Origin of the sequence: Profundicola chukchiensis, from assembly GCF_029664245.1 — a bacterium.
GTDB lineage: Bacteria > Bacteroidota > Bacteroidia > Flavobacteriales > Weeksellaceae > Profundicola > Profundicola chukchiensis.
In genome coordinates, this window is the sequence record NZ_JANAIE010000003.1 from 1 (window position 1) to 115,343 (window position 115,343).

At 34.2% G+C, this 115,343-nt stretch carries 109 protein-coding genes, 2 tRNA genes and 1 pseudogene (1 of these 112 running past the window's edge); 39 read left to right on the forward strand and 73 right to left on the reverse strand.

The window, feature by feature from the left end:
* From NLM59_RS04345 to NLM59_RS04365, 5 genes and pseudogenes are all read right to left on the reverse strand, one after another.
* Nucleotides 1–997, reverse strand: a pseudogene (locus NLM59_RS04345) (hypothetical protein); the annotation flags it as partial.
* A gap of 282 nt (nucleotides 998–1,279) precedes the next feature.
* Nucleotides 1,280–1,807: a hypothetical protein gene (locus tag NLM59_RS04350; RefSeq protein ID WP_304416529.1), complete on the reverse strand. Its 528-nt coding sequence runs from the start codon at nucleotides 1,805–1,807 to the stop codon at nucleotides 1,280–1,282.
* A complete protein-coding gene (locus NLM59_RS04355) occupies nucleotides 1,791–4,268 on the reverse strand; it encodes an RHS repeat domain-containing protein (RefSeq protein WP_304416530.1) in 2,478 nt (825 codons plus the stop codon). Before NLM59_RS04355 ends, NLM59_RS04350 begins: the two co-directional genes overlap by 17 nt.
* Before the next feature lie 169 nt (nucleotides 4,269–4,437).
* On the reverse strand, nucleotides 4,438–5,001 hold the full coding sequence (locus NLM59_RS04360) for a hypothetical protein (protein ID WP_304416531.1): 564 nt from the start codon (nucleotides 4,999–5,001) through the stop codon (nucleotides 4,438–4,440).
* Entirely contained in the window at nucleotides 5,001–6,041 is a 1,041-nt protein-coding gene (locus NLM59_RS04365) for an RHS repeat-associated core domain-containing protein (protein ID WP_304416532.1), read from the reverse strand. Before NLM59_RS04365 ends, NLM59_RS04360 begins: the two co-directional genes overlap by 1 nt.
* A 68-nt stretch (nucleotides 6,042–6,109) precedes the next feature.
* Here NLM59_RS04365 and NLM59_RS04370 point away from each other — a divergent pair, with 68 nt between their 5' ends.
* Entirely contained in the window at nucleotides 6,110–6,409 is a 300-nt protein-coding gene (locus NLM59_RS04370; protein WP_304416533.1) for an XRE family transcriptional regulator, read from the forward strand.
* 36 nt (nucleotides 6,410–6,445) lie between these two features.
* Here NLM59_RS04370 and NLM59_RS04375 read toward each other — a convergent pair whose 3' ends face one another.
* From NLM59_RS04375 to NLM59_RS04390, 4 genes are all read right to left on the reverse strand, one after another.
* Nucleotides 6,446–6,937 (reverse strand): hypothetical protein, encoded by a 492-nt coding sequence (locus tag NLM59_RS04375; protein WP_304416534.1) that lies wholly within the window; start codon nucleotides 6,935–6,937, stop codon nucleotides 6,446–6,448.
* A 12-nt stretch (nucleotides 6,938–6,949) separates the two neighbouring features.
* Complete coding sequence (locus tag NLM59_RS04380; protein ID WP_304416535.1) at nucleotides 6,950–7,984, reverse strand: RHS repeat-associated core domain-containing protein; 1,035 nt, start codon at nucleotides 7,982–7,984, stop codon at nucleotides 6,950–6,952.
* Between the two features lie 67 nt (nucleotides 7,985–8,051).
* Entirely contained in the window at nucleotides 8,052–8,594 is a 543-nt protein-coding gene (locus NLM59_RS04385) for a hypothetical protein (RefSeq protein ID WP_304416536.1), read from the reverse strand.
* Nucleotides 8,563–9,588, reverse strand: a complete 1,026-nt coding sequence (locus tag NLM59_RS04390; protein ID WP_304416537.1) for an RHS repeat-associated core domain-containing protein — start codon at nucleotides 9,586–9,588, stop codon at nucleotides 8,563–8,565. The genes NLM59_RS04385 and NLM59_RS04390 overlap by 32 nt, the downstream gene beginning before the upstream one ends.
* Nucleotides 9,589–9,849: 261 nt before the next feature.
* Between NLM59_RS04390 and NLM59_RS04395 the strand changes: the two genes are divergently transcribed.
* Complete coding sequence (locus NLM59_RS04395) at nucleotides 9,850–9,978, forward strand: FKBP-type peptidyl-prolyl cis-trans isomerase (RefSeq protein WP_369426764.1); 129 nt, start codon at nucleotides 9,850–9,852, stop codon at nucleotides 9,976–9,978.
* 165 nt (nucleotides 9,979–10,143) lie between these two features.
* On the opposite strand, the gene NLM59_RS04400 is transcribed toward NLM59_RS04395, so the two are convergent.
* The 14 genes from NLM59_RS04400 to NLM59_RS04465 all read right to left on the reverse strand — a co-directional run bounded on the left by NLM59_RS04400 (nucleotide 10,144) and on the right by NLM59_RS04465 (nucleotide 20,489).
* Nucleotides 10,144–10,626 carry a hypothetical protein gene (locus NLM59_RS04400; RefSeq protein ID WP_304416538.1) on the reverse strand — a complete coding sequence of 161 codons (483 nt, stop codon included), beginning with the start codon at nucleotides 10,624–10,626 and terminating at the stop codon, nucleotides 10,144–10,146.
* Nucleotides 10,627–10,806: 180 nt separating this feature from the next.
* Entirely contained in the window at nucleotides 10,807–11,430 is a 624-nt protein-coding gene (locus NLM59_RS04405; RefSeq protein WP_304416539.1) for a hypothetical protein, read from the reverse strand.
* Between the two features lie 1,421 nt (nucleotides 11,431–12,851).
* A complete protein-coding gene (locus NLM59_RS04410) occupies nucleotides 12,852–13,106 on the reverse strand; it encodes a hypothetical protein (RefSeq protein ID WP_304416540.1) in 255 nt (84 codons plus the stop codon).
* 755 nt (nucleotides 13,107–13,861) lie between these two features.
* On the reverse strand, nucleotides 13,862–14,350 hold the full coding sequence (locus tag NLM59_RS04415; protein ID WP_304416541.1) for a hypothetical protein: 489 nt from the start codon (nucleotides 14,348–14,350) through the stop codon (nucleotides 13,862–13,864).
* Nucleotides 14,351–14,434: 84 nt separating this feature from the next.
* The gene (locus tag NLM59_RS04420) at nucleotides 14,435–14,746 is read right to left on the reverse strand and encodes a hypothetical protein (RefSeq protein WP_304416542.1); all 312 of its coding nucleotides are present in this window, start codon (nucleotides 14,744–14,746) and stop codon (nucleotides 14,435–14,437) included.
* Nucleotides 14,747–15,294: 548 nt separating this feature from the next.
* Complete coding sequence (locus tag NLM59_RS04425; protein WP_304416543.1) at nucleotides 15,295–15,648, reverse strand: hypothetical protein; 354 nt, start codon at nucleotides 15,646–15,648, stop codon at nucleotides 15,295–15,297.
* A 2-nt stretch (nucleotides 15,649–15,650) separates the two neighbouring features.
* The gene (locus NLM59_RS04430) at nucleotides 15,651–16,124 is read right to left on the reverse strand and encodes an RHS repeat-associated core domain-containing protein (protein ID WP_304416544.1); all 474 of its coding nucleotides are present in this window, start codon (nucleotides 16,122–16,124) and stop codon (nucleotides 15,651–15,653) included.
* A 2-nt stretch (nucleotides 16,125–16,126) separates the two neighbouring features.
* A complete protein-coding gene (locus NLM59_RS04435; protein ID WP_304416545.1) occupies nucleotides 16,127–16,357 on the reverse strand; it encodes a hypothetical protein in 231 nt (76 codons plus the stop codon).
* 579 nt (nucleotides 16,358–16,936) lie between these two features.
* The gene (locus tag NLM59_RS04440; RefSeq protein ID WP_304416546.1) at nucleotides 16,937–17,359 is read right to left on the reverse strand and encodes a hypothetical protein; all 423 of its coding nucleotides are present in this window, start codon (nucleotides 17,357–17,359) and stop codon (nucleotides 16,937–16,939) included.
* The gene (locus NLM59_RS04445) at nucleotides 17,313–18,050 is read right to left on the reverse strand and encodes an RHS repeat-associated core domain-containing protein (RefSeq protein WP_304416547.1); all 738 of its coding nucleotides are present in this window, start codon (nucleotides 18,048–18,050) and stop codon (nucleotides 17,313–17,315) included. Before NLM59_RS04445 ends, NLM59_RS04440 begins: the two co-directional genes overlap by 47 nt.
* Nucleotides 18,051–18,303: 253 nt before the next feature.
* Nucleotides 18,304–18,735, reverse strand: a complete 432-nt coding sequence (locus tag NLM59_RS04450) for a hypothetical protein (protein WP_304416548.1) — start codon at nucleotides 18,733–18,735, stop codon at nucleotides 18,304–18,306.
* 103 nt (nucleotides 18,736–18,838) lie between these two features.
* Nucleotides 18,839–19,294: an RHS repeat-associated core domain-containing protein gene (locus tag NLM59_RS04455; RefSeq protein ID WP_304416549.1), complete on the reverse strand. Its 456-nt coding sequence runs from the start codon at nucleotides 19,292–19,294 to the stop codon at nucleotides 18,839–18,841.
* A 48-nt stretch (nucleotides 19,295–19,342) separates the two neighbouring features.
* Nucleotides 19,343–19,888, reverse strand: a complete 546-nt coding sequence (locus NLM59_RS04460; protein WP_304416550.1) for a hypothetical protein — start codon at nucleotides 19,886–19,888, stop codon at nucleotides 19,343–19,345.
* The gene (locus NLM59_RS04465; protein WP_304416551.1) at nucleotides 19,881–20,489 is read right to left on the reverse strand and encodes a hypothetical protein; all 609 of its coding nucleotides are present in this window, start codon (nucleotides 20,487–20,489) and stop codon (nucleotides 19,881–19,883) included. Before NLM59_RS04465 ends, NLM59_RS04460 begins: the two co-directional genes overlap by 8 nt.
* Nucleotides 20,490–21,105: 616 nt before the next feature.
* Between NLM59_RS04465 and NLM59_RS04470 the strand changes: the two genes are divergently transcribed.
* A complete protein-coding gene (locus NLM59_RS04470; protein ID WP_304416552.1) occupies nucleotides 21,106–22,428 on the forward strand; it encodes a PhoH family protein in 1,323 nt (440 codons plus the stop codon).
* 56 nt (nucleotides 22,429–22,484) lie between these two features.
* Here the strand turns inward: NLM59_RS04470 and NLM59_RS04475 are convergent, their stop codons facing one another.
* Genes NLM59_RS04475 through NLM59_RS04485 form a run of 3 tightly spaced genes read right to left on the reverse strand, consistent with a single transcriptional unit; the run spans nucleotide 22,485 to nucleotide 24,564 of the window.
* Nucleotides 22,485–23,045, reverse strand: coding sequence for a 5-formyltetrahydrofolate cyclo-ligase (locus NLM59_RS04475; protein ID WP_304416553.1), 561 nt, complete (start codon nucleotides 23,043–23,045; stop codon nucleotides 22,485–22,487).
* 1 nt (nucleotide 23,046) lies between these two features.
* The gene (locus tag NLM59_RS04480; RefSeq protein ID WP_304416554.1) at nucleotides 23,047–23,277 is read right to left on the reverse strand and encodes a ferredoxin; all 231 of its coding nucleotides are present in this window, start codon (nucleotides 23,275–23,277) and stop codon (nucleotides 23,047–23,049) included.
* 33 nt (nucleotides 23,278–23,310) lie between these two features.
* Complete coding sequence (locus NLM59_RS04485; RefSeq protein ID WP_304416555.1) at nucleotides 23,311–24,564, reverse strand: peptidase U32 family protein; 1,254 nt, start codon at nucleotides 24,562–24,564, stop codon at nucleotides 23,311–23,313.
* Nucleotides 24,565–24,663: 99 nt separating this feature from the next.
* On the opposite strand from NLM59_RS04485, the gene porZ reads away from it, so the two are divergent.
* Both porZ and recO read left to right on the forward strand, forming a co-directional pair.
* Nucleotides 24,664–26,904, forward strand: a complete 2,241-nt coding sequence (porZ, locus tag NLM59_RS04490; RefSeq protein ID WP_304416556.1) for a type IX secretion system anionic LPS delivery protein PorZ — start codon at nucleotides 24,664–24,666, stop codon at nucleotides 26,902–26,904.
* The gene (gene recO / locus NLM59_RS04495) at nucleotides 26,904–27,623 is read left to right on the forward strand and encodes a DNA repair protein RecO (RefSeq protein ID WP_304416557.1); all 720 of its coding nucleotides are present in this window, start codon (nucleotides 26,904–26,906) and stop codon (nucleotides 27,621–27,623) included. The genes porZ and recO overlap by 1 nt, the downstream gene beginning before the upstream one ends.
* Here the strand turns inward: recO and NLM59_RS04500 are convergent.
* On the reverse strand, nucleotides 27,620–28,393 hold the full coding sequence (locus tag NLM59_RS04500) for a TrmH family RNA methyltransferase (protein ID WP_304416558.1): 774 nt from the start codon (nucleotides 28,391–28,393) through the stop codon (nucleotides 27,620–27,622). The two genes, recO and NLM59_RS04500, sit on opposite strands and share 4 nt — an antisense overlap.
* Nucleotides 28,394–28,424: 31 nt before the next feature.
* On the opposite strand from NLM59_RS04500, the gene NLM59_RS04505 reads away from it, so the two are divergent.
* From NLM59_RS04505 to NLM59_RS04515, 3 genes are all read left to right on the forward strand, one after another.
* The gene (locus tag NLM59_RS04505; protein ID WP_304416559.1) at nucleotides 28,425–29,501 is read left to right on the forward strand and encodes a CNNM domain-containing protein; all 1,077 of its coding nucleotides are present in this window, start codon (nucleotides 28,425–28,427) and stop codon (nucleotides 29,499–29,501) included.
* A gap of 108 nt (nucleotides 29,502–29,609) precedes the next feature.
* Nucleotides 29,610–30,149 carry a ferritin gene (locus NLM59_RS04510; protein WP_304416560.1) on the forward strand — a complete coding sequence of 180 codons (540 nt, stop codon included), beginning with the start codon at nucleotides 29,610–29,612 and terminating at the stop codon, nucleotides 30,147–30,149.
* 104 nt (nucleotides 30,150–30,253) lie between these two features.
* Complete coding sequence (locus NLM59_RS04515; protein WP_304416561.1) at nucleotides 30,254–31,243, forward strand: LLM class flavin-dependent oxidoreductase; 990 nt, start codon at nucleotides 30,254–30,256, stop codon at nucleotides 31,241–31,243.
* Here NLM59_RS04515 and NLM59_RS04520 read toward each other — a convergent pair whose 3' ends face one another.
* Complete coding sequence (locus tag NLM59_RS04520; protein WP_304416562.1) at nucleotides 31,244–31,486, reverse strand: hypothetical protein; 243 nt, start codon at nucleotides 31,484–31,486, stop codon at nucleotides 31,244–31,246.
* Between the two features lie 149 nt (nucleotides 31,487–31,635).
* On the opposite strand from NLM59_RS04520, the gene NLM59_RS04525 reads away from it, so the two are divergent.
* From NLM59_RS04525 to NLM59_RS04540, 4 genes are all read left to right on the forward strand, one after another.
* A complete protein-coding gene (locus NLM59_RS04525) occupies nucleotides 31,636–32,442 on the forward strand; it encodes a sulfite exporter TauE/SafE family protein (RefSeq protein WP_304416563.1) in 807 nt (268 codons plus the stop codon).
* Nucleotides 32,443–32,567: 125 nt separating this feature from the next.
* Entirely contained in the window at nucleotides 32,568–33,950 is a 1,383-nt protein-coding gene (locus tag NLM59_RS04530; RefSeq protein WP_304416564.1) for an MBL fold metallo-hydrolase, read from the forward strand.
* A gap of 68 nt (nucleotides 33,951–34,018) precedes the next feature.
* Nucleotides 34,019–34,180, forward strand: a complete 162-nt coding sequence (locus tag NLM59_RS04535) for a hypothetical protein (RefSeq protein WP_304416565.1) — start codon at nucleotides 34,019–34,021, stop codon at nucleotides 34,178–34,180.
* Between the two features lie 136 nt (nucleotides 34,181–34,316).
* A complete protein-coding gene (locus NLM59_RS04540) occupies nucleotides 34,317–36,086 on the forward strand; it encodes an AMP-dependent synthetase/ligase (protein WP_304416566.1) in 1,770 nt (589 codons plus the stop codon).
* Nucleotides 36,087–36,165: 79 nt separating this feature from the next.
* On the opposite strand, the gene NLM59_RS04545 is transcribed toward NLM59_RS04540, so the two are convergent.
* Nucleotides 36,166–37,932 (reverse strand): endonuclease, encoded by a 1,767-nt coding sequence (locus NLM59_RS04545; RefSeq protein WP_304416567.1) that lies wholly within the window; start codon nucleotides 37,930–37,932, stop codon nucleotides 36,166–36,168.
* Nucleotides 37,922–38,479 (reverse strand): tRNA methyl transferase PRC-barrel domain-containing protein, encoded by a 558-nt coding sequence (locus NLM59_RS04550; protein ID WP_304416568.1) that lies wholly within the window; start codon nucleotides 38,477–38,479, stop codon nucleotides 37,922–37,924. The genes NLM59_RS04545 and NLM59_RS04550 overlap by 11 nt, the downstream gene beginning before the upstream one ends.
* A 322-nt stretch (nucleotides 38,480–38,801) precedes the next feature.
* Between NLM59_RS04550 and NLM59_RS04555 the strand changes: the two genes are divergently transcribed.
* From NLM59_RS04555 to trpA, 7 genes are read left to right on the forward strand one after another with little or no spacing between them, the layout of a single operon-like run.
* Nucleotides 38,802–40,193 carry an anthranilate synthase component I family protein gene (locus NLM59_RS04555; protein ID WP_304416569.1) on the forward strand — a complete coding sequence of 464 codons (1,392 nt, stop codon included), beginning with the start codon at nucleotides 38,802–38,804 and terminating at the stop codon, nucleotides 40,191–40,193.
* A complete protein-coding gene (locus NLM59_RS04560; protein WP_304416570.1) occupies nucleotides 40,190–40,762 on the forward strand; it encodes an anthranilate synthase component II in 573 nt (190 codons plus the stop codon). The genes NLM59_RS04555 and NLM59_RS04560 overlap by 4 nt, the downstream gene beginning before the upstream one ends.
* Nucleotides 40,759–41,748, forward strand: coding sequence for an anthranilate phosphoribosyltransferase (trpD, locus tag NLM59_RS04565; protein ID WP_304416571.1), 990 nt, complete (start codon nucleotides 40,759–40,761; stop codon nucleotides 41,746–41,748). Before NLM59_RS04560 ends, trpD begins: the two co-directional genes overlap by 4 nt.
* Nucleotides 41,745–42,530 (forward strand): indole-3-glycerol phosphate synthase TrpC, encoded by a 786-nt coding sequence (gene trpC / locus NLM59_RS04570; protein WP_304416572.1) that lies wholly within the window; start codon nucleotides 41,745–41,747, stop codon nucleotides 42,528–42,530. The genes trpD and trpC overlap by 4 nt, the downstream gene beginning before the upstream one ends.
* Nucleotides 42,520–43,149: a phosphoribosylanthranilate isomerase gene (locus NLM59_RS04575; RefSeq protein WP_304416573.1), complete on the forward strand. Its 630-nt coding sequence runs from the start codon at nucleotides 42,520–42,522 to the stop codon at nucleotides 43,147–43,149. Before trpC ends, NLM59_RS04575 begins: the two co-directional genes overlap by 11 nt.
* A 3-nt stretch (nucleotides 43,150–43,152) precedes the next feature.
* Nucleotides 43,153–44,355: a tryptophan synthase subunit beta gene (trpB, locus tag NLM59_RS04580; protein WP_407986219.1), complete on the forward strand. Its 1,203-nt coding sequence runs from the start codon at nucleotides 43,153–43,155 to the stop codon at nucleotides 44,353–44,355.
* Complete coding sequence (gene trpA / locus NLM59_RS04585) at nucleotides 44,352–45,086, forward strand: tryptophan synthase subunit alpha (RefSeq protein ID WP_304416574.1); 735 nt, start codon at nucleotides 44,352–44,354, stop codon at nucleotides 45,084–45,086. Before trpB ends, trpA begins: the two co-directional genes overlap by 4 nt.
* A gap of 159 nt (nucleotides 45,087–45,245) precedes the next feature.
* Here trpA and NLM59_RS04590 read toward each other — a convergent pair whose 3' ends face one another.
* The 6 genes from NLM59_RS04590 to NLM59_RS04615 all read right to left on the reverse strand — a co-directional run bounded on the left by NLM59_RS04590 (nucleotide 45,246) and on the right by NLM59_RS04615 (nucleotide 48,347).
* Nucleotides 45,246–45,674, reverse strand: coding sequence for an FKBP-type peptidyl-prolyl cis-trans isomerase (locus NLM59_RS04590; protein WP_304416575.1), 429 nt, complete (start codon nucleotides 45,672–45,674; stop codon nucleotides 45,246–45,248).
* Nucleotides 45,675–45,848: 174 nt separating this feature from the next.
* Nucleotides 45,849–46,292, reverse strand: a complete 444-nt coding sequence (locus tag NLM59_RS04595; protein WP_304416576.1) for a hypothetical protein — start codon at nucleotides 46,290–46,292, stop codon at nucleotides 45,849–45,851.
* Nucleotides 46,292–46,594, reverse strand: coding sequence for a hypothetical protein (locus NLM59_RS04600; RefSeq protein WP_304416577.1), 303 nt, complete (start codon nucleotides 46,592–46,594; stop codon nucleotides 46,292–46,294). Before NLM59_RS04600 ends, NLM59_RS04595 begins: the two co-directional genes overlap by 1 nt.
* 93 nt (nucleotides 46,595–46,687) lie before the next feature.
* Nucleotides 46,688–47,122 carry a hypothetical protein gene (locus tag NLM59_RS04605; protein ID WP_304416578.1) on the reverse strand — a complete coding sequence of 145 codons (435 nt, stop codon included), beginning with the start codon at nucleotides 47,120–47,122 and terminating at the stop codon, nucleotides 46,688–46,690.
* Nucleotides 47,122–47,367 (reverse strand): hypothetical protein, encoded by a 246-nt coding sequence (locus NLM59_RS04610; RefSeq protein ID WP_304416579.1) that lies wholly within the window; start codon nucleotides 47,365–47,367, stop codon nucleotides 47,122–47,124. Before NLM59_RS04610 ends, NLM59_RS04605 begins: the two co-directional genes overlap by 1 nt.
* Before the next feature lie 542 nt (nucleotides 47,368–47,909).
* Nucleotides 47,910–48,347 carry a hypothetical protein gene (locus tag NLM59_RS04615; protein WP_304416580.1) on the reverse strand — a complete coding sequence of 146 codons (438 nt, stop codon included), beginning with the start codon at nucleotides 48,345–48,347 and terminating at the stop codon, nucleotides 47,910–47,912.
* 547 nt (nucleotides 48,348–48,894) lie between these two features.
* Here NLM59_RS04615 and NLM59_RS04620 point away from each other — a divergent pair.
* The gene (locus NLM59_RS04620) at nucleotides 48,895–49,467 is read left to right on the forward strand and encodes a hypothetical protein (protein ID WP_304416581.1); all 573 of its coding nucleotides are present in this window, start codon (nucleotides 48,895–48,897) and stop codon (nucleotides 49,465–49,467) included.
* Between the two features lie 153 nt (nucleotides 49,468–49,620).
* Here NLM59_RS04620 and NLM59_RS04625 read toward each other — a convergent pair.
* The 5 genes from NLM59_RS04625 to NLM59_RS04645 form a co-directional block, all read right to left on the reverse strand.
* Nucleotides 49,621–49,694 (reverse strand) — tRNA-Asn (locus tag NLM59_RS04625).
* Between the two features lie 103 nt (nucleotides 49,695–49,797).
* Nucleotides 49,798–49,871 (reverse strand) — tRNA-Pro (locus tag NLM59_RS04630).
* 61 nt (nucleotides 49,872–49,932) lie between these two features.
* Nucleotides 49,933–50,379, reverse strand: coding sequence for a hypothetical protein (locus NLM59_RS04635; protein WP_304416582.1), 447 nt, complete (start codon nucleotides 50,377–50,379; stop codon nucleotides 49,933–49,935).
* 4 nt (nucleotides 50,380–50,383) lie between these two features.
* Nucleotides 50,384–51,484, reverse strand: a complete 1,101-nt coding sequence (locus NLM59_RS04640; protein WP_304416583.1) for an ABC transporter permease — start codon at nucleotides 51,482–51,484, stop codon at nucleotides 50,384–50,386.
* 42 nt (nucleotides 51,485–51,526) lie between these two features.
* The gene (locus tag NLM59_RS04645; RefSeq protein ID WP_304416584.1) at nucleotides 51,527–53,650 is read right to left on the reverse strand and encodes a carboxy terminal-processing peptidase; all 2,124 of its coding nucleotides are present in this window, start codon (nucleotides 53,648–53,650) and stop codon (nucleotides 51,527–51,529) included.
* 108 nt (nucleotides 53,651–53,758) lie between these two features.
* Here NLM59_RS04645 and surE point away from each other — a divergent pair, with 108 nt between their 5' ends.
* A complete protein-coding gene (gene surE / locus NLM59_RS04650) occupies nucleotides 53,759–54,544 on the forward strand; it encodes a 5'/3'-nucleotidase SurE (protein WP_304416585.1) in 786 nt (261 codons plus the stop codon).
* Nucleotides 54,545–54,607: 63 nt separating this feature from the next.
* Here surE and NLM59_RS04655 read toward each other — a convergent pair whose 3' ends face one another.
* The 4 genes from NLM59_RS04655 to NLM59_RS04670 form a co-directional block, all read right to left on the reverse strand.
* Nucleotides 54,608–55,123, reverse strand: a complete 516-nt coding sequence (locus NLM59_RS04655; RefSeq protein WP_304416586.1) for an NUDIX hydrolase — start codon at nucleotides 55,121–55,123, stop codon at nucleotides 54,608–54,610.
* A gap of 32 nt (nucleotides 55,124–55,155) precedes the next feature.
* Nucleotides 55,156–56,523: a serine hydrolase domain-containing protein gene (locus tag NLM59_RS04660; protein ID WP_304416587.1), complete on the reverse strand. Its 1,368-nt coding sequence runs from the start codon at nucleotides 56,521–56,523 to the stop codon at nucleotides 55,156–55,158.
* A gap of 6 nt (nucleotides 56,524–56,529) precedes the next feature.
* On the reverse strand, nucleotides 56,530–57,552 hold the full coding sequence (gene pheS, locus NLM59_RS04665) for a phenylalanine--tRNA ligase subunit alpha (protein WP_304416930.1): 1,023 nt from the start codon (nucleotides 57,550–57,552) through the stop codon (nucleotides 56,530–56,532).
* A gap of 114 nt (nucleotides 57,553–57,666) precedes the next feature.
* A complete protein-coding gene (locus NLM59_RS04670; protein ID WP_304416588.1) occupies nucleotides 57,667–58,368 on the reverse strand; it encodes a YceI family protein in 702 nt (233 codons plus the stop codon).
* A gap of 341 nt (nucleotides 58,369–58,709) precedes the next feature.
* Between NLM59_RS04670 and NLM59_RS04675 the strand changes: the two genes are divergently transcribed.
* The 5 genes from NLM59_RS04675 to NLM59_RS04695 all read left to right on the forward strand — a co-directional run bounded on the left by NLM59_RS04675 (nucleotide 58,710) and on the right by NLM59_RS04695 (nucleotide 63,883).
* Nucleotides 58,710–59,813 (forward strand): Mrp/NBP35 family ATP-binding protein, encoded by a 1,104-nt coding sequence (locus NLM59_RS04675; RefSeq protein ID WP_304416589.1) that lies wholly within the window; start codon nucleotides 58,710–58,712, stop codon nucleotides 59,811–59,813.
* 14 nt (nucleotides 59,814–59,827) lie between these two features.
* Nucleotides 59,828–60,061 (forward strand): NifU family protein, encoded by a 234-nt coding sequence (locus NLM59_RS04680; RefSeq protein WP_304416590.1) that lies wholly within the window; start codon nucleotides 59,828–59,830, stop codon nucleotides 60,059–60,061.
* Between the two features lie 8 nt (nucleotides 60,062–60,069).
* Nucleotides 60,070–61,896: a 2-oxoacid:acceptor oxidoreductase subunit alpha gene (locus tag NLM59_RS04685; protein ID WP_304416591.1), complete on the forward strand. Its 1,827-nt coding sequence runs from the start codon at nucleotides 60,070–60,072 to the stop codon at nucleotides 61,894–61,896.
* 158 nt (nucleotides 61,897–62,054) lie between these two features.
* Nucleotides 62,055–62,813: a DUF3108 domain-containing protein gene (locus NLM59_RS04690; RefSeq protein ID WP_304416592.1), complete on the forward strand. Its 759-nt coding sequence runs from the start codon at nucleotides 62,055–62,057 to the stop codon at nucleotides 62,811–62,813.
* A gap of 77 nt (nucleotides 62,814–62,890) precedes the next feature.
* A complete protein-coding gene (locus NLM59_RS04695; RefSeq protein ID WP_304416593.1) occupies nucleotides 62,891–63,883 on the forward strand; it encodes an ABC transporter ATP-binding protein in 993 nt (330 codons plus the stop codon).
* Between the two features lie 10 nt (nucleotides 63,884–63,893).
* Here NLM59_RS04695 and NLM59_RS04700 read toward each other — a convergent pair whose 3' ends face one another.
* The 13 genes from NLM59_RS04700 to NLM59_RS04760 all read right to left on the reverse strand — a co-directional run bounded on the left by NLM59_RS04700 (nucleotide 63,894) and on the right by NLM59_RS04760 (nucleotide 81,258).
* A complete protein-coding gene (locus NLM59_RS04700) occupies nucleotides 63,894–64,484 on the reverse strand; it encodes a hypothetical protein (protein ID WP_304416594.1) in 591 nt (196 codons plus the stop codon).
* Nucleotides 64,485–64,591: 107 nt separating this feature from the next.
* Entirely contained in the window at nucleotides 64,592–65,404 is an 813-nt protein-coding gene (locus NLM59_RS04705) for a hypothetical protein (protein WP_304416595.1), read from the reverse strand.
* Between the two features lie 259 nt (nucleotides 65,405–65,663).
* The gene (locus NLM59_RS04710) at nucleotides 65,664–66,485 is read right to left on the reverse strand and encodes a hypothetical protein (protein ID WP_304416596.1); all 822 of its coding nucleotides are present in this window, start codon (nucleotides 66,483–66,485) and stop codon (nucleotides 65,664–65,666) included.
* 239 nt (nucleotides 66,486–66,724) lie between these two features.
* On the reverse strand, nucleotides 66,725–67,069 hold the full coding sequence (locus NLM59_RS04715; protein ID WP_304416597.1) for a VanZ family protein: 345 nt from the start codon (nucleotides 67,067–67,069) through the stop codon (nucleotides 66,725–66,727).
* Between the two features lie 34 nt (nucleotides 67,070–67,103).
* Nucleotides 67,104–67,478, reverse strand: a complete 375-nt coding sequence (gene gcvH / locus NLM59_RS04720; RefSeq protein WP_304416598.1) for a glycine cleavage system protein GcvH — start codon at nucleotides 67,476–67,478, stop codon at nucleotides 67,104–67,106.
* A 10-nt stretch (nucleotides 67,479–67,488) separates the two neighbouring features.
* Nucleotides 67,489–74,571 (reverse strand): T9SS outer membrane translocon Sov/SprA, encoded by a 7,083-nt coding sequence (sov, locus tag NLM59_RS04725; protein WP_304416599.1) that lies wholly within the window; start codon nucleotides 74,569–74,571, stop codon nucleotides 67,489–67,491.
* 1 nt (nucleotide 74,572) lies between these two features.
* The gene (ruvA, locus tag NLM59_RS04730; protein ID WP_304416600.1) at nucleotides 74,573–75,154 is read right to left on the reverse strand and encodes a Holliday junction branch migration protein RuvA; all 582 of its coding nucleotides are present in this window, start codon (nucleotides 75,152–75,154) and stop codon (nucleotides 74,573–74,575) included.
* Entirely contained in the window at nucleotides 75,151–77,421 is a 2,271-nt protein-coding gene (locus tag NLM59_RS04735) for an NADP-dependent malic enzyme (protein WP_304416601.1), read from the reverse strand. The genes ruvA and NLM59_RS04735 overlap by 4 nt, the downstream gene beginning before the upstream one ends.
* Before the next feature lie 55 nt (nucleotides 77,422–77,476).
* Nucleotides 77,477–78,046 carry a DNA-3-methyladenine glycosylase I gene (locus NLM59_RS04740; protein WP_304416602.1) on the reverse strand — a complete coding sequence of 190 codons (570 nt, stop codon included), beginning with the start codon at nucleotides 78,044–78,046 and terminating at the stop codon, nucleotides 77,477–77,479.
* A gap of 69 nt (nucleotides 78,047–78,115) precedes the next feature.
* A complete protein-coding gene (locus NLM59_RS04745) occupies nucleotides 78,116–78,730 on the reverse strand; it encodes a DUF4230 domain-containing protein (RefSeq protein ID WP_304416603.1) in 615 nt (204 codons plus the stop codon).
* Entirely contained in the window at nucleotides 78,731–79,321 is a 591-nt protein-coding gene (locus NLM59_RS04750) for a thioredoxin family protein (RefSeq protein ID WP_304416604.1), read from the reverse strand.
* Nucleotides 79,322–79,361: 40 nt separating this feature from the next.
* Entirely contained in the window at nucleotides 79,362–80,312 is a 951-nt protein-coding gene (locus tag NLM59_RS04755; RefSeq protein ID WP_407986220.1) for an NAD(P)H-dependent flavin oxidoreductase, read from the reverse strand.
* Nucleotides 80,313–80,385: 73 nt separating this feature from the next.
* Entirely contained in the window at nucleotides 80,386–81,258 is an 873-nt protein-coding gene (locus NLM59_RS04760; RefSeq protein ID WP_304416605.1) for an RluA family pseudouridine synthase, read from the reverse strand.
* Between the two features lie 94 nt (nucleotides 81,259–81,352).
* Between NLM59_RS04760 and NLM59_RS04765 the strand changes: the two genes are divergently transcribed.
* Nucleotides 81,353–81,865, forward strand: coding sequence for a GNAT family N-acetyltransferase (locus tag NLM59_RS04765; RefSeq protein WP_304416606.1), 513 nt, complete (start codon nucleotides 81,353–81,355; stop codon nucleotides 81,863–81,865).
* Here the strand turns inward: NLM59_RS04765 and NLM59_RS04770 are convergent.
* The 4 genes from NLM59_RS04770 to NLM59_RS04785 form a co-directional block, all read right to left on the reverse strand.
* Nucleotides 81,862–83,058, reverse strand: a complete 1,197-nt coding sequence (locus NLM59_RS04770; protein ID WP_304416607.1) for a hypothetical protein — start codon at nucleotides 83,056–83,058, stop codon at nucleotides 81,862–81,864. The genes NLM59_RS04765 and NLM59_RS04770 overlap by 4 nt on opposite strands.
* Nucleotides 83,059–83,148: 90 nt before the next feature.
* Nucleotides 83,149–84,690 carry an acyl-CoA carboxylase subunit beta gene (locus NLM59_RS04775; protein ID WP_304416608.1) on the reverse strand — a complete coding sequence of 514 codons (1,542 nt, stop codon included), beginning with the start codon at nucleotides 84,688–84,690 and terminating at the stop codon, nucleotides 83,149–83,151.
* Between the two features lie 7 nt (nucleotides 84,691–84,697).
* Nucleotides 84,698–86,137, reverse strand: coding sequence for an acetyl-CoA carboxylase biotin carboxylase subunit (gene accC, locus NLM59_RS04780; RefSeq protein WP_304416609.1), 1,440 nt, complete (start codon nucleotides 86,135–86,137; stop codon nucleotides 84,698–84,700).
* Between the two features lie 6 nt (nucleotides 86,138–86,143).
* Entirely contained in the window at nucleotides 86,144–86,629 is a 486-nt protein-coding gene (locus tag NLM59_RS04785; protein WP_304416610.1) for an acetyl-CoA carboxylase biotin carboxyl carrier protein subunit, read from the reverse strand.
* Between the two features lie 320 nt (nucleotides 86,630–86,949).
* Here NLM59_RS04785 and NLM59_RS04790 point away from each other — a divergent pair, with 320 nt between their 5' ends.
* The 4 genes from NLM59_RS04790 (at nucleotide 86,950) to NLM59_RS04805 (ending at nucleotide 91,079) form a co-directional block, all read left to right on the forward strand.
* Nucleotides 86,950–89,037, forward strand: coding sequence for a recombinase (locus tag NLM59_RS04790; RefSeq protein WP_304416611.1), 2,088 nt, complete (start codon nucleotides 86,950–86,952; stop codon nucleotides 89,035–89,037).
* A 149-nt stretch (nucleotides 89,038–89,186) separates the two neighbouring features.
* Nucleotides 89,187–89,750 (forward strand): YeeE/YedE family protein, encoded by a 564-nt coding sequence (locus tag NLM59_RS04795; protein ID WP_304416612.1) that lies wholly within the window; start codon nucleotides 89,187–89,189, stop codon nucleotides 89,748–89,750.
* 4 nt (nucleotides 89,751–89,754) lie between these two features.
* On the forward strand, nucleotides 89,755–90,237 hold the full coding sequence (locus tag NLM59_RS04800; protein WP_304416613.1) for a DUF6691 family protein: 483 nt from the start codon (nucleotides 89,755–89,757) through the stop codon (nucleotides 90,235–90,237).
* A 65-nt stretch (nucleotides 90,238–90,302) separates the two neighbouring features.
* Nucleotides 90,303–91,079, forward strand: a complete 777-nt coding sequence (locus NLM59_RS04805; RefSeq protein WP_304416614.1) for a patatin-like phospholipase family protein — start codon at nucleotides 90,303–90,305, stop codon at nucleotides 91,077–91,079.
* On the opposite strand, the gene NLM59_RS04810 is transcribed toward NLM59_RS04805, so the two are convergent.
* A complete protein-coding gene (locus NLM59_RS04810; RefSeq protein ID WP_304416615.1) occupies nucleotides 91,073–91,672 on the reverse strand; it encodes a Tll0287-like domain-containing protein in 600 nt (199 codons plus the stop codon). The two genes, NLM59_RS04805 and NLM59_RS04810, sit on opposite strands and share 7 nt — an antisense overlap.
* 160 nt (nucleotides 91,673–91,832) lie before the next feature.
* Between NLM59_RS04810 and NLM59_RS04815 the strand changes: the two genes are divergently transcribed.
* The gene (locus tag NLM59_RS04815; protein WP_304416616.1) at nucleotides 91,833–92,189 is read left to right on the forward strand and encodes a YidH family protein; all 357 of its coding nucleotides are present in this window, start codon (nucleotides 91,833–91,835) and stop codon (nucleotides 92,187–92,189) included.
* 1 nt (nucleotide 92,190) lies between these two features.
* Here the strand turns inward: NLM59_RS04815 and NLM59_RS04820 are convergent, their stop codons facing one another.
* Nucleotides 92,191–93,159: a type I phosphomannose isomerase catalytic subunit gene (locus tag NLM59_RS04820; RefSeq protein ID WP_304416617.1), complete on the reverse strand. Its 969-nt coding sequence runs from the start codon at nucleotides 93,157–93,159 to the stop codon at nucleotides 92,191–92,193.
* A gap of 207 nt (nucleotides 93,160–93,366) precedes the next feature.
* Nucleotides 93,367–93,618 (reverse strand): hypothetical protein, encoded by a 252-nt coding sequence (locus tag NLM59_RS04825; RefSeq protein WP_304416618.1) that lies wholly within the window; start codon nucleotides 93,616–93,618, stop codon nucleotides 93,367–93,369.
* A 166-nt stretch (nucleotides 93,619–93,784) separates the two neighbouring features.
* On the opposite strand from NLM59_RS04825, the gene NLM59_RS04830 reads away from it, so the two are divergent.
* The 3 genes from NLM59_RS04830 (at nucleotide 93,785) to NLM59_RS04840 (ending at nucleotide 99,197) form a co-directional block, all read left to right on the forward strand.
* Complete coding sequence (locus NLM59_RS04830) at nucleotides 93,785–94,549, forward strand: GLPGLI family protein (RefSeq protein WP_304416619.1); 765 nt, start codon at nucleotides 93,785–93,787, stop codon at nucleotides 94,547–94,549.
* Between the two features lie 42 nt (nucleotides 94,550–94,591).
* A complete protein-coding gene (locus NLM59_RS04835; RefSeq protein ID WP_304416620.1) occupies nucleotides 94,592–97,252 on the forward strand; it encodes a TonB-dependent receptor in 2,661 nt (886 codons plus the stop codon).
* Between the two features lie 274 nt (nucleotides 97,253–97,526).
* The gene (locus NLM59_RS04840; protein ID WP_304416621.1) at nucleotides 97,527–99,197 is read left to right on the forward strand and encodes an alpha-amylase family glycosyl hydrolase; all 1,671 of its coding nucleotides are present in this window, start codon (nucleotides 97,527–97,529) and stop codon (nucleotides 99,195–99,197) included.
* A gap of 101 nt (nucleotides 99,198–99,298) precedes the next feature.
* On the opposite strand, the gene acnA is transcribed toward NLM59_RS04840, so the two are convergent.
* Nucleotides 99,299–102,112: an aconitate hydratase gene (acnA, locus tag NLM59_RS04845; RefSeq protein WP_304416622.1), complete on the reverse strand. Its 2,814-nt coding sequence runs from the start codon at nucleotides 102,110–102,112 to the stop codon at nucleotides 99,299–99,301.
* A gap of 335 nt (nucleotides 102,113–102,447) precedes the next feature.
* On the opposite strand from acnA, the gene NLM59_RS04850 reads away from it, so the two are divergent.
* Nucleotides 102,448–102,951, forward strand: a complete 504-nt coding sequence (locus NLM59_RS04850) for a hypothetical protein (protein ID WP_304416623.1) — start codon at nucleotides 102,448–102,450, stop codon at nucleotides 102,949–102,951.
* 208 nt (nucleotides 102,952–103,159) lie between these two features.
* On the opposite strand, the gene ahcY is transcribed toward NLM59_RS04850, so the two are convergent.
* Nucleotides 103,160–104,473, reverse strand: coding sequence for an adenosylhomocysteinase (gene ahcY, locus NLM59_RS04855; protein WP_304416932.1), 1,314 nt, complete (start codon nucleotides 104,471–104,473; stop codon nucleotides 103,160–103,162).
* 62 nt (nucleotides 104,474–104,535) lie between these two features.
* Here ahcY and NLM59_RS04860 point away from each other — a divergent pair, with 62 nt between their 5' ends.
* The gene (locus NLM59_RS04860) at nucleotides 104,536–105,180 is read left to right on the forward strand and encodes a 4'-phosphopantetheinyl transferase family protein (protein WP_304416624.1); all 645 of its coding nucleotides are present in this window, start codon (nucleotides 104,536–104,538) and stop codon (nucleotides 105,178–105,180) included.
* A 68-nt stretch (nucleotides 105,181–105,248) separates the two neighbouring features.
* Here NLM59_RS04860 and NLM59_RS04865 read toward each other — a convergent pair whose 3' ends face one another.
* Complete coding sequence (locus NLM59_RS04865) at nucleotides 105,249–105,599, reverse strand: MGMT family protein (protein WP_304416625.1); 351 nt, start codon at nucleotides 105,597–105,599, stop codon at nucleotides 105,249–105,251.
* A gap of 42 nt (nucleotides 105,600–105,641) precedes the next feature.
* Between NLM59_RS04865 and NLM59_RS04870 the strand changes: the two genes are divergently transcribed.
* Together NLM59_RS04870 and NLM59_RS04875 are read left to right on the forward strand one after the other, a co-directional pair.
* Complete coding sequence (locus NLM59_RS04870; RefSeq protein WP_304416626.1) at nucleotides 105,642–106,175, forward strand: hypothetical protein; 534 nt, start codon at nucleotides 105,642–105,644, stop codon at nucleotides 106,173–106,175.
* 17 nt (nucleotides 106,176–106,192) lie between these two features.
* Nucleotides 106,193–108,217: a ComEC/Rec2 family competence protein gene (locus tag NLM59_RS04875; protein ID WP_304416627.1), complete on the forward strand. Its 2,025-nt coding sequence runs from the start codon at nucleotides 106,193–106,195 to the stop codon at nucleotides 108,215–108,217.
* Here NLM59_RS04875 and NLM59_RS04880 read toward each other — a convergent pair.
* The 5 genes from NLM59_RS04880 to NLM59_RS04900 form a co-directional block, all read right to left on the reverse strand.
* On the reverse strand, nucleotides 108,200–108,643 hold the full coding sequence (locus NLM59_RS04880) for a thioredoxin family protein (protein ID WP_304416628.1): 444 nt from the start codon (nucleotides 108,641–108,643) through the stop codon (nucleotides 108,200–108,202). The genes NLM59_RS04875 and NLM59_RS04880 overlap by 18 nt on opposite strands.
* 166 nt (nucleotides 108,644–108,809) lie before the next feature.
* Nucleotides 108,810–110,912, reverse strand: coding sequence for a peptide MFS transporter (locus NLM59_RS04885; protein ID WP_304416629.1), 2,103 nt, complete (start codon nucleotides 110,910–110,912; stop codon nucleotides 108,810–108,812).
* A 178-nt stretch (nucleotides 110,913–111,090) separates the two neighbouring features.
* Nucleotides 111,091–112,734 (reverse strand): MFS transporter, encoded by a 1,644-nt coding sequence (locus NLM59_RS04890; RefSeq protein ID WP_304416630.1) that lies wholly within the window; start codon nucleotides 112,732–112,734, stop codon nucleotides 111,091–111,093.
* A 138-nt stretch (nucleotides 112,735–112,872) separates the two neighbouring features.
* Nucleotides 112,873–114,456, reverse strand: coding sequence for a peptide MFS transporter (locus NLM59_RS04895; RefSeq protein WP_304416631.1), 1,584 nt, complete (start codon nucleotides 114,454–114,456; stop codon nucleotides 112,873–112,875).
* Between the two features lie 12 nt (nucleotides 114,457–114,468).
* Nucleotides 114,469–115,343, reverse strand: partial view of a S9 family peptidase gene (locus NLM59_RS04900; protein WP_304416632.1) — the 3' portion only. 1,261 nt of this gene lie beyond the right edge of the window; the window shows 875 of its 2,136 coding nt (coding positions 1,262–2,136); its start codon lies beyond the right edge, outside the window; it ends in the stop codon at nucleotides 114,469–114,471.

The window sequence follows — 115,343 nt, forward strand, 5'->3', positions numbered from 1 at the left end:
ATTTATTATCGTTAGCGGTCCGCCAAAAAGTTTGTGATATATTGCCGTTGTAGAGTTTTTCTACATCAGCAGGTTGATTAGCACCAGCAGTCAGTTGGTTGTAGTTTATCTTAAATGCAAATAAATCTTGGGGTTGACTTGTGGGGTTTAAATTATCAATATCGTTAATATCAGTCATCCAACCACGTATATTGTATTTGTAGTCTATGATTTGTAATGGATTCGAAAACGTATTACTTCCGCCAACCTTCTTTGTTTTTAATTGTCCTAAATCATCATATTCATGAACAGCCAAGGATTGTACCGATTCGTTATTCACTTGAAAAGTTTGTTTGATTAATCGCTCAGCGTGATCATAGCTAAATTCACTCTGAGTTGTGAGTATTGGGTCGGCATTAGTTCGGTTGTGGGTAGTCTTAGTCTTCAAAACTTTTCCTCTAAAATCAAATTCGTTGTTCACTATCGTTCTACCTTGTAAATGATTGATTTTGTAAGTCTGTATTGGTCCTGATTTAGCGTCATAATAAGTAAAAGTTTTTTCCCATAAATTTCCGCCCAATACTCTTACGAAACTTGCAGTGGGTAAATTTTTGGTGGTTATATAGTGGGTACTGCTATTGGGAGTTGCTGATATTACTTGTTCACCAAACACGGAACTAGGAGTAGTTATTGCACCTGTAAAATTATAATCATCATAATAGTTTACGCTTAAAATCTCACTTTCAGCATTATTTTGCGGAAAACCTCCATCTTTTGAATAGTTAACAGTTATCCCATTTAAGGAAAAATTATTACCTCTATTTTCATTATTGCTACCCATTACATTAACTAAGTTTTGAACCTGAGTTCGACTCCCATTATTTTTATACCTATACGGATTACGTTCCACCGTTTCAATTTCTCTAGCATCGCCTATGGGGCGGTAGTCGCGCGCTGGTGTGTTGTAGCTGCCGTGTTGTAGGCCGAGCGTAATATTTAGAAATGGGTTATTATGCATTTATCTTGTTCACTGCGAGCTGGAAAAGCATGTTAATTGAATATCTAAGATAATTAATTCATTTGGATTTTGTGGGTCTGCGTTCTAAGAAAGTCTAAAATTTCAGAGACCTGTGCAGAGCAAAGTCGAAGCATGATCGGTGAAATTATTCATCCTGTCAAATAAGACTTGAGACGATTGTGTAGAAACATTTTGCCATAATGTGTTTTTAAATATTTTTCTCGTTTGGTGGCATCTTGTTGGTTCAAACATCCTTCAGAATATACTAATTTTAAGCTCATTTTAAATATTAAGTTTTATTTTAAATAACCAATCTTCTTCAACCCAACCATTTGGAATCCAAACAAAATACTTAGCGGAAATAATTATTATTAATATTAATAATATCAAAATAAATGGTTCTAAAAGAATGAAAAATATTTGATATATAGTATTGAAAAATTTATTTAAATGTTCATAATTATTGATTAATTCAGCGATTTTATATGAATCTATTTTTTCATCTATGAATTTATCCATTGGCTTGAATAATTTTAAACTTATAAGTCCTACAGCTATAGCAATCATCCAACTTAGTGCCCATGTTGATTTTTGATTATATATATTAGTATCTCTAAAAAAAGCAATACCATCTAGAATCCACCCAAAATAAAAAATGGGAATACAAGCCACCAATAATAGCATACTAAAAATATGACTATCAAGTATTTCCTTTGTTTTTTGCAAAGGATTATAATCGGTTCTACTAAACATATAAATTTGATAAACGTGATGCCAAAACAACTTTTTCATATCAATAAAATCCTTCATACATTTCTATCATCACGCCTCCGTCACTAGTTACACTAGCATCATCTAAAGATTGATCCAAATAATCCCCTATACCTTTTGCCTCTCCTTTCATAAAATAACTAACTCCCATTGTAATTAAGTCTGCGCCGAAATATATACCCGAAATAGTATTTCCTGCTATTGGAACAGCATTAATACCTATCATTGTAGCTGTCAAAACGTGAGAAGCTCTTATTTCTCCACTTAATGCAACATCAGCAGCAACTAAAACCCTTGTGGTTCTACCTGCAAGTTTTCCTCCTTTCTCTATTTTTTTTAATGATTTCGAATTTACATTAATTCCTGGTCCTAATTTTGTCCTTAGCGTTATGGTCTTATCTCCATATTTTTCACCATACTTAAATCTATCTTTTAGTACACCTCCTGATAAGCCACCTACACTTTCAGCAACATCTAATACAATTCCTAATCCTGCCTTTTTATTATTGGATTTACCATGAGCAACCACATCGGAAAGAATAACCACATCTAACTCAAATCCTGCTGCATTTAATGCTGCTTCCGCACCTTCATTAAAATCAGAGCTGCCATCATAATTTTTAAAATAATTCATGACAATTTCGTGTTCGCCAGGCTTGGTTGTTTTAATACCATTTTTACTTATTTCATATAAGCCTGTAGCATCACTCCAAAATAATGGATTATTAAATGCGAATCTATAAGGCGTCCAACTCATACTAACTTCCGCCAACACATCTGGATTCAAAAACCTACCTAAAGCATTATCATATTGCCTAAAATCCATGGCGGTTACATTTAACCCCAACTCATCCTGCCACTCTTTGCCGTTGTATTTATACTGATACGGATTATTATTCACCATGACAACGTCTCTGCCTTCGCCCAAAGGACGAATATCTCGCGCCGGGGTGTTGTATCTGCCGTGTTTTAAACCAAAGGGGTAATAATTGTTTTCTTCTAAGATTTTTATTCCACTTATTCCACTAGATAAAGGATCGGTTGTGTAACTTAAGCGGATATTGCCGAGGTGATCCGTGTAGTTATAAACGTAATCAAACCATTTTCTATTTGTTCCGTCTGTCTTTCGCACATAGCCTTCTGAGGTTGGGAAAAACTGCAACTCCTCGTCGATGTACTGAAATGAATCCAAATATTCAGTTTTGCTTATGTCACTACCGTTTGTCACTGTTTTTTCTATTTTCGTACCTAGTGCATTATAAATATAGGCTATTTTCTGATGGTTAGAAAATTTAATTTCTGTTGGCAGGTTTAAATGGTTATATTTAATTTCTGTAATCCCTTTGTTTTTATCCTCTTTCATATTAGCATTGGGATCATAAATATATTCCGTAGATAGATTAACGCCATCATTAAAACCTTTTGTAGAGGCAACTCCATCCGATACTTTTCGTAATTTATTTGAGTTCGGAAAATAAGTATAGCTAAGGTCATCCATATTGGGTATGGCTGGTACTGTCCCATAATCTTCCGGAACTCCCCACCTTTGTAAGCTCAAGATATTACCATTTTTGTCATAAGACAAGGACTCATTAAAATTATTACTATAAGTGGTTCCTTTTCTATAATAGGCAGTATTTAAACGATTTAAAGCATCATATGAATAGGCATATCCTCGTAATTTATTATCGTTAGCGGTTCGCCAAAAAGTTTGTGATATATTGCCGTTGTAGAGTTTTTCTACATCAGCAGGTTGATTAGCACCAGCAGTCAGTTGGTTGTAGTTTATCTTAAATGCAAATAAATCTTGGGGTTGACTTGTGGGGTTTAAATTATCAATATCGTTAATATCAGTCATCCAACCACGTATATTGTATTTGTAGTCTATGATTTGTAATGGATTCGAAAACGTATTACTTCCACCAACCTTCTTTGTTTTTAATTGTCCTAAATCATCATATTCATGAACAGCCAAGGATTGTACCGATTCGTTATTCACTTGAAAAGTTTGTTTGATTAATCGCTCAGCGTGATCATAGCTAAATTCACTCTGAGTTGTGAGTATTGGGTCGGCATTAGTTCGGTTGTGGGTAGTCTTTGTCTTCAAAACTTTTCCTCTAAAATCAAATTCGTTGTTCACTATCGTTTTACCTTGTAAATGATTGATTTTGTATGTCTGTATAGGTCGTGATTTAGCATCATAAAAAGTAAAAGCTTTTTCCCATAAATTCCCGCCTAATACTCTTACGAAACTTGCAGTGGGTAAATTTTTGGTGGTGACATAGTGGGTACTGCTATTGGGAGTTGCTGATATTACTTGTTCACCAAACACGGAACTAGGAGTAGTTATTGCTCCTGGAAAATTATAATCATCATAATAGTTTACGCTTAAAATCTCACTTTCAGCATTATTTTGCGGAAAACCTCCATCTTTTGAATAGTTAACAGTTATCCGATTTAAGGAAAAATTATTACCTCTATTTTCATTATTGCTACCCATTCCATTTACTAAGTTTTGAACCTGAGTTCGACTCCCATTATTTTTATACAAACCTGTGTACGCAACTCTTCCAAACTTATCATATTTGGTAAATAACCAAACTTTTTGAGTTAAATTGAATGGATTAATAGTTGCATTTGTACTTCTCCTGTTACCAACAATCTATTACTTAATTTTTCTTTTGTAGAAACTTATACTCCCACAGCTCAAATTCATCATCTGTCTCGACTGGCTTATTATTTATTACTGGAAATTCTTCGAAATCGTATTGATTTATTGTTAGTGAGTCCAGGTTTATAATCGCAGTTGAGGTCATATTACCGTGAATAAATTTATAACGATTTTTTTTACTTATATCTTTTAATAGTCTCGCATTACCCGATAACACATTCTTAAATATAAACTCAAAATAATTGTAATTCTCCGGTAAACTTTCGAAAGAATCTACATCCCAATTTTTGTAAGTAACTATCTCATTACTATCAACTTTCATATCAAACGAATATGGAAAATAATTCTTATAATTATAAATAATTCCATTAACCTTATTATATCTATTATTGGGTATTTTATTAAAAATGGAAATATCTATAAATTTATGGGAGCCATTTAATTTGTCCTGCATTTTCTTTAGATGAAAACTTTTTTCTAATCCCAATGCATTTAACTTATTGTAATAAACCTTATTACAACTTGAAAAAGAAAGTATTAATATTATTATAATTAATCTCATCACTTCTTTTTACTATTTATTATTTCATTATAAATTAACGCAGCCCGAGGACTTAGCTTATAGTTTTGAGCTCCTGTTATGGGATTTAAAGTTGATTTCATCAAAACTCTTGACTTTTCATTTACTGTGCCGTTTAAATTTCTCTGGTAGTGAGTTCTTAATGGTAAATTATTCTCGCTACGAATTGCATTTTCAACAACAGTTCCGAAAACCTCTTTTTTCGATTGCTGAAGTATAATTTCTTTTTGAGTTCTTGGATTAATCCAATTATAACTGAACCATTCTGAATTCAAAGTTTTATCATTATATAATTGTTCAGAAAGAGAGTGTCCTAATTCATGCCCAAGAGTCGTGTAAAAATTATCCGAAACCTTTATTTGACTTCCATTGGAAAGCACGAAATTTACATTTTGATTAAAATCTGTATATATCTTCCTTCCATTAGCGGTTGTTTTGTTCCCACCCTCATTAGAAGTGTTACTTATAATATCTACATCAATATCATCATTTGCAAAAATATTCAAAAATGCTTGTCCAAATCCACAATCATGACATGCAATATCATTTAATGAACTTTGTATTTGTGCTACATAACTTCCATCATTTGCAATATACTCTTTATCATATTTTCCCGATTCATTATTTAAAGAGTATAACTTACCATTTTCATATTTATACCTGTCATTACCATCATTGATCCATATATAATCACCATTCACATCAATGAATTTCACTGGATTATTTGCAGTATACTGGTAAGGATTGATATCAGAATAAATTTCTGACATTCTATCCATTGAAAAATATCTCCCCAAACTTGCATCATAATTCCTTGCGCCGTAATCATACCAATCTAAACCTAACTCATCTTGGTATTCTTTTGCGTTGTATTTGTACTTATACGGATTACGATTCACCATTTCAATTTCTCTAGCATCGCCTATGGAGCGATAGTCGCGCGCTGGTGTGTTGTAGCTGCCGTGTTGTAGGCCGAAGGGATAGTAATTGTTTTTATTATAATGTAAACTTGAATTTCTCAATCAATGGATATTGGGTTCTATAAAGATAGTTTTTTTAATGAATAAATTTAAATAATGTTCATTTTGGCTTGACCCAAAACGAACCAACTGCGAAGCAAATTGATACCTACCATTCTATTACTGGTAAGTACAAGCGTGATGAAGTAAAACCGACTATTGATGTGGCTAAGCGATTAGTCAATGTACTGGAAACTACCGTAGGTTATCTGCTTGTCGAGACTGAAAAAGTTGACCTTTTTAAAGGCCCTGTTATGCTTCAAAGGTTGGTAAAGCTGGATAAAATGGAAAGCACAGAAAAAAGCCATATCCTACACGTACTGGACGGCTTCATTAAATCTGTTAAACTTAAAAATATTGCTGCTCTATAAAACTCAAACGCCAAGCTGGAAGCCTGGCGTTTTTGGTTAGTAATCTTTAATATACTCTATTTGATATAGTCTATTTTTATTCCTATCTAATATATTAAATCTATCATAAAAATTATAAGTCTTATTTCCTGCTGATTTTGTTTTTATAAAAACTCCCGAAAAAGAAAGGTTCTTCTCATTATTAAGAATGTTTTCCAAATCATAAAAATTTTTATCTTCCTTTTTAACTCTTTCGGAAAACCCTTGTATAACTAAGGTAATATGAGTTTTATCTCTTTCATCAAGTTCTTCAATACCAATCCATTTTTGATAATGATAATTTTCTGCTTTACTACAATTAGGATAATTTTGAATTTCAGTATAATCAATACGGTTACTGCTAACCTCATATACAGTAAGTTTATCTGGAAACGATACAACCTCTTGTATTTTAACCAAATCATATTCCTTTGGCAATAAACAATTTATATCATTAACGCAAGATACCAAAGAGATACAAATCAAAATAATTACTACTTTATTTTTCATAAAATTTAATTTTTAAAACTCTCCTGGCTTTTTTAGCCCTGGATTATCCGAAGTAAACACTTTTGGTTTTGTTAAGTTTATAGAGCCTTTACCATATCCATAAAAATTGTATGGTGTTGGACTTCCTCCTCTTCTTAATCTATCAGCTATAAATTGGTCAGCTCGATTAAAATCAAATCTATCAAAACCACCGCCATAACGCTCATAATTTTGTAAACTTATTGAACCATTTGCACTTTCAAGATTAACTCTTAAGGTTCCAAACACATTTCCTAAATTACTCTCTCCCGGATACCATAAAATATTTGAATTAAAAGGATGTGTATCTGCCATAAAGAAATTAACACTTAGACTATTAGTGCCTCGACTTGTAAAATCGTCAACAGATAAACGGCTACTTTTGAAGTTAATTTTACCTAAATCAACATACAAAGGCTCACCATTTCCATAATGATAATGGTCTATTGCTTCACCAAATGTAACATAGCCTTTCCAATCCATACGGCTACTTAATGTAGATTTATGCGAAAGTAATTTATCAAGACCTCCTTCATTTAATCCTTCCGCACCTAAACTATGACTCAAAGCCTCTTTATGAGACATACCTTGTGTAAAGTTTTCCTTATTCATTACGATAGCTTTACCTTGCAATCCTTTATCATCTGTCCCTAAAAAGTTTCCGTCCGTATCATAAATAGGATTGTCTAACATTCCTGTTGGATCTATTCTGTTAATAGGATTGTTGCTTACAAAATGGTATGGTGTCTTGTTCGGTTGAACTTCTGCTAGTGGATCCACATTCATCCATCTCCCCAAACTTGCATCATAATTCCTGGCACCGTAATCATACCAATCTAAACCTAACTCATCTTGGTATTCTTTTGCGTTGTATTTATACCTATACGGATTACGATCCACCGTTTCAACTTCTATAGCATCGCCTATGGGGCGGTAGTCGCGCGCTGGTGTGTTGTAGCTGCCGTGTTGTAGGCCGAAGGGATAGTAATTTTTTTGCTCATTCAGAAATTTATTTATTTTTAATGCCATATTTCTAGTGTTTTAGAATCATTAATTGGGCGTTTAACAATAAACAATTTACTGTCTTTTAAAACTTTTACTTAACACTATCGCAGACGCCTAAAAATTTTCCATTATTATCGAATTCAAAACATTCATGTAAAATTGGAATGTCTGTTTTTAAATTAATTACCTCTTTAGGTGGGTTGATACAAAGTACATTCAAATTTCTTTTAAAAAACATGTCGGATTTTTGTTCAAACAAATCAAAAATATATAACGAAATATAAAAGTCATTAACTTTTGTAATATTTGTATCTTCAATCAATTTGTATCTTGGAAGAATTGAAAGTAACTCGACTTTAATAATATCTTTCTCGGATGGATCTTGCATTATGTATACAGATAATGTTTTGGGCTTCCAATAAAGCGTGTCATTATAATTAATAAATCCTTTATTTAATTTTTCGGTAGCTGAAAAAATAATAGAATCAAGTTTTTCATTAACAATTTCAATACATTTATGTCTATTAGGTTCTTTCTCCCAATTAACACCTTTCTTTTCGCTACAATTCAAAAACAGAAAAAATATACATAAAAACAACATTTTATTTTCTCTTAAGAACACCTGTATCATCATAAATAATTTTTACGTTTATTCTAGGGACATATATTTCGGAAGTAGCTGGATATCTATCGCCTAATTGACTTCTTCGTTTTCCATGAATTTTAGTGTCTCCAGTAGTTGCATTAGGATTTGGTTTATCACTGTTATAGTAAGTTCCAGAAGGGGAATTATCTGAACCATCACTCCTACTAAAGTGACTATGAGATCGTCTAAAAATTTTAACATCAGGAATTTCAATAATTCCAGAAATTATACTAGCCCCTATTTTTTCCGAACCCTGATCATAACCATTCGTTCTATTAATTTTATTAATTGTGACAATAGAGCCTTGTGCAGACTCTGAGTCTATATTTCCTATTTCAACTAAACCAGCTTCACTACTTATTAAACTCTTTGCTGTAAACTCATAAAAACGGTTAGCTTCTTTCTTATCATTAAAAAAAAGTGAACTCCCTGATGCTCCTTTAACTCCAATACTTTTTTCATCCCAGGTTATTTTATTATCAATAGCACTTGCGGTAATCTCTATTGAATTAGTTTCATTAGCATTATAAATACGATGAACTCCATTTTCTTCATCAGAATTCGTGTTTCTTATTTTTTCAAGTGTACCATCTGCGTTTAATCTATAGTCATCTTCAAATAAACCTAATGGATCGCTGTATCTAATAGGATTATTAAATGCAAATCTATAAGGTGTATGCATTGGTGCTAATTCACTCAAATCATCTGGATTCAAAAACCTACCTAAAGCATTATCATATTGCCTAAAATCCATAGCGGTTACATTTAATCCCAACTCATCCTGCAATTCAGCACTGCGTGCGGTATCTTCTAAAATTGCAATGCAATTTTCTCGATAATCGTTATATTTATACCTATACGGATTACGATCCACTGTTTCAACTTCTCTAGCATCGCCTATGGGGCGCAAGTCGCGCGAAAGTTTGTTGTAGCTGCCGTGTTGTAGGCCGAGCGTAATATTTGGAAATGGATTACTATGCATTTATCTTATTCAATGCGAGCTGGTAAAGCTTTTTAATTGAATATCTAAGATAATTAATTCATTTGGATTCTGTGGGTCTTCTGTGTAACTTAATCTAACGTTACTAAATGATCCGTGAAATTATATACGTAAGTAAATTTATTTCTTGTAATTCTGGAATTTGGGCAAATGCAACATAACCCTCTCCCGATAACTATCGGAGTCGGATAGAACATTAAATTTTCATCTTTATACTGGAAACCATCTAAATATTCAGTTTCTGTGCCTACACCGTTAATGATGACGCTTTTCTTGATTGTTCCTCCTACTTTAGGATATGGATCACAAGGCGCTGGAGGTGTTGTTCCACCTAATGCTACATTACACTTTGTTTTGGAAGTTTTAAAATAATTTCCATTATTAAAGGAAACGTATCATAGTCAACAAAACAACAACAGCTACAATAAATATAATAGTTGCCATACCATTTTTAGATATATCTAGTAAACTGTTTTGAATTTGTAAAACTTCACATGTGCCCCAAAGACAGGATTTAAATTACACTCCCAAACTTAGTTAATAAATTACATAAAATGTGCAATAATTTAAAATCTCATTTGTCTCAATATTAAATTCAATTAGAATGTACTCACCTCCCTCTTTATTATAAACAAAACAACTAAATAAATAAGATAAATCACTTATGTAAATATCAGTAAAACTAATCTTCTTTAATTTATTTCCATAAATAAACCTATTTATAAAATTAAAATTCCTTTCTATTGATTTATATTTGTTAGGAAATTTTACCTTCTCCCATGATTGATTAGTTTTAAATTTATCATATTCAATATCACAATCCCAAAAATTCAAATATTCTTGATCAAAAAATAAGTTATGATGGTTGTTGGTCTCTAAAGTATATCGATGTTTAGGAGAATTTTTCGTTAAACTATCTAAAACTGTTTGAAAACCATGTTGAAAACGGTCGACATTCTCTTGTGAGTTTAAATCCCGTGCACATAAAATTATTAATATTATAATTAATAGATATTTCATTTCAAATTTAATTTTTAATTCATTTGGATTGCGTTGATCTTGATCTTCGGTGTAAGAAAGTCTGATGTTTCCAAGTCTAGCACTGAGCGTAGCCTAAGCATAATCTGTAAAGCTATATATGTAAGTGAATTGATTAACCCCTTGTAGTTCTTGGATTTTAGAGCAAATTAAAAATCCTATTTAATCCTTTTTTAAATATATCTCATTATTCCAAAGTAGCTCATTTTTATTTAAAATTCTTAGATATTCTCCTTCATAACGTTCGTACTCAAAATAGCAAATATCTAAATCGGGAATTTTTATAATAAAATAATTATCCTGTTTATCAACCTGTAATTCCGTGGTGCTTATAGCGCTAAATCCATTATAATCATCAATTAATTGTCTGTTTGGCTCATAAAACACCTCTACGGATATTGATTTTATTTTTACACCAAAATGAGGTTGTTTTAGTGTGATTAAATTAGTTTTAAATCTTCCACTAATTTCATTCCTAAAATCGTATTCACCATCATATTTTAAATGCAAACGATAGCTAACCTTATTCATAAACTTTTCAGGTATATTTGTTAAAATTTCAAACGACAAGCTATCATTATTTATACTTTTTGAAGCAACCTGTACATCTAGAATTGGGTATAGAATATTATCTGCTGTATTTAATTCAATAAACTTGTTTCCATGATTTTTCCAAGTTCCAAAACTAACTAATGGACAGTTTCTACTTTGAGTCTTTTGATGCCCATAGGTTGCACTATCATATAAAAAGAAATTTCCATTTTTTTCAAGATGAATATATCTCATTAAATTCTCTTTCTGATAGCTTCCAAATGTATAAGTTGAATTTGATGAAGCACACGAAGTAAGTAAAAACACGAGATAAACTCCTATAAATAACCTTATTAAAAATTTCAGAGTTATCATCTATTTTTTGTGTTTCAATTTTTCTTGCTTACCTATCTTCACTCCAACTATCAATTTTCGAAGATAAGGCGTTAATTCTTTCAGACAAGACGCTGGTGGCATTGTTTCAGCTACTGCTTCATTATATTTTGATATGGATCCATCTTTATCTCCACCCAAGTAAATCAAATATTTTCAACCAAACAAAAAAACTTAATAATACAAAACCAAAATTACCAATAATAAATATTAGCCTATAAGGGCCTGTTATAGTTTTGGGCGTATTTTTAAACATTATATTGCTTTTGCGTATAAACTCATCGTTATAAAATGCGTCTACCAATTTATTTAAAGGATTAAGTTTCGAAAAGCTGAGTGCTACTAGTATAATCACTATGATAAAGAAAAATTGCTTTACTTCATATTTGTCTGTTCCTATATATTCTCTTATATACTTGTTGAAGTCAAAGAATATCCACATGGGATATACCACGAATATGATGAGTAAATTGTTTAAGTGAGATTGAAGTAATTCTTTAGACCGTTCAAATGCCTCATCGTAACTAGTTCTTACATATTGTAATTGAAACAAGTTGTATATATGAAATAATACTATTTTCATATTATAAATTTAGTCCAGTATAAACCATCCCAACATCTTGTGCGTCTATTATAACACTTCCTGCATTTTCTTCTAAATAGCTATCTAATTAATCCCCAATACCTTTAATTTCTCCTGTATTTAAATAACTAACTCCATTCTCCATAGTGATTTTACCGCTAAAGTATTCAAACCAGAACCAATACAAAACAATAAACTGAAAAATTATAAATTCGACATAATTCCACCTATTTCTTACCTGAAAATCTTTAAAATAGACTCATAGAAAGCTGGTATTCCTTCATAAACTAAAAAATGAGTAAAATATTTTTGTCGCACAAAAAATATAAAAGATAAAATTATAAAACCAAACTTCGAAAACAATCCTTGAATTAATAGTTAATAATCCATTCCTTGTTTTTTGCTTATATCTCGGAATTTTTTAATGTCAATAAAAATAAAATAACTTAAAAAGACTGTTACTATTATAAATTCTAAAAAATAAAGCATTTTTAATTAAAAAGATCTATTATCCAATCCAAAATCGATTTTCCATTTATCAAATTATATAAAATGAAAACTTCTAAAATTATAAATGGTAAAAAAAGTCTTATTTTACCTCCTACACTCACTTTAGATTTACCGCTAAAGTATTCAAACCATAACCAATACAAAACAATAAACTGAAAAATTACAAATTCGACATAATTCCACATATTTCTTACCTGAAAATATTTAAAATAGACTCATACAAAGCTGGAATTCCTTCAAATATTACAAAATGGATAAAAGATTCTTGTTTTATAAAATATATAAAAGAAAGAATAATAAATACAGATTTACCAAATATCCCTTGCAAAAGAATTTGATAATCCATTCCTTGTTTTTTCTCCTCTCTTTGAAATCTTTTAATACCTAAATAGAGCCAATAACCAAATAAGGATGAAATTACTACAAATTCTAAAAAATAAAGCATATTTAATTAAAATGTTCAATTATCCAATCCAAAATCGATTTTCCATTTATCAAATTATATAAAATGAAAATTTCTAAAAGTACAAATGGAATAAAACTTCTAATTTTATTTCCAATATTCAATTTAGATTTACCGCTAAAATAAACTAACCAAAATAGATATATTACTATTACTTGAAGTATTATGTATTCTAAATAATTCCACATATTTTATTTTGTTATATATTCCTTTATTACTGGCGCTATAACGGCTTAGCAAACTGCTTGTGCTTTATTACCTTGGGTTGTCTGGATTATTACCCCTAAAGTTTTATTGATCATAGCAGAAGCTCCTTCTTTTTTCAAATCATTTTTCTGTCCAGTTTCTTGTGGGTAATAAAGTGAACCTAAAAAAACAACTTAAAGTCATGAATATTAAAAAAATTAAAAACACATATCTCATATTATTGTAATTGATTGTTAACTTCTGTGACGGTTTAAATAAATATTGGATTATTTCTTCTGTCAAAACCTTGAAGTTTAATATTTCTGTCTTTGAAACTGTAATGTATTAAACATTGTGTTTTTTGAAACTTTCCCAAAAATTCATTTCTTAAAAAATTTGCTATAGTCAAACTATCTTACTCACTTACAAATCCTTTACTCTCATAAAATTTATTATCCATACACAATCCTTTTCATTTTCATTATCTTCATTTGTGTAGGTTACGTTCCCATAGCAAGAGAAAATAGACAAGACTGTAAGTATATAAATTATTATTCGCTAATTTCTTTGTTTGACATATCCATTAAGATAAATATTAATATTCGATCGATTAATTCAGATTTTTCAAAAAACTCTATTTTAAAAGAAATTCCTAAAGTAAATATCTCTCTACTAATTTTACCTATTTTTTTCCCATTTAAAAGAATATAGGAATAGTGAGTTTGTATAGATATCCAATTAATTGTTAACTCTATCACATATTCACCATCCAAGAGACATTTATACTGAAAGGGGTTTTTTCTTATAACCGAAAAGTTTTGTAGATTATTTCTAACAATTTTTATCCACAGAAGAATTATTTCAAAATGAGTATATTCTAATAATAAATAATCCTGATTATCATAAATCGAAATATATTTCTTTATGAACCAACTAGATTTTCTTTTGAAGAAATAAATCTCTCTTTTTTTATTATCATAGAGAATTAGATTTTCAAGTCCTTTATTGTTAACAATATAATAAGTTAAATTATTCTTCATTCTTTTTAAACCCAAAACTTATTGATATATCTAAACCAAATATTAATTTAGCTCCAACTCATCTTGCAACTCTTGTCCTTGGAATTAATACTGATATTTAGTTCTCAAATCATACCCCGGTTTTGCGGTATCTTCGCTGATTGCTTTCATGGTTAATGAGCCTGGTGAATATTTTGAATGTTTCAGACCAAACGGACAAGTGAGATTTTGGAAATTGAGAATTTCCAAATCGAAACTTGAGCACGAGGTGTTGTTATTTTGCTCACTGTTTTTGTCTATTTTTAGGGTGTTTGCGAATCTCGCAAGCTCGACTTCATCCAATATATCCAAAGTACCAGTTTGATAATCTTTGGTGTAAGAAAAACGAAAATCATATTTCTGAAAATTTCTTTTCATTGGTTAAATGTAATATTTTTATATTGATTTTTTGTTTCAAAAGTTTAAAGACTTCTTTAATAAAATTGTACGGTGTTGTAAATGATGAGTTATTAGGAAAAAAAACTTCTAAAATTCATTTTCTTTTCAAGTCGTACCTAAAAATATAGATTGTATCAGATTCTTTTTCTAACTTGAATGATTCTTTTGTAATACCTTTCTCATATTTAACTATATATGATAGATAATATTCACTTTTTGGATTAACTCCTTCAACACTTATCGTTCTCCAATCAATTAAATCACGACTTCAATAATTACCGTAATCTTTGTTGATTTTTTCTAAAAAACTTAAATACTCTTCCTTAGTCGTATACTAGTAAAATTCATTTCTTAAAAAATTAGTAGTTTTATCATATTCTGAAGATTGAATTGATTGATAAAACAGAACTAACACTTTTTCGGCTTTTTCTTTTTCGCTTTGCTAATCTTTATATACTGTGTTAAAATTACAGCTACATATAACGAACATGATAAAGAAGCATATAATGTGAATAAAGTTTACTATTCTATCTTGCCTTAATTTTAAAAATAAATTTATATTCATTTGTTGCATCTTTTCTAAAAACTTGTGCTTGATAACTAAACATAGGTTTAAAAATAGAATCTCCTTTTTTTATAACATTTTTATCAGCATTTTTAACAAATCCAAAATCTTTATTAAATTTATCTGTGTTTTTGAACTTTAAAACAACTGAACTCTTATCCCTTGTCCCAATATGAATATCCTCAACTACGCCCGTTATATTTAAACTGTATACCATTTTATTTTGAAAATATGAATTCAATGAAAAATACAATACGCCAAATAAAAAGATAAAAATCACTACGCAATTCATAAATTTATTATGGTTCATTTTCATCTCTACGGTTTAATAGGATTAATAACTGGTTTTTGTATACTTTGCAAATAATTTGCGAATCTAAATCTACCTTCAAAACCTACTCCTAATCTAGTATTAGAATATCGAATTCCAGCACTTCCAGCATTTGCTCTCATTCCCCAAGTAGCCCCCATAGATGTGGTAATCCAACGATTTTGCCTACCATCAACCGTAAAATCATGGGAAGACGATGAGATATTAGGATATTTCTCGCCTAAGGGGTCAACATTCATCCACCTCCCCGAACTTGCATCATATTTTCTAGCACCGTAATCATACCAACCTAAGCCTAACTCATCTTGCCACTCCTTAGAATTGTATTTATACTTATACGGATTACGATCCACCGTTTCAATTTCTATAGCATCGCCTATGGAGCCGTAGTCGCGCGAAAGTTTGTTGTAGCTGCCGTGTTGTAGGCCGAAGGGATAGTAATTTTTTTGCTCATTTTCCATATTTATTTTTCTGATGGTATTCGCGAACCTCGTTTCTCCGTTTCATCTAAAATTACAATATTTCCTAAAATTTTTGGGTTTTCTGCATAGCTTAATCTTACGTTACCGAGAGGATTTGTGTAATTGAAGATATAAGAAAACTTGTTTACATCTTGCAACTCTGGAATTTGTGCATAGCTTACATATCCATTCCCAATAGCTATCGGGATGGGGAAGGAATTGTAAATCTCCATCTTTGTATTGAAAGCCGTCCATGTAATGGGTGGTGGTTTGGTTGGTATTGCTTGTTACTTGTTTTTCTATTTTTATGCCTGAGGCATTATAAAGGTATGAAATTTTATGGCCATTTTTCTTCTTTTTATATCTGACAAAATTATTATGTTTAGTTGACTATAATCTTGTGTGACTTTTTTGGGGTTAAGACACTATCAAAATAAACATTTTGTGGAGTATATAATATATAAAAATACCAGAAATCATACTTATTGGAAGTAATGAAAAAATTACAAAATTTGGTATTGTTTTATTTAGACCATTAACTGAATGCTTTTTCACTAATTGACTAATTGTGTTTTTGTTATAATATCTTCGAAAGGTAAAAAATAAGATAACTAGTCCATATAGTGCATATACTGTTTTTTTAATAAATTCATTATCCTTATTCAGTAGATGATGAAATACACCAAAAATAGAAGCTAATAAAAAGAAAAAAATGACAAACATAAACAAGCAACTGACAAATTTTGCGGGATAATTTTCTTCTCTTCTATATCTAATATATACTCTATAAAATATGTAGTCAAATAAACTCATCATCTCCATTCAACTAAAACACCATCATTTGCCCTTCCTTCTTGATCATCAATCCATTCATCCAAATGCTCTCCAATTGATTTATCCGAGACTAATTCTGTAACCAAATCTGCCCCAAAATAAACGCCACCTACTACCCATCCCCAAGGAGGAATAAAGGAAACTCCAGTAACAGCTCCTTCCAATAGATGAGAAGCTTTAATATTTTTTGTGTCAATTACATCATAAACTATCATTCCACTTGATAACACACCCAAACCAACTCCAGTTCCTGTAAATCCTTTTGGGATTAAGTTACGGTATAACTTGGCATTCTTGAAAGGAACTTTATAATTAAATGAATTTTTAATCCATTTCTTTGAATCCCAAACAATTTTACTTTTTTGTGAAGTAGAAAGGAGTTTCCAGTGATTCTGAGTCATAATCATATTCATTGTATGGATCATCGATAAAAGGTTGGAATTCTTCTGTATTTGGACAGGTTGGGCAATAAGCAAATTCAAAACTTTCGCTTTCAAATAATCCTGTAGGATCACTCCAATATACTGGGTTGTTAAATGCAAATCTATATGTAGTATGCATTGGTGCTAACTCACTCAAAGCATCTGGATTCAAAAACCTTCCTAAAGCATTATCATATTGCCTAAAATCCATGGCGGTTACATTTAATCCCAACTCATCTTGCCACTCCTTTGAATTGTATTTATACTTATACGGATTACGATCCACCGTTTCAACTTCTCTAGCATCGCCTATGGAGCGGTAGTCGCGCGCTGGTGTGTTGTAGCTGCCGTGTTCTAAACCAAATGGATAATAATAATGTTCTTGCAAAATTTTTAAACCGCCTGTTGACCTATCTTGGGTGTAAGACAAATATACCCAACGCGAAAGGCTGGCTCGTTCGCTAAAAATTTCCACTGGAATTTTTTTTAACGCTCCGCCGTCTAAATGGTCCGTGTAGTTATAAATGTAATCATACCTATATTTGGTTTTCCCGGGATTGCCATTGATGCGCACATAGCCTTCTGCATGTGGAAAGAATGACAAATCACAATTTACATACTGAAAGCCGTCTAAATAATGCGTTGTTTTAATATTTATACCGTTGGCCACCTTCTTTTCTACTTTTACGCCTGTCTCGAACCTTTGGGATAAAGATAGGAAAAAATCATCTTTTCTTTTTGGTAGTTAATATCATCCAAAATATTAAAACTTAAAAAGCTTTTGCGCATTAAAAAATCACTCTTTTGAGTGGATTATATTTTCATGCAATCATAAAATATATTGAAAATGAATTTGTTATCATTTGCTTTTTAAGGAATGTCCCAGTTTGGAAGATTACCGTAGTAAATAGAAGACACCCAACTTATTTGCTTTGAAGTTTAAACTTTCTATCATCAAAATATGCACCTCTTTCCTTCCCATCTTCTATGAACACATAAAAATTATTTCTATTTAAATTGTATGTAAAATAAATTTCATTTTCATTATTTAAAGTAAGTAAAGTATCTATAACTTGCCCTTTTTTATTGCATTCTATCAAATATTTTTTGTTATTAGAGATAAACTTAAAATCAAAATTTGTAACGGCTTTTATATGTACGCTATCTTCATCTATGTCATAAATTTTTACATTCAAATATGGTGTAAGATAACCTAATTGAATTAATTTTTTTTCAAAAATTAATTGATTTTTATTCCATACCGCATCATATGTGAAATCCTTTTTTGCTGAAGAACAGGAATAAAGAACATACGATAAAATAATTAGTATAAAATATATTAAAGGTTTTAGCATTTTTATTAATTACTTTTTTCTGTATTGAATTATTAATTGACGAAGAGCTGACCTTTTCTTTTTACTTGGTTTAGGGTTACTTATTGCCATATGACCTGGGGAACTAGAAGCTCCACTCCATTTCTTTTAAAATATCACTAATTTCTTCTTTACTCAAATCCCCAAAATCTAAGCTTAAATTGCCCTTCTCATTTACTTGAATATATTTCTCATTCTTATTTCTAACAAGTAAATTGATATCTCTTCTTGAATATTTATCAGTTCCAATATCCAAACTATCGCCATTTATATCTACAAAAAATACTGGGTTATTTTTGGTATAGTGATAAGGTGTATGACTATAGTATTTCTCACTAAACCTATCCATATTATGAAAACGCCCTAAAGCAGGATCGTAATTCCTTGCGCCGTAGTCATACCAATCTAACGCTAATTCATCTTGGTATTCTTTTGAATTGAATTTATACTTATACGGATTACGAACCACCGTTTCAACTTCTCTAGCATCGCCTATAGGGCGCAAGTCGCGCGCTGGTGTGTTGTAGCTGCTGTTTTTCATGCTTCTCTTAATCCCGAGAGGTAGAAAAGTAGGTAAAAACTTTATATTTCATATATCTTGTAACTCGGCACTAATAAATTCAACAAATTCTACCAGTTGTATCTTATTAAAATAAGTATATTGAGTAGTTTCAATTAGTTTATCTTTAGTTTCAAAAAAAATCTTATAATCATCTGAACTAATATTTATTAAATCAATATCTTTAAAATAAATCATTTTATCATTCGCATCAATTAATCCAATATTAGTTATCTTAGGTTCAAAAGACTCTTCAAATTTATCAGTATATAACTTATAGTTGTATGAATATCGTAATAAATTTGATTTTATAACATAAATTTCTTTACCATAGCTACCCCACAGGTATTTTCTAAGAAAGAAAAAACTAGTACCCCAAAAAATAGCAATCGTAATAATAAATGTTATGCGAATTGGAATATTGTATTTTATTCCTATGCCAAAAAAAACAATGGGTAAGAGGAAAGTTGCAATAATCAGTACGATAAGTATGAAAGACGCTATTTTTGATATTCTTTTTGAAGATATTAAAATAGTTATATCAGACTTATTTTTTTTATATGTGAAATTAGTCATAATACAAACTATTTACCTCTCTCCATTGATAATAAGCTTTTCTCTTCGCAGCTGCCGCATCAGAACGTGAACCACCAAAATTTTTCTTAGTAAAAATTCCTGTTGGCGTTTCACGATTAAACTGAATCCAAGGATTACAACTTACCTCTCCAACTCCTGGTTTAATGACAGGTGCATCTCCTATTCTAATTTTAGTTTTTGCTCCAAATGTTTTTATTCTAATGTTAGGACTTGGTAGGTGATTTAGCCGGTTTAAAGTCTGCGAAACAACTTCTGCAAAAAGAAATTCTGACCAACCACCTAAATCTAAGTCCCCAGATTGTGAGTTTTGTAAAAAATTAATAAATTTTTGCCTAGACCACTGTGAAGAATACCCTTGAACTATTTCACTAAATGTATATTCACTATTATCATCTAAAACTAATTTGGTTTTCCATGTTTCATTACAACCTTCAGAATCATAAATGTAACTCATACCTGGACTATCTGCACTCATTATATTTTCAGTAAATGATTCTAACATTTCATCTTTTGCAACAATAACGTCATTGCTGCCGTGTTGTAGGTCGAGCGTAATATTTGGAAATGGGTTATTATGCATTTATCTTATTCACTGTGAGCTGCTAAAGCATGTTAATTGAATATCTAAGATAATTAATTCATTTGGGTTAGAGAGCCTTTAGCCTAAATATTTAAACTCAACTTAAGAACAAATGCTTAGAGATTATGCATCAAAAAAATTCATCATCAGATGATTTGAAAAAAAGATCTAGATGATTAAAATGATTTATGCGCATCTTCAGTAAAAAAGCTCAAGAGGTTTTCATAAAAAGCTCAAAAGCTTTTTTCAAAAAGTACAAGAGGTTTTTTATAAAAGCTCAAGAGCTTTTTTCGACAAGTACAAGAACTTTCTGCTAAATCATCTGATTATATTAATATTCAACCCTTTACATTATTCCTTTTTTCTTTATAAATCTTCACCAACATCACCCAATTTACTTTCCTTTTCTAGCTTGTTATAAGTTTTATTTGAATAGTAGGAAAGCGCCTTGTCTCATTAGATAAGGCGCTATTTTTTGTTTGAAATTATTTAAGTTCTTGAAGACAAGAAACGTTAATTCTGCATTAAGATGGCCCATTGAATAGTATGTGTGTAATTTCTTTATTAACTTTAGTTGACAAAGTTTGAGAAGCCTTAACATCAAAATTTACACAGCATGAAAAAAATATTTGTATTAGATACTTCCGTTATATTATTCAACCACAATTCATTATTGAGCTTTGCAGAACATGATGTTGTGATTCCCATTACAGTGTTAGAGGAGCTAGACAACTTTAAAAAAGGGAATGAAACCAAAAACTTTGAAGCCAGAGAATTCATCAGGTTACTCGACAAAATCTCTATAGACAAAGACATCACCCAATGGATGGCCTTGCCTGGTGAAAACAAAGGGAATTTTAAAATTGTCTTAAATACCGACGGCCTTAAATCTAATGCCAATGAGCTCTTCAACAATATTAGCATGGATAATAAAATCATCAATGCTGCGCTAAAAATGAAGGAAGAAGAACCGAAAAAACCAGTTATTTTGGTTACCAAGGATATAAACTTAAGGTTGAAAGCCAAAGCTGTAGGTTTAAACGCTGAAGATTTCGAAACGGGAAAAGTACAAGACACAGAAAGCTTTTCAGCTGGAATTCAACATGTAGATAACTTTAATCAAGACATGATTGAACGCTTATATAATGAGCATCATGTTCCTTTAGAGGATGTAGAGGAATTTTTAGAGATAAAACCCAATCAATATTATATTTTAAAAGGTTCCAACTCATCGGTGTTGGCTTATTACAATCCTTTTGAAAAGCAATTAGAACAAGTCAGTAAACAAAGATGTTATGGTATTCAGCCACGTAACGCTGAGCAAACTTTTGCCATGCATGCGATATTAAATCCTAACATTAAATTGGTTGCCATTCACGGCGTAGCGGGAACCGGAAAGACACTCATTGCTCTAGCCGCCGCTTTAGAACAAAGAAGAAACTTCAAACAGATTTATTTAGCTCGACCGATTGTCCCGTTAAGCAATAAGGATATCGGCTATTTACCGGGTGATATTAAATCTAAAATTGATCCTTACATGCAGCCTCTTTGGGATAATTTAAAATTTATTCAATATCAATATAATGAAAGCGACCCTGAGTATAAGCATATTACTCAAATGCTAGAAAGTGAGAAATTAATGATTACGCCGCTGGCTTACATTCGCGGACGTAGTTTATCTGATGTGATTTTTATTGTGGATGAAGCGCAGAATCTAACGCCACACGAAATTAAAACCATCATTACAAGAGCGGGCGAAAACTCTAAATTTATTTTTACCGGTGACATTAAACAGATTGATACGCCTTATCTAGATGAGCTTTCGAATGGTTTATCTTATATGGTAGACAGAATTCAAGGAGAAGATATCTTCTCACATATTCAATTGGTAAAAGGTGAGCGTTCTGAATTGGCCAACCTTGCTAATGAGCGTTTATAATTTAAAAGTTTAAACCAATAAAAAACCGTCTCTGTGTGGGGAGACGGTTATATTTTTTATTTATCGAATTTGTAAATATCGTTTGGCGTAATCAGATAATCTAAGAGTACATCAAATTCTTCTCTGGGAATATCCTCTTTTACCGATTCAAAGAAGTTAACTCCAACAAATTTAGTTTTCTCATCTAATGATGATAAAAATCTATCGTAGAAACCTCCTCCATAACCGATTCTATTTCCTTTGGCATCCGAAATCAACATAGGTACGATTACCACATCAATCTTGTCTTGCGAAACTTCCTGATTACTTTCTGGCTCCATGATTCCCCAAGAATTTTCGACCAATTTAGTCTCATTCGTATATGGGCAACTTAACAATTGCTTACCATCCATTTTAGGAACTACAACATCCTTACCTTGTCTCAACAACTCATCTATAATGTATTGTGTATTTACCTCGTTAAACTTAGGCATACTTAAAAAAACATGGAATGTCTGATGCTGAATGAATTCAGAATTCAAAAAAATATCTGCAATTTTAAGACTCCACGCGTTAATTTCGGTGGTAGTAAATTGCTTTCTTTTGGCTAGGTACTCTTTACGAACATTCTTTTTCATTCTAACTTACTTTAACAGATATTATATGGACTGGACAAGCATCTGCCGCTTTTTCGCAGGCAGGAAGAATCTCCATGTTGGGATCCTTTAAGGTATGAAATCCTTTTTTATTAACCGATTTTAATAGGACGGACTTACCATCTTTTTTAGACATTCGGAATTGATTGGGAGCAAACTCTACGCAATAGTTACAGCCAATACATTTATCTCGTTGTAAAGTAATAATTACCATGAATTCAAGTTTCGTAAAACAAATTTAAAATGATTAATTAGCTGCTTCGTTGGCTACAACTTTGTATAATTTGTCCGATAAGCGAATTCTAAAATCAACAGGGAAAGTAATTACGTCACCTTTTTTAGCTCGCTCAACTTCTTGCTCATTTACCATAAATGACTTCATCTCAAACTCTTGTGAACCTGTAGTTGGCCCTTGAATTAAAACCGTATCTCCTGCTCTTAAATCAAATGCTTCTATCTGGAACTCAGCAATCTGAGCATTGGTATAGTAATGCTTACCTTTTCCGATATAAACTTTCTTCTGCGTCGCATTAGAACCTGGATCTTTAGACCATTCACCTAATTTCTGACCTAAATAATATCCACTCCAGAAGCCACGATTATATACCTTATCTAATTCACCCATCCATACATCAACTTTCTCTTGAGAGAATGTTCCATCATATAAAGAGTCAATCGCTTCGCGGTAAGTTCTAATAACTTTAGCCACGTATTCTGGTGATCTACCTCTACCTTCAATCTTAAGAACTTTAATACCCGCATCCTTAACTTTATCTAAGAATTCTAAAGTACAAAGATCTTTAGGCGACATCATGTATTCGTTGTCTAACTCAATCTCGAAACCAGACTCCTGATCGATTACGGTATATTTCTTTCTGCAGTTTTGCTTACAAGCTCCACGGTTGGCAGAAGAGTTATGTGAGTGTAAACTTAAATAACACTTACCAGAAACCGCCATACAAAGAGCTCCATGCCCGAAAATCTCGATTTCAACCAATCTCCCAGAAGGTCCTTTAATCTGCTCTTTCTCGATTTGCTCAACAATTTTCTTCACCTGAGTTAAACTTAACTCTCTAGAAAGAACAATCGTATCCGCAAACATGGCATAAAACTTAAGCGTTTCAATGTTGGTAACGTTGATTTGAGTAGAAATATGAATTTCCATTCCAACCTCTCTCGCATAAGCAATTACAGCCTGATCCATTGCAATAACAGCAGTTAAATCAGCTTCTTTTGCCTTATCGATTAAAGTTCTAATAATAGATAAATCATGATCGTAAATAATAGTGTTTAGCGTCAAATAAGTTCTAACACCTTTTTCTTTACAACGGCGACTGATTTCGGGCAGATCATCTAAGGTAAAATTAATCGATGCCCTTGCGCGCATATTTAATTGTTCTACCCCAAAATAGACAGAATCTGCTCCATTATCTATTGCTGCTTGCAAGGAAGTAAAGTTTCCTGCAGGCGCCATTAATTCTATCTTATTATCTTTGGTCATAGATTAGCTTTTAAGGATGCAAAATTACATATTTTTACTGACATACTTTTATAGCAATTATTTTAAGTAATATTCGTTACACAGAAACAAGCATTGCGCATGAATTTTAAATCAAACTTTTTAATCATATTTTGTTTATTCGGCCTTCTAAGCCATGCTCAAAACTCGAGATGGGAAGACCATTTTAGCTATAAATCAGTGACCGGAATCACGCAAGTAGGTAATTCCTTATTCTGTACCTCATCGCATGCTATATTTTCTTACGACTTAGAATACAATGAATTAAAAAAGATTTCCAAAACCAATAAATTAAATTCAATTCAACCAACAAGTTTGGCCTATAACCAAGCATATGATTATGTAATTGTTGGGTACCTAAGTGGAGAGTTAGATATTTTGGGCGAGCAGAGTTATAATTTTATAGAAATCCCCTTAGACGAATACCAAGGTAGCAAAAAGATTAATCATCTCTATACAGAAGGTCAGTGGCTAACGATATCAGCAGCTTATGGCGTTTCTATGTTTGATTTAGAAAGAAGGGAATTTGCTGAAACAGCTTTCTTTAGACAAGCTGGGGATTTCTTTACAGCCAATGAAAGTGTAATTTATAACAACCGACTATATGCCGCTAGCGAAAGAGGTGTTTACTCCCACGAGATTAATGATTTAATTCCAAATTTCAACAATTGGGAACTTGCTCAGAACTTACCATCGACTGATTTTAAACATATAGAAAAGTTTAATGACCAACTCATCGCAGCTAGTGGTGGGAATGTTTATGTATTTCAAAATGGCAACTGGAGTTTATTGAGAAATTTCGGTGCAGTGAAGGATTTAAATGCAACCGCTGATTATTTAAGTATTACAACTGCCAACACTATTTATGTATTAGACGCCAACCTAAACCAAGTAGGTCAATCTTCTATTAATGCTACGGCACAAGCTGGGATTTTTGTTAATAACGAAGCCTTTGTTGGTACTGCTGAAAATGGGATGATTCGTTTGAGCTCTCAAGAAGCCATTTATCCAGATGGGCCATTTTCTAATTCAACTATGAGCGTTACGGCCACCCAACAAAATGTTTGGATGACACACGGTGGAATTATTGATTTAAACTTACCCGCTTGGAATACAGAAGGCTATTCTCATTTTAACGGAATTGAATGGCAGCATGTAGGTAGAGAAGAAATGAACAACGTACATGATATTACGCAAATCACCGTAAACCCGAATGATATCAACCAAATTTATGCTACTTCATGGCATCAATGGTATGGAGTTTTTGAGATGAATAATGATGAATTAGTTGCCGAATATAATTCAACCAATAGTAGCATTTTATACAATAGAAAGTATGAGGATAGACCTTATATGAAATTAGGCGGAACGGATTTAGACAAACAAGGGAATTTATATGTAACTCAATCCTATATTGGGGCTCAGGATCATAACTTGCTTCATAAGAAAACCCCTGCAGGTTCGTGGTCTTCGTTTAGTTTACAGAATTTTAATCAAGGAGCTCCTGGTGTTCAAAAGCCTGTAGTAGATGATAAAGGTTTTGTTTGGGTTGCCTCAGGTCGAGGTAGCGGATTGGTAGTTACCAATATGGACGAAGTGTATCAGATTCTAAGTGGTGAAGGACAAGGAAACTTGCCATCATCCAATGTCTTTACGGTGGCCATTGATAAAAACTCAACCGCATGGATTGGAACTCAACAAGGATTGCATGTAAAATCGAATGCTTTAAGAGAATTACAGTCAGGAAACCCTGAAACACAACCCATAGTTATTGTTCAAGATGGAATTCCAGAAGCTTTATTAACGGATATCGCCATTAACGATATAGCCGTAGATGGCTCTAACCGCAAATGGATTGCAACCCGAGGAGCTGGAGTTTTCTATGTTTCTGAGTTTGGTAGAGAAACGATATTTCATTTCACGGAAGACAACTCACCTCTTCCTTCCAATGTAGTTTATGATATTTCGGTTGATAATACGACTGGAATGGTGTATTTCGCTACCCAAGGTGGACTTGTTTCTTATAAAGGAGATGCCAAAGACACCGGCGATAGTTTTGGCGAAATTGTAGCTTACCCAAATCCTGTGAGACCTAATTATAATGGTGTAATCACGATCAAAGGTTTAGCCGATAGAGCTGAAGTAAGAATCACCGATGTGGTGGGGAATTTGATTCACAAAGACCGAGCAGCAGGAGGAATTATACAATGGGATGGAACCAACCTAAAAGGACAAAAAGTAGCATCTGGTATCTATTTAGCTTTAATGATTAATGCAGATGGCTCTGAAACTGCTAGCACCAAAATTGCAATTATCCGATAATGGAAAAGACCAAAGGCTTTGTTCTCACTTCTATAAAATACGGTGATACAAGTGCAATCTTACAAGTTTACACTCAGGATTTCGCCTTGGTTTCTTTGATGTTGCGAGGCGTATATGGAGGCAAAAACAAGAGGTTTAAATCTATCAACTACCCGTTTACAGAGATTGAATTTTCTTTTAAACCTCAACAAAAGTCGAGTTTAATCATTCCGAGCAATTTACAAGTTAGTAATTCCTTCTTCGAAATGCACCAGCATCCTATCAAAGCGATTATGCTGCAGTTTATTGCCGAAGTAGTTCACCAATGTTTAAAACAGGATGAAAAGAATTTAGACTTATATGAATTCTTAGAAGAACAAATTCAAATTTTTAATAATAAAAAGGAGCATTTTGCAGAGTTTCATTTAAATTTATTTTTAAATCTCACCTCCTATTTTGGATTTTTCCCGAACCAAGAAAACTTTGACTTTCCCTATTTTGATTTAATTGAGGGTCGTTTTACCCAACAAAATAAATCCCCTTATTTATTGAGCGCACAAGAAACAGAGGATTGGAAAAACTTAATGCAATCAGAATTCACGGAAGAATCTAAAAATCAATTCAACAAAAATAGTCGCCAACGATTAACCGAAATCCTGTTAGACTACTTGCGTATCCATTTGGATGGTTTTAGAGAACCGAAGTCCTTGCTAATTTTAAAAGAAATCTTGAGTGCTTAAGTTCGCTGTCGTACCGCCTCGTAAACACTAATCGCCACTGCATTGCTCACATTCAAAGAATCCACTTGACCTAACATGGGGATTTTTATGGTCGCATCCGCATTTTCTGCCCAAAATTCAGATAAACCTGTAGCTTCTGTTCCAAATACCAGAGCCGAAGACTTTTTAAAATCTACATCATACAAAGATTGGGTATCCTCTCTCAAGAAAGTTGCGTAAACACTTATTCCATTCCCTTGGCAAAAATTCATTAAGTCTTCCTTCTCACAGGAGATTAAAGTATTGGTAAATAGCGTTCCCACCGAACTTCTAATCACATTAGGATTAAAGAAATCTACCAAGCGATTACAAACTATCACCGCATCCACCTGAGCTGCATCACATGTACGCAATATAGCTCCAAGATTTCCTGGCTTCTCCACCGCTTCTAAAACAACCATCAACGGATTTGCTTTTTCTTTGAGGGAATCTAACTCAAAATGCCTGGTTTCATAAACGCCTACGATACCACCTGTTGTACTTCGGTAGGCGATTTTATCGAAAACTTCTCGTGTTACTTGATAAGTTTCGACCTTAGGCAATGCCAATGAATCATCATATAAATCCTCTTGAACAAAAAATTGTTTTGGCTTAAATCCATTAGCTAAAGCCAATCTATTCTCTTGTAATCCTTCAACAACAAAACTATTCGTAGACTTACGTTCACGAGATTTTTGTTGAAGTTTGATTAATTGTTTAATCTTTGCGTTTTGGGTACTAGTAATTTGCACAATACAAACATACAATTCTTTATATTTGCATATGACATTATTGATAATTTTTCTGTTACTTTCAATTTTATTCTCATTTCTGTGTTCGATTTGGGAGGCTGTATTACTGAGTATTACACCATCTTACTCCAAAAGACTGGCAAGAGAAGGAAGTAAAACAGGTATTTTCTTCGAGGAAGCAAAAAAGGATATTGATAGGCCTCTATCTGCTATTTTAACCTTAAATACTATTGCTCATACAGTTGGTGCGATTGGGGTTGGTGCTCAAGCGGGTAGAATTTGGGGTGATAACTATATTAATATTTTAGGTTTTAATCTTTCTTATGAATCAATCGTGGCCTCAGTAATGACTTTAGCGATCTTGATTTTATCCGAAATTATCCCGAAAACTATTGGGGCGAATAACTGGAAAACTTTAGCAGGATTTACTGCAACCTCTTTAAAGATATTATTATTCATCTTAACTCCGTTTGTTTGGTTAAGCCAATTGATTACAAGAAGTTTAAAGAAAAACAAGGACGAATCGGTATTGTCTAGATCTGATTTTAAAGCGATGGCTCAATCGGTTGAAGAAAGTGGAGAATTACAGAAATCAGAATATAAAATCATTAAAAACTTACTTGGTTTTGAGGAATTGAAAGCAGAAGATATTATGACGCCGCGTACGGTGATTGTAATGGCTGAAGAGAATGAAACGATTCAAGATTATTATGAGTCTGTAAATAAGCAAATGCCTTATTCTCGTATTCCTTTGTATAGCGAAACTCACGATAACGTAACCGGGAAATTATTAAAAGATGACCTATTATTGAATTTAGTTGAAGGTAATGGTCACAAAAAATTAAAGGATATCAAACGTCCTATTTCAGCAGTTCAAGAGGATTTATCCTTACCATTCTTATTCGAAAAATTAGTTCAGAAAAATAATCACTTGAGCATTGTGGTAGACGACTACGGAATGATTCAAGGTTTGGTAACCATGGAGGACTTGATTGAAACTTTATTCGGTCGAGAAATCATGGATGAGTCTGATAACATTACCGACTTACAAGCCTATGCACGCGAACAATGGAAAAAACGTGCAAAAAACTTGGGAATGGAAGAATAAAACTTGCTTTTATTGACAAAATTTCTGGTTTAAACTTAATCTTTTCACTAAATGCAATAATTGCCCTTTGGCAGAGAATTTGCGCTTAACTCATAAAATATACAAATTATGAGTACAAAGAGAATTTCTGACCAAATGGAAAAAGTTCTAAACGATCAAGTTACTAAAGAAGCAGAAGCTGCACAGGTTTTCTTAGCTTATGGTTCTTGGGCTGAAGGAAAGGGCTATCCAGGTATTGCTGATTTCTTATACAATCACGCCACCGAAGAAAGAGATCACATGAAAAAAGTGATTCGCTATATCAACGCTCGTGGTGGTGAAGCAAAAATTGGTGCTGTCTCTGCGCCTCCAGCTAATCCAAAAGATTTAAAGGATTGTTTAGACAAAGCTCTACAACACGAAATCGATAATACCAATGCTATTTATGGTATTGTAAACTTGGCTCATGAAGAAAAGGACTGGGCAACTTTTAATTTTGCACAGTGGTTTGTAAAAGAGCAAATTGAGGAAGAGACATTAATTATGGATCTTATCGATAAGTACAACCTTGCCGTTGATAGCCAAAAAGAAGACAATGCAAATCTTTATGATTTAGATAAAGATTTAGGGAAAGCACCACAGCATGTGGATATTCCTAGAGAGGAATAAGCAATTTTTCCTTTAACTTATAAAACCACTTTAACTGAAGTGGTTTTTTTTAATTTTAGGTTCTTAATTCAGTTTTAAAGAACCTGTTTTAAAATTTAAATCAAATGAAATTTAATAATATACCTTTATCCATTCTCGACTTATCTATGGTACGCGAAGGCCATGATTTCAAACAAGCCTTTGAAGATAGCGTTGACTATATTCGCTTTGCCGAGAAAATGGGTTTCAATCGTTTTTGGGTAGCAGAACATCACAACGCCTCTGGTATTGCTAGTTCAGCGACAGCCGTTTTGATTGGTCATTTAGCCGAAAAGACAGAGAAGATTAGAGTTGGTTCAGGTGGAATCATGCTCCCAAATCACTCTCCTTTGCAAGTAGCAGAAGCTTTTGGGACTTTAGCGACTATGTATCCAGATAGAATTGATTTAGGAGTTGGACGTGCTCCAGGCACCGATCAATTAACGGCAGCTGCCTTACGCAGAAACCTACAACAGTCCGTTGAGCAGTATCCAAATCACATTATAGAAGTCATGCGCTATTTGGGTGAATATGATCCCGAAATGAAAGTTAAAGCCTACCCTGGCGTTGGAACACATGTACCAGTTTGGATTCTAGGTTCTAGTATTTATAGTGCGAGATTAGCGGCTTATTTAGGTTTGCCTTATTCTTTTGCATCACACTTTGCTCCTACCTATTTAGAACAAGCGATGGAGATTTATAGAGATGAATTCCAAGCTTCTGTTTATTTGGATAAGCCTTATTTTATGCCGGCCGTAAACATCTTAGTGGCAGAAACCAGCGAAAAAGCAGCCTATTTATCTACGAGTTTTTCTCAAATGGCAGCAAGTATTGTAACGCAACAATCCACAAAATTGCGTCCGCCAGTGGAAGATATGGACAAAATTTGGTCACCAGAAGTCAAGCAAGCTGTGAACCGAATGAGAACCTATTCTTTTGTTGGGAATAAAGAAGAAGTAAGACAGGAGCTGAAGCATTTCATTGATAGAACTTCTGCTGACGAAGTGATGATTACCTCTTATTTCTATGATCCAAAAGATAGAGAAAGATCCTTTGAATTATTGCTCGAAGACTAATTAGTTTAAATAGGTTTGAGCAATTTTATTCTTGAATTCTTCTGAGAATTTCTTTTGATCTTCTTTGAGTTTATCAAGATTGTTCGGAAGAATATAATTAAACAAAACCTGCTGTTTATCATTGATAAAGATAATTTCTTGCTCATGCTCTTGAATCATTTGCTCGAAAATATCCCACATAGATTGATTTTTTTCTTTTAATAAATCAAAGAATGGCTCAGCTTGAATATGGATTTTCTTCATGTTGCAAAATTCTGAAAAATATTTGAATTTATTCATAAATACAGCTTGGGAGATATACTCTCAAGCTTTTTTGATTTCCTTTAAATGTAACAGCTGTTACAGCGCAGCATGATATATCGAGCTAACTTCGCATTCTTAATCATTCACTTATGGAGTTAGAAGTACTAGGCTATATATCTGCTATTTTAGTTGGCGTTTCATTGGGACTCATCGGTAGTGGCGGATCTATACTTACCGTTCCTATTTTGGTCTATATGATGTCGGTTGATCCTGTTTTAGCAACAGCTTACTCCCTATTTGTGGTTGGAGCTACATCCTTGGTTGGAGGCGTTAAGAATATTCTCAATAAGATGGTCGACCTAAAAACGGCAGTTGTTTTTGGTGTTCCTTCTATTATAGCTGTTTATTTGACGAGGGCTTATCTAGTTCCGTTTATTCCAGAGGTGATTTTAAGTGTTGGAGACTTTCAATTAACAAAGTCTATAGCCTTGATGCTACTCTTTGCTGTTGTTATGATTTTAGCTTCAATGTCTATGATTAAACCTCGTAAAAAGACCAATGACTACGATATTTCTGGTATTAAATATAATTATCCATTAGTCTTATTAGAAGGTTCTTTGGTAGGAGTTTTAACCGGACTTGTAGGTGCGGGAGGAGGTTTCTTAATTATTCCTGCTTTGGTAATTCTAGCAAGAATGCCGATGAAATTAGCTGTTGGAACTTCACTTTTGATTATTGCAGCCAAATCCCTCTTAGGTTTCTTAGGTGACATACAAGGTGATCGAGATATTGATTGGATGTTGTTATCCATTTTCACAAGCTTGTCCGTAGCTGGAATTTTTATTGGAATTTATCTTGCTAAAAAAATAGATGGAGACAAGCTAAAAACAGGCTTTGGTTGGTTTGTGCTTCTGATGGGGATTTATATTATCGTTAAAGAGTTATTCCTTTCCTAATAGCTTGTAACTATTGTTACTCAGTAAGTTAATATTATTATCTAAATTGCATTAAGTTTTACTTAAAACTCACAACAGACACATTAACCTTAGTGCCATTTGTACTATTAAAAAAATTAAAGATTATGTTATTTGAACACGTTTACGATAAAAGTTTAGCGCAGGCTAGTTATTTCATTGGTTGTCAAGTTAAAGGTGAAGCCATCGTGATTGACCCACAAAGAGATATCGATGTTTACTTAGATTTAGCCAAGGCTAACAATATGAAAATCACGAAAGTTACTGAAACCCATATTCATGCCGACTTTTTAAGTGGTTCTAGAGAATTAGTTGCTGCTACAGGTGCAGAGATTTATCTATCTGATGAAGGTGGAGAAGATTGGCAATACGAGTTTCCACATATTGGATTGAAACATAATGATAAAATAAAGTTAGGAAACTTAACTTTTGAGGTCTTACATACTCCTGGGCATACGCCAGAGAGTATTAGTTTTCTTCTAACTGATCATCCTGCTAGCGATGAGCCGGTAATGGTTTTCACAGGAGATTTTGTATTTGTTGGTGATGTTGGAAGACCTGATTTATTAGAAAAAGCAGCAGGTCTAGCAGGCACACAAGACAAAGGTGCAAAGCAAATGTATGACTCGATCCAAAGGTTTGCAAAGTTACCAGATCACATTCAGGTTTGGCCAGGACATGGCGCGGGTTCAGCTTGTGGAAAATCTTTAGGTGCAGTTCCTAGTTCTACCATTGGTTACGAAAAGATTCGAAATTGGGCTTTCCAATATGAAGACGATCAAGAAGGGTTTATTGATTATCTATTAGATGGTCAACCAGAGCCTCCAAAGTATTTTGCGATGATGAAACACCTCAACAAGGTAAATCGTCCTTTATTGGTAGAAGTTCCTAAGCATTCTGAGTTAACAAAAGAAGAATTCTTAGCAGCTTATGAAAATGGAATGACAGTGATTGACACACGAAATAAGACCGAATTTGCGAAAGGCTTTATTCCTAACAGTATCAATATCCAAGGGAATAATTCATTCTCTACTTGGGCAGGTTGGTTTTTGAATTATAAAGAGAAATTTATTCTTGTAGCAGACGAAAATAACATAAAGGATTTAACGCGTAAATTGATGCGAATTGGCTTAGATAATATCTATGGATATGTTTCTAATATCGAAGATTTAGGTTTAGAATTAGAAACGCAGGACATAATTGACATCAACGAATTTGAATCTTATATCGGAAATGATGATGCACAAATTGTGGACGTTAGAGGTACTTCTGAATACGAAACTTATCACGTAGGCGGTGCTGATCATATTTTTGTTGGCTCGTTACCAGATAATTTAGATAAACTAGATCAAAACAAACAAATTGTAATCCACTGTCAGAGTGGTGATAGAGCCACTGTAGCTCAGTCTTATTTAGCTAAAAAAGGATTTAAAGACATTAAAAACTATTCTGCTGGAATGAAAGAATGGATGGCCTTAAAAGTTAAATAATGGATTTTAAAATAATTAAATATAATCTACTAAACGGCTGGAACCTCTTTCGTTTCATTCGACTTGCCGTGGGTACGTTTATTATAATTGAAGGTGTACGCACAGAGATGTGGATGATATTTGGAATTGGCGTTTTGTTCTCTCTTTTAGCTTTATTGAATATGGGAGGTTGTGCCGCAGGAAACTGTGCTGTTCCGCCTAAAGAAAATACATCGTCACAAAAGGAATGACGTAATTAATTTCAGAATCTAAGATTGTAATTTTAATAGAACATCTTAAGTAAGGTTTAAATTTAATAACTTTAGACTTCAACTTAAGATGTTTTTCATTTTAAACTGTATTTAAATTAAGCAAAAGGCAAAATTTATGGAGAATAATATCGGTGCTGAAGTATTAAAAAGCTTTCAACAAGATCCTGATAAAGTATTTTTAAGGAGTTATTCATCTGGCCGAAACTACACCGGCTCTATGGCGATTTCTACGATCCAAAAGATCGCTACAAGCTTAATTGCCGAGGGACAAGATCAAATGAGTCGCGTGGCTATTTTTTCTCAAAACTGTCCCGAATGGACTTTGGTTGATTTAGCATGTATTCAGGCAAGAATTATTAGCGTTCCCATATTTGCCACCAATAATTATGTTCAAACTGAGTTTATTTTAAAAGATTCCGGTTCTCAATTGGTTTTTGCAGGAAGTAAAGAGCAATATAATGAGCTCTTGAAAATTAAAAACAAAGAAGAATATAGAATAATTGTTTTTGATGATCAAGTAGATTTAAAAACAGAAAATAGTATTTATTTTAAAGATTGGTTTGAGCTTTATGATGATCAAAATTTAAATGATGACTTAAAGAAAAGAACCGCCTCGATCAAGGAGTCTGATCTTACCACCTTAATTTATACAAGTGGTACAACAGGCGAACCTAAAGGAGTTCAAGTGCATCACTCGCAGTTCAATGCTTTATTAGCGAATCATAATGAGGTGTATGAGTTTAAACCAAGTTACACTTCATTGGCATTTCTTCCACTTTCACACGTATATGAACGAAGTTGGACTTACATTATCTTATCCAACGGAATGTCGAATGTTTACCTCAGCAATCCAAAAGTAATTGCCAGTGCCATTGAAAAGATTAAACCCGAAACATTCTGTGCTGTTCCTCGTCTTTACGAAAAGATTCACGGCAAGATTATGGATGAAATTTCAAAGCAATCTTCTATTACACAAAACGTCTTTAATTGGGCATTAAAACAAGGAAAAAAGCACTCGGAATTTATTCAAAACAAGCAAAAAGTTCCTGCGCTATTATCTTTAAAACATAAGCTTGCTGATAGATTGGTCTTTAAAACTATTAGAGCAAAACTGGGTGGAAATATAGTTTATTGTCCATGCGGAGGAGCTTATATTTCTGATCATTTGGTGGAGTTCTTTAGAGCGATTAATATTCCTTTGTTGGTGGGCTATGGTTTAACAGAAAGCACTGCGACAGTCACCTCATTCACCAATGAAGATTATAGAGTTGGTTCTGTAGGAAAACCCATCGTGAATGTTGACCTTAAGATTGGTGAAAACAATGAAATTCTGGTGAAAGGAAAAACGATTACTTCTGGCTATTATCAGCTCGAGGAAGAGTCCAAAGAGCGTTTTACAGAAGATGGTTGGTTTAAAACAGGTGATGCTGGCCGATTAGACGAGGATGGTTTCTTGTATATCACCGATAGAATTAAGCAATTAATTAAAACAGCGAATGGTAAATATATTGCACCTCAACTTGTAGAAGGTCGCTTGGCTCAAAGTCGCTTTATTGCTCAAGCTATGATTATTGGAGAGGGAAGATCTTATGTTTCTGGTTTATTTACTTTAGACCAAGAATATGTGGAAGAATGGGCAAAAGAACAAGGAATAAATTATGATAATTTCGAGGGATTAGCTCAGAATCAAGACTTGCTTAAAGCCATAAATACTTCTATCAATGAAGAGCAAAAGGATTTATCAAATTATGAAAAAGTAAAAAGATTTAGGGTTTTGGCTCATGAGTTTTCTATGGAAAAAGATGAGTTAACGCCAACCTTAAAACTAAAGAGAAAAGTGATTGAAAAGAATTATGCTGATTTGATTAATACCCTTTATAAATAAGAAATTGAAGCTAAAATAAATAAGCCCAAAGACGCGACATCTTTGGGCTTATTATGTTTATTTAGAAATTAAATAAATCCTACTTAACTAAAACTTTGGTTGACTGATTCTTTCTATTGATGAAATAAACACCTTTAGGTAAGTTTTTCAAGCTTAATTTTTGGTTATTTCTAACCGCTTTTAGTGTTTGAACCAACTTCCCTTCTAGATTATAAATGTTTAAAGTCTCAGCCTCAGATAAACCATCTACAAAAAATACGTTATCTGTAATTGGATTCGGATAAACTTTAAATTCATTACTTTCTTCAGTTACATCAGATACGTCTAAAGTTTCGTAACAAGTCCAAGATAGGTCATCGAATGAAACTCTATTAGAAGTTGTAGAATCCACTAACTCGATAGTGAAATCACCCGCCACATTAATATTTTCAATGGTATAAGTACTTGGATCATCTGAATAAGGAATTTGTCCTTTTACTTCTCCATTAATTTTTAATGTATAATATCCATCTGAATCTCTAAATGGTAAATAAGTTCTAACACTTAACGAACCAATACCTCCGCTAATCGTAGAAGAAGTTAGGCTACCTTTTCTAATACAGATTGACTTGTCATTATCACCATCAATATAAATCTGACGGTCGGTTCTTGCATTGGTCGCATTCCAAACGATACCATTGTTAGTCCACGTTCTGTTGGTATAACTAGACGCAGGTGGGTTTCCTCCCGTAGACGGAATATTCTCAAAGTCCTCTACGCCACAAGTTGCTCCAGTTCCACCTTCTCCGGTATTTGTAGTTTGCCCTTGAATGGTTTCACTCATCTCCGATCTATTTCCTGCCGCATCAAAAGCTGCAACCGAAATATCATAAGTTGTATCAGGCTGTAATCCACTAATCACAACATTATTGGTATAAACGTTAGCATAGAATTCTCCATCTACATAAACATCATAACCCGCAACACTAATATTGTCTGTTGATGCATCCCATTGCACTGAAAGACTTCTATCCGTTGCATAAGTCACCTCTAAGTTTTGTGGTACAGAAGGATTAATTTCATCAGGCGTACCATCATCACCAAAGTTGTTAGGCCATTTATTTTCAGCTGGAATTCCTCCCCAAATAACCGTTGCTAAATAAGGATTATCAATAAATGGATTTCTATTATTTTGAACATTGGCTACGATATTATTACGTTGAACCTCGAATTCAGAAACAGGATCTTCTACGTTCCATTTTAAAAGAATATCTGGGAAATCACTAGAATAAGTAGCAGGTGGAAAAGTAATATTCAGAGGCTGTGCTCTGTTTTGATAACGCACATACATGTACATAATAATACGCGCAACATCTCCTTTCCATTCGTCGCCTGGATACCAACCACCACGACTGGTTCTGTATGCCGTAGCTCCATAACCATCATCAAAAGAATAATTACTACGCATACTATTCAATCTCATATCAGCAGGTCTAATATGATGTCCATCTGCTCCAGGTCCAGAGTTTCCTAAATTTGGAGTTCCCTTAGATTTAGCATAAACATGCTCTCTGTTCCAATCGCCATTTACCGATCTACTTCTTTGGTGAGTTCCAGAAGATTCAGACCCATAAATTAACAAGATGTTGTTAGGATTATTAGGATCCTTGTCACTGGTTTTAATCAGTTCTCTTACCTCATTATAACTGATGACATTGGTGTGGGTACTCGTAATAAGGCTTGTTAGCTGCGCCTTCATTTCATTTCCCGTTTTACTAAAATCTATAGAATTATAATAGGCTGGCGCAGATTGAGCCAACGCAACTATAGAAATAATAAAATGAAGAATTGTAAATTTAATTTTCATTTTTATTAGGTTTTATATTTAATATTTCTTGATCGTTTTTAATTATATTTTTCACTTGATTTAAGTCTAAAACATGCATAGAATTCTCAAACTTTAAATACACATTATCCTCAAGTACAAATAATTTCGCAAGTTTTAAATCGTTCTTATGGTAAAAACCAACTTGAACTTCAGTATCATTTAAGCTTTTAAAATCTTGACAAAATTCCGTATTCAGTTCAAAATCACTTTTCTCATAGCGAAACACCTTTCTCATTAATCCCGGATGCTCCAAACCTGCTCCTACAAAGAGTTGATTGTACTCTTGATTTTTCCCGATGACATATAGAGGCTTGTCTTTTCCGCCAACATTGATTCCCTTTCTTTGTCCAATTACAAAATCATCTAAACCATAATGTTCCCCAACCAAAAAGCCATCGAACAAATTATAGGGCAAAGCTTCCGCATGAAAGTCGAGTTCGGCTTTTAGCGAATGAAAATGATTCTCAAATCTGGAATAAATTGAGGCCTCAGAGGGTATTTCAACTATTTGACCTGCTTTAGACATGTAAAAAACTTATAAGAGGGGGCAAATGTACTAATTACACTTATAGTCATGAAAAATAAAGCTATGATAAATCTAATCTTAACGATTTGTTTAAACATTAGGCCTTCAAAATAAAATTGAAATAAAGTTTGCTTTCACTTGTTGGTTTTCACAAAATAATTTCTAATTTTACCTCAATGTTACAATTTAACAACATAGCATGGTGCTGGAACAGTCTCGATTTATCGGTGTCTGTCACATAACCTATGTTATAATTTTTGGAAGAAGACCTCGATAAATCTATGATTTATCGAGGTCTTTTTTTTTGATTAAAACTTAACAAATGAAACTAAATACTAAATGCTATACTTCTCCCGCCGACTTGCATACGCCGGTTGGGATTTATCTAAAAATGAGAGACATCTTTAGAGAAACTTGTCTTTTAGAAAGTACTGATCATCAAAATTCTAGTCAGAGTAAATCTATAATTTGTATCAATCCTATTGCGGGCGTAGAGATTTCAGACCTTGAAAAAGGAGAGTTAAAACTGCCTTTACAAGAAGTTATTGAGTTTAAAATCAATAAAAAGCCAAACGAAATTCTCGATGAATTCAGGAATAGTTTTGAAATTGAAAAAGAAGAAAATGATCATGCTATCGCTCAAAGTCTATTTGGTTATACAGCCTATGATTCAGTTCAGTTCTTTGAAGATTTAAAATTTAAAAATGATTGTCCTCTTCCGCTAATGAGATATCGACTATATCAATATGTGATTGTAATTGATAATTATACCGACCAGATTCACTTATATGAAAACAGAATTCAGGGAGTTAAGTCGGAAACTAGCAGGATTCAATCTATCTTAAGAAACAGAGATTTTCCATTATTCCCATTTAAAGCAGATAAAGAGGAAAAAAGTAATATAACTGATCAAGCTTTTGAGGATATCGTTAAAAAAGGGATTGAACACGGACTTCGAGGCGATGTATTTCAATTGGTATTAAGCAGAAAGTTTGAACAGAGATTCATAGGAGATGACTTTCAAGTTTATAGAGCCCTCAGAAACATTAACCCTTCTCCCTATCTTTTTTATTTCGATTATAGCGACTACAGAATTTTTGGATCTAGCCCAGAAAGTCAAATGATTGTGGACAACGGAAAAGCAACTATTCATCCTATTGCTGGTACATTTAAAAGAACAGGCGATTTAATAGAAGATGCTAAAGAAGCTGAAAGATTAAAACATGATGCTAAAGAAAATGCCGAACATACGATGTTGGTTGATTTAGCAAGAAATGATCTTAGTAAAGTTTGTAAAAATGTAAGCGTTTCTAAACTAAAAGAGATTAAATATTTCTCTCACGTTATTCACATGGTCAGCGAAGTTGAAGGAGAAATTTCTAAAACTAAAAACCCATTTGAAGTCATTGCTGCCACTTTTCCACAAGGAACACTTTCTGGAGCGCCCAAGCACAAAGCTATTCAGTTAATTGACCAATACGAGAATAGCTCTAGAGGCTTTTATGGTGGTAGTATTGGTTATGTTGGCCTCAATGGAAACGTAAATACGGCTATTATGATTAGAACATTTTTATCTAAAAACAATACGCTTCAATACCAAGCAGGTGCAGGTGTTGTGGTAAAATCCAATCCTCAAAATGAGCGCGAAGAGGTTTCAAATAAATTAGGCGCATTAAGAAAAGCCATAGAATTAGCAGAAAAAATAAGCTTATGAAAATTTTAATTATAGATAACTACGATTCATTTACTTACAATTTAGTTCACATGGTGGAGGAAATCATTAACCAAGAGGTAGTGGTCGTTAAAAATGATAAAATTGACTCCATAAACATCCCTGATTTTGACGCTATAATTTTATCTCCAGGCCCTGGAATCCCGTCTGAAGCTGGAGATTTAATACGAGTAATTAAAGAATATTCACCTCAAATCCCAACCTTGGGTGTTTGTCTTGGGCATCAAGCTCTTGCAGAGGTTTATAATGCAAAATTATTGCAATTAGAGCATGTTCATCATGGCATTGGATCTAATTTAAAACTTGAATCTACGGATAGTATTTATCAGAATTTAGTAGAACCTATTCAAGTTGGGCGATATCATAGTTGGGCTATCGATCATGAAGACCTACCCGATGATTTAATCGTAACTGCAAGAGACGAAAACGGGATTATTATGTCGCTTAAACACAAAAGCCTTCCTATTACAAGTGTTCAATTTCACCCTGAAAGCATACTTACACCTCAGGGGAAACAAATGATTACCAACTGGATAAACTCAATCAAATGAAAGATATTTTAGAATATTTATTTTCCTACAATACGCTTAAAAAGGAGGAGGCTAAATCCATCATGTTACAAATTCCACGAGGAGTTTTTAACGAGTATGAGATCACCAGTTTTATGTCGGTGTTTATGATGAGAAGCATTACCATCGACGAACTTTTGGGATTTACTGATGCTTTAAATGAAACGGCAGTAAAAGTAGATTTAAACACTAATGATTTGGTGGATATAGTTGGAACTGGAGGTGATGGCAAAAACACTTTCAATATTTCTACATTAGCTTGTTTTGTTGTTGCAGGAACGGGACAAAAGGTCGCAAAACATGGAAATATTGGGGCTTCTTCTGTTTCTGGCTCTTCTAATGTGATGCAAGAATTAGGTGTAAAGTTTACCAATGATTCCGAGCAGTTAAAAAAGCAATTAGATAAAGCAAATATTTGTTTTTTACATGCTCCCCTATTCCATCCATCCTTAAAAAAAGTAGCACCTATGAGAAAACAATTGGGCTTTAGAACATTCTTTAATATGCTTGGTCCTCTTGCTAATCCAGCCAATCCAGACTATTCGACGATTGGAGTCTACAATATGGAAATTGCGCGATTGTACAATTATTATTTACAAAAGGAGAAACCACATTTTTCGATTGTGCATTCGCTAGATGGTTACGACGAAATTTCCCTAACCGGAGAATCTATTGTAATCGATGAAAAAGGAACTCAGCTATTGAGTCCGCCGGAGTTTAAATCAAATAAAATTGCCGTACATGATTTGTATGGTGGAAAAACCAAGGAAGCAGCGGCAGATTTATTTTTCAAAATTTTAAAAGGTGAAGGAAGTTTTGCGCAAAATGAAGTTGTTATCACTAATGCAGCGATCGCATTACAAAACACACATAAATATGGTGATTTTGAAGAGTGTAGAAACTTAGCCAAAGAAAGCTTAGAAAGTGGTGCAGCCTTAAATTGTTTAAACCAACTGATTTCAGCATGATTAATATTTTAAACGAAATTGCTCAGCATAAATTACGGGAAGTAAGTGAGGTTAAAAGTAAAGTGCCATTAGGGAAATTACAACAATTGCCATTTTATAATCGCACGTGTTTGTCGGCTAAGCAAAGCATGGCACAAAGCCAAAATGGAATTATTGCTGAATTCAAAAGGAAGTCTCCTAGCCAACCTAATATTAATTTAGATGCTAAAGTAGAGCAAGTAGCCATAGATTATTCAGATAATGGTGCAGCTGCGATTTCTATTCTTACAGATCAAAAATACTTTGGAGGAAGTTTCAATTTTTTAGAACAAGCGAGAGAAAATGACACTCCACTTTTATGTAAGGAATTCATCATTGATTCTTATCAAATCCATCAAGCCAAAGCTCATGGTGCGGATTTTATTTTACTCATTGCCGCTTTGCTTTCTAAAGCTCAAATCCTCGAATTCACTAAAATCGCTAAAGATTTAGGATTAGAGGTTTTATTAGAATTCCATGCTGGAGAGGAGTTTGAAAAATTAATAAATGAAGTTGATTTAGTGGGAATTAACAACAGAGACTTAAAGACTTTTGAAGTTGACCTACAGCATTCAATCGCTATGAGAAATCGATTGCCAGAAGACAGAATAGTCATTGCAGAAAGTGGAATTCACTCTGTCGAGGATTACAAACTTCTAAAACAGAATGGTTTTGATGGATTCTTAATAGGTGAATATTTTATGAAACAAGAAAAGCCAGGTCAAGCACTTAAACAATTTATTCAAAGCATCAATGAAAATTAAAGTTTGCGGTATCACAGATATAAATCAAGCCAATACCTTAGCGGATTTGGGAGTTCACTTCATAGGATTTATTAGCTATGAAAAATCTAAACGTTATGCTTGGAACAAGATCCAACCATCTGAATTAAAAACATTCAAATCAATTAAAAAAGTAGGCGTATTTGTTAATGAAAATGTTCCTAGCCTATTAGACATAGCACAACAAGCCGAGTTTGATTTCATTCAGCTTCATGGCAATGAAAATGTAGAAGATGTGAAAGAAATTTCTAAGTTCTATCCTGTCATTAAGGCGATTTCTGTAGCTGAAAACTCGAATCATTTACAAGAGCAAATAAATCAATATTCAGCCTATGTCAGTTATTTCTTGTTTGACACTGCCACCAAAAGCTACGGTGGATCAGGAAGAACTTTCGATTGGAATATTTTGAATGATTTAAAGATAAACCAACCTTACTTTCTAAGTGGTGGCTTATCGGTGGGGACAGATTTTAACTTTGAAACATTCAATCAAACTCCATTTGCACTTGATATTAACAGCAAATTCGAAAGTTCTGCTGGCATTAAGAACATAAAACTGATAGAATCTTTTATTGCTAAAAACAACTTAATTAAAGCCTAAATCATGGAAAATTTAAATAAAATCAACAAAAACCCAGATAATTTTGGGTATTATGGAGAATTTGGAGGAGCCTATATTCCAGAAATGCTTTATCCGAATCTAAAAGAATTGCAAGAGAATTACTTGGAAATTATAGAATCTGAAGAGTTCAAATCAGAATTCAAAGATTTATTGCAAAATTATTTGGGTAGGTCAACCCCGTTATATCATGCGAAAAATTTAAGCCAAAAATACCAAACCAATGTTTACCTAAAACGTGAGGATTTAAACCATACAGGTTCTCATAAAATGAATAATGCTTTAGGTCAAATCTTGTTAGCCGAAAAGTTAGGTAAAACTAGAATCATTGCTGAAACTGGAGCTGGTCAACATGGTGTAGCCACTGCAACAGCATGCGCTTTGCGAGGTTTAAAATGTATTATTTATATGGGTGAAGTTGACATGAAACGTCAGGCGCCCAATGTAGCTAGAATGAAGATGTTAGGCGCAGAAGTTCGACCTGCAACAAGTGGTAGCAAGACTTTAAAAGATGCTGTAAACGAAGCTTTAGCCGATTGGATTTCTAACCCAACTGATACTCACTATTTGATTGGTAGCGCTGTTGGACCTCATCCTTTTCCTGATATCGTCGCTCGGTTTCAAAGTGTGATTAGCGAAGAAATAAAAGATCAGTTTCGTCAAAAATTTGGCGGTCAACCCACACATGTTATGGCCTGCGTTGGCGGAGGAAGCAATGCGGCAGGAACTTTTTATCATTTTATAGATGAACCTCAGGTAGAATTAATTGCGGCTGAAGCAGGAGGATTAGGTGTGAACAGTGGAAAAAGTGCTGCGACTTATCAATTAGGAAGTATAGGAATTCTGCACGGGAGCAAAAGTCTACTTATGCAAACTAAGGATGGTCAGGTGGTAGAACCACACAGCATTTCTGCGGGTTTAGATTATCCAGGAATCGGACCACTTCATGCTCATTTAGCCACAGAAAAAAGGTTAAAAATAGTAGTTGTTACGGATGAACAAGCTTTAAAAGCTGCACATGAATTAACAAGATTAGAAGGCATATTACCAGCCTTGGAATCTGCCCATGCTTTGGCATTATTAGAAACCCAAAATTTCACAGCGAATGATCAAGTGGTTATCTGCCTAAGCGGAAGAGGCGATAAAGATTTAGAAACCTATTTAAACGCTTTTAATTTAAACTCATGAAACTAAATATATTTTTTACGGCTGGTTTTATTGAAAATGCTACAACCCTAGAAATTATTCAAGCTTTAGAAGAAAATGGAGCTGACCTAATAGAAGTAGGCATGCCCTATAGTGATCCTGTAGTTGATGGCCCGGTGATTCAGAAAGCTAACCAAATTGCGATTAATAATGGAATGAATATTTCAAAACTTTTTAAGGAATTAGAAGGCTTGAAAACCAAGGTTAAAATTCCTGTGATTTTGATGGGCTACCTGAATCCTGTGATGCAGTATGGAATAGAGGAATTCTGTGAAGATGCCGAAAATGTAGGTGTTCAAGGTGTAATCATTCCTGATTTACCACCTCACGCTTATGAAAAAGATTATAAACAACTCTTTGAAGAACATAAGCTCAATTTCTCATTTATCATAACTCCACAGACGGATAATCAAAGAATGAAATATTTAGATGAGTTAAGCAATGGCTTTGTATATGCTGTTTCTACCAATTCTGTTACGGGGAATACATTGCAACATCAGGAACAAGAAGCATATTTTACTCGACTTAAGGAATTTAAGTTCAAAAATGAATGCTATGTTGGCTTTGGAATACGAGAGAAAAAGGATTTAGATTATTTATCACAATTTGTTGATGGAGGAATCATAGGCTCTGCTTTTATGCGACATTTAGCTCAAAACAAAGACAGTGCATTAAATGCTATTCCAAGATTTATGAAAGTATTAAAAGATTAAATGTTGCCCACTAAGAGATCGCGATAAATTTACCTTAAAATGAGTTGATATTCTTTTAAGCTAAAAGTAATATTCAATAAAAAAGCTCACAAGAGAATTTCTTGTGAGCTTTAACTAATGAATTTTTATATAATAATCCGAGGATTATTTAAACCTACATTATTTAATTTCTAATAGTTCTAATTCGAAAGTTAGATCTTGACCAGCCAACGGGTGGTTAGCGTCTACAACGATAAAATCCTCCTCTACTTTTGCAATACGCAATTGATGCTCAGAACCATCTGGGTTTTTAGAAACTAGTCCCATTCCCACTTCTGGTTTGATTTCCTGTGGAAGGCTTTCCATAGGAATTTGTTGGAAAAGATCCTCACGAACCTCACCATAAGCTTCCTCTTTTGAGATCGTGAAAGTTTTCTTTTCGTTCACTTTCATGTCTACTAATCCTTTTTCGAAGCCAGGAATTAATTGACCTTCGCCAAGCTTAACTTCTAATGGCTCACGTTGTAGAGAGCTATCGAATACTTGTCCGTCGCTTAATTTTCCTGTGTAATGAAGTTTTACAGTTTCATTTCCTTTTACTTGACTCATAAATTTGTTTTTACGATTTTTTCTAAGTGAGCAAAACTATGGGTTTGAAACGCCAATTCCACAGAATTAAGCACTTAATCTCAAAGTTTAAGAGAATGTTAACGTTATAGAGAGTCAAAATCAGCATAAAATGAATGAATTTTTGGGAATTGTATGTTATTAAAATACTTAAAACTAATTGATCAAAAACATAGTTTTTCTTCTTTTAAACTTATTCCACTTATAAATATACTTAGGGTATACTATCCATTCGCTCGCTCCAGTCCTATATTTCATTTGTCCAAAATCGCTTATTGGAATATTAGTAATTACGAAATATAGGCTTGATTCTTCCCAATAAGTTCCCTTGGTAAAATCTAAATCTTTGTGATTTTTACTGAACAAATATGACCATTCTTGTTCTATTTTATAAGTGCTCAGATAATTATATTTTTCTATTACATCAGAAGGCGTATAACCACCTTTGTATAATTTCTCTATAAGTTCTGCTAAGAGATCATATTTCTCTCCAATCGCATCATGACTAGTCACACTAAACTCGAAATCTAAAATATAGCCGTTATCTTTATACTCAAAGAGAAGATAAGTTCGCATTGGCTTTTTAAATACTGATCCCATTACCAATCGCAGTTTGAATTCTTTATTAACTTCACTTGATATTCTTTATCTTGATTATCTACAAAACTAGCTTTTCCTCCTGAAATACTTGGTGGATCAAAATGATAATCATCTAGCCAACCCCCATTAGGCCAATAAATCTTAACTAATTCTCCACTTTCCACATCAACCTTCAAAATGTAAGTTCTATTACTTCTAGAAGATGGATTATACACCTGAACTTCCGCACAGGAAGAATCATTTGTTAGATTACAAGAGAGGATTAATGCAATAAAAGTGAATGCGAGAATATGTTTTATCATAAGTGAGTTTAGTTAAAGCTTGGATAATTTGAACGAAAAGCTACTATATTTTAGCACTTACTTTTTTGATAAGAGATCAAGAGCATCTAAGCATTAATTAAGAAATGCTCTTACCACTAGTTCGTCATCGTCAGACTCCATTGAATACCTTCTAAACTCACTATAATCATGACGGTATTTCATTTTTCCGAAGTTTTGTATGCTGGTATTATTAGTTACAACCATAAATAATCTTGTTTCTCCCCAGTAGTTTTCTCTAATAAAGAGAAAGTCCTCTTGATTTTTAAAATCTAAAGAAGACCATCTTTGGATAATAAAATAGGTAGAGATGTGGGTTAGAGCTTCGGTTATTTTCTTTGGAGTTATCCCACCTTTTAACCATTTTTCTAATAGAACCTCGAAGGCTTCAAAAGCAGCTGTTACACTATGGTGTGACACCCGGCTATAATAATGCTGCAAGACATATCCTTGATGCTGATGTTCTAATAACAAATAAGCGTGATGCGGAACTTTAAATTGAGAAGACATTACAAATTACAATTAGATTCAACTACCAACCAATCCTGATACACAAATCCTTTATCATTGATATACGCAGCATAATAATCATCTAGCCAACCTCCATTAGGCGAATAAATCTTAAACAATTCTCCACGCCACACATCAACCTTCAAAGTATAAGTTCTAATACTTCCAGAAGAGGGATTATTTACTTGAACATCTGTATAGGAAGAATCATTCATTGGGTTACAAGAGAGAATATGTTTAATCATAAATGAGTTAAGATAAGGCTTGGAAAATATGAACAAAGTATAGATTATTTTAATGAATTAAATATACTAAAATAAGCATTTAGATAAGCCTAAATCCTTAAATCAAATTATCTTATTTAAAGTGAATTACTGAAGCTAGACAATAATCTTAAATGCAGTTGCAGGATTTTATTATTTCAGGTTTGTATTACAATTGCGTATCAATTCTGCTAACATTCGAAATAAAAAAAGCCACCTACATTTCTGTAAGTGGCTGTGCTTAAATGCTCCCCCTCTTGGGCTCGAACCAAGGACCCTCTGATTAACAGTCAGTATTAGAATATTATCATTTATTATCTTTCTTTCTAATTTTGTGTCAGTTAGAAGCAAATGACTTATCCTATATAATCCTTTTAAATCTTATTTTTTCTTAAAATTTATTTAGTGATACATACTTTATTAATTTGGGAATTTTTTTATTAAAATTAGGATATTAGGCAATATATAAAATACATTTTTATGCTCCGAAACCAAAACTTCCTAAAAAGATATAACCACCTGCATTAGTCAAAACCATAATGAACTTTACCAGCTTGATTATAATAAACGACCCATTCATGATTTGTTGACTGATTTTTTAAAGCAAAGCCTAATGGGGTCCCATTTTTCTTGTCATAAATAAAAACAAAGGTCCCAACTAGTGATAGATCATAATCACGATGATTTATTGTTCTCATCGAAATTTCGGTTTTATAATATATATGGTAGTTTCCTTTATCATCGTAATCAGTTCTCATTAAATTAACATATTGTGACTTTTTTGTATTAAAATCTAAATCTTGAATCGTTAACAGTTCGGATTTATCATAGTATGAAAAGTTTACTCTCTCTTTAACAAGAGTGCCATTAGATATTAACCTGTACTCTGCATCTACATAATGACTCTGAGCACATATAAATGCATTAAAGAAAAGGATAAAAATTAGAATATACTTTTTCATATATCGAATTTAATTTTTGCAATTTAATTATTTCTTTTTTCACAGAATGGAAAATTACTTTTAATTTTTGCAAAATCTATCAAAAATCTTTGATTTACTATACCGATATCATTATAAACCATTTAGATGATTACGCGAAAAGAGATTTTTTGGGACCTTTCTAGAACTCCTTTTTGATATAAGTCTTTAAGTGACATAAAATGAATATTTACAGTTTAAAATGTAACTATTCACATTTTAAAATAGCTATAATAATGAACTTTAATTTTTTAAATTTCAATTAATAAGCTTATCACCTTATTTTTAGCCGTACACGTTTATGTAAAGTTTATAATAATTCATTGTCTCGAAAGCTATAATAGCTATTTTTGAGGTAATAAAATGATCCACTAAATTTCATAATCAAATCAAACCCAATTTTGACGAGGTAAGAATTAAGAAGATTGAGAGTTTAAAACTAGCTGAGTTAAGAGATTGGTTATTGCTTATGTTAATGAATGGTCAGGTAAGTATTGAGGAGTGAAGGACTTAATTAATTATAAATATTATGAAAAACTATCCTATTCTTGAGTCAAAAAACACATCATCCATAGAGGAATTTATCAGCTTTTGGAGTAAGCAATACCATTTTACAAATATGGATTTCTATACTCAGAACATAAATAAAGATCAATTTACAACAGATGATATTTTAGAGCTATATACTTGGAAAAACGGTATGAGGCTAAGTACTCAAAAAGTAAACTCAATTCAAGCGAAGGTTATCCCTAAATTGGATATCATTAATAAACTTAAACAAGATAGCACACCCAATTTGGATTTCTTTTTAGAAGAATTCAAATCCTTAAGTTTCGTTTGGAAAATATTCCTTTTACACATTATTTCTCCAGAAACTTACCCTATGTATGACCAACATATTCATAGAACTTTTTGCTTTCTACATCCTGATAATCCAAGAATATTAAATGCAAAACAGCACGAGCTTTATTTTGATTATTATCTTGATTTTATAAAAAATGAGGAAATAAAAGACATTAGAGAAATGGATAAGGCATTTTTTGCTTTTGGGCAGTTTATAAACACGAAACAATATATAAGCTTGGTTCAACAGAACTCATAATTTAGATATTTTCTGAGCATTAAGATTCCAAACGTCAAAAATCTAGTTGCTAGCTTTTATATTTCAGGTTTGTGTTACAATTGTGTATCAATTCTGCTAACATTAGAAATAAAAAAAGCCACCTACATTTCTGTAAGTGGCTGTGCTTAAATGCTCCCCCTCTTGGGCTCGAACCAAGGACCCTCTGATTAACAGTCAGATGCTCTAACCAGCTGAGCTAAGGAGGAATGCTGTAAAAGCGGATGCAAATATAAATTAAGTTTTTATAATTGCAAAAATATTTTCAAACTTTTTTAAATTATTTTTCTCTTCTTCAAAAAAACTACTCCGTCGGGATGACTGGATTCGAACCAGCGACCACACGCACCCCATGCGTGTACGCTACCAGACTGCGCCACATCCCGAATTGGCGAGCCCAAAATTAAAACTTATTTTCAATTTTCAAAAATAATGTTTGAAAAAATTTTAGACTTTTTCTTCTAAATCTTCAGTATCAATATCTTGCTTTCGTCGTGGCAGTAAAAAATAATAGATCGGCGTCAACATATATCCTATCCAAATCAAATATGCACCAAAATGAAACTTAGTTTTTAGTATTCGATGGCTAAATTCTTCATTGAAATCATATATCGTATACCCCAATCCTATACATGCCAATAGAAAAATTATAAAACATATCCATTGACGTATTTTCTTATCGAGCATGCGATAAACTATATGTAAAATCACAATGATGATTAATTGAGATGCAAATATATAAGCTCCGCTCTGTAAAGGTGATTTTAGGAACGCATAGCTTTTATTAAATAAACTAATGCCTAACTTCCCAATCCACGACATTTGAGCTAATAGCAGCGCAGAAATAGTCGAAAGCAGAAGTTGAATAAAAGCAATATTCAGAAAAGTTCTCATATGTTTAAGCTTTTATATCCATTGCATCGCGAAGTTGATTTCCAAAAACGTTGAAAGCCATTACTAACAATAGAATCAATAAACCAGGAAGAATAGCTAAATGTTGTTTCCCTAAAATAATATGGGCATAATGCTCTTTAATAATATTTCCCCAACTCGGCGTCGGTGGTTGAGCTCCAATTCCAAGAAAACTTAAACCACTTTCAATTAAAATGGCTGCCGCAAAATTGGCAGCGGAAATCACTATTACTGGCGCTAAAATATTGGGTAATATCTGCTTAAAAATAATTCTTGCATCACTCATTCCTAAAGCTCGAGCGGCTTCAACAAACTCCATCTCACGATAACTCAAAAACTGCCCACGAACAACACGTGCCACTTCTACCCACATGGTTAAACCTACAGCAATGAAAATTTGCCAAAATCCTTTACCAATAGCTAATGTGATGGCCATAACTAACAATAAGGTAGGTATCGACCATACAACGTTAATCAACCACATGATGACATTATCTACCTTTCCGCGGTAATAACCTCCTAAAGCACCAATAACTATCCCTACAAGCAATGAAATGGATACGGCAATAAACCCAACAAAGAAAGAAATTCGAGTTCCGACCAATAGTCTAGAATAGAAATCTCGGCCGAAACTGTCCGTACCCAACCAAAATGTCTTGGTATAGATAAAGTCCTTCTCTATTTCGTGATCTTCTTGATAGGTAGCCAATGAAATTGACTTTTTTTCTGCTACTAAACCGTCTCCAGAATAAGGAGTATAGACGATAGCATCATTCGTTAATTCATAATCAACGATAGGAATTTCCTCAAAATCTTGTTCTCTACCAAAGAAAAAGTCGCTGAAAGATGTCCCACTATTATAATCCGGAAGAGGCTTTTTAAGCATTAATTGCTTATATCCAATCGGTTTATACTTTAAAGACACTTGTTGTAAGGCTGCATTTTTAGTATCATCTGTTGCCAATGCATAGGCGAAAATACTCACAAAAGCCGCCAATAAGATAATAAATAGACAAGCTAATGCTAACGGATTTCCTTTTAGCTTTTGAATTGTTATTTGAGTCAGAGATTCACCTCTTTGTACCATGTAGTAGCCTTAATTAATTGCTTAAAATACTTGAAATTGTAATTAACGCATATCTCTCAAGACATTAATAGACTCCTCTAAGTATAAATCTTTCTCAAGGTTTTTGTGCCATTCTTTTCTACGCTCTTTTAAGATTGTATCATTCTTAATTAAAGCTTGCTCATAAGTTGGCGAACTTAGATTTAAACCATTTTTATATTTAGATAGCTCTTCAAACTTTTTAGATTCAGCCTCTCTTAAATCATATTCAACTCTAAACTTGTTATAGTTCAAGTTAATTACTTTTTCATCATCCATCTTTTTAGCATATTGAGCATATTCATCTACCAATTGAACTTGTGGAAGTTGTGCAATTCTAGCTTTACTTTTCTCAACAACCGCTTTTTTGTCCCATGGTGCTGGCCACTTATCATAGCTAAGAGAACTAATCTGATCCCAAGGCAATGCGGCGTCTCTGGAACCTTCAGAAATATCCATATAAGAATATCTATCTGGAATCACTATGTCTGATGCAACTCCTTCTAATTGAGTTGAACCACCGTTAATTCTATAAAACTTTTGGATGGTAAACTTCAACATTCCATACTCCTCGTTTGAATTCATAAACCAGCTCAACGGGCGAACTGTCTGAACCGTTCCTTTACCATAAGTTTTTTCACTTCCTAAAATTATTGCTCTATCATAATCCTGTAAAGCTGCAGCAAAAATTTCTGATGCCGAAGCCGAAAGTTCGTTCACTAAAACTACCATCGGTCCATCCCAAAGCACACCAGGAACTTTGTCATTATATTCTTTCTTATTTCCATCACTACGCATTACCTGCACAACTGGACCTTGGTTAATAAAGTGACCTGTAATTTCAACGCATTCTGATAAGTCTCCACCTCCGTTATTTCTAACATCGAAAACCAATCCTTTGATATTACTTTTCTTTAATTCTTCAATCTCACGAGCTACATCATCTGATGCATCATGACCTTCTCCATCATAATTTAAATAGAAAGATGGCAAGTAAATCACTCCATAGTTATCCCCCTTATCGTCTTGAACAACTGCTCCACGGGCAAATGTTTCTTCTAACTCAACAATATCTCTAACGATTTTAATTTCTTTAAATGATCCATCTTTCTTCTGAACTGTAAGAGTTACGGTTGTACCTTTTTCCCCTCTAATTAGGCGAATTGCATCTTCTAACAACATTCCAACTACACTCACAGCCTCTTTATTTCCCTGTGCAACTTTGGTGATTTTATCCTCAACTTCTAAATCACCTTGCTTCCAAGCTGGACCTCCAATTACTAAACTCTTAATGGTTGGATATCCTTTTTCGTCAGCTAAAGTTGCTCCAATTCCTTCTAATTGACCAGACATGCTCAACTCAAAGTCCTCATTTTCTTTTGGTGAGAAATAATTAGTATGAGGATCGAATTCTTCAGTAAATGAGTTTACATAAATAGACAACCAATCACCTTTTTTTCTTTTCTGGAATCGTCGAAAAAACTCAGACATATCATCGAATACCTTCATTCTTGCTTCTGCTTCTAACTGGCCAAAGCTTTTTCCTCTTGGGTCAAATTCTCCTTTATCTAAACCAATAGAGTCTTTCTTAGCCCAACCTTCTTCGTTCTTAGCAGACTCTTCCATGATTACAATTTCTTGAAGAATACTATACTTCAATCTATCTTGCCACTTCTTTTCCCACTCTGCTTGAGTTTTGGCATAAGTAGAATTATCTGAATCAAATAAAATTTGATCATCTGTGTTATAATTCAATGGATTTTTCAACATTTCTTTGGTCAAGACCTTCAATTCTTCCACACGATTGTATAAAGTGTCGATCGATTGGTGATAGAAAGTTAAATCTTCGTTATTAAAGAAATCATCCATCTTATTTTTATATTGAGAGAAGCTCTCAATATCTTTCCCTTTAAAATAAGTCTTATATGGGTCTAATTTCTGTAAATACCCATCAAAAACCCTCTGCGAAAATTCGTCGTTCACATCTTGTGGCGAATAATGTAGATAGGAAAGGGTTCTTCTTACATTCTTAATAATTTCTTTAGTTTTGGAATCATCCCCCAATTGTAATGGAGAACAATAACAGAAAACTAAAAACGACATGGATAAGATCGCTAGAAGTATATAGGTTTTTCTTAAATATTGCATTGTAGGGTATAAATTTTGTTAAGAAATAATCAATTCCTAAGCCAAAAAAGGCCAAAACTGATTAATTGGTTACATTTGAACAATAATACACAAATATAATTTCTTTTTATGGAAAAACCATTGATACTAATTACGAACGATGACGGAATCACAGCACCTGGTATACGTGCTTTAATAGAAATAGTAAAATCAATCGGCGATGTAGATGTTTATGTTGTTGCTCCAGATAGCCCACAAAGCGCCATGGGACATGCCATCACCATTAATTCTACACTTCATATAGAAGAAATAAAAGGTGGGGCTGTACAAGAATGGTCTTGCAGTGGAACGCCCGTGGATTCAGTAAAAATCGCGGTTGATAGAATTTTACCAAGAAAACCTGATTTATGCGTTTCTGGAATTAATCATGGTTCTAACTCATCAATTAATGTTATTTATTCTGGAACTATGTCAGCAGCAGTTGAAGCTGGAATTGAAGGAATTCCTGCCATCGGGTTCTCTTTATCAGATTTTTCTTATCACGCTGACTTTAAAGCTGGAGAAAAATTCATTAAAAAAATCATCATGGAAACGCTAGAAAATGGTTTACCTGATGGTGTAGTTTTAAATGTTAATATCCCAAAATTACCAGAAGAGGAGCTAAAAGGAATTAGAATCTGTAGACAAGCTCGCGCTAAATGGGATGAAAGCTTTGAGGAAAGAGTAGATCCTAGAGGAAGAAATTATTATTGGCTGACAGGTAATTTCGTAAACATGGACAAAGGCAAAGACACCGATGAATGGGCTTTAGCTAATGGATATATTTCTGTTGTTCCTGTTCAATTTGATATGACTGCACATCAATTTATGCCTAATCTCAATACGTGGGATTTAAATGGTTTCGATGACAAATAAAATTTTCTAAATAATAAAGCCCTTGAATTATCAAGGGCTTTTTAGTTTATATTTAATTCTTAACTACTTTAGAACGTATTTTTTAACCACTGCCTTCATAGAATCGAAACCTATATCTTCCATATCGATTTCATCCGCAGATAACCACTTAGCTTCTTGAATCTCAGATTTCTCTAAATTAATTTTTTGATTATCCTTTAATTCAATTTCAAAAACAATATCTAAAGTTCTATATAAGATATCTCTGAAATCATAGTCATTTGGCTCGGTGTCTAACAAGACCAAATCATCCATATCAATATCGATATCCAATTCCTCTTTCAACTCTCTCTTTGCAGCAAATTGAGCCGATTCTTTTGGATCAACAAACCCACCTGGAAAGTCTAATTTTCCTTTTTTAGGCTCATTATTTCTTACCGTAAATAAAACTTTATCATCTCTGCGCATAATCACCATTACAGCCGCTGCACAATTATGATAATAAACAAAACCACAGTCTAGACATTCGAATCGATGATGATTCTCGAACTTGTGATTAGATGAACCACATTTTGGACAAAATTGAAAGAATTTAGGCATTTCTATATTGTATTTAATCTATTGACTTCAACTCAATTACCAGTTGACAAACTTACTACTTTTGCGCTATCTTTTTGGGAGCTCTTATTCTTAGAAGAACGCTTAGATGGAACTTCTAAATCCGATTTTTCCCTAACAACTCCCTTATCTAATTTCGGCATCAAACTATCTGCAGCTATTTTAAGTGTATCCTGCTTCTCCATTCTATCCTCTAGCTCCATTGTTATCGGATAATCACCTAATAAACCTATCAATGAAAATGAAGTATAAACAGAGCGAATTTGCTTATTTCCTAGGGCAATAATACTGATAGAATCATTTTCGCCTCTTACATAGGTTGTGTAATTTCCATGCCACCACCCATTGTGATACCATAGCTTTTCACCTGTATCCCACTCCATTAATCTTAATCCAAGCCCATAATTCTTAATACCAGGTTTTTCGTAGCTATAGCCTTGTTTCATCAATTTCTTTAGCTTCTCAGACAAAAACTTCTTAGAATACATCGCTTTGTCCATTTTAAATAAATCTCTTGGCGTTGAATAAATATTCTTGTCGCCATAGATATTATCTAAGAAATTAAAATCCCAACGTTTATTTCTAGAAGTATACGACTGGCTAACTTTAGCAGAGTCCTTAATATTAAAAACAAAAGTATGATCCATTTTCAAAGGATCGAAAACGATGTATTTCATCGCTTCAGGATAGGTTAAACCGGTAACTTTCTCTATGATTAAAGCTAATAAAGTATAGTTGGTATTACTATAATTAAAAGTGGTATTCGGCGCTGAATAAGGCTCTCCAATCTTTTGCACCAAAGCTTCTAAAACATTATCATTCGTTTGGATTTCATTGGTGTTCCAATACTTATCATCATGCTCGAAATAGGCATAATTAGGCAATCCACTTCGATGACTTAACAAATCTCTAACCGTGATATTTTTATAGGGAAACGCCGAATAGAAATTTGAAACTAATTGATCTAACTTAAGCTTGTCGTCCTCTACTAATTTTAAAACCGCCAATGATGTTAAAACTTTGGAAATAGAAGCAATATGAATCGGTGTATCTGCAGTTAATGCTTCTTCTGTTTCAAAATTGGCAAATCCTCTATAATTCTCATAAATGATTTGTCCATTTTTGGCCACTAGTAAGCCACCACTAACTTTATTATAGTCCCAGTAATTTTCATAAAAATCCTGAACATAACGACGTTTCTCGTTAAATTCAGATTTATCGAGCCTTAAAGCCTTAAAAGTTTCATCGTAATCTATGTAGGGATAATGAGGTAGATTTAAGGTGTCTCTATGCTCAAACTCAGCTTCTGTAGCCGACTCTGATTTCTTTTGACAACCAACGGCCATCAAAACACTTAAACCTAATATAATCCAACTTTTCATAGAACATTACCAACCAAATTCAGCCTCGAATTGCTCTAAGAATCGAATATCATTTTCAAAGTATAAACGAATATCTCCAATTTGATATAACAACAGGGCAATACGCTCTATTCCCATTCCAAAGGCATATCCGCTATATTCTTCTGGATCAATTCCAACATTCTTAAGTACGTTAGGGTCTACCATTCCACAGCCCATAATTTCTAACCAACCTGTTCCTTTGGTGATTCTATAGTCAGTTTCTGTTTCCAATCCCCAATAAACATCAACCTCGGCACTTGGCTCAGTGAAAGGGAAGTAAGATGGTCTTAGTCTAATTTTAGACTTACCAAATAATTCTGTTGTGAAGTATTGTAAAGTTTGTTTTAAATCCGCAAATGAAACATTTTTATCTACATACAATCCCTCGATTTGATGGAACATCGCGTGAGAACGTGATGAAATAGCTTCGTTTCTATAAACTCTACCCGGAGACAAGATTCGCATAGGCGGCTTATGATTCTCCATAAATCGAATTTGTACCGAAGATGTATGTGTTCTCAATAAGAAATCTGGATCTTTTTCGATAAAGAAAGTATCCTGCATATCTCTTGCTGGGTGATACTCAGGAAGATTTAATGCTGTAAAGTTATGCCAATCATCTTCTATTTCTGGTCCCTCTGAAAGCGCGAAACCAATTCTTTTGAAAATCTCTACAATTCTATTCCTAACAACACTAATAGGATGACGAGCACCCAACTCAATTGGCATCCCCGGACGAGTAAAATCCTCGAAAACACCTCCCTCATCTTGTGATTGCCCACTTGATTTTAAGGTTTCAATTTTTTCGGCCGCAGAAGTCTTAAGCGTATTTAAAGCCTGACCTACTTCTCTTTTTTGCTCATTGGGAACATCCTTAAATTTCGCGAATAGGTCATTTAGAATTCCTTTTTTACTTAAAAATTTAATTCTAAAATCTTCTATTAATTTAGGATCTGTTGCGTTGAACTCCTCTATTTCCTTTAGGTATTGTCGAATATCTTCAATCATAATTCCATCAATAATTTTCAAAAATACAATTTTAACGTGAATCGCTTAGTTAAGCTAAACAAAAAAAAGGCTGTTTTTTCAAACAGCCTTTATATAAGTTTTATCGTAATTTAATTACTCTGCTACCACTTCGTCTGCAGCGTCAACTTCAACTACCTCAACCTCACCTTGGTTAGCTTTAAGATTAACGCGTAAAGTTACGTTATCTTTAATAACTGCACCTTTTGCAGGGTTAAATACAATTCCGAAATCTTTACGGTCGATTGTAAACTCTTCTGAATCCATAGTGAAAGTTTCACCCTCTAAACTAGTGTTAGCTTTGAAAGTAATGTTTTTCTCGTCTTCTCTCATTTTTAAGTTACCGCTAATCTCAGTGTTATAATCACCTTCGATTTTGTTAACAGCAGTAATTTTAAATGTAGCTGTAGGATATTTCTCTACGTGTAAGAAATCTTCACTTTTTAAGTGACCGTCTAATTTAGCTTTGTCATCTGGAGAATCGTTTAAGTCCATAGATTCTAATGAAGCTGCATCGATAACAAAATCACCTGAAACTAATTCACCGTTTTCGATTCCAACAGTTCCTGATTGTAATTTGATAGTACCGTGGTGACCTTGCTCTTCAGTTTCTCCTTCGTAAATTTTGAAAGCTCTCCAACCAACGTTTGATACTTCTGTGTCAACCGCAAAGTTAGCTGTAGTCTCAGACCCAACTGCTACTTCCTCAGCATCTTTTACTTCAACTGCCTCTTTTTTCTCACATGCTGTGAATGCTAATAAAGCAACAGCAGACAATCCTAAAAATACTTTTTTCATCTTTTATAATTTTGGGCAAAAATACATATTTTTATATTAACCCACTATCAATTATTCATTATTTTTAACTATTGAGTTATAGATTATTATTTTTAAGTTAACATTTCGCCGTTTATTTCCTTTTTCAGCAAAAGATTAAGTCTAATACCTTGATTTCTGAAATCAAACATAATTCAGATTTCTTATTCTATATCAGTTGAAATCTCCATTTGAAGAGAATTAGCAGCATTAATTTTAATTTTACTCAGCAGTTTGATTTAGAAAGTATAACAAACATCATATTAAAAAGACTATCTACTCCATTTTTAGTTTTGTATATTTGTAGAATTATTCTAAATAGTATGAGTTTTACAAAAAGTGACGTAAATAAGATAATAGAAGAATTACAAGCGAAAGATTGGATTCAGAACTTTCAGATTTTTGGTAAAAAAATCATGATTGATGCAGTTTCTCCTTCTCCGGCTATGCACGATAAGAAGAAATTAGAAGACGCATTAATCAATGCATTTAAAGACAAATTACCAGAAGCAACTGTAAATGTACGGGTAACTGTAAAGGCTCAAAAAGCAGCTAAATTACCAACGGCTCCTTTAAAAGGTAAAAAGATTGAAGGTATTCAAAATATCATTGCCGTTGCCTCTGGTAAAGGTGGTGTTGGAAAATCAACAGTTGCAGCTAATATTGCTATTAGTCTACAAAAAATGGGCTTTAAAGTTGGTTTATTAGATGCCGATATTTATGGACCATCGATGCCATTAATGTTTGACGTAGAAAAGGCTAAGCCTAGATCTGTGAACGTAGATGGCAAAAGCAAAATGGAACCTGTAGAAAGCTATGGAATTAAGCTTTTATCGATTGGTTTCTTTGCAGATATGGACCAAGCTGTGGTTTGGCGTGGTGCTATGGCCTCTAAAGCGATTCACCAATTAATACATGATGCAGATTGGGGAAAACTAGATTTCTTAATCGTTGATTTACCTCCAGGAACTGGTGATATTCACTTAAGTTTAGTGCAAGAAGTTCCTGTTACAGGAGCAGTAATCGTAAGTACACCACAACACATTGCTTTAGCCGATGCAAGAAAAGGTGTGGGTATGTTTAAAATGGAATCTATCGATGTTCCTGTACTTGGTTTCATTGAGAATATGGCCTACTTTACGCCAGAAGAATTACCAGATAACAAATACTATATCTTCGGACAAAATGGTGTTAGGAATTTAGCTGAGAAAATGGAAATTCCATTTTTAGGTGAAGTTCCATTGGTGCAAAGTATTAGAGAAGCAGGAGACGTGGGAAGACCTGCAGCGCTTCAAGCTAACACGATTGCGAGCCAAGCCTATACAGAAATAACAAAGAATTTAGTTTCAAGTCTTGCTAAACGCAATGAGGATTTACCTCCAACCGAAATAGTTCGTATTACGACTATGGCGGGTTGTCCAACCTAAATAAACAGAGCTACATGAATAGTGATTTAAAAGTAAGAGTAGAAAAAGCTCTACAAGAAATTAGGCCCTATCTACAAACAGATAGTGGCGATATTGAGTTGGTTTCTATAGAAAATGATATAGTTACCGTAAGACTTTTAGGAGCATGCATTGATTGTAGCGTAAATCAAATGACGCTAAAAGCAGGCGTTGAGTTGACTGTTAAAAAGCATGCCCCTGAAATTAGTAAAGTGATAAATATAAATTAATCGACGTTTTGAATACAGAACTAAAACAAGTAGTCATTCTTTTTGCAGGAGATTCGGGTGATGGAATGCAACTTACCGGATCTCAATTCACAACAACATCTGCCCTAGTAGGGAATGACGTCAGTACATTTCCAGATTTCCCAGCAGAAATTCGCGCCCCTGCCGGTACAACTGCAGGTGTCTCAGGCTTTCAGTTACAGTTTGGTAGTGTTAACATTACCTCGGCTGGAGACGAATGCGATGTTATGATTGCAATGAATGCAGCTGCTTTTAAGAAAAACAAAGCCAAACTTAAAAAGAATGGAATCTTAATCGCAAATACTTCTGGATTTGATCGTAAGAATTTAAAACTGGCTAAATACGAAGATGAAAACCCACTCGATGCAGCCAAAGAAATATTTGATGTACACGAGATTGACATTCTAGCGCATACAAAAGAAGCGCTAAAAGACTCTAGCTTAAGCACTAAAGACAAGGACAGAGCGAAGAATATGTTTGCTCTTGGATTTGTTTATTGGTTGTTTACTAGACCTTTAGATTTCACGATCGCGTACTTAGAAGAAAAGTTTAGATCTAAACCAGATATCTTAGACGCAAATATTAAGGTGTTAAAAGCTGGATATCATTATGGTGAAATCACTGATACTTTCACAGAAAGATATGTAGTAAAACCAGCACCTCTACCCCCAGGAAATTATAGAAACATTACAGGTAATCACGCATTAGCTTTGGGAGCGATTGCTGCTTCACAGAAAGCTAATCTAAATCTGTTTTATGGTGGTTATCCCATTACACCTGCATCCGATATTTTGCATTTCTTAGCTAGCTATAAGTATATGGGAGTTAAGACCTTCCAAGCTGAGGATGAGATTGCAGCTATGGCAGCTGTTATCGGTGCATCATATGCGGGAGATTTAGCCATTACAGCCTCTTCTGGGCCTGGTATCGCGTTAAAAGCAGAAGGAATGGGATTAGCATTAATGCTTGAAGTCCCTGCAGTGATTGTAAACGTACAGCGTGGTGGTCCTTCTACAGGTTTACCTACAAAAACAGAACAAGCAGATTTAATGCAAGCCATGTATGGTAGAAATGGAGAAGCTCCGATTCCAGTGGTTGCGCCTAAATCACCAAATGATTGTTTCCAGATAACTTTTAATGCTTGTAAAATTGCTGTTGAGCACATGACACCAGTTATTGTGCTTTCTGATGGTTATTTAGCTAATGGTTCCGAACCTTGGAGATATCCAAATACAGCAGATTTACCAGAGATTCAGAAGATTCAACCTAAATTAACCAAAGAAGAGTTTCAACCTTATGAGCGAAACGAAGATTTCGTGAGAAGTTGGGCTATTCCAGGAACAGCTAATTTAGAGCATAGAGTTGGTGGATTAGAAAAGAAAGACATCACTGGAGATGTAAGCTATGATCCAGAGAACCATGAGTTGATGGTGAAGCAAAGACAAGCCAAAGTTCAAGCGATTGAGAATTATATTCCTGATGCTGAATTAGAAAGTGGAACAAGCGATGCTGATCTATTAATTATTGGTTGGGGAAGTACCTATGGTGCTATTCAAGCAGCGATGTTACAATTGCTAGAAGAAGGACACTCTGTGGCTCATTTACAAATACAGTATTTGAATCCATTCCCTAAAAATCTAGGTGAATTACTTAATAATCATAAGAGATTCTTAGTTCCAGAAATCAATCAAGGGCAGTTAATCAAAATTCTAAGAGACCGTTATTTAATTGATGCAAAACCATTAAATAAAACTCAAGGAATTCCGTTTACGGCTCCTGAAATTTATAAAGCAGCTATTCGAACGCTTATTAGCTAAAAAACTAAGCGTTCATTTTTATTTTTTTTGTTCATTGTTATAGTTTTATTGAATTAAGATTTAGCGCGTAACCAATTCTAAATTATCAGGTTGCTAACTTGAGCTAAATTATTTTGGCATTTAAATTGCCTTAAGAGTCTTGATTAAGAATTATAACAATGAGCAAATATATATTCCTCCTATTTAGTATTTTTATTGGAAACCTCGTTTTGGGACAAGGTTTTCAGGATAAAGAATTCCTAAAATACAGGGTTCACTATGGCTTTTTAAATGCTGGCTTTGCCTCATTAAAAGTAAGCGAAACTACCGTAAATGGTGAACCACATTTTCATGTTAAAGGTGAAGGATCTTCAACTGGTGCGGTTAGAGCATTTTTTAAAGTTGATGACTTCTATGAAACTAAATTTCATAAATACACTTATAAACCTACGGAGTTTAAACGAAAAATTAGAGAAGGTGGACATAGAAAAAATAGAGTTTTAACTTTTGACCATAAATCAAAAGTTGTTACTATCAATGACCTTCTTGGGAAAAGCGTGACTTATGAGCGTTTCGATCCGCCTATTCAAGATATGCTTTCAGCTTATTACTACTTAAGAACAAAATCTAATAACGATTACAAGACAGGTGAATACCAAAGTGTCAACATCTTTATGGATGGCGAGGTTTTTCCTTTTAAATTAAAAGTAGAAGGAAGAGAGCGTATTAAAACCAAGTTTGGCTACATTAATGCCATTAAACTAACACCATTCGTTCAGTCAGGACGTGTATTTAAAGCGAAAGAGAGTGTTACCATGTGGGTGAGCGATGATGCGAATTTAATTCCTCTAAAGATTAAAGCTGAGTTAGCAGTTGGTTCGTTAGAAATGGATTTACATGAGTACAAAAACCTAAAACACAGCATCGACTTTAGATAGTAAAATCTACATTAAGAAATAATAAGATTTTATCCCACTTAATTCTATTACAAGATTTAATTAAGTATTTTTGATACATGCTAAGTATCGACAATCTACATTTCTCTTACGAACCTGGTAAACCGGTTTTAAAAGACATTTCATTATCCCTTCTTTCGGAGGAAAAACTATGTATTCTTGGTCAAAGCGGAAGCGGAAAATCCACTTTGTTGAAGTTAATTTATGCTGAATTACAACATAAAAGCGGCCAAATTGTTTTTAATAAAGAGGAAATTAAAGGTAGAAATCATCAACTTCTTCCTGGGCACGAAGACATGACTTATGTGGCACAAGATTTTGATTTAGCAACGTATCATACGGTAGCTGAAAATGTAGGAAGTCGTATTAGCAACACCAATCAAGATTATAAAACATCTAGAGTTAATGAGGTTTTAAAATCTTTGAGCATTTATGATCTTAAGGATAAAAAACCTACAGAGTTAAGTGGTGGACAAAAGCAGCGCGTTGCCATAGCAAGAGCTGTTGCTAAGCCCCCTAAATTACTATTATTAGATGAGCCTTTTAGTCAATTAGATTCTGGATTACACAGAAGGTTGAGAGAGGAACTGTTTTCATTCCTAGAGAAAAATAAAATCGCTGTTGTTTTTTCTTCACATCGTGCAGAGGATGCTTTGGGCTATTCAGATAAGATTATTCTATTGAAGAATGGAGAAGTTATTCAACAAGGTTCTGCCTCACAAGTATATTTTTCTCCTCAAACAACTTATGTAGCACATATGTTTGGCTTAGTGAACATTTTGAACGCACAAGAAGCCGGTGCTATGGGAATAGAGCGTAACTTCTTAAAAGATGTCGTTTTGATTTATCCGGAAGAGATTTCTATTTCCGAAAAAGGGAAACATTCAGGTGTGGTGAAGCGAAATCGTTTTATGGGAAACCATTACGAAATACAGTTTATCTCTAAAGGGAAACTCTTAAAAGCATATCATACGCAGCCCATTCCACCTAAGGATAGATTTAATTTTGATATCCGAAATTATCGTTGGACTTTGTTGGACGAAGATAATTAAGCTTCTACTCCTATTTATCTGGATTTAATAAAACTACTTTGTTTCTTAAAAGGAGTTTCACGTATCTGCCATATTCATCTTTAGCAGGTTCTATTCTGATGCCTGATTTTTTCAAATCGTCAGCTACTTGTCTTAATGCACTCACCGCCTGGACCTTAAATTCATTATCACCATCTACAGCTCTTATAGCTGTAATAAGGCCTTGCCAGTTTATATAGAATTCTAAATTTACCTCTACCCTATCTTTATTTACATTAGGAAATTCTGTATCTAAAACAGCAAGAATATTGTGCTCTATATTAGCCGATAGACATTCTATTAATTCAGTCTTACTACCTTCCAATTCTTCACATCCCGGATAAACCGGAACTTCAACTACCTTGTTTACAACCAAATCTTTCTTATCATGTTTGAGATCTTCTTCGATATCGAAACTTTCTTTTTTATCCTTATTAAATAATTCTTCAATAGAAACCGCCGCAAGGGAATCTTTTAGATTAGGTAAAGATTTACTAATAGCGATGATACTCCATAATAAAAATAAAATTATGAATAGCCCTATACTTATATAGATGATCGAATTACGTTTTGAGTTTTTCATGATAATGAAGATACGCCAATTTGAGTTGAGAAATTACGTTTCCTGCTATATAAAACATAAAAATCCCGCTTAAGCGGGATTTTTAATCAATAATTAAATTGTTTCATCTATTTGTCTGGGTTTTGTAAAATAACATTGTTTTGGAAAATCAAGGTAACTTCTTTATCCCCATCCATGGTAGCAGGCTTAATTTTCTTATTTGACTTATTCAAATATTTTGAAACGTTTTCCAAAGCTCTCATAGCTTGTGGCATAAATTCTTCATCACCTCTTTTAGCGTTAATATTTACTATTTCACCATCGGTGTTGATATGAAATTCAAGTTGTACCTGTACTCTAGGCTTACTAGTTTCAGGGTATTCCGTATCAAGAAATTTCATAAGATCTTTACTTAAGTTATCTCCGAAACATCGAACCAACTCACGTTTCTTACCTTCATAAGCTTCACAACCTGGATAAACCGCCATATTAGTGACTCTATTTACAGGAACTGGATCTGGAACTCTTTCTTCTTTGGGTGCAGCTTGAACTTGATCTAACAATTCATCAATATTAACTCGTACTGGAGTCTTTACATTTACTACCTCTGGAATTCTAGGTTTATTTAGCTCTTGGTTATCTAAAGGATCAGGCTCAATAGGCTCCAGTGTTTCTTCAATATCTTGAGGAATCAAAGGTGGCGGTGGCAAAGGTTCATCAATTTCCGGCAAAGATTGCTCCTCTAAAGACCTTTCAGCGATTAAGATACTTGTGGGAGGTGTGGTCTGAACCAATGTAGTTTCTTTCTGCTCCACAGATTCCATTGAGTTTTGTATTCCAAACAAGCCATATACGCCCAATAGTACGAGGTTAAGACCTAGTAAGAAATAGAGTGTCCGATTTTTGTTTAAACTTTTTTGTTTTGACTTTTTTACTTCCATAGTAATTGATTTTAGATTAGTGATTTAATAATACCTATTCAAAGAAAATACTTGATGTTTAACATAAACACAAAATCTAAACCACTATTTGTTAAATTCAATACTTTAACAATCAAAAACCTATTCAATACTCATTATCCGAATTAAAATATTATCGATTTCATTTATTCATTACTTTTTAAGAAGTATTTTAATGAAAAAGTATAAAACAAAAAAAATCCCGCATTGAGCGGGATTTCTATTTATTATTTAAATTTTCCTAGTAATCTGGGTTTTGCAGAATTACGTTATTTTGGAATATTAATGTTGCTTTACTACCATCAGCCATAGTTGCAGGTTCGATTTTCTTACCTCTACGAACTAGGTTGTCAGCAGCTCTTTCTAAAGCTCTCTTCGCCTCTGGTTTGAAAATGTTATCACCAGCTTTAGGGTTAACATTTATAATCTCACCTGTAGGGCTTACGTGGAACTCTAACTGAACGGCAACTCTTTCTTTATTAACATCAGGGAACTCAGTATCTAAGTAACGCATAATGTCTTTAGATAAGTTATCACCAAAACATTTAATTAGTTCACGTTTTTTACCTCTGAATTTTTCACAACCTGGATAAACAGCCATGTCCTTAACACGATTCACCGTTACTGGTTCAGCAACACGCTCTTCTTTTGGAGCAGCTTCTGTTTGCGTTTTAAGTCCAGACAAATCTACTTTCTTCACTGGGCCAGTTGCAGGCGGACCTGTTGGCATTGGTGGAGGCGTATGCTTTTGTTCTTGGATTGGAGGTGGCGGAACTGGTTCCGGTGTTTCCTCAATCTCTTCTGGAATTGGCGGTGGCGGTGGTGGTGGCGGCTCATCACTTGGTGGTGGTGGCGGTGGTGGAGTTTCCGGTTCTGGAATCTCGATCAACATAACTTCAGATGTTTCTACAACTTCTGGTGCTTCTTCTATAACAACCTCATCAGCTGTGTTTTGGTAACTAAATAATCCCCAAACTATAAGAAGTACTACGTTTAAACCACCTAAAAAATAGAGCATGTTATTGCCTTTTAGGCTTGCTTTATTTGTTTTTTTTACTTCCATGGTTTATTTATTAATGTTCGACTAAAATAATATTAATTCCTTATTCTACAAAATCTATATTTCAAATAAGGTATTAAATTTTGACTTATTAACACATTTGCAAGTCTTAGACCACTTTTTGTTAAAGTGGCAAATTAATCCGCAATTAAGTATATTTTTAACACCTAAATACTAATTCTCTTAATTGACACCGCCAATATTAGCGAAACTAGCTTAGTATTAATCTTTTAAGACAGGAATTAGAGAAACAATCTGTCTAGTTTCTTTTTTAAACCCTCCAGCAATCCTGTGTAATAGCATACGGCAAAGGCTAAAACAACTCCTATAATATCAAAAATCCAATCATACCAATCAAAACTTCTACCTGTTGGTAGCGAATGCTGCAATACTTCTATAAGTAATCCAAAGAGCACCAACCAAGCTAAGTTGATCCAGCGATTGAAATTAGGGTAAGCGAAATAAGATAGAATGGTAAGCACCAAAAAGATAATGAGATGTATGATTTTATCTACGAAATCAAATCCAATTTCTATGGGTGGGATTCCATCTAAAGGGGTTAATGTTGCTAGTGTTACTAGAAACAAAAACCCCCAAAAAATTATAGTATAAAAGTTTTTCTTAACCAACTAACTCTTTATATGCTTCAGCGTCTAATAACTCTTCTGTAGCATCATCAGTGATTTTAACTTTAATAATCCATCCTTCTCCATAAGGATCTGAATTCACTAACTCTGGCTCATCTTCCAGCTTTGAGTTAAATTCAGTAACCTCTCCAGATACAGGTAAAAACAAATCAGAAACAGTTTTAACCGCCTCGATAGATCCGAAAACCTCTCCTGCGTCTAATGTTTCACCTTCGGTGTCGATATCAACGAATACGATATCTCCTAATTCTTGTTGTGCAAAGTCTGTAATACCAATAGTGGCTTCATCTCCTTCGATTTTTACCCACTCGTGATCTTTGGTATACTTTAATTCGTTTGGTGTATTCATAATTTAAAATTTAATTTCCAAATGTAAATGTAGCTTTTATTCCGGCACGAACTGTACTCAGAGGGAAAGCTGTAGATATTTTATATTTCGTCATCATTTGATCGTAGAACAAACTTAAATTGAAATTTTGACTTAACATATATTGCGCGTTTAACTTTAAGGAGAAAATATTCTGTCCTCCGGTTACTTGCGAATTGTCATCTAATATACGTCTTATTCTCATTTCATTATCTCTCATAGATAAATCTGCTCTAAAATTAACATCTCCTTTTAGGGTTTGTTTTTTACCCATATAGCGCATATTAATCTTAACGTCTTTTAATATATATCCAAAACCAAAGATAAACTCATTTCCGAAATCCTCAGACAAAGTATAATTACTCAAACTTAATGAAATAATTCTATCTCTATTATACATCGCTCTAAATTGCATGCTATTTCTTAAGGTCATGTCTACCCCAATTAGTGGAGAGAAAGACTCCATTAAAGTAACAGCTCCATAAGTATTTCTTGAGTAGAAATTATTGTTACCATCAATACCTCCTGCTGGGATTCCATCATCGCCTATCACTGCCGAACCATTCTCAAATGGAATTGGATCAGAAAATCTATTCAAGTTAGAACTTACATTATTTACAGTGTAAGAAGATGAGTAGTTGTGACTAATCTCAAAACGGTCAAACTTCTTAGAGAAGAATGGCGTATTCATTAATCCTGTATAAGTAATATTCCAATTTGGTAATGGGAAGAATCGCTTGTAATCAAAGTTAGAATCCGGAACGGTTCGGCCACGATAAGTCGCCAAGAATGCCGGTACTAATACATCTGCATTAGATAAATTTAAACCAGGTGCATAACCTTCGGGATTCACGTCTGTAATTCCATACCATAACTGTCCTTGTCTTTGAGAAATTAATTGAGCATTCTTTTTCAAGTCAGCATATAAGGCATCTCCATCCATAAATGCAGTTCCCATACTCCAAGTTGAAATGGTAAAGTTTTCCTGTACATTCTCAAAAGCTCTTTCATACCCAAAGGTATTATCATCGATTTGAGTGTTAAATCCACTTTGGAACATGTTTCTTGAATAATTTCTATTCGCACTGAAATCCACTCTCAAAGATGGCATTGGCTCTACCTGAACACTTGCTGTAAAGGTTTCGTTTCTGTTGCTCGTATATGGTTCAGTTAAATATGAACTTCTAGTAATCCAACCATTTTCAATCGCTCGTTTTCTAATATCGAATTGAGATCCAAACATAAACTCTGCTGTTGGACCAGGACCTGTACCACCTTGCCCGATAAAGTTAGGTTCAGCCAACATACCTGGTAATATAATTCCACTATTTCTATTGAAATTAAATTGACCTCTCTTGATACTCTGAAGTGCCATTTTCAGATAGTCAGTTACCTTATATCTATGTTTATATTTAATCTTAGTTTTATTGATTTGTCTTAAACCATTCTTCTTGCCTGCAAGATTTTGGAAGCTTCTATTAATAGAATCCATTTCTCGTTTTCTTCCTTGACGAACTGAGTCTAATTTTTGGAAGCCTTCGAATTGCATGTATAATTTATCGAAATCAAAGTTACCAATCACGCTAATGGTTTGTGCGTTTTGAGCTAAGTGACCTATGTCCTCTTCAACATCATTGATCTGTAATTTATTTGCTAAACGAGCTTGCCAATCATAGTTTGCCGTATAACCTAACTCCACATTCGCCCATTCAAAATAAGGCAATAAACGTAATGGGGTTTTCCAGTTCACTTGTAATTGCTGGTTATAATTAATCGGACGACCTACATTTAATAGATCTTTGAAGATCATTCCATCGTCTGGCTTGGTTGCAACGATATCAGATAAAGTTCTTGTTGCTGAATTAAAGTCAACTCTCAATGATTTCGTTAAATCAAATCCAACATTATACTGCCAGTTGAATAGGAAATTATTACTAAATATTGGATTAAATTGAATCGGTGTACCGCCATCCACTAAGTAAGAATTTAAATCTCTATACTGCTGTTCCGTATAAGTTCTAATTACATCTGTACGGAAAGACAATCTAGATGGAACTGGATTGAAGTTGAATTCTTTTACCCAATTTAAATATCTAGCTGACTGTGCTGTATCATGTACCATATGCCAATCCTTGAAAGGCTGCATATATTTGGTCTTGAAATTATAGTTATAGTTAATCGATGCTCTTAAGCTCTTATCCTTATTATACTTGGTATAAATATCTCTATGGAAATCTGAATTATATAAGAATGAAAGCGATAAGTTCTCAACATCATAGAATCTTTGCGGTTTAGACGTATTCACACGTTCTTTTCTAATATTACTAAATCCGTAAGTGATTCGTTTGTTATAAGTTCTAACGATATCCGTCAATTGATCTTTTCTTGGATCTTCCTCGAACTCAACATCATTATCTAATGGATTGAATTTAGGATCGATAAACTGCTCTGAAATCACATAGTTAAATGGAATCTTTAATCCCCATTTTTTCGGGAAGAATTTGTCTAAATTAACCGCCGCATTCACCGAGTAATTCTTGATTTCCTCTTGTTGTCTTTCTACAGGACCACGATCAATCGCACCAAAACCAACCGACGAAATACTACCACTAGAGTTAATTTGAGCAAAGTCTCCTAAAGCAACATTCAAACTAGCTTGTGCAGCATAACCACCTTGGTTATCGATTTCAGATAAGCGTAACTCGTTTACCCAAACTACTGCATTTCTAATTTCTGTTCCTCCAGAGTTTCTAACTCCAATCATAATGGTAGAAACATTTCCTAAAGACGGACGACCTTTAACATAAATCATCTTACCACTTTCGTCTACTACATATGGGAATCGATCTAAGTTATTTGCTTCGTAAGCCAATTTCTTAGCCTCAACAAACTCGTCAGTATATACGTCTAACATGTTATTTTGAGGCCAAATTCCTGTTGCTGTATTAGCTGACAATGGAGAATATTCCATTGGAATCTCATATTCATAATAGTTGTTAGATAAATCACTTCCAATTCTGATGAATAATTTTAAATCATTGCTTTCAGCTCCTGTTTCGCCCGCGTGAACGTGGCTAAACATTCTAATTCTTTTATATCTTCTTAAATCTAAATTAGTATTCTTGAAAACACCTCTCGCATCTTGAGCATCTAATTTATCAAGACTCAACACCATCGATGCCTCGTTCTGACTTTGTAATCCTGCGTTGGTTTGATACTGCTCTCTCTCAATTCCTGGAGGAACTACATAAGGAGGAGTTGCCGTAGAGTTTTCTTCCACGTTCACATTTCCAATAGATAAGTTCTCAACATCTTGTTGCTCCTCACCTTCTGGTAAATCAATATTAGGATAGATGTTTTTAGCATATCGTCTCCAATCACTACGTACCATATCCATGGTAGCAAACCTTAAAGTAGCTTGTGATTCGAATCCTTTTACAATTAAACGCATAAACCTAGCTGATGTTAAAACATCCTCTGAAGCTGCACCTTGGTCAAGGTCATAATCACTTACTGGAACTCTAAATAAATACCAATTGTTTTCTCCTTGTTGTCCGTTTTCGAAATTAACAGAAACTCTTTTTGAATCAACAATAAATGGGTTATCTAGATTCAACTGATTTTTATCTAACTTAATTGTATACTGATTATAGTTTTCAATTCTATCTAAGTTATAGTCATTGTTTAAATCTTCCGTATCTGGAGATGCCGAACCAGCTTCTAATGATCCAGAAGGAGAGTTTCCTTGTGGGTTTCTGAAGTACTGATATCTACTTGGAATATAACCAGCATCTGGTGTATTATCCCATCTATCATCTAAATAGTATACGAAATTATCCGCAGCTGGATCCGCCTCACCCGTAACATGGTTTGTCGAGTTAATGAATAAGTTATATCCATCTTGCAATGCCTCCTCAGCATCAGTCATACCGTTTAAACCAACATCCTGTAATTTTCTTTCTTCGCCTTCGGTTTGGAATGAATATAAAATTGGATAATTACTTGGTTGTTTACCCCAAATACTAAATTCAGGTTCATTATCAGGAAGGTTAATTCCATTCTCATACATTAAATTACCATCTCTTAAAACATCCTCAGAAACGTTACCAATGTGTAATAAAACCTTTGCATCTGGTGCGTTATTCATACCATCGGCATATGGGTCCATCATCCAGAACTCAAGGTATTCAACGTTGGTTTGTTTTAAGTTGGTAATAGTTAATGGTCTAGAAATACCTGCCCATTTAAGGTCTTTACTTTCTGTTTGCCAGTTAGGGTTTAAGTTATAAGGACCACGTTTATCTGGGTAGAAAGTAATATCGAAAGTTGATAAGTTAACTGGAGTTCCAGCGGTTAAATCTCTACTCGAGAACAACTCTCTTACCTGTACTTTTCTAGATGCGTGGTTAGAAATATCTGCATTAGATAATGAAGTATTTCCACCAATGCTATAAAATCTTGGGTCAATATTATACCAAGAAAGTAGTCTTCTGTAATAGTTTAAACTAAATCCATCTGGATCAAAAACAGAAGGATCGAAATCGTCGTTTGGATTCTCTGAATTCACCACAGGTGTTGCGGCTAATTTCCAAGAGTTAACATCCATTAAACTAATCTTAGATTGTGAATCCTCAAAGTCATCGATATAAGATTCATTTTTAGTTGAATTATTAACACCTGGCATCAAGTAAGCACCTTCTGCATTAAAGTTAATTTGAGATGGTGTTTCTGTATCAACTAATGGAATTTTATCCGTCATTCTTGTCAACCAATCTGAAGTACCGTTATACATAACATTCGCTCCAAAAATAGAGTTACTCACCGGCTCTGAATTATACTGTGCCTTTTGTTGTGCTCCAGCTAATCTTTCGCTGTAGTTCATGTACGTAATACCCGCCAATAATTCTTCTGAGAATTTATGCTCAACATTCAACCCCATCAAACGCTTGGTTTGCATATTGAAAGTTGATCTATTTTCCATGCTAATATTAATCGGTGTACCCGAATCTTTTAGCATTTGGTTTATAATCTGAACACGACCTAATTGGTAGTCAACAATATAGTCAACACCTTCTATTAATTCTTGTCCGTTGGCAGTAACACGTACAGATCCTTGTGGCACGTTGAAAGCCCCTAATGGAATTCCATCACCACCCGAACTCTTGTACTGACCTTCCATATAATAACGATTTACTCCACTGCTTTGCTCAAAAGTAATTGGCAATTCAGAGTATAAATCATTCATCACAAACTCACTGTCGTCTGTGCTTAATTTATTAGCAATCGTTCTAGCAAATGGCTCAATAGTGGTAAAGATAATTCTACCATTTTGCTCATCTACTGTCACACCTGGAACGTAGTCAAAAAGACCATCTCCATATAAATCTCCACTTTGTTGAAGCTGACCATTCATATTCAATCGGTCCATGTTCAATAATTGAAGTAGAGTTTGATTTTCAACAGGAGTTCCTTGTAGATAATTCAAAGCTCCCGAACCCATAGAAGGATCTTGATAGAAAATATTTAATCTAAAGTCTTCAGCAGAAAGTTGAATCGTTTCTAATGAATAAATATTCTTCATCATCAAATCCCACATCGGTGAATTTGTATTAACGTTGGTGTTTGACTTCAATAATTTAGTAATCAACAACTCACTTTGCTGATCAGAAAATTCACCCACGCTATATGCTTGACCTGGCTGAGAAGTTAAGGTATACTGGAAAGATACCCCCATCAACTCATTATCATTCAAAGGCTGATTTAATGAGATATAACCTAAATTAGGATAGAATTTATATTCACTTGGGTTAAGAAGTCTTACGTTTTCGTGAACCATATATTGCTCACCTTCAGAGTAGGTATTTCCGTTAGCGTCTGTCAGACCAGCAGCGTTAATTGCGCTACTCGCCGTATTTCCTTGACGGATTCCGCCTAAATTCTTAACAGTGTTGTATAAGTTACCATTATTAGGTGCCGAGAAACCATTATCCCCTAAATCTCTTAAAGCCACCATAGATCGGCGATTTTCTTGATTGGCATTTCCTCTATCAATCACCCAAACTTCTAATCTGGTAATATTAATTTGAGATGAAATCACTGGATAATTCGCCAATGCACCATCATAGTTTTCTCTAAAGTATTGTGCTAAAAAGTAGTGTTGATTTGCTTGATAGTCTTTCGCGTAAATTTTAAAAGTATTTACAACTCCACCACCTTCTACGGTAATATTTCTAGCTTCTGATTCTTGTTGTGAGAATAAAGTACTCACATAAGTATTTCCAAACTTGAATTCTCCTTTAGCCCCAAAAAGAGATTGCGCCCCTGTAATCAGCGACGTACTCAATGGCATACTAACATTACCGAATTCAATATTTTGAATAATATTATCTTCTCCTCCTTCGCCACGTGGTCTCCAGCCGAGATTCATTCTATTCTCGAATCCAAAACCAGCTTGAGTATCATAATTTGCTTCAAGTTGTAAGTTTTCTCCTACTTTACCCAACACACTCATTTGAATTCGCTGTTGCAAATCCATGGCAAAAGTGTTTCTATTTTGAGGTAAAATCTGTGGGTTTTCTAACTTTTGAATAAAAACCCCTAAATCTAAGGAAGCATATCCTTGTGGAATCAACTCAATTTTATCCCCTCCAAAAATCGATTGAAAGAGTTTGTTTTTAACTTGAACACTTGGCAACACCAAACCTTGGTCTTCTTGATCGCCGTCTTTGTCATAACGAACAGATCTAAACTGCGAGTCCAAAGCCTGTGACTTTTCCTTATAATATTGCTCCATATTTTGAGCCAGCAACATGTCAAAATATTCTTCTTGTGTAAGAATAATTGGCTCTCCAAAGGAAAGATTACCAACCTGTTGTCTTAATACATAGTTTCCTGTAAAAGGATCATATTCAGCGGCATATTGAACAGGCGTATTCAGGTACAAACCACCATTATGATTGTTTATAGAATACTGTAAACTATCTTCTTGTGCTAAAAGCAAAAAAGGAATTAATAATAGAAAGGCTAAACTTAGCCTTTTGCGTACGGGTTTAAAGTTAAAATCGAACAGATTCAAGCTAGAGTTTTTTCAAGGTTTCTTTAATTACGGCTTCTAAGGTGATTTGTGGTGTATCTGTAATTAATTTTTGCACAATCTTCTCAGACTGTTTCTTGGATATACCCAACACCTCCAAAGCACTTAACGCTTCAAATTTAATTTTATTTTCTGAACTAGACGATATAAATTCTGAATCAGATAGTTTCGCTAATTTATCTTTTAAATCAATGATAATTCTCTGAGCAGTTTTGATTCCAATTCCCTTTACAGATTGTAAGGTTTTGGCATCTTCGTTGGCAATAGCATGATAAATTTCACCCGGATTTAAGGTAGAAATCATCATCATTCCAGAAGCTGGCCCCACACCATTTACAGAGATTAATTGCTCAAAAACAAATCGCTCCTCTTTATCAGCAAAACCATAGAGAATTTGAGCATCTTCTCTCACCAAATGATGGGTATAGAAAAGTACATTTTCTTCTTTTTGAATTTTACCGTAGGTTGTAAGACTAATATTGACATGATATCCAACTCCGCCACAGTCTACTATGGCGTGAGATGGATGTATTTCAATAAGTCTTCCTCTTAATTGTGCAATCATGAATTTCTTTGTTGAGCATCTAAAACAGCGATGGTTGCTAAGTTAACTATTTCCTCTACACTACAACGCATTTGCAAAATATGAACAGGCTTATTCATTCCCAATAAAATAGGTCCAATGGACTGCGCCTTATCTACTCCTCTCAAAATTTTATATGATAAATTTCCTGAAGATAAATTAGGGAAAATCATGGTATTAACCCTTTTACCCGCTAATTTAGAGAATGGGAACTCGCTTAAAACTAAATCTTCATCTAAAGCAAAGTCTGGCTGAATTTCTCCGTCTACAATCAACTCGGGAACAGCTCTATGTAAATGCGACACAGCTTTGGCTACTTCTTTAGATGACTCTGCACTTGCCGAGAAATTTTCATAAGACAACATCGCAACCACAGGCTCTATCCCTAAACTCTTCACTACATAAGAAGTCATTCTTGCAATTCTCACCAAATCCTTCCAGTCTGGTCTTTTGATAATGGCAGTATCGGCAAAGAACATAGGCCCTCTATTAGTTAAAAGAATCATCATTCCCGATACTTTCTCTACCGTTTTATCTTTACCAATCACTTGTAAAAGCGGAACTAAAGCATTAGAATAACTCTTAGAGTATCCAGATAAGAATGCATCAGCATCACCCGTTTCTACCATCATTGCACCGAAATAGTCGCGGTTGCGCATGGCTCTTCTCGCCTCGTACAATGTGGTTCCTTTTCGGTTACGTTTTTCCCAATATAAATGAGCATATCTCTCACGCATCATTTCAAAATCATCGGATCTTGGGTCGATAATTTCAAAATCTACTTCTATAGCAGAATCCTCCATCAATTGCTTGATTTTCTTTCTATTTCCTAAAAGAATTGGAGTTGCAAGACCGTCATCATGTAAAATTTGAGCTGCCTTTAAAACATTATATTCTTCTGCATTGGTAAGTGCAACTCTTTTCTTATTAGCTCGAGCACGATTCTGCATCATTCTGATTAACTTCTGATCGCTACCCATTCTAGCCAATAAATGCTCTTCATAAGCTACCCAATCATCAATAGGTTTTTGGGCAACACCAGAATCCATTGCTGCTTTAGCAACAGCCATAGATACTTTAGTTATTAATCTATTATCAAAAGGTTTTGGAATAATATATTCTGCTCCGAACGATAAGTTTTTGTTGTTATAAGCTAATAAAACTAACTCTGGAACTGGCTCTTTGGTTAAATCGCTCAAGGCATGAACCGCTGCCATTTTCATTTCCTCATTGATTTTTTCGGCTTGAACGTCTAAAGCTCCTCTAAAGATATATGGGAATCCCAAAACGTTGTTAACCTGATTAGGATAATCACTTCGCCCTGTTGCCATAATAACATCATCGCGGGTGTCCATCGCTAATTTATATTCAATTTCCGGCTCTGGATTAGCTAAAGCAAAAACGATAGGATTATCTGCCATCGTAAGCAACATTTCTGGGGTTAAAACTCCACCCACCGATAAACCGATAAATACGTCTGCTCCATCAACAGCCTCAGCCAAAGTAGTTTTATCTGTATCCACCGCATAAGCCTGTTTTTGCTCATTTAAGTCGGTTCTTTTGGTAGAAATCACACCTTTACTATCACACATGATGATATTTTCGGCTTTAACACCTAAAATTTTGTAAAGATTTGTACATGAAATAGCTGCTGCTCCGGCGCCATTAACAATTACTCTAACGTCCTCTACCTTTTTATCAGCGATTTCTAAAGCATTTTTTAAAGCAGCAGTTGAGATAATAGCTGTTCCGTGCTGGTCATCGTGCATGACAGGAATATTCAATTCCTCTTTTAGTTTTTGCTCAATATAAAAAGCTTCGGGCGCTTTGATGTCTTCTAAGTTAATTCCACCAAAGGTTGGCGAGATCGCCTTGACGATTTCAACAAACTTTTCTGGATCTTTTTCGTTGATTTCGATGTCAAAAACATCTATATCTGAGAAAATTTTAAACAACAATCCTTTCCCTTCCATCACCGGTTTTGAAGCCTCAGGACCAATATCTCCTAAACCTAAAACGGCCGTTCCATTACTAATTACAGCAACTAGATTTCCTTTTGCCGTGTAATCATACGCCTTGCGAACATCATTTTGTATCTCTAAACATGGTGCAGCAACTCCCGGAGAATAAGCCAAAGACAAATCTCTTTGGGTGCTATGGTTTTTAGTAGGAACTACTTTTATTTTCCCTTTTGGATAAGCACTATGATATCTAAGTGCGTCTTTTTTAAACTTTTTATTTTCAGGCATAAATCATTTCTATTTGGCAAATGTATGAATTCAAAAAAATATAGCATTCTATGCGCTATTCATTCTTATAGCAAAAGCAATCCGTCGTGTGATCGTTTATGATGCCAGTGGCTTGTAAATAAGCATAAACCGTTGTACTTCCTAAAAACTTAAACCCTCTTTTCTTTAAGTCCTTAGCCACTTTATCAGACAAATCAGTCGTTGCTGGTACTTCTGATTTATTTTTCCAATGGCCTATTATAACTTTATTATTTGTGAAACTCCAAATGTAGCTATCAAAACTTCCAAACTCTTGCCGAACCTCTTGTAAACGTTGAGCATTGTTAATTGCTGCTCTAATCTTAAGATGATTTCTAACGATTCCTTGATTTTGCAATAATTCTTCAACTTTTGCTTCATTAAAATTCGCTACTTTTTTATAATCAAAATCAGCAAATGCTTTTCTAAAGTTATCTCGTTTATTGAGAATCGTTTTCCAGCTTAAACCAGATTGAAAACTCTCCAAAACCAAAAATTCATAATGCGTTTGATCGTCATGAACCGGTTTTCCCCACTCATTGTCGTGGTAGGCAATATATTTCTCGTCACCAGCTTCGGTCCAAGCACAGCGTATCTTGTTTTCCATATTTCAAGGTATAAAAAAATTGGAAGAAATACTTGATTTCTTCCAATTCTAAAATTATTTAAGTGAAGCCTAAAACTTAACTTTCTGCTCTAGTTCCTGAGCGTATTTCGTCGTATCTTCTATCTTCCAACCATAAATCTTAGCTAAAAGATAAATGTCTTCTAGGTTCGAAATCAACTGCTCATGAGCTTGCTGCTTTAAATCTGTCTGATCTATGGTCTTTTTAACCTCCTCTACCGCTCTTTTTTTGATTCCATTAATTTCATCTTTCGTAAATTGATTTAATCTACTTTGATTCATTTCAAAAAACTCTACATCAGAGAAAGTCTCAAGTTTTAGTTCAGGAATCGAACGAATATATATCGTTTCGTTGATGGAATCTAACTCAACCTTCATTTGCTTTAAATCATAACTCGCCTGTGCTCTAATATCAACTTTCAACAGAAGATTTTTATCAAAGGAAAACAAATCACCCATGTAACTTGTCTTGCTCTTATGAGAATAAAAATTCGCATAATTCTGTTCAGCCACTACCATTTTATTCAAGCGTTCGATACCATAAGCTATGGTATGTGTGGCTTCAACTTTGGTGTCTTTCTTTGTCCAGTTGACAATAAAATAAGTGAGTATAATCCCAGCAACAAAGGCTGCGATATATTTAATGAAAGGTTTAATCTTGTTCAATTATTCTGCGTAATTAGGCGTTTGTGGCGTTCCGTTTAGAATATCACGAACATCTTCTTCGATAGAATTAATAGGATTTTCAACGATTCTTCCGGCTTCTTCACCTTCTTTCAAGAATAAGAAAGTAGGCACATGAGAAACTCCGTATTTAGCTTCTTCTCCGTTTAATCCTTTTTTGTCTCTATCTAAACTGAACATTTGTACTTTACTCATATCATAGCCTGCTTCTTCTAACACTTTAAAGAAAGCTGGTCCTTTGTCTTGTGAATCTGGACACCAAGTTCCAATGAAAACCTTAACATCGTAGTCCTTGATTTTATCTTTAAGCTCAGCGACAATTTCTGAGTTTGTTTTGTAATCTTCCTTGAAGAATGAATACCAAGTATTGTAGTTTTCGCCTTGAAGCATTTCTTGGTTGATCTCACCAACTAAAGCTGGTTCCCCATCAATCTCCACCTCTTGATAATTTAAATCTTTTTTCTCTGAATTCATAACTTTTTCTGTTGTTTCTACTTCATCTTGGTTAGCTTGCTTAGTTGAGCATGACGCTAAAATCAAGACTATACTTAATAGTGAAATAAATTTCTTCATCAATAAATTTTATTTTCTTTCCTTCAAAAATTTAGCCAATTCAAGAAAGGCCTAATATTCTTTTAACAATATCCTGCGTAGGTTCAATCGCTTTTGTTTCCTCAATAGTTGGCCCTGCAACCCAAACGGTTTTATAAGTTGCTTGTGTTGCTGCTTTGGTCACAGCATTGGTCCCTTTCATAAACCTCAGCATCTTAACATATTTCTTTAAACTTTTATATCTGTTCAAAAAATCTTCTAACCAAGTGGTTTCTGTTCCAATTTTCTGAACATATGGCGTATTAATAACTGTACATGGCGTCCCCGAAATCTTCTGAGTCATTACAATATCTTCTTCGCCATAATCCACACAAGCCTGTTTGTATTCTTCGTTGACTCCAGATTCCACACTTGCAATAAATGGACTTCCTACAGAAACTCCAGCAGCTCCTAAGGACATTACATGTTGATATTGTTCGTAATTACCAACTCCACCCGCCGAAATAACCGGAATGTTACAATTAGCTTTAAGTTCAGTAATTAATACTTCTGGATCTATATTTCCTCTATGCCCACCCGCTTGATTGTTTACAGCGATTAAAGCATCTGCACCTAATTCTTCTACCTTTTTAGCATAACTTAAATTAGTTACATCACAAAAAACCTTGATTCCCTTGGCATGAGCTTTTCTAATCACCTCATCTGGCTTTCCTAAAGATGTAATAATGAAATCCGCACCATGCTCACAAATAGCATCTAATTGTGCTGGGAATTTAGGATTGGATTTATTTACAATTAAGTTAAACCCAAAAGCACCATTTTCAGTTTTTGCTTGTTTTAATTCCTCAATCGCAGCTACCAACTCCTCTATGGTTCTGTAATTTAAAGCAGGAATACATCCCGCTACGCCCATTTTCATACCTTCTATCACCATGGCTGTATTGGAAACCAAAAACATAGGCGCCATAATCAGAGGATATTTTATATTTAAAATCTCGGTAATATCTTTCATAATTTATTATGCTTGCATTGCAAATTTACAGATAATTTATTTAGCCCAACTTGTCTTATTGTTTATCAATGCATTAAGCCTCTTCAAAATCAGGAAACAATCTAATAAATTTTTTAGGCATTTGTGACTTTAGCTTTAATTTTTCCTGCGTAAAAGGATGAATAAATTCTAAAGCAAATGCATGTAAATATAAACCATATCCTTGATGTTTTTTATTTTCTAAATAATATTTCTGATCGCCCATAATCGGGTTTCCTAAAGAAAATAGATGTTGACGCAATTGATGTTTACGACCGGTTTGAGGATATAATTCGACTAAATTTAAGGCTTCAAATTTTTCTGATTTTAAGGATTGAAGAACTTTATATGTGGTAAACGCCGTCTTTTCATCCACATCAGAGTCTATCTCTCCTTTTGTGTCTTTCATTTTGCCAATACTGACCGCTCGATAAATTTTTTGAATCTTATGATCCTCGAACATAGCGTGTAATTCTCTTTTAGCTTTTGCGGTTTTAGCTATAATTAAACAACCACTCGTAGGATAATCTAATCGATGCACAGGAAAGGGCTGTACTGCATCAGCTTGAGAACTAGGCTGAATATGCGGTATCAAAGCATTGGCAATGGTGGCAAACTTATTTCCACTTACTGAAATCCCAGCGGGTTTGTTGATAACTGCTAAATAATCATCTTCAAACAAAACCTCCAACTCTAATTCATAAACTTTTTGCTTAGTTTTTTGAATTTCTAATAACTCAATAACATCATTTTCTTGAACAAAATGTGCAGTAGTTGTCGTTTTTCCATTAACTAAGATTAAGCCTTTTTTAATGCCTTTTTTAACAGCTGATTTGGTTGGAATTTCATTAAATAAATCAACTGCATATTCTTGTAATCGAATTGATTTTTCGACTTTGGGAACGATATGTTGTTGAATTACTTTCAAACTAATTTTAAGTTAGTATTAGACTGCTAATCTACAATTAAAGCCCATGTTTTACATTTTAAAATTGTATTTTGGACCAAGAAAATTAAAATCCATGACATCTCAAACTGAGTTTAGACAAGCCAATTTATCAGATTTAAATGAAATTTGGCAAATTATTCAATTTGCGATTGCTTCGCGCAAAGCCGACGGAAGCAAACAATGGCAAGATGGCTATCCGAATATAGATAGTGTCAGAACGGACATTAATAATTCCTATGCCCATGTTCTTTCCAACGAAAATGGAATCATGGCATATGCCGCAGTCATTTTTGATATTGAACCTGCCTACGAACAGATTGAAGGAACTTGGTTAAGCGATCAAAACTATGTGGTTGTTCATAGAATTGCCGTGTCGGAGAAAGGGAAAGGACAAGGATTTGCTAAAATCTTAATGCACGAAATAGAACAATTAGCCATCGCTAAAGAAACCTTTAGTATTCGTGTGGACACGAACTACGACAATCCCGCGATGCTCCGAATTTTAGATCAAACTGGATATCAATATTGTGGCGAAGTTTACTTTAGAGGCGATGCTAGAAAAGCCTTTGAAAAAGTTTTAAATTAAAATTTAGCTACCAATCCTAAACGATAAAATAATTTTCCTTCTGGTGATAATTCAGGCTCTGTAAGTCGGTCGTAGTATCTAACACCAATTCTAACAAACAATAACGATATCTCACCTCCCAAATAATATCCAAACTGCTTTTTATCCTTTGGCATCATGTATTTATCGGCGGTGATGTCCATTACTAAACCACCTTCTCCAATTAAAGCAACTTGATTTTCATAATAACCCGTATAACGAACTTGAGGACCAAAAGTGATGAAACTCTTTTTCAAGTCAAATCCCTTGTCTTTTAAACTCAAATAACTTGCTGCCGCGTGATAGTTTAAAGTTCTTCGTTTAGAAACCCTCATTTGGTGAAAACGCTGACTTGCAAACACTTCAAAGTTAAATCCGCGTGTATCCATCTCGGGATAATCGTACCTCTCTATTTTACCAAAGCTATTAGTAGTAATATAAACTCCTAATTCAGTTCCGGGGTTATTGGTGAATAATTTAAAGTCATTTTCCTCTAAACTACCTAATTCCTGCGTCTGATTATCTTCATTTAAATATTGATAAAACAAAGTCTCAATTTTGTTCATCTCATCCAAAAAGGCAGGCAGCTCGCCTTCGTGCTTAACTTTTGTAGCCACAAATTTACTCACCACACTCAGTAAGGCTTTTTGACTTTTACTGTTATCTCTATTGGTTTTAGCCATTAGATTTTTCGACTTCGGAAGCACAGAACTAGCTACGAAATTCTCTAGCTGAGAAGATTTTAGATTTTGTTTTTGTCGCTTTTGCTCTTCAAGCTCTAAAAACTCATCGAAAACATCCATTCTATAAAATGGCTGATTCACCTCTTTAGAGCCACGATTGAGTAATTTTCTACTCTTATCTAATCGATCATAAAAACCATCTAAAGAAAGTAAAACATCCTGTGCCAAAGCTCTATAGGAATAGGCTTGGATTATTTCTGAATTACGTAAATCCTCCTTTGTTAAATGAGATGAATTGATAATTTTCTTCATTTGACCTGGCAAAACTATCTCACTATATGCAGTGTCTTGCACTCGAAGCCATACTTCATAGGTTTGTTCTGATTCATTGAAGAACAGAATATCATCATCGTCTTGTTTGATTTGAAATTCTTGGGCAGAGCTCCAAACAAACATCATTAAACCCAAAACTACACTTATCTTTCTAACCATTGTATATATAAAAACGCCGAAAAGTCTAATTAATTTCTCAATTAATGGATACTTTTCGACGTTTTATGAAATATTTAATATTTATTTCAATTATAATGGAATATTCCCATGTTTTCTATCTGGTTTGTTAACTTTTTTATTTTCTAACATCGCGAAAGCTTTGATTAACTTTTTGCGTGTTTGATTTGGTAAAATCACTTCATCTATAAATCCTCTTTCGGCTGCAGAATAAGGATTAGCAAATAACTCAGCATATTCAGCTTCTTTTTCTAACCATTTGGCTTGTTTGTCGTCTGCTTTAGCAATTTCATTTTTAAAGATAATCTCTGCTGCACCTTTAGCTCCCATTACTGCAATTTCAGCCGATGGCCAAGCATAGTTCATGTCAGAACCAATATGTTTCGAGTTCATTACATCATATGCTCCTCCATATGCTTTACGCGTAATTACCGTCACTCTTGGAACAGTTGCCTCACTAAATGCATAAAGTAATTTAGCTCCGTTTACGATGATTCCATTCCACTCTTGGTCTGTACCTGGCAAGAATCCCGGAACGTCTTCTAATACCAATAATGGAATATTGAAACAATCGCAGAATCTAACAAAACGAGCCGCTTTTTTAGAAGAATTCACATCTAAAACTCCCGCTAAGAACATTGGATTATTCGCTACAATACCGATGCTTTCTCCACCTAAACGCGCGAAACCAACAATAATATTTTCAGCGTAATCTTTATGAATTTCATAGAAAGAATCATGGTCAATAATTCCTTCAATCACCGCTTTCATATCATATGGCTTGTTCGCATTATCTGGAACAATATCCATTAACTCTTCGCGAATTTCTTCACCTAAAGTATATTCTAAAGTTTCTGGCTTTTCCTTGTTGTTCTGTGGAATGTAGCTCAATAACTTTTTTAAGTCTTCTAAACATTCAACATCATTAGCAGAAACCGTATGCGCTACTCCAGATTTAGTTGAATGCGTACTTGCACCTCCTAATTCTTCTGAGGTAATTTCCTCGTTGGTAACTGTTTTGACCACGTTTGGACCTGTCACGAACATATAACTCGTATTCTGCACCATCATCGTGAAGTCGGTCATGGCTGGCGAGTAAACTGCTCCACCTGCACAAGGTCCCATAATTGCAGAAATTTGAGGAATCACTCCCGACGCTTGCACGTTGCGATAGAATATATCTGCATATCCACCCAATGAACGAACACCTTCTTGAATTCTTGCTCCACCCGAGTCATTAAGACCAATCATAGGCGCGCCAACATTCAAAGCCATATCCATCACTTTGCAGATTTTCTCGGCATGTGTTTCTGATAAAGAACCACCAAATACAGTAAAGTCTTGTGCGAAAACATAAACCAATCTACCGTTGATTGTTCCGTAACCTGTTACTACACCATCGCCATAGAATTTTTGGTCTTCCATCCCGAAATCCTTGGTTCTATGTGTAACCAAAGCACCAATCTCTTCAAAAGAACCTTCGTCTAATAAATATAAAATTCGCTCACGAGCCGTTAATTTCTTCTTTTGATGCTGCTTTTCTATTCGTTTTTCTCCTCCGCCTAAATACGCAAGATCTAATTTCTCTTGTAATGTTTTTATCTTCGTTTTCATTAAAATCTTATTTTGGTAAGCGAACTAATTTTTGATCTTTTAAATACTGATAAACAGCCATTAGCGCTGCTACTTCAGCCTCTTTTTCTGGCTCTACATGTAATGCTTCTGGCGTATAATGGTCTTTCACAAAACCTGTATCATAATCACCACTCACAAAAGCTTCGTGCTGGCAAACAAATTTCCCGAAAGATAAAGTTGTTTCAACACCCTCTACTTTATAAGCATCAATCGCCTCAATCATTTTAGCAATCGCTTCTTCTCTATTTTCACCATAAGTTATTAATTTAGAAATCATTGGATCATAGTAAATTGGAATCTTCATTCCTTCTTCAAATCCATTATCCACTCTAATTCCTTCACCTTGAGGTAACTTATAAGTCTCCAAAACACCTACGCTTGGCAAGAAGTCTTTTACTGGATCTTCTGCATAAACTCTTAATTCTAGTGCATGTCCTTTAAAAGTTAAGTCTTCTTGTGCGAATGGTAATTTTTCTCCTCTTGCAATTCTGATTTGTAATTCAACCAAATCCTTTCCAGTAATCATCTCCGTTACAGGATGCTCAACTTGCAGACGCGTATTCATTTCTAGGAAATAAAAATCTAAATTTCCATCGATTAAAAACTCAACCGTTCCAGCGCCTACATAGTCACAAGCCTTAGCAACTGCAACTGCAGCCTTACCCATTTCGGCTCTCTTTTCTGGTGTTAAAACACTAGAAGGAGCTTCTTCAACTACTTTCTGATGACGTCTTTGAACACTACATTCGCGTTCGAAAAGATGAACCACATTTCCATGCTCATCGGCTAACACTTGGATCTCAATATGACGTGGTGAGGTGACATATTTTTCAATAAAAATTGAACCATCCCCAAAAGCCGAAGTTGCTTCAGAAATTGCACGATTCATTTGAGATTCTAAATCCTCTTCTTTCTCAACTACGCGCATTCCTTTTCCACCTCCACCGGCAGATGCTTTAATTAAAATTGGGAATCCAATCTCTTTGGCTATAGAACGAGCTTTTTCTACATCTGTAATAGCTTCATCAATACCCGGAACCATTGGAATATCATAGTGACTCACGGCTTCTTTAGCTGCCAACTTACTTCCCATTACCCGAATAGCATGTGGTTTTGGACCGATGAAAGTAATTCCGCTTGCTGTAACTTTTTCTGCAAAATCAGCATTCTCACTTAAGAACCCATAACCCGGATGAATTCCATCTACGTTTAATGATTTAGCGACTTCTAAAATTTTATCTGCGCGCAAGTAAGATTCTGAAGAAGGAGCTTCTCCAATACAAACTGCCTCATCTGCAAATTTAACATGAGGTGCGTTTCTATCCGCTACAGAATAAACCGCTACGGTTTTAATTCCCATTTTTCTAGCGGACTTCATGACTCTCATCGCGATTTCACCACGATTTGCTACTAATATCTTTCTCATACTTGCTTATTCGAATTCAATCATTAAAAATTTCTTCTCAATCGCTTGACCTTTGCTCACGTGAATTTCTTTGATCACACCATCTCTTGGCGAAGAAATTACGTTTTCCATTTTCATGGCTTCTAAAATCAATAGAGATTGTCCTTCGGTCACTTCCTCACCAACATTCACCATGATGTCGAAAATTAGACCAGGCATAGGTGCATGAACAGCATTCACTTTTTTGCTCTCACCAACCTCAAATCCTAGTTCTTTAATAAGTTGATCCAACGCATCGGAAATATCAACCTGATAAAGGTTGCCATTTACCTCAACGGAGTATTTCTTTTGATGATAGTTGGAATCTAACATATTAATCTTATATGATTTATGATCTTTAAGCAGATGGAAATTCGTTTCATCTAAAGCTAAAACGTCTAATTCTTCTGCATCTTTTGGAGTAAGCGAATAGCTATATTCATCGTTTACTTTAAGAGAAAAGTTGTCTTGCATGTGCAAATATTTATGTAATAAAAGAAGTAGAAATCACTTCTTAATTAGTTAATTCTAAAGAACGTCCAAGTTAATTAATAAAATTAAATTATTAAATGAATAGACTTGATTTTTAATGAAAATGCTCCGATCAGGAGCTAATTTAAAGTCGTTATATCTAAATAAGCTAATCAACCTATAAGTATATATTTCTTTTTAATATGATTATTAAATGTACTTTTGCGCCGTTAAACCTCATCAATAGGATGATGCTTAAAAAGAATTTCTCTATTTTTAATAGTTGAAAAACCTTTAAGCTTTAAGCATAAAAACCTTTTCTAATGCCCCTGCACAAGAGTCATATCAACAAATCTAGTTTAGAAGATATTTTCTCCACCTATTTTACAAAAAATCAAGGATGGGATTTGGTAAACGACCAAGTGAACTTATTGGTATTGATTGTAAATACCATACGTCCGAAAAAAAATGCTGCAAAAGTTGGCCTAGAAAAACTCATCAAAATCTTAGAGGAAAACCCTGATTATAAAGAGAGTTTTAAGAACTACTTAGATACACTTTTCAAGGATCGATTCTTCACAGAAATGATTACAGATGTTGGTCTGCCATCGGAAGAAAGTTTTGGACGCGAGTTTAGAAAACGACTTACCGATAAAATTCTACCAGAAACCTCTGATTCTAGAAAGATGAGATATTTGTTTAAGCAAGTATTTCATCAGAAAAATGATTTTCAATGGGTTACATCTATAGATTACAATCAATTAGTTCGACTTTTTGATGTTTTAGAAGTGCCAGAAATAGATACTTCTTTTGAGCAAGAAGGAAGTATGTGGCAAATTTATTATTCGGTGGTAGTGATTGCCTTACGCGCAAGTGGATCGGCATTGGAAAAAGATATTGTCAACCTTACGCCCTCTTATCAAAACAAGAATTCTCCCTTTGTTGCATTGTATCGAGAAATTGAGGATTTGTGGGATAAAGCGAGTTCAAACAACGAACTAAAAAGCAAAGACGACGAGGATTATAAGCAGATTTATGTCTTACTTCAGCAGTGTAAAAACTATTTAGCGAAAGCTTATAAAGGAAGTGAAACCTATGGAATCACACTGCAAACCAATCGAGATATAAATAGAATCCGAGAGCAATTAAAACGTATCGAGTTGATGCTTCCCCTACTTGTGAAAGAAGAGGAAGACATCAAAAATATAAAATTAACACACTTGTTTTATATCTTAATGGAGATTCACTCGAGTCGTAAAAAGCTGATGGAGTTTGTGTCGGATTCAACAAGGTTGGTGGCGTCAGAAATTAGTTCGCATAAGGCAAAAACAGGAGAAAAATATATTTCCTCGAGCGTTAAAGAATATTGGAAAATGCTGTACACCGCTTTGGGTGGTGGATTTATTGTTGGTATTTTATGTATCATTAAATTATTGCTTACCGATTTGCAGGTGAGTGATTTTGGACATGCTTTCTTTTATTCACTCAACTATTCAATTGGTTTTATGGTCCTTTATTTAATGGGCTTCACTTTAGCAACCAAGCAACCTGCTATGACTGCTTCTACTTTAGTTGATTTGATAGAAAAAGGAATCAATCTGGATGTAAAAGCAAGGTATCGTTATAAAGCCTTTGCGGTTTATTTCTCTCATTTATTTAGAACTCAATTTATTGCTTTTGTCGGTAACGTAGTTATGGCCATGATTGTAGCCTCGTTAGGTGTTTACATTATTTATTTACTCACCGGAAATGACATCACTATTAAGGCTTGGCCTAAATTATTGTATGACTTAAACCCAACTACATCAAAGGCATTATTTCATGCAGGAATTGCGGGTGTATTTTTATTTATTTCTGGAATTATAGCAGGTCAAGTAGCCAACCGCAACAAGTTTTATGGGATTTCAAAAAGATTAGCCGACAATCCAACCTTAAAATGGACCTTTGGACTAAGGAGAGCAGAAAAATTAAAAACTTGGTATGATAACAAATGGGCCGGAGTTATTTCTAACCTTTGGTTTGGTGTTTTCATGGGATCCACTGCATCGATTGGAGTGTTTTTAGGTTTAGACTTAGACATTAGGCACATCACCTTTGCGGCGGGTAACTTTGGTTTAGCTTTATTCGGTTCGCAAGCTGAACTGTCTGCAGAAACTTGGTTTTGGTCAATCCTTGGAATTGGATTAATTGGATTTATGAACTTTATTGTGAGTTTTGGCCTATCCTTATTATTGGCTTTCAAATCCAAGAATGTACCATTAAGAGAACTAAAACCTCTGAGCTTATCGGTAATTCAGGAAATCAAAACAGATCCATGGAGTTTTTTCTTCCCGGTTCATATTGAAAAAAAGAAAGATACTCTATCAGAAAAAATCAAAGAGTCCATCGATAAAAAACCTAATAATTCTTAAGGCTTTTTTAAACTCTTAGTATAGACCAAGGTAACTCAAGTTACGCCCCTCCATCAGCTCTTTCTATATCTTCGCAACTTCAATTTAGAGATAGGATTAGTTTCCTTTTGAATCTAAATCTTTAATAATTTAAAAATAGAAATAGATATATGTTAGAGTTTTTAAAACAACCTTGGCCCTGGTATGTGGCAGGTCCATTAATTGGATTAACAGTGCCTTTCTTATTACTTATTGGCAACAAATCTTTTGGAATTAGCTCTTCCTTAAGACATACTTGCGCAGCTTGTATTCCCAATAAAATTCCCTTCTTCAATTATGATTGGAAAAAAGAAGCTTGGAATTTATTCTTTGTTGGAGGAATCATATTAGGCGGTTTTATTTCATTTTTATTGTTACACAACCCCGAAAATATTGTTGTTGCACCATCTTTAACAGAGTATTTAGACCAATTTAATATTAGCACTGCGCAAGGTTATGAACCAACAGAGATTTTCTCTTGGGAAGGATTATTTACTTTAAGAGGTTTTATACTTCTTGTAGTGGGTGGTTTCTTGGTTGGATTCGGAACTAGATACGCTGGTGGATGTACAAGTGGACATTCTATTATGGGCATGTCTAATTTACAATGGCCTTCTTTGGTAGCTACCATATTCTTCATGTTGGGTGGAATCTTTATGACACACCTAATCTTACCTTTAATCTTAAACCTATAATCAGATGAACTTACAAGAGAAAACATTAAGAGAAGGGACTGCTTGTGTCAACGAAAGCGAGCAAAAGCATCCATGGTGGTATAATTTAAAGTATCTTTTATTAGGTATTTGGTTTGGAGTCATCATCGTTAAAGCTGAGTTAGTAAGTTGGTTTAGAATCCAAGAAATGTTCAGGTTTGAATCATTTCATATGTATGGAGTGATTGGGTCTGCAGTCATTATTGGGATAATTTCTGTATTCATTATTAAGAAATTTAATTTAAAAACCATTTATGGTGAAAGTGTCAAAATCAGCCCTAAAGAGTTTAGAAAAGGGCAAGTTTTCGGTGGTTTCATATTCGGATTAGGCTGGGCAATGACAGGAGCTTGTCCGGGACCTCTTTTTGCTAATTTCGGATATGGATATACGGTAATCATTGTGAGCATATTGAGTGCTGTACTCGGAACCTTTGTTTATGGTAAATACAAAGATCATCTACCGAATTAATCATCGGGTTCAAATAATCATAAAGTGAGAATGTTTAGTTCTCACTTTTTTTTATCTTTAGACTTATGTATGAAGACAATAAAATTGGTTTAGTTCTTTCGGGTGGTGGATACAGAGGCGCCGCCCACATTGGAGTTTTAAAAGCTATGGAAGAAAGAAATATTCGTCCTAGTTTTATTTCTGGCACTAGTGCTGGGGCTATAATTGGAGCTTTATTTGCCGCTGGATTAGGATGGAAAGACGTATTCAGCTTTTTAAAACAAGCCGATGTTGTTTCTTATAAAAATTATACTTTTCAAAAAGCTGGTCTTTTAGATAGCTCTAAATTCGTTCCTCTTTTTAAAGACATATTCAAAGAAGATAGTTTTGAATCTTTAGAGATTCCACTTTTTGTAGGAACCACTGATTTGATAGAAGCTAAAACTAGATTTTACTTTGAGGGTGAACTTATTTTACCCTTAATTGCTTCGGCTTCAATTCCTGGCGTGTTTTCACCAATAAAATTTAAAAACAGATTATTGTGTGATGGAGGTGTCACCAACAATTTGCCAGTCGAACCTTTGATCCCCCTATCTGATAACATCATCGGAGTTTATGTAAATCCACTTCAAGAAATATCTGATAAAAATCTAAAAAGCACTCGCAGCGTATTGCTTAGATCTTACTTAATCATGAGAAATGCCATCTCAAAAAAGAATTTAAATCAATGTGATGTGCTAATTGCTCCTAAAGCTTTAAATAGTTTTAACGTTTTATCTAAATCTAATTTAGATCAAATATTCAATATGGGCTATGAAGAAGCTTGTATTCAATTAGATAATTTCCTGGAAGACAATCACTGATTCATCATTTCAATTACCCAAATTCCACGAAGTTGATTGTCTTTATAACCGATTGCCTTATCATCAGGATATAATTCTTGAATTTTAGCATAAGTTTCTTCAGACATTTCTTTTCCTGGAGTTCCATGGCATTGCAAACACATAGCGTTGGTGACAATAGGATAATAAGCCTTTGGGGTTTTACTTGTTGGCTCCATTAAAGGCATAGGTTTTTCCCCATGTTTCAGTTGATTTTTAACCAAATCCATATAATCTAATTGTGCATGACTGGCTTCATTATTAGGATTTCTGTTTTTATCTGAAACACGAGAAATATTGACATTATGAACTTTAGACAAACTATCCGTAATGGGAATAGCTTCTACTGAACAAAACTCTAAAGCATGGATGGGTCCACCTTCTTGCAATTTAGCCATCAATTGACTTCCCAAAGCTTTTTGAGAGTTCATGGCAATTTCTTGTCCTTTGGTTAAGAAATCGGTTGTTTCACCGATTGAGGAAGTATTTATTTCTTGTGTAGAGCTCGTTTCATCTTTCTTTTCACAAGACAGAATAAAAAAGCTAAGGAAACTGAAGATTAATAATTTTTTCATGAATTCAATTTTGATGAGTTATCTAGTTATCAAATAAAGTTAAAACTATTTTTTAATTTTATCTGTAGCATGAAATACACTTCTTATAAAAGAATTAGCTGGCATAAATAGAAATGATGCTTAAGTTTAGATAAATTTGTATTGGATTCAAGATAGAATTATGTCCAAAAAATTTAGAAATAGTAAAAGACAAGTCAAAAAACTCATCAAATTCACCGATGAATATGACGTAAAGGAAAAAATAATTTTACGTGATCACTTGGCTCTGCAGCGAACTAAACTTGCAAATGAGCGAACTCTTTTGACTTATGTAAGGTCGGCCTTATATCTGATAATTGCAGGAATTGCTTTTCTAGGAATGGAAGATTTTAAAGGAATGCCCTATATCGGTATTACTTGCCTTGGCGTGAGCATCATCATATTAATGATTGGTTTTGTGCGCTTTACACAATTAAAGAAGCAATTAAATAGAATTTATAAACTACCCGATCCAGAAGAAAATGAGGATGATGAGTAGATTAAGTAGTTACACAAAGTAACTCAGCAGATTCGGATTGAATACTAAAATCCTTCATTTTAGCAGGGATCAACAAGGTTTCTCCTTTTTGTAATTCCGTGATTTCTCCATCTACATCAAACTTAGAAGTTCCTGAAATCCCTATATAAATCTGAAAAGTTTGTTTAGTTTCAACTTCTATGGTATCGGTAAGCGAAATAAATTTCATGCAAAAATATTCTTCATCTACCACATCCACCACTTGATTATCAATAGGATTATATTCCTTTTTTAAATCAGGAATAAAATTAGGATTCATTACTTTCAATCCTTTTTCGATATGTAGATCTCTTGGCTCTCCTTTCTCTTTACGATTAAAGTCAAATAATCGATAAGTGATATCAGAGGTTTGCTGTATTTCGGCCAACACAACACCCTTACCAATCGAGTGCACGGTAGTAGCCGGAACATAATATACATCGCCTTTTTTAGGATTAAATTTCTGAAGATAATTCTCTACATTACCTTCTAACAGTGCTTTTTCTATCTCTTCTTTAGATAAATCTTTTTTCCAACCTAAGTATAAATTAGCATCCTCTTCAGCATGCATAATATACCACATTTCAGTTTTTCCACGCCCATTCTCTAATTCTTTAGCCCACTTATCGTTGGGGTGCACCTGAATAGATAATTGAACTTTGGCATCTAAAAATTTAATTAAAATGGGAAAATCAGCTCCATAAGTTGCATAAACTTCATCACCTAAAATCCTATCTTTCTCCTCCAATATCAGCTCATGAAGTGTTTTGCCCTTAGCTTCTCCATTAGAAATAACCGAGTGATTATTATCCACATTAGATATCTCCCAGCTTTCGCCAATAGGTTCATCTCTCCCATCCTTATTAAGAAAACGATGCAATAAATCGCCACCCCAAATTTTGGGTTGCTGAATTGGCGTAAATTTTAAAGGATATAATTTTTTAAGAGACAAAAATTGGATCTTTATTCGGTTGAACTTATTTTAACCTTGCAAAAATAAAGGATTAAGGCATATATCAAGTGATATTAACTAAAAAAGTTTGTTATAAGAGAAATAGCATTGATAAGCCATTCAAGAAAAATTGGCTAAAGCAAGTTCTTATAATTCCAAACCATTTATTTACTTACTTCTCCTAATAAAACTATGTTTATAGTCTAATTAGATATTAATATCTGTAGGTGATTTAGTATCAAGCTCTTCATTTTCAAAAACTGGCTTCTTTCTTTTACCAGCAAAATCTGCTATAAAATAACCAAATATACCACCATAAGCTGTAGACGCCCATGGGTTTGAGGTGATGGCACATGATCCTGTTAAGCATCCTACTTGGGCATAATACACATAACCGGCAATGAGTCCCACCAAAATACCTAAGAAGTAAAGCTTATATTTAATAAGGAATTGTAGCATATCAATTATTTTAAACAAAGTTATCAGAGATACTAAAGATAAAAGGTAACTTATACTACATACAAATGCACGTTTGCAATATGTTTTAAGCACAAAAATGTCAAGTATTTAAAACTAATATTGTTTATGTTTATGTTTACATAATTAATTTTAAATTTAATTAGGTTTGAAAATATTAAAATTATTGCTGTGTTGGATTATTTTTACTTCGGTTCAAATAATCCATGCACAGGAGGCAACACGACTAGAAGTAGAATATTCGGAGTATAAAATACAAACTAAAAATCCTTATGCTCCAGACACTTATTCTCGAGCAAAACTAGTTTGGCAGGATAATATATCGCGCTTCACTTCTTTTTACGAGGAAGCAAAAGAAGCAGATCCAGATTTTGATGGGTATTCTTTTAACGTGAATGTTTACAAAGATTTTGAGAAAAATGAAATGTATGCCCGTGCGATGGGATACAAAGATTTTAACCATGTAATTCTAGATTCTATAAATATTATCAACTGGACGATACAAGATTCGGTGAAGTACATCAAAAACATGAAAAGCCATTTGGCCACTACAACTTTCCGAGATCATGAATGGGAAGTTTGGTTCACCATGGAAATTCCTATCTCAGATGGACCTTGGAAATTAACGGGGTTGCCTGGTCTTATTTTAGAAGCCCAAAGCATTAACAAGGCTGATTTATCTTATAAATTTGTGGCTGAAAACATCAATTATACCCAGAATAGTACGCTTAACATTCCTAAACACCCATTTCCAGACTTTGATCTCATTAATTTTGATGAGTATTATCAACATACACTTAAAGAGGATACTCGTATGTTACGCTATGTAGCTACACAGCAACCTGTGAGGGAAGGCATTACATCCAGAACTTGTTATAGCACTATGGAAACTTGCAATTGTTATCCAGAATAATCTTAAAACTTGAATTAGTTTTCACGCTATTATTTAAATCAATTGAATAAATTCATTCTTTTCCTTTTTTTGTTTATAATTTCTAAGGTCTTATTTGCCCAGCAAAACCTAAAAGGAAATATTAGCTTAGAAGACTCCGGAACTCCCAATGCAGTTCACGTAGTTCTAAAGAACGCTGAAAATAGAGATCAAATACTTTCATTTACACAAACCAACGCTGAAGGGAAATATCAATTTGATTTATCCAAAATTTTATCGAATAAACAAGTCAGTATTATTATTATTGAGGTTTATAAGGTCAATTATATAAAACAAGAAAAAGAATTAAACTTAAAAGACACAGAGCAGCACATTCAAGTTGATTTTCATTTAGCGTCTTTGATTCAATTGGAGCCTATTATCATTACAGCTGATAAAAAACCTGTACGCGTTAAAAACGACACGGTGAGTTACAATGCCGAATCATATAAGGATGGTACAGAAAGAGTGGTAGAAGATTTACTCAGGAAATTACCAGGCATTGATGTCGACGAACAAGGGAGAATTAAATACAAAGGAAAGCACATTGAACGTGTTCTACTCCAAGGGGACGACCTTTTTAATTATAATTATACCATAGGAACCAAGAATATATCGGTTGATATAATCGATGAGGTTGAAGCCATTGAAAATTGGAGTGAAAATCCACTTTTAAAGAAAATAGAAAATTCAAAATCTGTTGTTCTTAACTTAAAATTAAAGAAAGGATTAAGCGATGTTTCTCTTTTTGGCTATGGAGGTTATGGCATAAAAGATAGGGTTGACAGTGGTCTTAACTTACTTTCGGTGGCTCAAAAAAACAAAAACTTCTCGACATTATCCTATAATAATCTGGGAGAAAACCGATCGCCCTATGCTATTTATGAATCAGGCTTTTCGGAGCAAGATTATCTTTTCTACAAATTCAGGAGTGATTTGTTAATACATGAAATGATGGGTTCAAATCAATTGTCCACTGAAAGAAACAACTCCAATCAACAATGGTTTGCGAGTATGAATCACATTGCCAATGTATCGAAAAAGTTTGCTTTGAGATTCAATTTAAATTATGTTGATGATTTCTATCGTAAAATGGATAGAGACAACACCGATTATTTCTTAGATGGGCAGCCGATTCAAAATAACTTTGAGGAAAGTATATCACAGAAAAAACCTCAAATCTATCAAGGAGATGTGCTGGCGAAAATAAAATTTAATGATCGTTCCTTGACCGAAATATCGACGAATTTCAACGCATCAGAAAGTGTTTTTTCAAATCAAACCTTAAGTAATCGCTCCAGTTCCTTTAATTCTATCCTTGAATCCAAACCAGAACTTTGGGTAAATGAATTGAAGCATACCTATAAAATGAACGATACCAATGCTTTGCAATTTAGCGCTATCTATGCTAAGCATGAAGCCACACAAAACAACAGCATCGATATTGGCTTAGATATTCATTCCGACGAAATATTTGAAAATGGGTATACGCTTCAAGAAATTGCACAGCAGAAAGAAACATTTCAATTTTCGAGTAAATTTTTATCCTCAGACAAGAATGAAAACAAATTAGAAATCGAAGGTGTTTTTAATTTCAACAAGGAGAGTTTACATTCAAATCTTTTGACTGATAATTCATTAATATCTAAAAATGATATGATCTTGAAAATGATGGAGTTCACTTTGAGTGTTAAAAAAGCTTATGATTTCAAACGATGGAAGTTGATTCCAGCTTTACAAGCTAAAAATTTTATGATAGAAAATGAAGATTTTCTTTTGAATAAAACATTAGATAAAAATCAATTTTTTCTAGCTCCATCCTTGTCCTTACATTATCAATTGGCAAGTAGATTAAAAGTATTTTTAAACCTAAACTATAACGAAGTTGCGCCAGAAAGTCGAAATTTATTTAATGATTGGATCATGCAATCACATCGTTATTTTAAACAGAATCAACCCAATCTTGCCTTTAGAAAAACTTTAATGACAACTTTGGGCTACACCTATTATAATTTAAGAAAACAGGAGAAATTCGTTGTTGGTCTCGCCAGATATAGCAATGCTAATAATCCCTCTACCCAAAGTTATATCAGCGAAAACTTTGTATTGAATGAACAGTTTAATTTATCTGCAAAAAATAAAAATTATTCTGCGCATGTGGAATTAGAAAAATATCTTCACATCTTTAGGTCAACCTTTAAATTATCTGGAAATTATCTTTTTTCTGAATACAACAATGTTGTTAATAACTCCCAGTTAAGGCTTAATCAATCAAATCAATGGAAAGCGGAATTAGGCTTAAAAACAGCATTTAATTTTCCGTTTAATTTTAGTAATAACTTAAAATGGAATCAAATTAATTTCAGCTCCAGCCAAGATTTCACAAATTCAAACAGCTTAATTTCCAATAATTTTAAACTTATTTTTAAAAAAGATATTTGGTCGGCTAATCTTGGATTTGATTATTATCACAATGACATCAGATCGAAGCAACCTATTTACTTCCTTGATTCTGAAGTTAAATTTAGACCCAAGCAAAAATCATGGTCTTTTGCGCTGATATCAAAAAACTTGCTCAACATGAAGTACTATGAAAGCACCAACGTGACAGATTATTATATACATCAGATGAGACAATCACTGAATCCAAGATATATTCTATTGAAAATGGATTTCAGATTGTAAAATGGAAGATAATAATGGGCATAAGTTTTTAGCAAACAAGAATTTCAAATAAGGCATAAAAAAATCGGTAGGGCTCCCCCTACCGACCACTAACCATAAAAACTCTTATTATGAAAACTACTTCTTTATTATAAAAAAGGATTTCATTGGCAAATGTCCGACAATTTAAAAAACCCGAGTGTAACAAAGATTACATAATAGTCACCTTACCAAAATTCCGTTTTAATTCAATCTACAGAAAGTTTTGTAGTTTTATAAAATTATTACTTTAGATATGAATAAACTTCTTCTATTATTCTTGCTTGTTGCTATGTTATATTCGTGTAAAACAGTTAAAAAAACAACCGAATCTACTCCACCTCAGCCAAGCGTGCAAAAAGATAACTTCCTATGGGAGAACGCCAACTTTTATTTCCTATTAACCGATCGTTTCAAAAACGGAGATACGTCCAATGATAATAATTTCGAAAGAAATAAAGGAGCAGATGTGTTGAGAGGTTTTGAAGGAGGAGATTTACGTGGTATCATTCAAAAAATTGATGATAATTATTTCACTGACCTAGGGGTTGATGCGATTTGGATGACGCCTATCGTAGAACAAATACATGGTGGTACCGATGAAGGAAGCGGAAAAACTTATGCCTACCATGGTTACTGGACAAAGGATTGGACTGCTTTAGATCCCAATTTCGGAACTAAAGAAGATTTAAGAGAATTAGTACAAAAAGCCCATGCCAAAGGAATTAGAATTGTATTAGACGCTGTGGTTAATCACACAGGTCCTGTTACAGAAATAGATCCTGCTTTCCCGTCGGATTGGGTGAGAACTGGACCAGCTTGTACTTACGAGGATTACAAAAGCACCGTAGAGTGTACCTTGGTAGAGAACCTACCCGATATTTTAACCGAAAACAACGAGAATGTTGAACTACCAGATCAATTGGTAAAAAAATGGAAAGAAGAAGGTAGATATAGAGAAGAAATGGAAAGCCTTGATGCTTTTTTCAAAAAGACAGGCTATCCACGTGCGCCAAAATATTATATCATGAAATGGTTGGCGGATTATATCACCGAATTTGGAATTGATGGTTATCGTGTAGATACGGTTAAGCACACTGAAGAAGATGTTTGGGCAGATTTTTCAAAAATTACACAAATGGCTTTTGAAGAATATAATGCCAAGTTGCCAAGATCTAAGCGTTCAAAATCTGATTTCTTTTTAGTAGGTGAGGTTTATGGTTACGGTATCGGACAAAGAGAGTTCTATAACTTCCCGGATAAGAAGGTGAATTATTTTGATTATGGATTCCCAGCGCTTATTAATTTTGATTTTAAGCAAGATGCTACTCAATCTTTCGAAGAGTTATTCTCCTCTTATTCAGATATCTTAAACAATGAAATGCCTGGCAAAATGGTGATGAACTATTTAAGTTCGCACGACGACGGACAGCCTTTTGATAAATTAAGAGAAACTCCATACGACGCAGGAACTTTATTGCTTTTATCTCCAGGAATTTCACAGATTTATTATGGTGATGAAACGGCTCGTCCACTAGAAGTTAAAGGCGCAAAAGGTGATGCTAATTTAAGATCAAACATGAATTGGGAAGACATAGAAAATGATCTTGAAACCAAAAGTATTTTAGAGCATTTCCAGAAATTAGGAAAATTTAGACAAAAGCATCCTGCTGTTGGTGCTGGAGTTCATCAAATGATTTCAGACGACCCTTATTGGTTTAAAAGAACCTACAACAAAAATGATATCGAAGATATTGTAGTGATTGGATTAGACTTACCGGTTGGTGTAAATACAGTTGATGTTTCAAGCGCTTTTGAAAATGGTCAGCGTGTAAGAGATGCCTATTCTGGCATTGTAACCCATGTAAAAAACGGAAAAGTTCGTCTAGAGCTAGATGAATCGATTGTGTTGTTAGAGAAGTATTAATTAATACATTACAACCGATTTCAAAATATTTATAGATAGTTTATTTGAAAAAAAATGTCGCCTCTTTGGGCGACATTTTTTTTATTTTTCATTTTAAGTGTTTAAGCTTCATTATTCAAAAATTGACGTAATACATATTGTAAAATTCCATCGTTTTGATAATAAGCGATTTCAATATCAGAATCCAAACGTGCAATCACACCAAATTCTATCTTTTCACCTTGCTCATTTTCTGCAATAACCTTTAATTCTTTGTGCGGGGTTAAGCCTTCTGAAATTCCTGTAATACTGAAACCTTCTTTACCTGTTAAACCTAATTTCTCAGCTGTATCACCTGGTTTATATTCCAACGGCAAAACGCCTAAACCTACTAGATTACTTCGGTGGATGCGTTCGTAGCTTTCTGCTAAAACACATTTCACCCCCAACAAAAAGGTTCCTTTAGCCGCCCAGTCACGCGATGAACCACTTCCGTATTCTTTACCAGTCAGAACAATTAAAGGCGTATTATCTTCCTTATATTTTTGTGCCGCATCATAAACCGACATTTCTTCTCCGGATGGTAAATAAGTAGTATATCCTCCTTCCTGCTCTGCCAATTTATTCTTAATCCTAACATTCGCAAAAGTTCCACGAACCATAACCTCATCATTTCCTCTACGCGATCCATAAGAGTTGAACTGATTCTCTGGAACTCCTCTTTCTAAAAGATATTTACCCGCAGCTGAATCTTTATTAAATGCACCTGCTGGCGAAATATGGTCAGTCGTGATACTATCACCTAAAACCAATAATGCCTTAGCATTTTGAATATCTTGTAACGCATGTGGCTCCTCTGAAATGTTTTTAAAGAAAGGAATTTCTTGGATATAGGTAGAATTGTCATCCCATTGATAAACCATATCCTGAGGTACTTCTAGATTTCTCCAAATCTCGTTTCCAGCGAAAATCTCCCCATAATTTTTTGCAAAATCTTTTGGAGAAAGAACATCGCTCATGATTTTATGTATCTCGTCGTCGCTTGGCCAAATATCTTTTAAATAAATCGCTTTTTGATTCTTATCATAACTGATCGGTTCATTCAATAAATCAATATCTACCCTACCCGCAATGGCATAAGCTACCACCAACATAGGTGACATCAAAAAGTTCATTTTAACTTGTGAGTGTACACGTGCTTCAAAATTACGATTACCCGAAAGCACCGAAGCAACTACTAAATCATACTCATCAATCGCCTTTGAAATTTGTGGAGGAAGCGGACCTGAGTTACCAATACAAGAAGTACAACCATAACCTACCAAATGGAATTGGAGCGCTTCTAAGTCTTTCATTAAATCGGCTTTCTCTAAATAATCCGTTACTACTTTAGACCCAGGCGCAAGCGATGTTTTAACCCATGGTTTAACATCAATACCTAACTCTCTCGCCTTTCTCGCAACCAAACCTGCTCCAATCATTACAAATGGATTCGAAGTATTGGTACAAGAAGTAATTGCCGCAATGGCAACAGATCCATCTGAGAGTTCAAACTTTTTAGATCCTTGCGTAATCCAAACTGTTTTTAATTTATTCTCATCAGCTTCAATAGACGAGTCTGGTCTTTCTGTGCGCATTTCGGTCGTTGGTTGATTTCCACCACCTTCTTCTTTAAACCTAGCAATAGACTCCGACATTTCGCCATTAGGCAATAATTGACCTCTATCGTCTGGATCGATATAACTACGACCAAATGATTCGCCTAAAAGGTCAATGAATTTTGGCTTAAAGTCTTTAAGTGCAATTTTATCTTGTGGTCTTTTAGGTCCTGCCACCGTAGGTTGTATGCTAGAAACATCTAATTCAAGCACAGTTGAATATTGAATTCTATCCTCATTTTCTCGCCACAACATATTGGCTTTACAATAAGTTTCAACCAAGTTAATTTGCTCTTCGTCGCGATTGGTTTCTCGCATATAATGCAAGGTCTTGTCATCAATCGGGAAATAAGTAATCGTACACCCAAATTCTGGTGACATATTTCCAATAGTAGCTCTATCTGGCACAGAAAGGTGATCTAATCCTGGCCCGAAAACCTCAACAAATTTGCCTACCACACCATGTTGACGTAATAGATGCGCAATATTTAAAACTAAATCTGTAGCCGTTGAACCTAAAGGAAGTTTTCCGGTTAATTTAAGCCCAACTACCTCTGGCATAATGAAGTAAATAGGTTGCCCCAAAATAGCGGCTTCAGCTTCAATTCCACCTACACCCCATGCAACAACACCAATTCCATTTACCATCGGCGTATGGCTATCGGTTCCAACTAAGGTATCAGGGAAAACCTGTCCATCGCGCTCTACAACACCTTTAGACAAGTACTCTAAATTAACTTGGTGACAAATTCCCATTCCAGGAGGAACTACACTAAAGTTATCGAAAGATTGCTGTGCCCATTTTAGAAATTGATATCGCTCTCTATTTCTTTCGTATTCAACATCCATATTCTTTTCATAAGAATAATTGGTCCCGAAATAATCTACTTGCACCGAGTGATCTACCACTAAATCTACCGGAATGAGTGGATTAATTTTGTTAGGATCCTTTCCTTTTCTTGCAACTTCTGCTCTCAATGAGGCTATATCTACAACAGCAGGAACTCCTGTGAAATCCTGCATTAAAACTCTCGCTGGCTTAAATGGAATATCCTTTTCAGATGCATTTGGAGTCCATCCGATTAAGGTTTCTAAATGTTCTTTGGTAATCGCAAAATCATCGTAATTTCTCAACACATTTTCTAGAAGAATACGAATCGAAAAAGGAAGTTTAGAAATCTCGTGACCTTGCTTTTCAAGTTCTACCAAACTGTAAAAGTCGAAGTCTTTACCCCCGACGGTCAGTTTTTGTTTAATGTTATATGGGTCTTTGTTCATGATAAAAGTTTTTAATTTAAAAGTTGCTCATTCAAAAATCTACGCCTTAATTTCTACTGACATATCTAACTTTGAATTAAGCCTTTAAGTTAGTAAATATTATTGTCAAAAGGTATAATTATATTTAATTTATTAGGTTTTGACTCAAAATCTTAATCATTATTTAATATTTAAATAAAATTTATGAATTGTAGTCATTTAATCAATTTCAATTGGTCTCATATCTCGGCGGAAATACAGATTTTCAACTATATATTTTTCTTTCATCTTAAATTCAGAAATAATTCACTTTCACACACGAAAACTTAGTTTATCTTTACAACAAACATCAGAAAATGAAATCTTTAATTTATATCTTTTTATTTGTCTCAGTTTTCACAAGTACTCAGGAATTGAGCAAAGAAGGTGTCGCTCTAGTCAACACCGAAACTGACTTTAACCAAGCAGAAAATTACCGAAAACTAAAAAGCTTTGCAGAGGATTACCTAGTGAATGAAAACATTAAAATCACTCAATTAGATGCCGGGAAATCCATTCATATTCAAGGTGCAGAAAACCATAAAGCTTGCTACATCAATCAAAAATTTGCTACCAAAAATTGTTTTGAACTGCAATATGATGTAGTCATTACAGCCAAAGACAAGGTATATACTTTTGAGGTGAAAAATCTAAAAGCGACTAATGAAAGTACGCATCCAGGAATGTCGTTCGCGGATTGGTTTGATCCAAATGGCAATCCAATACCAGTTTTTAAACCCTGTATTGATGGTACATCTGAATATTTCAGAGCTATGAATTCTGACTTTAAGGAATTTGTTGAGGAAGGTGATTATTGGTAAGAATGAAGTGGTTTAATGGTGGGGTAGAAATTGTTTAGTGTAATTTAAAGATGGTTTAATTTGTTAATGCAATCTTTAGAAAGCACTGTTAAACATTACAATCAAAGTCAAGTTCCGTGTGACACTCCGCGCTTACCTATTTTGCTATAAACAAAAAAGTCGAAGTTTATAAAAACTCCGACTTTTCTAATTTATACTTTATAGCTTCTTAATAACGGTACATATCCGATTTAAATGGTCCTTCAACAGGAACATCAATATAAGCCGATTGTTCTTCTGTTAAAACATCTAATTCAACGCCGATTTTAGCTAAGTGTAATCTTGCTACTTTCTCATCTAAATGCTTAGGCAAAACATATACTTTGTTCTCATATTGCTCTGGGTTTAACCATAACTCTAACTGAGCCAAAGTTTGGTTGGTAAATGAGTTAGACATTACAAAAGATGGATGACCTGTTGCGTTTCCTAAGTTCATTAATCTACCTTGAGATAAGATAATTACTTCTTTACCATCGATGTTGTACAAATCAACTTGAGGTTTAATCTCATCGCGGGTATTGCCATAATTACTATTCAACCAAGCCATGTCGATTTCATTATCGAAATGTCCGATGTTTCCAACGATACATTTGTCTTTCATCGCCTTGAAGTGACGATCCTTGATGATATCTTTATTACCTGTAGCTGTAACTACAATGTCAGCTTCTTTCACGGCATCGTCCATTTTCTTAACTTCGAATCCGTCCATAGCAGCTTGCAATGCACAAATAGGATCGATTTCCGTTACAATTACTCTAGCACCTGCACCACGTAATGAAGCAGAAGTTCCTTTTCCAACATCACCATAACCTGCAACTACAGCCACTTTACCTGCCATCATAACATCAGTAGCACGACGAATTGCGTCTACAGCTGATTCTTTACATCCGTATTTATTATCGAATTTAGATTTGGTTACCGAATCATTTACGTTGATAGCTGGCATAGGTAAAGTTCCTTTTTTCATGCGCTCATATAAACGTAATACTCCCGTAGTCGTTTCCTCAGATAAACCATTGATTCCTTCAGCTAATTCTGGATATCTATCTAACACCATATTCGTTAAATCTCCACCATCATCTAAGATTAAGTTCAATGGTTTGCGATCTTCACCAAAGAACAATGTTTGTTCTATACACCAATCGAACTCCTCTTCTGTAAGACCTTTCCAAGCATAAACTTGAACTCCAGCAGCAGCAATGGCAGCAGCCGCATGATCTTGGGTAGAGTAAATATTACAAGAAGACCAAGTTACTTCAGCACCTAATTCAACCAAAGTCTCGATAAGTACTGCTGTTTGAATTGTCATGTGCAAACAACCAGCAATACGAGCGCCTTTCAGAGGTTTTTTAGCTCCAAACTCTTCTCTTAGCGCCATAAGTCCTGGCATCTCCGCCTCAGCTAGTTTAATTTCTTTGCGACCATAATCAGCTAAAGAAATATCTTTAACTTTGTACGGAATATAGGTGGTTTTTGTATCCATCATAAATATTTTTATTGTACTTTAGAATGTGCAAAGGTACAAACTATCTATAAAATAATAAGATGCCGTTAATTGATAAAATTAAAGACGATTTTACAGAGATCGTTGTGTGGGATGTCACAGAAACCAAAGAGGAACTAATAGAATATGTGAACCTTACACCTCGGCGAATAGCTAAATTAGAATCGATGCCAGAGAAGCAAAGTCTAGAGTTTCTAGGGCTTCGCGCTTGTCTTATGGAGCTTAATTCTGATTTAGATGTTAACTACGACAACAAAGGAAAACCTTATCTAGATTCGAATCATCATTTGTCTATCACCCACTCCTACGGCAAAGTTGCGGTGGGTTTAAGCGAATATAAAATTGGTATTGATATAGAAAAGCAGCGAGATGAAAAAATCATCAATATTGCTAGGAAATTTCTACGCGAAGATGAGATTGCATGGATTCCACAAGATGAAAATTACGCACATTATTTACATATCATTTGGGGACTAAAAGAAGGTTTATATAAGCTAAATGGCGGAAATCTTTGGAACTTCTTAAATCATTATCGGGTCGAGCCTTTTGAATTAAAGCCTTACAGCAAAATAACTTGCTGGATTTCTGATGAGACCTCTAGTCGCAAGTATTTTGCTTATTATAAAATGATAGAAGATTATTATTTGGTTTGGGTGCTGGATTATGAAGTGAAAGCAATTAATTAGAAATGTATAATATTAAAGGTTAATCTCTAATATACATTAGCTCATTTAAAACATTCTCTAACTACTTTCTACTCATCAATCTCCTCCTCGTCAAAAGGTGGAATCCATCTTTTACTTTCAAAGTCTTGAATTTGATTGTTAATCACCGTAATTCCTTCATTTTCCAATAATTGTTGCATTAAATCTGGGTGAGCAAAATGTGCCTTTCCTGTAAGTAGACCATTTCTATTTACCACACGATGAGCTGGTACATCTGGCTTATCATGACTTGCATTCATGGCCCAACCCACCATTCGTGCCGCGCCAGGAGAACCTACAACTTTTGCGATATCACCATAGGTTGCTACTTTTCCTTGCGGAATCCTACGAACTACATCATATACTTTATCGAAAAACGACTCACTTGATGCTTTTATCATAAATTATACTTATTTTTAAAAGGCATTTGTAAATATAAAGTTTTGTCTAGAGATATTGATATTAAATCGATTAGAAATCGTCCGCGTTTTAAAATAAAAACTCGTCTTAGTAAAGATGAGTTTACCGATAGATTGAGGAAACAGTTCCAGATTCAGAACAAAGTTTTGGGAGGCTATGTGGGACAAGAATTCTCTGTCTTTAGAATGCGAAAAGACAAGAATGAATACTGGGCACCTCAACTACAAGTGCGCTCGGAAGTAGATGAAGATAATCCAAATATTACCATCATTAGAGGAGTATTTGGACCTCGACCAAGTGTTTGGACATTATTTATGTTTTTATACATTCTTGGTGGAACTATTTTCTTCTTTTTCGGACTTATTTGGTTCGTGCAAATGCGTTTAGATGTTGAATCATGGATGGTACACTTGGCTTGGCTAGGATTATTTATTATGATCGCTACCTACATAGCAGCTCATATTGGCCAAATAATAGCCAAGGAACACATGAAGGTCTTGAGAGATTTTATGGAAAAAGTAGTTAACGATGAGTTAGAAACTGAATTCGACGAATAATGTAAAATATTTCTTAAATGAAATATCATCCATTTGCATATTGGCTATTGGCAATAGTTGCTGGTATATGGGTGTCCTTTGAATATTTCCCTAAGGAAGAATACATTATTTATTTTATAGCCTTTGCCCTTCTACTGCTTTTGTTTATACGGCTGGCTAAATTAAAAAACGGATTTATATTCTTCTCTGGATTCTTGATAGTTATGGGTTTAGGCTCTCTGAGATTTCATCAAGAAAACCCAGATTTTAATTCTGAATTTGATCTCAGCAAACAAAAGTCTCTTTATTATATTGAGGTTCAAGATATTCTAAAGCCTTCTGAAAAGTATAATAAATATGATGTTAAGATTATTGCTTCTGATTATCCAAATGACACGGCATTAATCAATCAAGACTTACTGTTATACCTCAAAAAGCAAGAGATTCCCATCCACGCACATGATCAATTTTGGATTTACGGGAAAATCGATGAAATTCCAGCACCTAAGAATCCGCATGCTTTTGATTATCGGGCGTATATGAAGAATAAAAAGATTTATCTTCAGATATTCAGCGATAGTCTAGCGGGTTTGGAACATCCTAATAATAACCTTCTTGCGCACCGTTTATCGGTTTTCAAGCAAAACATTAAAAACGAGCTCAACACTAAAGGCTTTTCACAAACAAGTAAAATATTTATTTCTTCACTGGCTTTAGGCGATCGGTCGGATGTAGATAAGGATTTTCAAGAAAAGCTATCCTCTGCAGGTGTTATGCACTTGTTTGCTATATCTGGTCTACATGTGGGAATCATCTTTGGATTTATCATGATACTTCTCTATCCTCTACTATACATACGGCATGGTAAAGTTATGCGTTGGGCGGTTGCATTAGTATTGATATGGATTTTCGCTTGGTTTGTAGGTTTTAGCCCGTCGGTAACAAGAGCTGCGTTTATGATTAGTATTTACTATTTTACCTTAACGATTCAGCGCAATCCAAATATCTACCACACTTTAGCCCTTTCTGCTTTGGTGCTACTATTTATTCAACCCAATCAACTCTTTGAGGTAGGTTTTCAGATGAGTTATAGCGCTGTTTTCTTTATCGCTTGGTTATACCAACCTGTTCGTCAACTCTTTCCACACTATCGCAAACCATACAAGAATTATTTATTCAATTTAATTTGTTTAACCACCGTTGCGCAGATAGGCGTTTTACCTATCAGCGTTTATTATTTCAATAAATTCTCAGGATTATTCCTACTAGGCAACCTGGTCGTACTTCCTTTTGCGAGCATTATGGTAGCGCTTTCATTTGTGGTGGTACTCACTTTAGCGTTAAATGTTTTCCCTGATTTCCTAGTTGATTTAATAAACTATGCATTTGAAAAAGTATATCAATACATCGACTTTCTGACGTCTTATGAATCCTTTATTTTTAGAGACATTACATGGAATTGGTTACAGGTTCTCTTACTTATCAGCCTAATTATTTTAGTAAGACCTTTATTTCTTCAATTTAAATGGAGAAAATTAATTCCGGTTTTCATGATTTTATTAGCTTTTCAGGCTACCAGAGTTTATGATGATTATACCTTTAATAACAAACAAGAACTCATTGTTTTTCAACAATACAAAGGAAGCCTTATAGGGATAAGAGAAGGGAAAAAGTTAGACATTTTTTGGCAAGTTGAGGATTCCACTAATGTTAGAAATTACATCATCAATCCCTATATGACACATGAAAAAATTAAACACCTAGACATTCATGATTTAATGTCTTCGCATAAAGGCGACAATTATATTAAATTTAAAAACTTAATTAAACTGAATGAGCAAGTTTACTACATTAGCGATAATCAATTCAAGGAATTCCCTGCGGTAGATGCGATTATCTTAACCCAAGCACCTTATTACCTACCCGATTCAATTCCATCAAAAATAAAAAGGATAATCGCTGATGGTAGCAATTATCCTTCTCAAATTCAATATCTGAAAGAAAAATCAGATAGTTTATATTATACTAATGAAAGTGGTGCTTATTTAGAAGCTATTCAATAAATCGTTTGGCTTCATAAAACCTCTAAGTAAGTGAGTTAATTCATTGTTGCTATTAATCACTACATAAGATGGATAGCTCAGGTTTCCTTGCAATAAAGCCGCTGCTAATTGATGAACGCCTTTTCTTCCTACTTCCATATATTCAAACTTTTGTCCTTTGAAAGTAATTTCTTGCTTTTGCTCAGCATCGAATTTAACTGGAATGTAGTATTCATTTATAAAAGCAACTACCTCTTCATTCTTAAAAGTTGTGTTATCCATTTGTTTACACCACCCACACCAATCGGTGTAGACATCTATAAACATTGGTTTCTCTGGACTTTCTAATTGCAGTTTTTCTGCATCATTTATAGACACCCAATTAATCTCTTGAGCGAAACTTAGACTGCTTAAAAAAAGTGAAATCAAAAATATATATCGTGTCATAATCTTATTCTTATTTGCAAACTTAATAGGGAAGTTTGAATCTTAGTGTTAAAAATTTGTTATCTAACAATTAATTAGAAACTACAGGATTGAGTTTTAGGCTAAAAATATGCCAAAAAAAAATCGGCTTCCAACGAAAGCCGATTCTATTTTAATATTGATACTCTTATTTAACGCCGTGCATCAAACGTTTAAGTACAGGGTGTAACAACATAATTACAACACCTGCAGCCGCTGGTACAATCGTGAAAATTAAGAAGAATGTAGAAAGTGAATATTGAGATGTAATATTCTCAATTTGCCCACCTAACACAGCCGCTAATTTATTACCAATAGCAATCGCTAGATACCACATACCAAACATAAAGGCAATCATTCGTGCTGGCACCAATTTACTCACATAAGATAGACCAACTGGTGACAGACATAGTTCACCCAAGGTATGGAAGAGATAAGCTAAAATTAGCCATATCATACTTACTTTTACGCCTTCTGCCACGCCATAAGATCCAAAGGCTAACAAACCGAATCCCATCGCCATAATGATTAATCCTAAACCATACTTAACGGCAGCGGATGGATTGTATTTACTATCCCAAAGTTTAGAGAATAAACTTGCAAAGGCAATAATAAAGAAGGAGTTCAGAATACTAAACCAGGAAGTTGTAACCTCAACTTGGTTGGATTGAATTTCCGAAATCTGTGCTGGTATCACACCACTTTCTCTTCCTATTTTTTCACCTCTAAGGCGGGCTTCTGCTAATCTCTCTTCACTTAAAAATCCAAATGTAGTATTGGTATTATCTTTGGTAATAATGTTGATTTGATCACCAACAGCGAATTTTTCTTGCTCGCTGATTCTTACCTTCTGTGTTACAACCTTATCTGCGCCAGACAATTTAGTCTCGTCAGAAATAGGCGTATATAAATAAACAGGATTATTAGATTCATCAACTTTTTGTTTACCATCTTCTATAACAGGCGTTTCAATTGCTTGGTAAGAAACTTCGTAAGCTGTTGCGTTCCAATCACGGTTCAACATCCATAGAACCACACCCCATACACCTATGAAACAGATGGCTAAAACAAGATTAGAACCTGGAATTCTTTTAAAGGTTGCCTTGAATAGTCTTATTAAAACATAAGTAATAATGGCTAAAGGAACCACCGTTAATAGCGTGTTTACAATATTATAAGCAATCGCTGAATCCCCACTCAAAGTTCTATTAACACCATCTCGCGCGAATAAGATTAATGAAGTTGCACCCTGCTCAAAGCTCATCCAAAAGAATACTGTGAAAAAGGCGAAAATGATAAATGCAATCATTCTATCTCGAACGATAGGAGCATATCTCGCAATCCTAGTAATCACCAAGTACAAGAACAAGATAAGTCCAATTATAATCGCAACATACTGACCATCGAAGTCACCCACAGCCGCGAAGCTAAACATATCGATTCCGGCAATCTTAGAAAGCGGGTCGTTGATAGCATAACCCAATCCAATAATTGCTGTGATAGCAATTAAAATCTTATCTAATAAAGTGAATGGATTATGTTTAATGATTTCTTTTTCTTCTTCGGTAATAACACCGTCAGCTTCGATTTCTTCTAACTCTTCTACAGCACCTGGTTTATCACCAATTCCACCAAATAGAGGCTTAGCTAACCAAAACTGTAACGTACCTAAAAGCATGAAGATTCCGGCCAAACCGAATCCCCAAGACCAACCTACACGTTCTGCTAAATATCCACAAAGCATCATTCCGAAGAAAGCCCCTGCGTTTACACCCATGTAGAAAATAGTATATGCACCATCCTTTTTCTCTGGCACATCCTTGTACATTTCTGAAATAATGGAAGTAATATTAGGTTTAAAGAAACCTGTACCCAAGACTAGTAAAGCCAAACCAAGATATAAGGAAAGTTCGGTTTCGAAAGCCATGGCCGCGTGTCCTGCTGTCATGATCACCGAACCAATTACCACCGCCCAACGATAACCTGTGAATTTATCGGCGATAATTCCACCAATAATTGGCGTGATATAGAGCAACATGGCATAAGTACCAAACAGCGCTCCCGCGTTCTCTGCAGACCATTCCCATCCTGGGTTGTAGCCAATGGCTGCCATGGTTAAGAAGTTAATTAATAGTACGCGCATTCCATAGAATGAAAAACGCTCCCACATCTCTGTGAAAAACAGCACAAACAGACCCGCTGGATGCCCTAGTACCTGAGAATCTCTGTTAAAGAAATCTTGTTTACTCATATGTTATTATTTTATTGGAGGAAATTTAGAAAAACTTAAAAATGAGTCGTTCTAAAATTTTCGAATGGTAAATATAAAAAAGTTTGATTGGAATTGGATATTTTTCGTTTTTGAGTTTATAATTATAAAAAAAGCCTACTTTTTAGAAGTAGGCTTTCAATCTTATTAGAAATATAGCTTATTCAGCTATTTTTTTCTCTCGCGGACGAATAATCAGATAGTCATACAAGGTTAAAGTAATGACAGAGAAAACACCTATTCCAAATACGACATACCAAATTTTGTTTGGATTGTAGTTTTCCCAAAGCATATTCACCATTTCCCAATGATCTAAGTTTAACTTCTGCTCAGCTAAAGCAAAATAATCATTCTTAGAGAAAGGAGTTTTAACCATAGAAATATCTGCGCCTTTATTTGCCGCAAATTCATTGAAAGAACTAATTGCTACATCCCAATCAACCTTTTCTGCCTTTAGGTCAAACTGATTCTCGAAATCTGTAATACTCATACCCAATGCTTTGGATCCAGATTCAATAAATTCTGTGTTAGACACCACCTCTGGCATATCAATTTTTCGCTGAGTCATTTCTTTTTGAAGCAAGCTCAACTTATCTGACCACGCTTGATATAAATCTCCTGCAATTAAACCAGAAAAATAGTTACCTAAAGCAACTGGCAAAAAGTAAGTTCCTTGGTATAAACCTTCTTTACCTTTAGGTGTAATCAACGCAATAAAAGATGAAACTGTTGGGCTCGACATCATTTCCCCAATAGCGAAGATCATGGTTCCTAAAATGGTATAGAATGGATTATTGGTATAAAAAGTTAATCCAACCCCAATAGAAGCGATAATAGCACCTCTAATAACAGCATTAATGTGACGCATTTTGGTTACAAAGAAAGATACCGTCATTTGGAAAATAATGATCATAAATGAATCAATTTGGGTAAACCATTCCGCTTTTACCAAACCACCTTGTGTCATATGTTTTCCTAAGAGTGGAGCATTCGTATTTAACCAATCACTGATTTGTCTAGAGTCTACCCAATCATCGATAAAGTTAGGTAGCGTATAAAACAATTGATTAAACATAGTCCAGAAACAAACCATTAACAATAGTAAAATTCCTAAACGAATATCTTTAAGCGCAGTAAAAATATTTAAAACTGAATCTTTTAATGCTTTACCTAATGATTCTTTAGGCGCTGTATTCTCTTCTTTTTTCTCTTTATAAAAGAAAAGTAAAATCAAAAGATTAATCGTAATCACACAAGCCGCCTGAATAAAAATAATTCTCCAACCGTATTGGGTTCTTAAAGAAGATGACATTACCGGACCTAAGAATCCACCGATATTCACCATCATATAGAAAATACCAAATCCTAAGGTTCCTGTTGTGTCGTCTGTGTTTCTAGCCACAATAGCTGAAGCAACTGGCTTAAAGAAAGCTGCACCAATTGCTACGAATAAGAACGCCATGTACATCATCCAGAAAGTGTTGACTTCCCCCATTAAATAATAGCCGACAATCATAATAACGTAAGCTATTCCCAAAGAAAGTTTGTATCCAATTCTATCGGCGATTACACCAAAAAATACGGGTAAAAGGTAAAGAATTGCGGTAATATCACCCATGATTTTACCTTTCTCTATATGGTTCAACCCAAGAGCGCCTTCATCGGTAGAACCTACTAAATAAAGCCCAAATAAGGTAAAAATACCATACCAAGCCCAACGCTCCATCAACTCCATGATGCTGGCTAACCAGAATGTTTTGTTGAGCGATTTGACTGTATCTATAAAAGATCTTTTTTCTTCCATGTCAATTTATATTTAACGACTTTAATTATTTGTCAATATGTTATTTAAAACAGAAAAGATTCCAAATTAGCTTTGGAATCTTCCCTTAAAGTTTTCCAATTTTATATAAATCAGATTATTGTTTTTAGTGGTTTCAAATTAATGAATACCGTGCATCATTTTCTTTAATTTCGGTGATAGTAGAATCAACACAAGACCTGCCGATGCTGGTAATACTGCGAAAATACCAAAGAAATAAGTCATTGAATGCTCTGCTACAATCTGATCAATATAACCTCCTAAGAATTGTGCTAAACCGTTAGCAATCGCCGAAGCTGTAAACCACAATCCGAAGATTAAACCTAATAATTTTTTAGGTGATAATTTAGATACGTAAGACAATCCTACTGGCGATAGACATAATTCTCCTGTTGTGTGGAAGAAGTAAGCTAAAATCAACCAAATCATGCTCACAGATGCTGTTGCTGCTCCTTGAGGAATATCTTTTGCTCCGAAAGCTAATACAGCGAATCCAACACCTACTAAAATTAATCCTAAAGCGAACTTAATCGGTCCAACTGGATTCCATACTTTCTCCCACATTTTACTAAAGGCAGATGCCAATGTAATAATGAAGAAAGAGTTCAAGATTTGGAACCAAGAAACCGTAACTTCTGTTTCCTCTACACTAAATTCTCTACCAATCTTCCAAACACCTAATCCCCATACAATCGCAAATGAAATTGCTGTAAATAAAATCGTCGTTGGATATTTAGCATAAATCTGTTTCCCTAAAGACCATAAAACATAAGTCACAATCACCAATGGGAATAAAGTAAGCAATGCATCTACCCATTTAAATGTAATTCCTGTATTACCTTCTAAAACTCTCTGAGTATAATCCTGTGCAAAAATCGTCATTGACCCTCCTGCTTGCTCAAATGATAAGAAGAAGAAAATACTAAAGAACATTAAAACACCTACTACGATCAAACGATCTCTTCTTACGTTTGCTGGAGTTGTGTCCTCCTCTTCTGCTTCCTTACCTGCTGCTAAACCTTGCTTAGTTTCTTCTGGAGACTCTCCAATAACTCCGAATAATTTTGTTGCGAAATAGAACTGCAACATACCGAAGAACATAAATACACCTGCTAAACCAAATCCATAGTGCCATCCGATTTTCTCTCCGATATATCCACATAACAACATCCCTAAGAATGCACCTGCATTAATACCCATGTAGAAAATAGTATATCCCGCATCTTTCTTGGTACTATTGTCAGGGTATAGTTGCCCCACCATGGAAGAGATATTAGGTTTAAACATACCATTACCTAAAATCATCAAGATAAGACCTAGATAGAAGAAATATTGATGAATGCCCTCGAGCGCCATAGAGCCATGTCCTAGCGTCATTAATAAAGCACCAATAATAATAGCTTTCTTGAAACCAGTTAATTTATCGGCAATAATTCCCCCTAGCAAAGGTGTAAAGTAAACAAACATGGTATAAAGCCCGAACAAGTTCATTGCATCTTGACGAGACCATTCCCAACCACCTGTAGTCAATTCTCCTACCAGGAAAATCACCAAAAGCGCACGCATACCATAGTAGCTGAAGCGTTCCCACATCTCTGTAAAGAACAATACGAATAAACCAGCTGGGTGGCCCATTACCATTTTATCATCTACGCCCCTTTTAGCGAGATGCGCTATTAATTGCGGATCTTTTTCTTCGCTCATAATCTATCTTTTTTATAAATTCTCTTTAATAAATTTCGTCATTTTATTGTACAAATGACGTCTTGTGTTGCCACCGAATATCCCGTGATTCTTGTCAGGATAAACCATGTATTCAAATTCTTTGTTGGCCTGAATTAAAGCCTCTGCAAACTGCATTGCATTTTGTACATGTACATTATCATCTGCAGTTCCGTGAATCATTAAGAAATTTCCTTTCATTAAATCCACATAATTAATCGGTGAGTTATCATTATAACCACTTTCATTTTCCTGTGGCGTCTGTAGGAATCTCTCGGTGTAAACCGTATCATAATATTTCCAGTTGGTAACAGGTGCTACAGCAATTCCCATTTTGAAAATATCCGCACCTTTTGTCATGGCTAATGATGTCATATAACCTCCGAAGCTCCAACCAAACATTCCAATTCTATCTTTATCTATAAATGGCAATGATCCATAGTATTTAGCAGCCGCCATTTGGTCTTCGATCTCGTAGTGACCTAAGTTTTTATAAGTAACTTTTTTAAACTCAGCTCCTTTTCCACCTGTTCCTCTATTGTCTACACAAACCACTACATAACCTGCGTCTGCTAAGACTTGGAACCACCAATAATTAAATGTATCGGCACGATTGGTTGCTTGTTGAGAACCAGGTCCACCGTATAAATACATGAACAATGGATACTCTTTGTTAGGATCAAAGTCTTTTGGTTTGATCATATAAGAGTTCAACTTCACACCATTGATGTCGATTTCACTAAATACTTTTGGTGCAGGATTTTTCTGTTCCCAATAAGCTTTTGCACGTGCATTATCTTCTAAAACCGTCAAGATATTTCCATTTTTACCATTCGCTAAACTATAAGTAGGAACAGTGTTGGCTTGGT

Excerpts from the sequence above, each read along its gene's own strand:
- NLM59_RS04350 (WP_304416529.1), bottom strand. The coding sequence starts at position 1,807 with ATGAAGGATTTTATTGATATGAAAAAGTTGTTTTGGCATCACGTTTAT.
- NLM59_RS04355 (WP_304416530.1), bottom strand. The coding sequence starts at position 4,268 with ATGGGTAGCAATAATGAAAATAGAGGTAATAATTTTTCCTTAAATCGG.
- NLM59_RS04360 (WP_304416531.1), bottom strand. The coding sequence starts at position 5,001 with ATGAGATTAATTATAATAATATTAATACTTTCTTTTTCAAGTTGTAAT.
- NLM59_RS04375 (WP_304416534.1), bottom strand. The coding sequence starts at position 6,937 with ATGAAAAATAAAGTAGTAATTATTTTGATTTGTATCTCTTTGGTATCT.
- NLM59_RS04380 (WP_304416535.1), bottom strand. The coding sequence starts at position 7,984 with ATGGCATTAAAAATAAATAAATTTCTGAATGAGCAAAAAAATTACTAT.
- NLM59_RS04385 (WP_304416536.1), bottom strand. The coding sequence starts at position 8,594 with ATGATGATACAGGTGTTCTTAAGAGAAAATAAAATGTTGTTTTTATGT.
- NLM59_RS04390 (WP_304416537.1), bottom strand. The coding sequence starts at position 9,588 with ATGCATAGTAATCCATTTCCAAATATTACGCTCGGCCTACAACACGGC.
- NLM59_RS04400 (WP_304416538.1), bottom strand. The coding sequence starts at position 10,626 with ATGAAATATCTATTAATTATAATATTAATAATTTTATGTGCACGGGAT.
- NLM59_RS04405 (WP_304416539.1), bottom strand. The coding sequence starts at position 11,430 with ATGAGATATATTCATCTTGAAAAAAATGGAAATTTCTTTTTATATGAT.
- NLM59_RS04410 (WP_304416540.1), bottom strand. The coding sequence starts at position 13,106 with ATGCTTTATTTTTTAGAATTTGTAGTAATTTCATCCTTATTTGGTTAT.
- NLM59_RS04415 (WP_304416541.1), bottom strand. The coding sequence starts at position 14,350 with ATGAAGAATAATTTAACTTATTATATTGTTAACAATAAAGGACTTGAA.
- NLM59_RS04420 (WP_304416542.1), bottom strand. The coding sequence starts at position 14,746 with ATGAAAAGAAATTTTCAGAAATATGATTTTCGTTTTTCTTACACCAAA.
- NLM59_RS04425 (WP_304416543.1), bottom strand. The coding sequence starts at position 15,648 with ATGAAAATGAACCATAATAAATTTATGAATTGCGTAGTGATTTTTATC.
- NLM59_RS04430 (WP_304416544.1), bottom strand. The coding sequence starts at position 16,124 with ATGGAAAATGAGCAAAAAAATTACTATCCCTTCGGCCTACAACACGGC.
- NLM59_RS04435 (WP_304416545.1), bottom strand. The coding sequence starts at position 16,357 with ATGGAGATTTACAATTCCTTCCCCATCCCGATAGCTATTGGGAATGGA.
- NLM59_RS04440 (WP_304416546.1), bottom strand. The coding sequence starts at position 17,359 with ATGACTCAGAATCACTGGAAACTCCTTTCTACTTCACAAAAAAGTAAA.
- NLM59_RS04450 (WP_304416548.1), bottom strand. The coding sequence starts at position 18,735 with ATGCTAAAACCTTTAATATATTTTATACTAATTATTTTATCGTATGTT.
- NLM59_RS04455 (WP_304416549.1), bottom strand. The coding sequence starts at position 19,294 with ATGAAAAACAGCAGCTACAACACACCAGCGCGCGACTTGCGCCCTATA.
- NLM59_RS04460 (WP_304416550.1), bottom strand. The coding sequence starts at position 19,888 with ATGACTAATTTCACATATAAAAAAAATAAGTCTGATATAACTATTTTA.
- NLM59_RS04465 (WP_304416551.1), bottom strand. The coding sequence starts at position 20,489 with ATGCATAATAACCCATTTCCAAATATTACGCTCGACCTACAACACGGC.
- NLM59_RS04470 (WP_304416552.1), top strand. The coding sequence starts at position 21,106 with ATGAAAAAAATATTTGTATTAGATACTTCCGTTATATTATTCAACCAC.
- NLM59_RS04475 (WP_304416553.1), bottom strand. The coding sequence starts at position 23,045 with ATGAAAAAGAATGTTCGTAAAGAGTACCTAGCCAAAAGAAAGCAATTT.
- NLM59_RS04480 (WP_304416554.1), bottom strand. The coding sequence starts at position 23,277 with ATGGTAATTATTACTTTACAACGAGATAAATGTATTGGCTGTAACTAT.
- NLM59_RS04485 (WP_304416555.1), bottom strand. The coding sequence starts at position 24,564 with ATGACCAAAGATAATAAGATAGAATTAATGGCGCCTGCAGGAAACTTT.
- porZ (WP_304416556.1), top strand. The coding sequence starts at position 24,664 with ATGAATTTTAAATCAAACTTTTTAATCATATTTTGTTTATTCGGCCTT.
- recO (WP_304416557.1), top strand. The coding sequence starts at position 26,904 with ATGGAAAAGACCAAAGGCTTTGTTCTCACTTCTATAAAATACGGTGAT.
- NLM59_RS04505 (WP_304416559.1), top strand. The coding sequence starts at position 28,425 with ATGACATTATTGATAATTTTTCTGTTACTTTCAATTTTATTCTCATTT.
- NLM59_RS04510 (WP_304416560.1), top strand. The coding sequence starts at position 29,610 with ATGAGTACAAAGAGAATTTCTGACCAAATGGAAAAAGTTCTAAACGAT.
- NLM59_RS04515 (WP_304416561.1), top strand. The coding sequence starts at position 30,254 with ATGAAATTTAATAATATACCTTTATCCATTCTCGACTTATCTATGGTA.
- NLM59_RS04520 (WP_304416562.1), bottom strand. The coding sequence starts at position 31,486 with ATGAAGAAAATCCATATTCAAGCTGAGCCATTCTTTGATTTATTAAAA.
- NLM59_RS04525 (WP_304416563.1), top strand. The coding sequence starts at position 31,636 with ATGGAGTTAGAAGTACTAGGCTATATATCTGCTATTTTAGTTGGCGTT.
- NLM59_RS04530 (WP_304416564.1), top strand. The coding sequence starts at position 32,568 with ATGTTATTTGAACACGTTTACGATAAAAGTTTAGCGCAGGCTAGTTAT.
- NLM59_RS04540 (WP_304416566.1), top strand. The coding sequence starts at position 34,317 with ATGGAGAATAATATCGGTGCTGAAGTATTAAAAAGCTTTCAACAAGAT.
- NLM59_RS04545 (WP_304416567.1), bottom strand. The coding sequence starts at position 37,932 with ATGAAAATTAAATTTACAATTCTTCATTTTATTATTTCTATAGTTGCG.
- NLM59_RS04550 (WP_304416568.1), bottom strand. The coding sequence starts at position 38,479 with ATGTCTAAAGCAGGTCAAATAGTTGAAATACCCTCTGAGGCCTCAATT.
- NLM59_RS04555 (WP_304416569.1), top strand. The coding sequence starts at position 38,802 with ATGAAACTAAATACTAAATGCTATACTTCTCCCGCCGACTTGCATACG.
- NLM59_RS04560 (WP_304416570.1), top strand. The coding sequence starts at position 40,190 with ATGAAAATTTTAATTATAGATAACTACGATTCATTTACTTACAATTTA.
- trpD (WP_304416571.1), top strand. The coding sequence starts at position 40,759 with ATGAAAGATATTTTAGAATATTTATTTTCCTACAATACGCTTAAAAAG.
- trpC (WP_304416572.1), top strand. The coding sequence starts at position 41,745 with ATGATTAATATTTTAAACGAAATTGCTCAGCATAAATTACGGGAAGTA.
- NLM59_RS04575 (WP_304416573.1), top strand. The coding sequence starts at position 42,520 with ATGAAAATTAAAGTTTGCGGTATCACAGATATAAATCAAGCCAATACC.
- trpB (WP_407986219.1), top strand. The coding sequence starts at position 43,153 with ATGGAAAATTTAAATAAAATCAACAAAAACCCAGATAATTTTGGGTAT.
- trpA (WP_304416574.1), top strand. The coding sequence starts at position 44,352 with ATGAAACTAAATATATTTTTTACGGCTGGTTTTATTGAAAATGCTACA.
- NLM59_RS04590 (WP_304416575.1), bottom strand. The coding sequence starts at position 45,674 with ATGAGTCAAGTAAAAGGAAATGAAACTGTAAAACTTCATTACACAGGA.
- NLM59_RS04595 (WP_304416576.1), bottom strand. The coding sequence starts at position 46,292 with ATGGGATCAGTATTTAAAAAGCCAATGCGAACTTATCTTCTCTTTGAG.
- NLM59_RS04600 (WP_304416577.1), bottom strand. The coding sequence starts at position 46,594 with ATGATAAAACATATTCTCGCATTCACTTTTATTGCATTAATCCTCTCT.
- NLM59_RS04605 (WP_304416578.1), bottom strand. The coding sequence starts at position 47,122 with ATGTCTTCTCAATTTAAAGTTCCGCATCACGCTTATTTGTTATTAGAA.
- NLM59_RS04610 (WP_304416579.1), bottom strand. The coding sequence starts at position 47,367 with ATGATTAAACATATTCTCTCTTGTAACCCAATGAATGATTCTTCCTAT.
- NLM59_RS04615 (WP_304416580.1), bottom strand. The coding sequence starts at position 48,347 with ATGAAAAAGTATATTCTAATTTTTATCCTTTTCTTTAATGCATTTATA.
- NLM59_RS04620 (WP_304416581.1), top strand. The coding sequence starts at position 48,895 with ATGAAAAACTATCCTATTCTTGAGTCAAAAAACACATCATCCATAGAG.
- NLM59_RS04635 (WP_304416582.1), bottom strand. The coding sequence starts at position 50,379 with ATGAGAACTTTTCTGAATATTGCTTTTATTCAACTTCTGCTTTCGACT.
- NLM59_RS04640 (WP_304416583.1), bottom strand. The coding sequence starts at position 51,484 with ATGGTACAAAGAGGTGAATCTCTGACTCAAATAACAATTCAAAAGCTA.
- NLM59_RS04645 (WP_304416584.1), bottom strand. The coding sequence starts at position 53,650 with ATGCAATATTTAAGAAAAACCTATATACTTCTAGCGATCTTATCCATG.
- surE (WP_304416585.1), top strand. The coding sequence starts at position 53,759 with ATGGAAAAACCATTGATACTAATTACGAACGATGACGGAATCACAGCA.
- NLM59_RS04655 (WP_304416586.1), bottom strand. The coding sequence starts at position 55,123 with ATGCCTAAATTCTTTCAATTTTGTCCAAAATGTGGTTCATCTAATCAC.
- NLM59_RS04660 (WP_304416587.1), bottom strand. The coding sequence starts at position 56,523 with ATGAAAAGTTGGATTATATTAGGTTTAAGTGTTTTGATGGCCGTTGGT.
- pheS (WP_304416930.1), bottom strand. The coding sequence starts at position 57,552 with ATGATTGAAGATATTCGACAATACCTAAAGGAAATAGAGGAGTTCAAC.
- NLM59_RS04670 (WP_304416588.1), bottom strand. The coding sequence starts at position 58,368 with ATGAAAAAAGTATTTTTAGGATTGTCTGCTGTTGCTTTATTAGCATTC.
- NLM59_RS04675 (WP_304416589.1), top strand. The coding sequence starts at position 58,710 with ATGAGTTTTACAAAAAGTGACGTAAATAAGATAATAGAAGAATTACAA.
- NLM59_RS04680 (WP_304416590.1), top strand. The coding sequence starts at position 59,828 with ATGAATAGTGATTTAAAAGTAAGAGTAGAAAAAGCTCTACAAGAAATT.
- NLM59_RS04690 (WP_304416592.1), top strand. The coding sequence starts at position 62,055 with ATGAGCAAATATATATTCCTCCTATTTAGTATTTTTATTGGAAACCTC.
- NLM59_RS04695 (WP_304416593.1), top strand. The coding sequence starts at position 62,891 with ATGCTAAGTATCGACAATCTACATTTCTCTTACGAACCTGGTAAACCG.
- NLM59_RS04700 (WP_304416594.1), bottom strand. The coding sequence starts at position 64,484 with ATGAAAAACTCAAAACGTAATTCGATCATCTATATAAGTATAGGGCTA.
- NLM59_RS04705 (WP_304416595.1), bottom strand. The coding sequence starts at position 65,404 with ATGGAAGTAAAAAAGTCAAAACAAAAAAGTTTAAACAAAAATCGGACA.
- NLM59_RS04710 (WP_304416596.1), bottom strand. The coding sequence starts at position 66,485 with ATGGAAGTAAAAAAAACAAATAAAGCAAGCCTAAAAGGCAATAACATG.
- gcvH (WP_304416598.1), bottom strand. The coding sequence starts at position 67,478 with ATGAATACACCAAACGAATTAAAGTATACCAAAGATCACGAGTGGGTA.
- ruvA (WP_304416600.1), bottom strand. The coding sequence starts at position 75,154 with ATGATTGCACAATTAAGAGGAAGACTTATTGAAATACATCCATCTCAC.
- NLM59_RS04735 (WP_304416601.1), bottom strand. The coding sequence starts at position 77,421 with ATGCCTGAAAATAAAAAGTTTAAAAAAGACGCACTTAGATATCATAGT.
- NLM59_RS04740 (WP_304416602.1), bottom strand. The coding sequence starts at position 78,046 with ATGGAAAACAAGATACGCTGTGCTTGGACCGAAGCTGGTGACGAGAAA.
- NLM59_RS04750 (WP_304416604.1), bottom strand. The coding sequence starts at position 79,321 with ATGAAGAAATTTATTTCACTATTAAGTATAGTCTTGATTTTAGCGTCA.
- NLM59_RS04755 (WP_407986220.1), bottom strand. The coding sequence starts at position 80,312 with ATGAAAGATATTACCGAGATTTTAAATATAAAATATCCTCTGATTATG.
- NLM59_RS04765 (WP_304416606.1), top strand. The coding sequence starts at position 81,353 with ATGACATCTCAAACTGAGTTTAGACAAGCCAATTTATCAGATTTAAAT.
- NLM59_RS04770 (WP_304416607.1), bottom strand. The coding sequence starts at position 83,058 with ATGGTTAGAAAGATAAGTGTAGTTTTGGGTTTAATGATGTTTGTTTGG.
- NLM59_RS04775 (WP_304416608.1), bottom strand. The coding sequence starts at position 84,690 with ATGAAAACGAAGATAAAAACATTACAAGAGAAATTAGATCTTGCGTAT.
- accC (WP_304416609.1), bottom strand. The coding sequence starts at position 86,137 with ATGAGAAAGATATTAGTAGCAAATCGTGGTGAAATCGCGATGAGAGTC.
- NLM59_RS04785 (WP_304416610.1), bottom strand. The coding sequence starts at position 86,629 with ATGCAAGACAACTTTTCTCTTAAAGTAAACGATGAATATAGCTATTCG.
- NLM59_RS04790 (WP_304416611.1), top strand. The coding sequence starts at position 86,950 with ATGCCCCTGCACAAGAGTCATATCAACAAATCTAGTTTAGAAGATATT.
- NLM59_RS04795 (WP_304416612.1), top strand. The coding sequence starts at position 89,187 with ATGTTAGAGTTTTTAAAACAACCTTGGCCCTGGTATGTGGCAGGTCCA.
- NLM59_RS04800 (WP_304416613.1), top strand. The coding sequence starts at position 89,755 with ATGAACTTACAAGAGAAAACATTAAGAGAAGGGACTGCTTGTGTCAAC.
- NLM59_RS04805 (WP_304416614.1), top strand. The coding sequence starts at position 90,303 with ATGTATGAAGACAATAAAATTGGTTTAGTTCTTTCGGGTGGTGGATAC.
- NLM59_RS04810 (WP_304416615.1), bottom strand. The coding sequence starts at position 91,672 with ATGAAAAAATTATTAATCTTCAGTTTCCTTAGCTTTTTTATTCTGTCT.
- NLM59_RS04815 (WP_304416616.1), top strand. The coding sequence starts at position 91,833 with ATGTCCAAAAAATTTAGAAATAGTAAAAGACAAGTCAAAAAACTCATC.
- NLM59_RS04825 (WP_304416618.1), bottom strand. The coding sequence starts at position 93,618 with ATGCTACAATTCCTTATTAAATATAAGCTTTACTTCTTAGGTATTTTG.
- NLM59_RS04840 (WP_304416621.1), top strand. The coding sequence starts at position 97,527 with ATGAATAAACTTCTTCTATTATTCTTGCTTGTTGCTATGTTATATTCG.
- acnA (WP_304416622.1), bottom strand. The coding sequence starts at position 102,112 with ATGAACAAAGACCCATATAACATTAAACAAAAACTGACCGTCGGGGGT.
- NLM59_RS04850 (WP_304416623.1), top strand. The coding sequence starts at position 102,448 with ATGAAATCTTTAATTTATATCTTTTTATTTGTCTCAGTTTTCACAAGT.
- ahcY (WP_304416932.1), bottom strand. The coding sequence starts at position 104,473 with ATGGATACAAAAACCACCTATATTCCGTACAAAGTTAAAGATATTTCT.
- NLM59_RS04860 (WP_304416624.1), top strand. The coding sequence starts at position 104,536 with ATGCCGTTAATTGATAAAATTAAAGACGATTTTACAGAGATCGTTGTG.
- NLM59_RS04865 (WP_304416625.1), bottom strand. The coding sequence starts at position 105,599 with ATGATAAAAGCATCAAGTGAGTCGTTTTTCGATAAAGTATATGATGTA.
- NLM59_RS04875 (WP_304416627.1), top strand. The coding sequence starts at position 106,193 with ATGAAATATCATCCATTTGCATATTGGCTATTGGCAATAGTTGCTGGT.
- NLM59_RS04880 (WP_304416628.1), bottom strand. The coding sequence starts at position 108,643 with ATGACACGATATATATTTTTGATTTCACTTTTTTTAAGCAGTCTAAGT.
- NLM59_RS04885 (WP_304416629.1), bottom strand. The coding sequence starts at position 110,912 with ATGAGTAAACAAGATTTCTTTAACAGAGATTCTCAGGTACTAGGGCAT.
- NLM59_RS04890 (WP_304416630.1), bottom strand. The coding sequence starts at position 112,734 with ATGGAAGAAAAAAGATCTTTTATAGATACAGTCAAATCGCTCAACAAA.
- NLM59_RS04895 (WP_304416631.1), bottom strand. The coding sequence starts at position 114,456 with ATGAGCGAAGAAAAAGATCCGCAATTAATAGCGCATCTCGCTAAAAGG.